The sequence below is a fragment of the Paracoccus stylophorae genome (genome assembly GCF_028553765.1).
Classification (GTDB): Bacteria; Pseudomonadota; Alphaproteobacteria; order Rhodobacterales; family Rhodobacteraceae; genus Paracoccus; species Paracoccus stylophorae.
In genome coordinates, this window is record NZ_CP067134.1 from 494346 (window position 1) to 605180 (window position 110835).

Annotated in this window: 116 protein-coding genes and 1 riboswitch (2 of these 117 running past the window's edge); of the genes, 50 read left to right on the plus strand and 66 right to left on the minus strand. The window is 67.5% G+C overall.

The features are described 5' to 3' along the window. Nucleotides 1–302 carry the 3' portion of an alpha,alpha-trehalose-phosphate synthase (UDP-forming) gene (locus JHW45_RS02405; protein WP_272859374.1) on the plus strand. Its footprint begins 1057 nt before the window's first position, so 302 of the gene's 1359 nt are visible here — the last part of the coding sequence; its start codon lies off the left edge, out of view; the stop codon is at nt 300–302. Here the strand turns inward: JHW45_RS02405 and JHW45_RS02410 are convergent. The 4 genes from JHW45_RS02410 to JHW45_RS02425 are packed head-to-tail and all read right to left on the minus strand — an operon-like array spanning nt 299 to nt 3593. Beyond that, nucleotides 299–1789 (minus strand): asparaginase, encoded by a 1491-nt coding sequence (locus tag JHW45_RS02410; protein ID WP_272859375.1) that lies wholly within the window; start codon nt 1787–1789, stop codon nt 299–301. The genes JHW45_RS02405 and JHW45_RS02410 overlap by 4 nt on opposite strands. Nucleotides 1790–1815: 26 nt before the next feature. Then, entirely contained in the window at nt 1816–2856 is a 1041-nt protein-coding gene (locus JHW45_RS02415; RefSeq protein ID WP_336385798.1) for a histone deacetylase family protein, read from the minus strand. A 25-nt stretch (nt 2857–2881) separates the two neighbouring features. Beyond that, the gene (locus tag JHW45_RS02420) at nt 2882–3007 is read right to left on the minus strand and encodes a hypothetical protein (protein WP_272859376.1); all 126 of its coding nucleotides are present in this window, start codon (nt 3005–3007) and stop codon (nt 2882–2884) included. 40 nt (nt 3008–3047) lie between these two features. After that, nucleotides 3048–3593, minus strand: a complete 546-nt coding sequence (locus tag JHW45_RS02425; protein ID WP_272859377.1) for a DUF924 family protein — start codon at nt 3591–3593, stop codon at nt 3048–3050. A gap of 96 nt (nt 3594–3689) precedes the next feature. Between JHW45_RS02425 and JHW45_RS02430 the strand changes: the two genes are divergently transcribed. Further along, nucleotides 3690–4223, plus strand: a complete 534-nt coding sequence (locus JHW45_RS02430) for a gluconokinase (RefSeq protein ID WP_272859378.1) — start codon at nt 3690–3692, stop codon at nt 4221–4223. Between the two features lie 11 nt (nt 4224–4234). Here the strand turns inward: JHW45_RS02430 and JHW45_RS02435 are convergent, their stop codons facing one another. Next, on the minus strand, nt 4235–4492 hold the full coding sequence (locus tag JHW45_RS02435) for a hypothetical protein (RefSeq protein WP_272859379.1): 258 nt from the start codon (nt 4490–4492) through the stop codon (nt 4235–4237). Nucleotides 4493–4519: 27 nt separating this feature from the next. Further along, a complete protein-coding gene (locus tag JHW45_RS02440) occupies nt 4520–5077 on the minus strand; it encodes a response regulator (RefSeq protein WP_272859380.1) in 558 nt (185 codons plus the stop codon). Between the two features lie 403 nt (nt 5078–5480). Here JHW45_RS02440 and carB point away from each other — a divergent pair, with 403 nt between their 5' ends. Continuing rightward, a complete protein-coding gene (gene carB / locus JHW45_RS02445) occupies nt 5481–8819 on the plus strand; it encodes a carbamoyl-phosphate synthase large subunit (RefSeq protein ID WP_272859381.1) in 3339 nt (1112 codons plus the stop codon). A gap of 52 nt (nt 8820–8871) precedes the next feature. Here the strand turns inward: carB and JHW45_RS02450 are convergent, their stop codons facing one another. Continuing rightward, nucleotides 8872–10092: a hypothetical protein gene (locus tag JHW45_RS02450; RefSeq protein WP_272859382.1), complete on the minus strand. Its 1221-nt coding sequence runs from the start codon at nt 10090–10092 to the stop codon at nt 8872–8874. Between the two features lie 174 nt (nt 10093–10266). After that, complete coding sequence (locus JHW45_RS02455) at nt 10267–10794, minus strand: BrnA antitoxin family protein (RefSeq protein ID WP_272859383.1); 528 nt, start codon at nt 10792–10794, stop codon at nt 10267–10269. Nucleotides 10795–10970: 176 nt separating this feature from the next. On the opposite strand from JHW45_RS02455, the gene serB reads away from it, so the two are divergent. Continuing rightward, nucleotides 10971–11849, plus strand: coding sequence for a phosphoserine phosphatase SerB (gene serB / locus JHW45_RS02460; protein ID WP_272859384.1), 879 nt, complete (start codon nt 10971–10973; stop codon nt 11847–11849). On the opposite strand, the gene JHW45_RS02465 is transcribed toward serB, so the two are convergent. Continuing rightward, the gene (locus JHW45_RS02465) at nt 11839–12846 is read right to left on the minus strand and encodes an NAD(P)H-dependent flavin oxidoreductase (protein WP_272859385.1); all 1008 of its coding nucleotides are present in this window, start codon (nt 12844–12846) and stop codon (nt 11839–11841) included. The genes serB and JHW45_RS02465 overlap by 11 nt on opposite strands. 110 nt (nt 12847–12956) lie before the next feature. Between JHW45_RS02465 and JHW45_RS02470 the strand changes: the two genes are divergently transcribed. Then, nucleotides 12957–13715: a TSUP family transporter gene (locus JHW45_RS02470; RefSeq protein ID WP_272859386.1), complete on the plus strand. Its 759-nt coding sequence runs from the start codon at nt 12957–12959 to the stop codon at nt 13713–13715. Between the two features lie 52 nt (nt 13716–13767). On the opposite strand, the gene JHW45_RS02475 is transcribed toward JHW45_RS02470, so the two are convergent. Beyond that, nucleotides 13768–14763 carry an asparaginase gene (locus tag JHW45_RS02475; RefSeq protein ID WP_272859387.1) on the minus strand — a complete coding sequence of 332 codons (996 nt, stop codon included), beginning with the start codon at nt 14761–14763 and terminating at the stop codon, nt 13768–13770. Between the two features lie 152 nt (nt 14764–14915). Between JHW45_RS02475 and JHW45_RS02480 the strand changes: the two genes are divergently transcribed. Together JHW45_RS02480 and rlmN are read left to right on the plus strand one after the other, a co-directional pair. After that, on the plus strand, nt 14916–15437 hold the full coding sequence (locus JHW45_RS02480) for an invasion associated locus B family protein (RefSeq protein WP_272859388.1): 522 nt from the start codon (nt 14916–14918) through the stop codon (nt 15435–15437). 136 nt (nt 15438–15573) lie between these two features. Continuing rightward, on the plus strand, nt 15574–16746 hold the full coding sequence (rlmN, locus tag JHW45_RS02485) for a dual-specificity RNA methyltransferase RlmN (protein WP_272859389.1): 1173 nt from the start codon (nt 15574–15576) through the stop codon (nt 16744–16746). Nucleotides 16747–16798: 52 nt separating this feature from the next. Here rlmN and JHW45_RS02490 read toward each other — a convergent pair whose 3' ends face one another. After that, a complete protein-coding gene (locus JHW45_RS02490) occupies nt 16799–17623 on the minus strand; it encodes an LOG family protein (protein WP_272859390.1) in 825 nt (274 codons plus the stop codon). A 114-nt stretch (nt 17624–17737) separates the two neighbouring features. On the opposite strand from JHW45_RS02490, the gene dapD reads away from it, so the two are divergent. The 3 genes from dapD to JHW45_RS02505 all read left to right on the plus strand — a co-directional run bounded on the left by dapD (nt 17738) and on the right by JHW45_RS02505 (nt 19672). Further along, nucleotides 17738–18559, plus strand: a complete 822-nt coding sequence (dapD, locus tag JHW45_RS02495; RefSeq protein WP_272859391.1) for a 2,3,4,5-tetrahydropyridine-2,6-dicarboxylate N-succinyltransferase — start codon at nt 17738–17740, stop codon at nt 18557–18559. Nucleotides 18560–18566: 7 nt separating this feature from the next. Continuing rightward, nucleotides 18567–19019: a YaiI/YqxD family protein gene (locus JHW45_RS02500; RefSeq protein ID WP_272859392.1), complete on the plus strand. Its 453-nt coding sequence runs from the start codon at nt 18567–18569 to the stop codon at nt 19017–19019. A 74-nt stretch (nt 19020–19093) separates the two neighbouring features. Next, nucleotides 19094–19672: an exopolysaccharide biosynthesis protein gene (locus JHW45_RS02505; RefSeq protein WP_272859393.1), complete on the plus strand. Its 579-nt coding sequence runs from the start codon at nt 19094–19096 to the stop codon at nt 19670–19672. Nucleotides 19673–19684: 12 nt separating this feature from the next. Here the strand turns inward: JHW45_RS02505 and JHW45_RS02510 are convergent, their stop codons facing one another. The 8 genes from JHW45_RS02510 to JHW45_RS02545 form a co-directional block, all read right to left on the minus strand. Then, nucleotides 19685–20485, minus strand: a complete 801-nt coding sequence (locus JHW45_RS02510) for a crotonase/enoyl-CoA hydratase family protein (protein WP_272859394.1) — start codon at nt 20483–20485, stop codon at nt 19685–19687. 66 nt (nt 20486–20551) lie between these two features. Beyond that, entirely contained in the window at nt 20552–21478 is a 927-nt protein-coding gene (locus tag JHW45_RS02515; protein ID WP_272859395.1) for an AEC family transporter, read from the minus strand. Continuing rightward, the gene (locus JHW45_RS02520; RefSeq protein ID WP_272860510.1) at nt 21478–22107 is read right to left on the minus strand and encodes a nitroreductase family protein; all 630 of its coding nucleotides are present in this window, start codon (nt 22105–22107) and stop codon (nt 21478–21480) included. Before JHW45_RS02520 ends, JHW45_RS02515 begins: the two co-directional genes overlap by 1 nt. Nucleotides 22108–22165: 58 nt before the next feature. Next, complete coding sequence (gene mbfA / locus JHW45_RS02525; RefSeq protein WP_272859396.1) at nt 22166–23140, minus strand: iron exporter MbfA; 975 nt, start codon at nt 23138–23140, stop codon at nt 22166–22168. A 15-nt stretch (nt 23141–23155) separates the two neighbouring features. Further along, nucleotides 23156–23428, minus strand: coding sequence for a sulfurtransferase TusA family protein (locus JHW45_RS02530; RefSeq protein WP_272859397.1), 273 nt, complete (start codon nt 23426–23428; stop codon nt 23156–23158). Further along, complete coding sequence (locus JHW45_RS02535; protein ID WP_272859398.1) at nt 23425–23937, minus strand: DUF2478 domain-containing protein; 513 nt, start codon at nt 23935–23937, stop codon at nt 23425–23427. Before JHW45_RS02535 ends, JHW45_RS02530 begins: the two co-directional genes overlap by 4 nt. 11 nt (nt 23938–23948) lie before the next feature. Beyond that, nucleotides 23949–24572 carry a response regulator gene (locus tag JHW45_RS02540; protein ID WP_272859399.1) on the minus strand — a complete coding sequence of 208 codons (624 nt, stop codon included), beginning with the start codon at nt 24570–24572 and terminating at the stop codon, nt 23949–23951. Beyond that, a complete protein-coding gene (locus JHW45_RS02545; protein ID WP_272859400.1) occupies nt 24569–25906 on the minus strand; it encodes a histidine kinase in 1338 nt (445 codons plus the stop codon). The genes JHW45_RS02540 and JHW45_RS02545 overlap by 4 nt, the downstream gene beginning before the upstream one ends. A gap of 111 nt (nt 25907–26017) precedes the next feature. Between JHW45_RS02545 and JHW45_RS02550 the strand changes: the two genes are divergently transcribed. Genes JHW45_RS02550 through JHW45_RS02565 form a run of 4 tightly spaced genes read left to right on the plus strand, consistent with a single transcriptional unit; the run spans nt 26018 to nt 28113 of the window. Continuing rightward, the gene (locus JHW45_RS02550; protein ID WP_272859401.1) at nt 26018–26470 is read left to right on the plus strand and encodes a GAF domain-containing protein; all 453 of its coding nucleotides are present in this window, start codon (nt 26018–26020) and stop codon (nt 26468–26470) included. Continuing rightward, entirely contained in the window at nt 26448–26846 is a 399-nt protein-coding gene (locus JHW45_RS02555) for a GFA family protein (protein ID WP_272859402.1), read from the plus strand. Before JHW45_RS02550 ends, JHW45_RS02555 begins: the two co-directional genes overlap by 23 nt. Next, nucleotides 26843–27469: a LysE family translocator gene (locus JHW45_RS02560; RefSeq protein ID WP_272859403.1), complete on the plus strand. Its 627-nt coding sequence runs from the start codon at nt 26843–26845 to the stop codon at nt 27467–27469. The genes JHW45_RS02555 and JHW45_RS02560 overlap by 4 nt, the downstream gene beginning before the upstream one ends. Continuing rightward, nucleotides 27466–28113 (plus strand): pseudouridine synthase, encoded by a 648-nt coding sequence (locus JHW45_RS02565; RefSeq protein ID WP_272859404.1) that lies wholly within the window; start codon nt 27466–27468, stop codon nt 28111–28113. Before JHW45_RS02560 ends, JHW45_RS02565 begins: the two co-directional genes overlap by 4 nt. An 11-nt stretch (nt 28114–28124) precedes the next feature. Here the strand turns inward: JHW45_RS02565 and JHW45_RS02570 are convergent, their stop codons facing one another. After that, nucleotides 28125–28898: an MBL fold metallo-hydrolase gene (locus JHW45_RS02570; RefSeq protein ID WP_272859405.1), complete on the minus strand. Its 774-nt coding sequence runs from the start codon at nt 28896–28898 to the stop codon at nt 28125–28127. Between the two features lie 128 nt (nt 28899–29026). Here JHW45_RS02570 and JHW45_RS02575 point away from each other — a divergent pair, with 128 nt between their 5' ends. The 3 genes from JHW45_RS02575 to JHW45_RS02585 all read left to right on the plus strand — a co-directional run bounded on the left by JHW45_RS02575 (nt 29027) and on the right by JHW45_RS02585 (nt 32495). Next, on the plus strand, nt 29027–30082 hold the full coding sequence (locus JHW45_RS02575; RefSeq protein WP_272859406.1) for a saccharopine dehydrogenase: 1056 nt from the start codon (nt 29027–29029) through the stop codon (nt 30080–30082). Nucleotide 30083: 1 nt separating this feature from the next. Next, entirely contained in the window at nt 30084–31223 is a 1140-nt protein-coding gene (locus tag JHW45_RS02580) for a saccharopine dehydrogenase family protein (protein ID WP_272859407.1), read from the plus strand. Nucleotides 31224–31316: 93 nt separating this feature from the next. Continuing rightward, nucleotides 31317–32495: a PQQ-dependent sugar dehydrogenase gene (locus JHW45_RS02585; RefSeq protein ID WP_272859408.1), complete on the plus strand. Its 1179-nt coding sequence runs from the start codon at nt 31317–31319 to the stop codon at nt 32493–32495. Nucleotides 32496–32506: 11 nt separating this feature from the next. Here the strand turns inward: JHW45_RS02585 and JHW45_RS02590 are convergent, their stop codons facing one another. Beyond that, the gene (locus JHW45_RS02590; RefSeq protein ID WP_272859409.1) at nt 32507–33157 is read right to left on the minus strand and encodes a sulfotransferase family 2 domain-containing protein; all 651 of its coding nucleotides are present in this window, start codon (nt 33155–33157) and stop codon (nt 32507–32509) included. Then, nucleotides 33154–34968 (minus strand): DNA mismatch repair endonuclease MutL, encoded by a 1815-nt coding sequence (gene mutL / locus JHW45_RS02595; protein WP_272859410.1) that lies wholly within the window; start codon nt 34966–34968, stop codon nt 33154–33156. The genes JHW45_RS02590 and mutL overlap by 4 nt, the downstream gene beginning before the upstream one ends. A gap of 139 nt (nt 34969–35107) precedes the next feature. Between mutL and JHW45_RS02600 the strand changes: the two genes are divergently transcribed. Further along, a complete protein-coding gene (locus tag JHW45_RS02600; RefSeq protein WP_272859411.1) occupies nt 35108–35284 on the plus strand; it encodes a hypothetical protein in 177 nt (58 codons plus the stop codon). Nucleotides 35285–35319: 35 nt separating this feature from the next. Here JHW45_RS02600 and JHW45_RS02605 read toward each other — a convergent pair whose 3' ends face one another. From JHW45_RS02605 to JHW45_RS02635, 7 genes are all read right to left on the minus strand, one after another. Continuing rightward, entirely contained in the window at nt 35320–36696 is a 1377-nt protein-coding gene (locus JHW45_RS02605; protein WP_272859412.1) for a M16 family metallopeptidase, read from the minus strand. Further along, complete coding sequence (locus JHW45_RS02610) at nt 36693–38153, minus strand: M16 family metallopeptidase (protein ID WP_272859413.1); 1461 nt, start codon at nt 38151–38153, stop codon at nt 36693–36695. The genes JHW45_RS02605 and JHW45_RS02610 overlap by 4 nt, the downstream gene beginning before the upstream one ends. Nucleotides 38154–38271: 118 nt before the next feature. Then, nucleotides 38272–39498, minus strand: coding sequence for a cytochrome P450 (locus tag JHW45_RS02615; RefSeq protein ID WP_272859414.1), 1227 nt, complete (start codon nt 39496–39498; stop codon nt 38272–38274). Beyond that, on the minus strand, nt 39495–40007 hold the full coding sequence (locus JHW45_RS02620; RefSeq protein WP_336385799.1) for a DUF3035 domain-containing protein: 513 nt from the start codon (nt 40005–40007) through the stop codon (nt 39495–39497). The genes JHW45_RS02615 and JHW45_RS02620 overlap by 4 nt, the downstream gene beginning before the upstream one ends. 38 nt (nt 40008–40045) lie before the next feature. Then, on the minus strand, nt 40046–40723 hold the full coding sequence (gene lspA / locus JHW45_RS02625; protein WP_272859416.1) for a signal peptidase II: 678 nt from the start codon (nt 40721–40723) through the stop codon (nt 40046–40048). Then, nucleotides 40723–42312, minus strand: coding sequence for a bifunctional phosphoribosylaminoimidazolecarboxamide formyltransferase/IMP cyclohydrolase (gene purH / locus JHW45_RS02630; protein WP_272859417.1), 1590 nt, complete (start codon nt 42310–42312; stop codon nt 40723–40725). The genes lspA and purH overlap by 1 nt, the downstream gene beginning before the upstream one ends. 188 nt (nt 42313–42500) lie before the next feature. Next, the gene (locus JHW45_RS02635; RefSeq protein ID WP_419181822.1) at nt 42501–43754 is read right to left on the minus strand and encodes an RsmB/NOP family class I SAM-dependent RNA methyltransferase; all 1254 of its coding nucleotides are present in this window, start codon (nt 43752–43754) and stop codon (nt 42501–42503) included. 71 nt (nt 43755–43825) lie between these two features. Here JHW45_RS02635 and JHW45_RS02640 point away from each other — a divergent pair, with 71 nt between their 5' ends. The 6 genes from JHW45_RS02640 to JHW45_RS02665 all read left to right on the plus strand — a co-directional run bounded on the left by JHW45_RS02640 (nt 43826) and on the right by JHW45_RS02665 (nt 51340). Next, complete coding sequence (locus tag JHW45_RS02640) at nt 43826–44002, plus strand: DUF1674 domain-containing protein (RefSeq protein ID WP_272859418.1); 177 nt, start codon at nt 43826–43828, stop codon at nt 44000–44002. Between the two features lie 2 nt (nt 44003–44004). Beyond that, on the plus strand, nt 44005–45339 hold the full coding sequence (locus JHW45_RS02645; protein WP_272859419.1) for an amidase: 1335 nt from the start codon (nt 44005–44007) through the stop codon (nt 45337–45339). 210 nt (nt 45340–45549) lie between these two features. After that, nucleotides 45550–46749 (plus strand): aminotransferase class I/II-fold pyridoxal phosphate-dependent enzyme, encoded by a 1200-nt coding sequence (locus tag JHW45_RS02650; RefSeq protein ID WP_272859420.1) that lies wholly within the window; start codon nt 45550–45552, stop codon nt 46747–46749. 20 nt (nt 46750–46769) lie between these two features. Continuing rightward, a complete protein-coding gene (locus JHW45_RS02655) occupies nt 46770–49433 on the plus strand; it encodes a DNA translocase FtsK (protein WP_272859421.1) in 2664 nt (887 codons plus the stop codon). Nucleotides 49434–49479: 46 nt separating this feature from the next. Then, the gene (locus JHW45_RS02660; RefSeq protein ID WP_272859422.1) at nt 49480–50532 is read left to right on the plus strand and encodes a glycosyltransferase; all 1053 of its coding nucleotides are present in this window, start codon (nt 49480–49482) and stop codon (nt 50530–50532) included. A 43-nt stretch (nt 50533–50575) separates the two neighbouring features. Continuing rightward, entirely contained in the window at nt 50576–51340 is a 765-nt protein-coding gene (locus JHW45_RS02665) for a DUF2268 domain-containing putative Zn-dependent protease (protein WP_272859423.1), read from the plus strand. Between the two features lie 3 nt (nt 51341–51343). On the opposite strand, the gene JHW45_RS02670 is transcribed toward JHW45_RS02665, so the two are convergent. From JHW45_RS02670 to JHW45_RS02705, 8 genes are all read right to left on the minus strand, one after another. Further along, on the minus strand, nt 51344–52009 hold the full coding sequence (locus tag JHW45_RS02670; protein ID WP_272859424.1) for a rhomboid family intramembrane serine protease: 666 nt from the start codon (nt 52007–52009) through the stop codon (nt 51344–51346). Then, the gene (locus JHW45_RS02675; RefSeq protein WP_272859425.1) at nt 52002–52208 is read right to left on the minus strand and encodes a Trm112 family protein; all 207 of its coding nucleotides are present in this window, start codon (nt 52206–52208) and stop codon (nt 52002–52004) included. Before JHW45_RS02675 ends, JHW45_RS02670 begins: the two co-directional genes overlap by 8 nt. Then, complete coding sequence (locus JHW45_RS02680) at nt 52205–52831, minus strand: LON peptidase substrate-binding domain-containing protein (RefSeq protein WP_272859426.1); 627 nt, start codon at nt 52829–52831, stop codon at nt 52205–52207. The genes JHW45_RS02675 and JHW45_RS02680 overlap by 4 nt, the downstream gene beginning before the upstream one ends. Next, nucleotides 52831–53745 (minus strand): thioredoxin, encoded by a 915-nt coding sequence (gene trxA / locus JHW45_RS02685; protein ID WP_419181823.1) that lies wholly within the window; start codon nt 53743–53745, stop codon nt 52831–52833. Before trxA ends, JHW45_RS02680 begins: the two co-directional genes overlap by 1 nt. Nucleotides 53746–53901: 156 nt before the next feature. Continuing rightward, nucleotides 53902–54693, minus strand: a complete 792-nt coding sequence (locus tag JHW45_RS02690) for an exodeoxyribonuclease III (RefSeq protein ID WP_272859427.1) — start codon at nt 54691–54693, stop codon at nt 53902–53904. A gap of 93 nt (nt 54694–54786) precedes the next feature. Further along, nucleotides 54787–55725 carry an ectoine hydroxylase gene (gene thpD, locus JHW45_RS02695; protein WP_272859428.1) on the minus strand — a complete coding sequence of 313 codons (939 nt, stop codon included), beginning with the start codon at nt 55723–55725 and terminating at the stop codon, nt 54787–54789. Between the two features lie 141 nt (nt 55726–55866). After that, complete coding sequence (locus JHW45_RS02700) at nt 55867–57090, minus strand: UbiH/UbiF/VisC/COQ6 family ubiquinone biosynthesis hydroxylase (protein WP_272859429.1); 1224 nt, start codon at nt 57088–57090, stop codon at nt 55867–55869. 66 nt (nt 57091–57156) lie between these two features. Further along, nucleotides 57157–58017: an SDR family oxidoreductase gene (locus JHW45_RS02705; RefSeq protein WP_419181824.1), complete on the minus strand. Its 861-nt coding sequence runs from the start codon at nt 58015–58017 to the stop codon at nt 57157–57159. Between the two features lie 96 nt (nt 58018–58113). Between JHW45_RS02705 and JHW45_RS02710 the strand changes: the two genes are divergently transcribed. The 7 genes from JHW45_RS02710 to pdeM all read left to right on the plus strand — a co-directional run bounded on the left by JHW45_RS02710 (nt 58114) and on the right by pdeM (nt 66716). Beyond that, nucleotides 58114–59598: an AMP nucleosidase gene (locus tag JHW45_RS02710; RefSeq protein ID WP_272860514.1), complete on the plus strand. Its 1485-nt coding sequence runs from the start codon at nt 58114–58116 to the stop codon at nt 59596–59598. A gap of 152 nt (nt 59599–59750) precedes the next feature. Continuing rightward, nucleotides 59751–60050, plus strand: coding sequence for an HU family DNA-binding protein (locus JHW45_RS02715; protein ID WP_272859430.1), 300 nt, complete (start codon nt 59751–59753; stop codon nt 60048–60050). A gap of 122 nt (nt 60051–60172) precedes the next feature. Further along, nucleotides 60173–61054, plus strand: coding sequence for a DMT family transporter (locus JHW45_RS02720; RefSeq protein ID WP_272859431.1), 882 nt, complete (start codon nt 60173–60175; stop codon nt 61052–61054). A 73-nt stretch (nt 61055–61127) separates the two neighbouring features. Beyond that, nucleotides 61128–62120 (plus strand): ligase-associated DNA damage response exonuclease, encoded by a 993-nt coding sequence (locus JHW45_RS02725; protein WP_272859432.1) that lies wholly within the window; start codon nt 61128–61130, stop codon nt 62118–62120. Beyond that, a complete protein-coding gene (locus JHW45_RS02730) occupies nt 62117–63667 on the plus strand; it encodes a cisplatin damage response ATP-dependent DNA ligase (RefSeq protein WP_272859433.1) in 1551 nt (516 codons plus the stop codon). The genes JHW45_RS02725 and JHW45_RS02730 overlap by 4 nt, the downstream gene beginning before the upstream one ends. Further along, nucleotides 63664–66039 (plus strand): ligase-associated DNA damage response DEXH box helicase, encoded by a 2376-nt coding sequence (locus tag JHW45_RS02735; RefSeq protein WP_272859434.1) that lies wholly within the window; start codon nt 63664–63666, stop codon nt 66037–66039. The genes JHW45_RS02730 and JHW45_RS02735 overlap by 4 nt, the downstream gene beginning before the upstream one ends. Next, the gene (gene pdeM / locus JHW45_RS02740; protein WP_272859435.1) at nt 66036–66716 is read left to right on the plus strand and encodes a ligase-associated DNA damage response endonuclease PdeM; all 681 of its coding nucleotides are present in this window, start codon (nt 66036–66038) and stop codon (nt 66714–66716) included. Before JHW45_RS02735 ends, pdeM begins: the two co-directional genes overlap by 4 nt. 102 nt (nt 66717–66818) lie before the next feature. Here the strand turns inward: pdeM and JHW45_RS02745 are convergent, their stop codons facing one another. From JHW45_RS02745 to pqqA, 7 genes are all read right to left on the minus strand, one after another. Then, entirely contained in the window at nt 66819–67616 is a 798-nt protein-coding gene (locus JHW45_RS02745; RefSeq protein WP_272859436.1) for an outer membrane protein, read from the minus strand. A gap of 198 nt (nt 67617–67814) precedes the next feature. Further along, on the minus strand, nt 67815–68588 hold the full coding sequence (locus JHW45_RS02750) for a quinoprotein dehydrogenase-associated SoxYZ-like carrier (protein WP_272859437.1): 774 nt from the start codon (nt 68586–68588) through the stop codon (nt 67815–67817). A gap of 4 nt (nt 68589–68592) precedes the next feature. After that, complete coding sequence (pqqE, locus tag JHW45_RS02755; RefSeq protein ID WP_272859438.1) at nt 68593–69726, minus strand: pyrroloquinoline quinone biosynthesis protein PqqE; 1134 nt, start codon at nt 69724–69726, stop codon at nt 68593–68595. Further along, nucleotides 69723–70016, minus strand: coding sequence for a pyrroloquinoline quinone biosynthesis peptide chaperone PqqD (gene pqqD, locus JHW45_RS02760; RefSeq protein WP_272859439.1), 294 nt, complete (start codon nt 70014–70016; stop codon nt 69723–69725). The genes pqqE and pqqD overlap by 4 nt, the downstream gene beginning before the upstream one ends. After that, a complete protein-coding gene (pqqC, locus tag JHW45_RS02765) occupies nt 70016–70765 on the minus strand; it encodes a pyrroloquinoline-quinone synthase PqqC (RefSeq protein ID WP_272859440.1) in 750 nt (249 codons plus the stop codon). The genes pqqD and pqqC overlap by 1 nt, the downstream gene beginning before the upstream one ends. Further along, complete coding sequence (pqqB, locus tag JHW45_RS02770) at nt 70762–71643, minus strand: pyrroloquinoline quinone biosynthesis protein PqqB (protein ID WP_272859441.1); 882 nt, start codon at nt 71641–71643, stop codon at nt 70762–70764. The genes pqqC and pqqB overlap by 4 nt, the downstream gene beginning before the upstream one ends. 73 nt (nt 71644–71716) lie before the next feature. Continuing rightward, complete coding sequence (gene pqqA, locus JHW45_RS02775; protein WP_076522366.1) at nt 71717–71809, minus strand: pyrroloquinoline quinone precursor peptide PqqA; 93 nt, start codon at nt 71807–71809, stop codon at nt 71717–71719. A 146-nt stretch (nt 71810–71955) separates the two neighbouring features. Here pqqA and JHW45_RS02780 point away from each other — a divergent pair, with 146 nt between their 5' ends. The 11 genes from JHW45_RS02780 (at nt 71956) to argC (ending at nt 84608) form a co-directional block, all read left to right on the plus strand. Next, complete coding sequence (locus tag JHW45_RS02780) at nt 71956–73014, plus strand: quinoprotein relay system zinc metallohydrolase 2 (RefSeq protein WP_272859442.1); 1059 nt, start codon at nt 71956–71958, stop codon at nt 73012–73014. A gap of 60 nt (nt 73015–73074) precedes the next feature. Next, entirely contained in the window at nt 73075–74430 is a 1356-nt protein-coding gene (locus JHW45_RS02785; RefSeq protein ID WP_272859443.1) for an ABC transporter substrate-binding protein, read from the plus strand. A 72-nt stretch (nt 74431–74502) separates the two neighbouring features. Next, on the plus strand, nt 74503–75498 hold the full coding sequence (locus JHW45_RS02790) for a carbohydrate ABC transporter permease (RefSeq protein ID WP_272859444.1): 996 nt from the start codon (nt 74503–74505) through the stop codon (nt 75496–75498). Continuing rightward, the gene (locus JHW45_RS02795) at nt 75498–76631 is read left to right on the plus strand and encodes a carbohydrate ABC transporter permease (RefSeq protein WP_272859445.1); all 1134 of its coding nucleotides are present in this window, start codon (nt 75498–75500) and stop codon (nt 76629–76631) included. Before JHW45_RS02790 ends, JHW45_RS02795 begins: the two co-directional genes overlap by 1 nt. Next, the gene (locus tag JHW45_RS02800; protein WP_272859446.1) at nt 76624–78168 is read left to right on the plus strand and encodes an alpha-amylase family glycosyl hydrolase; all 1545 of its coding nucleotides are present in this window, start codon (nt 76624–76626) and stop codon (nt 78166–78168) included. The genes JHW45_RS02795 and JHW45_RS02800 overlap by 8 nt, the downstream gene beginning before the upstream one ends. 24 nt (nt 78169–78192) lie before the next feature. After that, on the plus strand, nt 78193–79431 hold the full coding sequence (locus tag JHW45_RS02805; RefSeq protein WP_272859447.1) for an ABC transporter ATP-binding protein: 1239 nt from the start codon (nt 78193–78195) through the stop codon (nt 79429–79431). An 83-nt stretch (nt 79432–79514) separates the two neighbouring features. Next, the gene (locus tag JHW45_RS02810; protein ID WP_272859448.1) at nt 79515–80486 is read left to right on the plus strand and encodes a GAF domain-containing protein; all 972 of its coding nucleotides are present in this window, start codon (nt 79515–79517) and stop codon (nt 80484–80486) included. A 117-nt stretch (nt 80487–80603) separates the two neighbouring features. Continuing rightward, the gene (gene adh / locus JHW45_RS02815) at nt 80604–82130 is read left to right on the plus strand and encodes an aldehyde dehydrogenase (RefSeq protein ID WP_272859449.1); all 1527 of its coding nucleotides are present in this window, start codon (nt 80604–80606) and stop codon (nt 82128–82130) included. Between the two features lie 105 nt (nt 82131–82235). After that, the gene (locus JHW45_RS02820; protein ID WP_272859450.1) at nt 82236–83294 is read left to right on the plus strand and encodes a DNA topoisomerase IB; all 1059 of its coding nucleotides are present in this window, start codon (nt 82236–82238) and stop codon (nt 83292–83294) included. Beyond that, on the plus strand, nt 83291–83620 hold the full coding sequence (locus JHW45_RS02825) for a DUF779 domain-containing protein (RefSeq protein WP_272859451.1): 330 nt from the start codon (nt 83291–83293) through the stop codon (nt 83618–83620). The genes JHW45_RS02820 and JHW45_RS02825 overlap by 4 nt, the downstream gene beginning before the upstream one ends. Nucleotides 83621–83690: 70 nt before the next feature. Then, on the plus strand, nt 83691–84608 hold the full coding sequence (gene argC / locus JHW45_RS02830) for an N-acetyl-gamma-glutamyl-phosphate reductase (RefSeq protein ID WP_272859452.1): 918 nt from the start codon (nt 83691–83693) through the stop codon (nt 84606–84608). A 103-nt stretch (nt 84609–84711) separates the two neighbouring features. Here argC and gcvP read toward each other — a convergent pair whose 3' ends face one another. The 10 genes from gcvP to fliK all read right to left on the minus strand — a co-directional run bounded on the left by gcvP (nt 84712) and on the right by fliK (nt 94865). Beyond that, a complete protein-coding gene (gene gcvP, locus JHW45_RS02835; RefSeq protein WP_272859453.1) occupies nt 84712–87552 on the minus strand; it encodes an aminomethyl-transferring glycine dehydrogenase in 2841 nt (946 codons plus the stop codon). A gap of 50 nt (nt 87553–87602) precedes the next feature. Continuing rightward, nucleotides 87603–87764 (minus strand): VOC family protein, encoded by a 162-nt coding sequence (locus JHW45_RS02840; RefSeq protein ID WP_272859454.1) that lies wholly within the window; start codon nt 87762–87764, stop codon nt 87603–87605. Nucleotides 87765–87853: 89 nt separating this feature from the next. Then, nucleotides 87854–88210: a glycine cleavage system protein GcvH gene (gene gcvH, locus JHW45_RS02845; protein ID WP_272860515.1), complete on the minus strand. Its 357-nt coding sequence runs from the start codon at nt 88208–88210 to the stop codon at nt 87854–87856. 11 nt (nt 88211–88221) lie between these two features. Next, the gene (gene gcvT / locus JHW45_RS02850; protein WP_272859455.1) at nt 88222–89346 is read right to left on the minus strand and encodes a glycine cleavage system aminomethyltransferase GcvT; all 1125 of its coding nucleotides are present in this window, start codon (nt 89344–89346) and stop codon (nt 88222–88224) included. Between the two features lie 144 nt (nt 89347–89490). After that, nucleotides 89491–89580, minus strand: a riboswitch (glycine riboswitch). A 113-nt stretch (nt 89581–89693) separates the two neighbouring features. Next, complete coding sequence (locus JHW45_RS02855) at nt 89694–90773, minus strand: ABC transporter ATP-binding protein (protein WP_272859456.1); 1080 nt, start codon at nt 90771–90773, stop codon at nt 89694–89696. Between the two features lie 36 nt (nt 90774–90809). Then, on the minus strand, nt 90810–91406 hold the full coding sequence (locus JHW45_RS02860) for a histidine phosphatase family protein (protein WP_272859457.1): 597 nt from the start codon (nt 91404–91406) through the stop codon (nt 90810–90812). Continuing rightward, a complete protein-coding gene (locus tag JHW45_RS02865) occupies nt 91406–92185 on the minus strand; it encodes an SDR family oxidoreductase (RefSeq protein WP_272859458.1) in 780 nt (259 codons plus the stop codon). Before JHW45_RS02865 ends, JHW45_RS02860 begins: the two co-directional genes overlap by 1 nt. Nucleotides 92186–92286: 101 nt before the next feature. Beyond that, nucleotides 92287–92982 carry a ribulose-phosphate 3-epimerase gene (gene rpe, locus JHW45_RS02870; RefSeq protein WP_272859459.1) on the minus strand — a complete coding sequence of 232 codons (696 nt, stop codon included), beginning with the start codon at nt 92980–92982 and terminating at the stop codon, nt 92287–92289. Between the two features lie 138 nt (nt 92983–93120). Further along, nucleotides 93121–93783: a flagellar hook capping FlgD N-terminal domain-containing protein gene (locus JHW45_RS02875; protein ID WP_272859460.1), complete on the minus strand. Its 663-nt coding sequence runs from the start codon at nt 93781–93783 to the stop codon at nt 93121–93123. Nucleotides 93784–93794: 11 nt separating this feature from the next. Continuing rightward, on the minus strand, nt 93795–94865 hold the full coding sequence (gene fliK / locus JHW45_RS02880) for a flagellar hook-length control protein FliK (RefSeq protein WP_272859461.1): 1071 nt from the start codon (nt 94863–94865) through the stop codon (nt 93795–93797). 105 nt (nt 94866–94970) lie between these two features. On the opposite strand from fliK, the gene JHW45_RS02885 reads away from it, so the two are divergent. The 6 genes from JHW45_RS02885 to JHW45_RS02910 all read left to right on the plus strand — a co-directional run bounded on the left by JHW45_RS02885 (nt 94971) and on the right by JHW45_RS02910 (nt 98174). Next, nucleotides 94971–95219: a rod-binding protein gene (locus JHW45_RS02885; RefSeq protein ID WP_272859462.1), complete on the plus strand. Its 249-nt coding sequence runs from the start codon at nt 94971–94973 to the stop codon at nt 95217–95219. Beyond that, on the plus strand, nt 95216–95533 hold the full coding sequence (locus JHW45_RS02890; protein ID WP_272859463.1) for a hypothetical protein: 318 nt from the start codon (nt 95216–95218) through the stop codon (nt 95531–95533). The genes JHW45_RS02885 and JHW45_RS02890 overlap by 4 nt, the downstream gene beginning before the upstream one ends. 172 nt (nt 95534–95705) lie before the next feature. After that, the gene (locus JHW45_RS02895) at nt 95706–96548 is read left to right on the plus strand and encodes a flagellin N-terminal helical domain-containing protein (RefSeq protein WP_272859464.1); all 843 of its coding nucleotides are present in this window, start codon (nt 95706–95708) and stop codon (nt 96546–96548) included. Nucleotides 96549–96632: 84 nt separating this feature from the next. Next, nucleotides 96633–96980, plus strand: a complete 348-nt coding sequence (gene flaF / locus JHW45_RS02900) for a flagellar biosynthesis regulator FlaF (RefSeq protein WP_272859465.1) — start codon at nt 96633–96635, stop codon at nt 96978–96980. Beyond that, nucleotides 96977–97381: a flagellar biosynthesis repressor FlbT gene (gene flbT / locus JHW45_RS02905; RefSeq protein ID WP_272859466.1), complete on the plus strand. Its 405-nt coding sequence runs from the start codon at nt 96977–96979 to the stop codon at nt 97379–97381. The genes flaF and flbT overlap by 4 nt, the downstream gene beginning before the upstream one ends. After that, nucleotides 97278–98174 carry a DUF1217 domain-containing protein gene (locus JHW45_RS02910; RefSeq protein ID WP_272859467.1) on the plus strand — a complete coding sequence of 299 codons (897 nt, stop codon included), beginning with the start codon at nt 97278–97280 and terminating at the stop codon, nt 98172–98174. Before flbT ends, JHW45_RS02910 begins: the two co-directional genes overlap by 104 nt. Before the next feature lie 254 nt (nt 98175–98428). On the opposite strand, the gene nagB is transcribed toward JHW45_RS02910, so the two are convergent. The 7 genes from nagB to JHW45_RS02945 all read right to left on the minus strand — a co-directional run bounded on the left by nagB (nt 98429) and on the right by JHW45_RS02945 (nt 104242). Further along, entirely contained in the window at nt 98429–99208 is a 780-nt protein-coding gene (gene nagB / locus JHW45_RS02915) for a glucosamine-6-phosphate deaminase (RefSeq protein ID WP_272859468.1), read from the minus strand. After that, a complete protein-coding gene (locus JHW45_RS02920) occupies nt 99205–100065 on the minus strand; it encodes an ROK family protein (protein ID WP_272859469.1) in 861 nt (286 codons plus the stop codon). The genes nagB and JHW45_RS02920 overlap by 4 nt, the downstream gene beginning before the upstream one ends. Then, entirely contained in the window at nt 100062–100736 is a 675-nt protein-coding gene (locus tag JHW45_RS02925; RefSeq protein WP_272859470.1) for an N-acetylmannosamine-6-phosphate 2-epimerase, read from the minus strand. The genes JHW45_RS02920 and JHW45_RS02925 overlap by 4 nt, the downstream gene beginning before the upstream one ends. Then, nucleotides 100733–102007, minus strand: a complete 1275-nt coding sequence (locus JHW45_RS02930) for a TRAP transporter large permease (RefSeq protein ID WP_272859471.1) — start codon at nt 102005–102007, stop codon at nt 100733–100735. The genes JHW45_RS02925 and JHW45_RS02930 overlap by 4 nt, the downstream gene beginning before the upstream one ends. Beyond that, nucleotides 102004–102489, minus strand: a complete 486-nt coding sequence (locus tag JHW45_RS02935; RefSeq protein ID WP_272859472.1) for a TRAP transporter small permease — start codon at nt 102487–102489, stop codon at nt 102004–102006. Before JHW45_RS02935 ends, JHW45_RS02930 begins: the two co-directional genes overlap by 4 nt. A 70-nt stretch (nt 102490–102559) precedes the next feature. Beyond that, nucleotides 102560–103516: a sialic acid TRAP transporter substrate-binding protein SiaP gene (locus JHW45_RS02940; protein WP_272859473.1), complete on the minus strand. Its 957-nt coding sequence runs from the start codon at nt 103514–103516 to the stop codon at nt 102560–102562. A gap of 30 nt (nt 103517–103546) precedes the next feature. Beyond that, on the minus strand, nt 103547–104242 hold the full coding sequence (locus tag JHW45_RS02945) for an FCD domain-containing protein (protein ID WP_272859474.1): 696 nt from the start codon (nt 104240–104242) through the stop codon (nt 103547–103549). 135 nt (nt 104243–104377) lie between these two features. On the opposite strand from JHW45_RS02945, the gene JHW45_RS02950 reads away from it, so the two are divergent. After that, complete coding sequence (locus JHW45_RS02950; protein ID WP_272859475.1) at nt 104378–105268, plus strand: dihydrodipicolinate synthase family protein; 891 nt, start codon at nt 104378–104380, stop codon at nt 105266–105268. A 63-nt stretch (nt 105269–105331) separates the two neighbouring features. Here the strand turns inward: JHW45_RS02950 and JHW45_RS02955 are convergent, their stop codons facing one another. The 5 genes from JHW45_RS02955 to fsa form a co-directional block, all read right to left on the minus strand. Continuing rightward, a complete protein-coding gene (locus JHW45_RS02955; RefSeq protein ID WP_272859476.1) occupies nt 105332–106207 on the minus strand; it encodes a 50S ribosomal protein L11 methyltransferase in 876 nt (291 codons plus the stop codon). Continuing rightward, entirely contained in the window at nt 106207–106782 is a 576-nt protein-coding gene (gene msrA, locus JHW45_RS02960; protein ID WP_272859477.1) for a peptide-methionine (S)-S-oxide reductase MsrA, read from the minus strand. The genes JHW45_RS02955 and msrA overlap by 1 nt, the downstream gene beginning before the upstream one ends. A gap of 91 nt (nt 106783–106873) precedes the next feature. Beyond that, on the minus strand, nt 106874–107809 hold the full coding sequence (locus JHW45_RS02965) for a tyrosine recombinase XerC (RefSeq protein WP_272859478.1): 936 nt from the start codon (nt 107807–107809) through the stop codon (nt 106874–106876). Then, entirely contained in the window at nt 107806–108507 is a 702-nt protein-coding gene (locus JHW45_RS02970) for a DUF484 family protein (protein ID WP_272859479.1), read from the minus strand. The genes JHW45_RS02965 and JHW45_RS02970 overlap by 4 nt, the downstream gene beginning before the upstream one ends. Nucleotides 108508–108539: 32 nt before the next feature. Continuing rightward, nucleotides 108540–109193 carry a fructose-6-phosphate aldolase gene (fsa, locus tag JHW45_RS02975; protein WP_272859480.1) on the minus strand — a complete coding sequence of 218 codons (654 nt, stop codon included), beginning with the start codon at nt 109191–109193 and terminating at the stop codon, nt 108540–108542. A gap of 122 nt (nt 109194–109315) precedes the next feature. Here fsa and JHW45_RS02980 point away from each other — a divergent pair, with 122 nt between their 5' ends. Beyond that, nucleotides 109316–110835, plus strand: partial view of a primosomal protein N' gene (locus tag JHW45_RS02980; RefSeq protein WP_272859481.1) — the 5' portion only. It continues 685 nt past the right edge of the window; only the first 1520 of its 2205 coding nucleotides appear in the window; the start codon lies at nt 109316–109318; its stop codon lies beyond the right edge, outside the window.

Consider the following 110835-nt stretch of genomic DNA (forward strand, 5'->3'; position numbering starts at 1 on the left):
CGCCGCTGGCCGACGGCATGAACTTGGTGGCCAAGGAATATGTCGCGGCCCAGGACGAGGACGATCCGGGCGTGCTGATCCTGTCGCGATTCGCCGGCGCGGCCGAGACGATGGACCGGGCGCTGATCATCAACCCCCACGATCCGTGGGAACTGGCCGGGGCGATGGCGCAGGCGATGCGGATGTCGCGCGAGGAACGTCGCAGCCGCCATGCCGATCTGCTGGCCGGGGTGGTTGAACGCGATGTCGGCTGGTGGTCGCGGACCTATCTGGACGCGCTGGCCGCAGGGTCCGGGGGCTAGAGCCCCGCGATCACCGCAGGTGCCGCGCGCCCCGCCGGATCGTGCAGGGTCAGGGCGGGGACGGGATGTCCGGTCAGGATCAGGATGCCGCCGGGCAGATCGGCGGGGGCGGCCCACAAAGTCGCGCCGTCATGGCCCAGGAACACCGGCCGGTCGCGCAGCACCAGCCGCCCCGGCCCCGGCACCGCCCACACCTGCGCGCCCGCCCCGTCGCGCAGCGTCAGCCCGTCCGCCGGATCGTTGTCCAGCACCGCACCCCCGTCCGCCGCGTGCAGCGCCATGCCGGGATGCAGAACCTCGCCGCCGCTCAGCCGGTCGCGCGACGAGGATTCGCCGGTCAGGCTGCGCGACAGAAGCGCCCTGATCGCTCGTCCGTCCCAGCCGTGATGGGCGGCGGCGGCCAGCAGGATCGACAGCTTGGCGAAGGCCGCAACCGGGGTCATGTCGCCCGCCGCGACCGCGCCCGTCCGCGCCATCCACGCCCCGGCGGCATAGTGGAACGTGCCGACCGACCCGCCGATCACCCGGCTGCCGATCATCACCGTCACGCCCCCATCCACGGCACGTTGCAGCGCGGATGCGATGCCGCCTGCCCCGGCAGGAACATTGCCCTCTCCGTATCCGGTCAGCACGAGGCCGCGCGCGCCCGCCGCCAGCGCCGCGTCGATCAGCGCGGCCAGCGGCGGGGCGGGACTTGCGTGATCGGCCGGCGTGACGGGCAGTTCGATCACGACGTTCTCGCCCAGCCCCGCCTCGACCGCGTCAAGCTGGTCGCGCGCCAGCGCCATGGCGGCCGGATCGTCCAGCGCGCGATCCGGCGCGGGCGGCCCGTTCAGCGGAACGGCCGGGCCATGGCGCACGCCGATCCCGCTCTCGGCCAGCGGCGCAAGATGCGGGCTGTCGAAGGCCGCGAACCGCGTGGTCGAGACCTTCAGCGCGCGGTTGCCGCGCCACAGCCTGCCATCGAAGAACAGCGCCACCTCGGGCAGGCGCAGACGCGCGGTCTGCACCGCGCCGGTCACGTTGGCCCAGCCGTCGCCGCCCGCGTTCAGCACCGGCCCCGCCGCCGTCTCGCGAAACAGCGGCAGCTGCGCCCCGGTCAGCACCACCGGCTTGGACAGCACCGCGCGGCCCAGCCCGTCGGGGTCGAACACGTTCAGCAGGAAGGGCAGGGCCGAGGCGGTGTAATCCATCGTGTCGGTGCCGTGCAGCACCACGAACCCGTCGTGATCCGCGTAAAGATCCAGAATCCGCCCCGCGATGCGGCACCAGTCGACCGGGCGCAGATCGGTGCTGTCCAGCGTCCCCGACGGGCTGTCGAAAGCCAGCCCCGTGTCAAAGTGCAGCCGCAGATCGGGCATCGCGGCCATCAGCGACGGCGTCAGCAACCGCCCGGCCGCCTCGGCGAACCGGGCGGATGGCATCGGCGCCAGCGGATCGCCCGCGCAGGCGATGGTTCCGCCGGTATTGATGATGCAGACGCGCATATTGCCCCCTTCGTCCGGGCCGCGGTTCAGTCGTCCAGCCAGCCGCGCAGGAACGATTCGATGTTGCGGGTCAGATCGTTCGACAGATAGCCGCCCTCCTGCACGATCACCGTCGGCAGGCAAGCCGCCCTGATCCGCCGCGCCGCATGGGCAAAGCCGGGCGTCGTCACCGCCAGCCCGCGCAGCGGATCGTTTTCATGCGCATCCAGCCCCAGCGCCAGCACCATCGCGCCCGGCGCGAACCGGCCGATACGGTCCAGCGCCGCGTCGATCGCCCCCAGCCACACCGCGTCGCCCGATCCCTGCGGCAGCGGCAGGTTCAGATTCGCGTCCCGCCCCGGGCCGCGCCCGGTCTCGGCCGCGTGGCCCAGATAGAACGGATAGAAATGATCGGGCGCGGCATGGACCGACACCGTCAGCACGTCGGCGCGGTCATAGAATATCTCTTGCGTGCCGTTGCCGTGATGCACGTCGATATCCAGCACCGCCACCCGGTCGTGCCGCCGGCGCAGCGCCTGCGCGGCGATGGCCGAGTTGTTGAGGAAACAATGCCCCGCCGCGCTGTCGGCATCGGCGTGATGGCCGGGCGGCCGGCACAGCGCATAGGCCGCCCCCGCCCCGCCGCCCACCGCCGCCACCGCCGCCACCGCCGCCAGCGCGGTATCGACCCCGCCCAAAGCCGCGTCCCAGGTGTGGCGGCCGACCGGGCAGGCGGTGTCGGCCAGATGCCAGCCCGCGCGCCCCACGACCCCCTGCGGATAGGTCTGGACGGCCTTTTGCGGATGCAGATTCGCCACCACCTCGGGGCCGGCACCGGGAAACTGCTGCCATTCGTCCCAGCAGGTTTCCAGAAACCGCAGATAGCGGTCGGTGTGAACCTCGCGCATCGCCGCGCGGTCGGTGTCAGGCGGATTCTGAACCGTCAGCCCCAGCCGGTCCAGTCCGGCCAGCAGCCGCGCCGCGCGTTCGGGCAGTTCCTTGTTCGGGGCCGGCACGCCGCGCAGCATCCAGAAACGCGGATCGTGCGCCTCGGTCCGGGGGGCATAGAAACAGGGCAGGCGCGACATGGCTTCTCCGCTTTTGGGGGCGCGCCTAACCTACGTTGCCGGCCATCGCCGTGACAACCAGCCCCGCAACGATCAGGCCCAGCCCGGCGACGCGGGTCAGGCCGATCACCTCTTGCTGGAACAGCGCGCCGATCAGCGTCAGCGTGACCATGGCCCTGTCTCTATGGTCAGGTCCCGCGCCCCCGCCGCCCTCAGAACCCGTCATGCGTCTTCAGGAACTCGGCCTCCTCGTCGGTATTTTCGCGCCCCAGCACCGCGTTGCGATGCGGAAAGCGGCCGAACCGCGCGATGATGTCGCGATGTTCGCGGGCGAAATGCAGCGAATGGTCGTTGCCCAGCGCCTCGTACAGCCGGACCGAGCGTTCCTGATCCTCAAGATCCTCGCTGTGCATGAACGGCAGATACAGGAACTGCCGCCGTGTCGGGTCAAGCTGCTGGTCGTATCCGCGATCCAGCGCCTGCCGCGCGACCGACAGCGCCAGATCGTTGCTTTCATAGCTGCGATCCGATCCGCGGAACATGTTGCGCGGGAACTGGTCCAGCACGATGGCCAGCGCCAGCGTATCCTCGAGTCCGTCCAGCCAGTGCATCAGCCGTCCGGCATGGGCCGCCTCATAGGTTTCGCCGAAAAGCTGGATGATCTGCCGGTCGATCTCGTCCGACTTGTCGAACCAGTAAGGCTGCATCCGGTCCGAGAACCAGAAATCGCGCACATCCTGCGGGGTCTTGATGGTCATGTCGTCTCCTGCCTGGGGGCGGCCCGCATCGCGACCGCGTCGCGCCGGTCCGCCATTGCGCCTATCATGCCCCGAGCGCGCCTGAAGGAGAAGCCCATGCCACCCGCCCCGAACGCACCCGACCCCGCAGCCCGCTGCATCATGGTGATGGGACCCAGCGGCGCGGGCAAGACCACGCTGGCGCGCGCGCTGGCACAGCGGATCGGCGCCGCCTTCATCGAGGGCGACGATCATCACCCGCCCGAAAACCGCGCCCGGATGGGCGCGGGCCAACCGCTGACCGAGGCGATGCGCCGGCCCTGGCTGGACGCGCTGTCACGCGCGGTCCGGGCGTCGCGCGCGGTGCGGCCGACGGTCTTCACCTGCTCGGCGCTGCGGCGCAGCCATCGCGATGCGTTGCGCGACCGGATCGGGCCGATGCAGCTGATCCTGCCGCAGGCGCCCGCCGATCTGATCCGCGCGCGGATGCAGGCGCGAATCCATTTCGCACCGCCCGCCCTGCTGGATTCGCAATTGGCGATCTTCCAGCCTCCGACGCCGGACGAAGGCGCGATCCGTCTGGACATGCGCCTGCCTCTGGACGTGGTTCTGGAACAGGCCGTGGCCGCGCTGGCCGGCCCGCCGCCCTGATCCGTGCGCCGTCAGCCCGTGCGCGCCTGATCCAGCGCCTGCAACAGCGCGCCGTATTCCTGGGCCACGGCCAGTTCGACCTCCAGCCCCTCGACCATGACCGCGCCGGGGTCTTCCTGTCCGTCGCTCAGCACCTGACGCTCGCGCAGCCAGCTTTCCAGCTGCCGCACACCTTCCGCGTCCAGCAGCTCCATCAGCCGCCGCATCAGCCGCTGTCGGGCGATGACCGCCGCTTCCTGTTGTGTCGATGGGTCCGGTTCCTGCGCCAAATCCTGTCCTCCCTGTCAGCCCACCGCCTAATGCAGGTGACGCGACCGGTGCAGGCTCAGCTCCTCGCCCAGCTTGCGAAACAGCGTGTCGCGCAGATCGGTGATGGCGCGGCCGTGTTGAACCTCGCGAATGGCGCTTTGCATCGCCGCCTCGACCGCGCGCTCGGCCGAGAACCGGTCGGGCATGCGGCGGCGGGCGCGCGACAGCAACTCGATCACGACATGTTCGGATGGCGCATCGGCCGGGGCGGTCGGCAGGCGGGCGCGCAGATTGTCCAGCAGCGGCAGGGCATGGCTGGGTTTCCTGTACACATGCTGCGGCGCGAACCGGGCGGGAATGGCGGCCGGCCCCCGATCCGACAGGAACAGGAACGGCGTTTCGCGGTTGCGCAGCATGTCGGCAATCGCGAACGAGGTGTCGTCCCCCACGCAGATGTCCAGGATCGCCGCATCCGCCTCGGCCACATGATGGACCGCGTCGTCCACATCGGAAAACGGCCCGATCACCTCGTCGCCGTTCTCGCGGATCTGGGCTGCCAGCCGTCCGGCAAAGAGGAACTCGTCTTCGACAACCAGAATACGCATAAGGCTTGCCCTCCTCCCGTCTCAGCATACACGCAAGCGGTGCTTGCGTAACCCGCCGCATGACATGCATTTGTTATGTGGCGGTTTTCTGCGCGCGGTGCATCTTGCGGCGCAGTCAGGGGCATCAAACGGCCGGCGCGGCGGATCGGTTCCGGCGGCATCCGGAGGTGACGCACCGGAACGCGCGTAGATGCTTCACCGCGTGCGTGGCACGACCGCCGCGTCAAGGTGCTGATAAATCATCGCTATTCCGCCCATGGGTGCCGCCGCCGCCGGCCAAGAACGTGGCAGGCGACCCATCCCCGATTTCCGGCAGCGCGGGGCGTTCGCACCTTGAACCCGGGGCGTGCTTGGCTATAACCCCGGACGATTTGCCCGCGTCCCAGACAGCCCGGAGGCTTTCATGCCCAAAAGAACCGATATCAAGTCCATCCTGATCATCGGGGCCGGACCCATCGTCATCGGGCAGGCGTGCGAATTCGACTATTCCGGCGCCCAGGCCTGCAAGGCGCTGCGCGAGGAAGGGTATCGCGTGATCCTCGTGAACTCGAACCCGGCGACGATCATGACCGACCCGGAAATGGCCGACGCGACCTATATCGAACCGATCACGCCGGGGATGGTCGAAAAGATCATCGCCAAGGAACGTCCCGACGCGCTGCTGCCCACGATGGGCGGGCAGACCGGGCTGAACACCGCGCTGGCGCTGGCCGATGCCGGGGTGCTGAACCGTTACGGGGTGGAACTGATCGGCGCGCAGCGTTCCGCCATCGAGATGGCCGAGGATCGCAAGCTGTTCCGCGAGGCGATGGACCGGATCGGGCTGGAAAATCCGCGCGCCACCATCGTCGCCGCGCCGAAGCTGCCCAACGGCAAATACGACGTCAAGGAAGGCGTCCGGCAGGCGCTGGAGGCGCTGGAGGATATCGGCCTGCCCGCCATCATCCGCCCCGCCTATACGCTGGGCGGCACCGGCGGCGGCGTGGCCTATAACCGCGACGATTACGAACGCATCGTGCGGTCGGGGCTGGATGCCTCGCCCATGGCGCAGGTGCTGATTGACGAATCCCTGCTGGGCTGGAAGGAATTCGAGATGGAGGTGGTGCGCGACCGCGCCGACAACGCCATCATCGTCTGCGCCATCGAGAACGTCGATCCGATGGGCGTCCATACCGGCGATTCGATCACCGTCGCCCCGGCGCTGACCCTGACCGACCGCGAATATCAGCGCATGCGCAACGGCTCTATCGCCGTCCTGCGCGAGATCGGGGTGGAAACCGGCGGCTCGAACGTGCAATGGGCTATCAACCCCGAAGACGGCCGCATGGTCGTGATCGAGATGAACCCCCGCGTCTCGCGCTCATCCGCGCTGGCATCCAAGGCCACCGGCTTTCCCATCGCCAAGATCGCCGCGAAACTGGCCGTCGGCTATACCTTGGACGAGCTGGACAACGACATCACCAAGGTCACGCCCGCCAGTTTCGAACCCAGCATCGACTATGTCGTCACCAAGATCCCCCGCTTCGCGTTCGAGAAGTTTCCCGGCAGCAAACCCGAACTGACCACCGCGATGAAATCGGTGGGCGAGGTCATGGCCATCGGCCGCAGCTTTCACGAATCGCTGCAAAAGGCGCTGGCCAGCATGGAAAACGGCCTGACCGGCCTTGACGAGATCGCCATTGAGGGCGCGTCCGAACAGGGCAGGCCCGCCGTCATCGCCGCGCTGTCGAACCAGACCCCCGACCGCATCCGCATCATCGCCGAGGCGATGCGGTTCGGCCTGACCGACGACGAGATCCAGCGCGTCACCAGCTTCGATCCGTGGTTCCTGGCCCGCATCCGCGAGATCGTCGACGCCGAACACCGCGTCCGCGAAACCGGCCTGCCCACCGATCCGGACGGCCTGCGCGACCTGAAGATGATGGGCTTCACCGATGCGCGCCTTGCCACCCTGACCGGCGGCGAGGAAACCGACATCCGCCGCACCCGCGCCCGTGCCGGCATCCGCCCGGTGTTCAAGCGCATCGACACCTGCGCGGCCGAATTCGAGGCCCAGACCCCCTACATGTATTCCACCTACGAAGCCCCCGCGATGGGCGATGTGGAATGCGAATCCCGCCCCACCGACGCGAAAAAGGTCGTCATCCTGGGCGGCGGTCCCAACCGCATCGGCCAGGGGATCGAATTCGACTATTGCTGCTGCCACGCCTGCTTCGCGCTGACCGACGCGGGGTACGAGACGATCATGGTCAACTGCAACCCCGAAACCGTCTCGACCGATTACGACACCTCGGACCGGCTGTATTTCGAACCGCTCACCCTGGAACACGTGCTGGAAATCCTGCGGGTCGAGCAGGAAAACGGCACGCTGCACGGCGTCATCGTCCAGTTCGGCGGCCAGACGCCGCTGAAACTGGCCAACGCGCTGCAGGATGAGGGGATTCCGATCCTGGGCACCACCCCCGACGCCATCGATCTGGCCGAGGATCGCGAACGCTTTCAGGACCTGCTGAACCGGCTGAACCTCAAGCAGCCGATCAACGGCATCGCCCGCAGCGACGCCCAGGCCATCGCCATCGCGGAACGGATCGGCTTTCCGCTGGTCATCCGCCCCTCCTACGTGCTCGGCGGCCGCGCGATGGAGATCGTGCGCGACATGGACCACCTCAAACGCTATATCACCGAGGCCGTGACCGTCTCGGGACGCAACCCGGTGCTGCTGGACAGCTACCTGTCCGGCGCGATCGAGGTCGATGTGGACGCGCTGTCCGACGGCACGACCGTCCACGTCGCCGGCATCATGGAACATATCGAGGAGGCGGGCGTCCATTCCGGCGACAGCGCCTGTTCGCTGCCCCCGCACACGCTGGACGCCGCCACCATCGACGAGCTGAAACGCCAGACCGCCGCCATGGCCCGCGCCCTGCACGTGGTCGGGCTGATGAACGTGCAGTTCGCGATCCGGAACGGCGAGATCTTCGTGCTCGAGGTCAATCCCCGTGCCTCGCGCACCGTCCCCTTCGTCGCCAAGGCCACCGACAGCGCCATCGCCTCCATCGCCGCGCGGCTGATGGCGGGCGAGAAGATGTCGAACTTCCCCGCCCGCGCCCCCTATCCCGAAGGCGTCGGACCCGAGGATGACCTGCCCTTCGCCGATCCGCTGACGCTGGCCGACCCGATCACGCCGTGGTTTTCCGTCAAAGAGGCCATGCTGCCCTTCGCCCGCTTTCCTGGCGTCGACACGCTGCTTGGCCCCGAGATGCGCTCGACGGGCGAGGTGATGGGCTGGGACCGCAACTTCCCGCGTGCCTTCCTCAAGGCCCAGATCGGCGCCGGCACCCACCTGCCGCACGAGGGCCGCATCTTCGTCTCGATCCGCGACACCGACAAGACCGACGCCATGGCCGCCGCCGCGCGCGACCTGACCGATATGGGCTTCTCGCTGGTCGCGACCTCGGGCACCGCCGATTTCCTCGCCCGGAACGGCGTCGAGTCGACCCCCGTCAACAAGGTGTACGAAGGCCGCCCCAACATCGTCGACCGCCTGAAGAACGGCGACATCGCCATGGTCCTGAACACCACCGAAGGCACCCAGGCCATCGCCGACAGCCGCGACATCCGCGCCGTCGCCCTCTACGACAAGATCCCGTATTTCACCACGGCGGCGGGCAGCATCGCCGCCGTGGCCGCGATCCGGTCGCGGGAAGAGGGGGAGGTCGGGGTGAGGTCGTTGCAGGCTTAGTAGGTAGACTTTCGTCTTTAGGATTTACCTTCAATACCAAGGGATTGATTTTCTAGTGCCTAAATTTTAATACACACTTTTTTCCAGACCAGCCGGTATAAATTCTTCTATCTACAATTTCGCCTTCGTACCCAACCATACCGAGGATCAGAACTTCGGTAAGCCATTGCATAACTAACCAAGTTTCATGGAGTTCAAGCGCCTTTGGCACATATTTGGCATCTTGATGAACAATCTTGTTTCGAATAAAGCTTATCATTTCAAAGGCGTCCATATTCCGATTTCTAGACAATGCCTCAGCTTGCGGGCTATGTTCTAATATGTTTACATCCACGCCCATGAAGACAACAGCGGCACGGAGTTTGTCGCAGAAACTTGTCGTTCGGTCTGTGCGCATGGCTTTCGACCAACCTGCGAGATGTTCCAAAATGTAATTAGTGATCGCTTCTAGCGCACTGTGGGATGCAATGATGGACATTTCAATCGACACATCTCGCGACGCGTTGGACGCGCGATAGAAACTCAAGCCTTGCCTGATTGCTTTGTGAAGGAGGGGCTTCTTCATCGAACAGGAGAATTTTGAGAAAAGATCTGGCAAAGCTTTCTGTAGTGACTGATCAAACCAGCCCGTTTTAGATTTGCAATCGTCATGTCTAGTAAAGCCAACTGCTCGTGCGGCAACGGTTCCGTCGAACCCTTGCGCAATCATGTGTCCGATTCCGCAGTGAAGACCCTTCAAAAAAGTGAAGAAATCAAATATCTCGTTAAAAGTGCCATAGAAATGGTCAGTATTTCCTTGCGATTCTGTCGAGATGTGTGCAAGATATTCATTATGCGCGCCAAAGGGCCTTATTCTGAAATTCCTGCCGTCGGCGTCTGTAAGAAGGATGTCTCTCATTATCAGCTTGGGCGGGGACAGAAGAATTCCAGATATTGTTTGATATTCTTCATGATAGGCCAGTGCGAGAGGCTCTCGTTGCAGGGTGCCCGTCACTACTTTGCCTGATCCGCCAAGGCTCGCCTTTGTAATTATTATTGGATAATCCTTCCCTTTTTCGGAGAAGTAAACCGCTGTATTATCGGTTATTAACAGATCGAGCGCCTCTAAATCATCGACTTGATCGCTTAGATCAATCTTTACTCTCCAAGAAGCCTCATAAGAGATGGAAAGCTTTGCGCCCTTTATTCTTCTGCTTCCTATTGAAAGCTCGTCGACCTCAAGTTGGAATGGATCTTGCGCTTTAGCACAGGTGAAATCTTCTGGGTCTAGCATGAGTATCCGCTACGTCTTTGCTCTTGTGACACCTTCCCGCTTCAACCTTAAACGCAAAAGCAAGCTTAGCAAGCTTAGCGTGCCTCCTCGCACTCATCGCGACAGCCATTTGGCACATCAACACGCACCCTAGCGCCACACTCCACCAAACCCGCCCCACCTTAAGCCCACCCCTCACACCTCCCCCAACCCGTTCCGCTTCCGCGTCTCCTCGATCCTTGCCTTGCGTCCCGCCTCGGAGCTGATCCGCGTCCCGGGCATCGGCACGGCCGAGGGCGCGCGTCCGGTGGCGGGCGTCTCGGGCACGCCGAACAGATCGTCGCGATCGTGCTGCAAGTCCCCGAATTCGGGCCGCTTGCCGTCCAGCAGCTGATCCTCGCGCCGCGCCAGGTAATCCATCGTCTCGCCGCCCCGGATCAGCCCCGCCAGTCGCGCATGCATCCAGACCGACATCAGCCGGTTGACGCGGACCTGCCAGTCCGGCCCCATGCTGCGAAAGAATGTCACCACATCCTCGTCCAGCCGCAGCGTCACCCGGGTCTTGGTCCGGCCCGGCTTCTGGCGCGCGATCTCGTGCCATTCGTCGGGGATGCGCATCCGGTCCAGGATGGTGCTGTGCAGATCCCATTCCAGCATCCGCATCGCGTCGGCCATATAGTGGTAATTGGCCCGCCGCGCCTGTTCCGCCTTGCCGATGCCCATGGATGTCGCCCCCGTTCTGCCTGCGTGGACCCTGCCGCGGCGCGGTTAACGCGGCCTTAACGCGCCGGCCGTTGTCGGTGTACGCGCGGTGCACGCCCGGTGCCGCCCCGGTGCGCGGCTTGTGCGGCGGCGATCTTCGGCCTAGACGGCCCCGACGCATCCCGATGAGGCCGCCCATGCACACCGTCTCGCTGATCGCCGCGCCCGCTGCGGCCAACCTTGAAAGCGCGCTTCTGGACGGGCTGGCCAGGTCGTGGGACGGCGGCGCGCCACGCTGGCTGAACCCTGGAATCGCTGGCGAATTCGACATCCCGACGCTGCCCGCCGACGCCGATCGGGTCTGGTCCGACCTGCAGACCATCGGCATCGACCTGGCCATCCAGCCCACCGCCGGCCGCCGAAAATCCATCCTGCTGGCGGACATGGATTCGACCATGATCGACCAGGAATGCATCGACGAACTGGCCATCTTCGCCGGCGCCGGCCCCCGCGTCGCCGCCATCACCAACCGCGCCATGAACGGCGAGCTGAACTTTCATCAGGCCCTGATCGAACGCGTCAACCTGTTGGCAGGTTTGAAGGAATCCGTGATAGCCGAGGTGCTGGCCACGCGCATCACCCTCGCCTCGGGCGGGCGCGAACTGGTCGCCACGATGCGCGCGAATGGCGGATATGCGGCGCTTGTCTCGGGCGGGTTCACCGCCTTCACCGGCCCCGTCGCGGCCAGCCTGGGCTTCGACGAACACCGCGCCAACACCCTTCTGGCAGATGACGGCGTACTGACCGGTCACGTCGCGCTGCCGGTCTTGGGACAGCAGGCCAAGATCGAGGCGGTCCGCGACATCGCAGCCGCCCGCGGCCTGTCGCCGTCCCACGTGATCGCGGTCGGCGACGGCGCCAACGATCTGGGCATGCTGGCTCTGGCCGGCACCGGTGTCGCGCTGCACGCCAAGCCCGTCGTCGCCGCGCAGGCCCGCATCCGCATCAACCACGCCGACCTGACCGCGCTGCTGTATCTGCAAGGCTATCGCGCCGCCGAATTCGTCACGGGCTAAGCGCCGCCACGGTCTCCGCCGCAGGCCGGGCGACCGCCTGCGCCGCACCGGTGCCGGCCCAGAACGCGCCATAGCCGGTTTCCCCCATGGCAAGGGCGGCCTTGTTCAGCGCCTTGGCGGCATCGTAGGCGACCGGATAATCCGGCGCATCGCCGCCGTCGATGGCGGTGAACAGGTTCTGCACCCCGCGCGCCGGCCGTCCGGAAATCGCGCGCGTCATGATCGTCCGGCCGCGTGTCAGCGCCGCGCGATGCGCCGCCGGGGTTCCGGCCTCGGGCGCCAGCAGAAATGCCGTGCCGCTTTGAACCGCCGCCGCACCCGCCGCCATCGCCGCGCGGGCGTCGTCTTGCGTCATGATGCCCCCGGCCGCGATCACCGGCAGCCCAAGCGGCGCGATGTCCTTCACCAACGCCAGTGTCTCGGCCTGCGCATCGTGGGCGTCGGGATCGAAGACGCCGCGATGGCCGCCCGCCTGCCACCCCTGCGCAACGATGACATCGATTCCGGTCTGCGCGATCTGGCGGGCCTCGCCCATATTCGTGGCACTCGCCAGCAGCATCGCACCCGTTTCGCGCAGCGCGGCGATTTGCTCGGGCGACGGCAGCCCGAAATGAAAGCTGATCGCCGCAGGGCGCGCGTCGATCAGCATGGCCAGCATCGCGTCGTTCATCCGGAAACTGTCATAGATCTCGGACAGGCGCTGCGGAGGTTCGCGATCGAACCGGGCGAAATGGGGGCGCAGTCTTTCCAGCCATGCGGCCTCGCGCGCCGGATCGCGCCGCGCCGGGGCGTGACAGAACAGGTTGACGGCAAAGGGCCTCGCGGTCAGCGCGCGCGTCCGGTCGATGGCGCGCCGCGCCCCATCCGCATCCAGCGCGCCAAGCGCGACCGAGCCAAGCCCGCCGCAGTCGCACACCGCCGCCGCCAGTTCCGGCGTGGACACCCCTGCCATGGGCGCCTGAATGACCTTGTGGCGCAGGTCGAAGCGGTCAAGCATCTTACTCTCCTCGTCTTTGGCGTCCAAATATCCCACGGGGGTGCGGGGGTGTGAAACCCCCGCTGCGCCGCGGCCTTTACAAGCCGCCATCGAAGGCGCATGGGCGGCGCATGTTCGAACTGACCGCCGAGCTTGCCGTCCTGCTGATCGCCGCCGGGTTCGCGGCGGGGTTTGTGGATGCCATCGCCGGCGGCGGCGGGCTGATCACGCTGCCGGCGCTGATGTTGGCGGGGGTGCCGCCGGCGCAGGCGCTGGCCACGAACAAGGTGCAGGGCGTGTTCGGCGCGGCGACGGCGGCCGTCAGCTATGCCGCGCGCGGGCTGGTCGATCTGCGCACGCAGTGGCGCGCGGCCCTGGGCGCCGGGGCCGGAGGCATCCTTGGCGCGGCGCTGGTCAGCCGGTTGCCGACCGACGGGTTGCGGCTGGCACTGCCGGTGATCCTGATCGGGATCGCGGTCTTTTTCGCGCTGAAGCCCGGACTCGACGATCTGGACCGCATCAGGCGCATGCCGCCCGCACTGTTCGCGGCGGCGGTCGTGCCGCTGATCGGGTTCTATGACGGGCTGGTGGGGCCGGGGGCGGGATCGTTCTACATGATCGCCTTCGTGACGCTGGCGGGATACGGTGTGCTGAAGGCCACCGCGCACACCAAGCTGTTGAACCTGTTCTCGAATCTGGGCGGGCTGCTGACCTTTGCGCTGATCGGCAAGCCGTTATGGATGCTGGGCATCCTGATGGGCGTGGCGCAGATCGCGGGGGCGGCATTGGGCGCACGCATGGCCGCGCGGATCGGATCGCGGCTGATCAAGCCGCTGCTGGTCGTGACCTCGATGGTGCTGGCCGCGCGGCTGATCTGGCAGATGATCTGAAGGCCGGGCCGCAGCGCCGCGGGACGGTGGCGGCAGGGCTTGTCACCCAATGTCAGGGAAAGCCGGGCGACAGGCGCAACTCTCCGGTCGCGATGCCGCGCCAGTTGCGGATCGGCCCGCTCAGCAGGCGCGACACCACCGGCTCAGCTTGGTCCAGAACGCCCAGATGGACGAGGATCGCGGTGATCGCGGCCTCGGCCGCGCGCGTGCCGCCATCGGCGATCTTCAGCGCGACGCCAAGCCCCTGATCGGGCAGGATCGCCACGAACACCGCCTCGGCGCCGGTCTTGGCCACGACCCGGCCCCCCATCGCCCGCATCAGCATGGTGCAGGCGCGACCCTCGCCCGCGACCAGGTCGGGATGGGTGCGCATCGCGTCGGTCAGCCGCCGCATCGCCAGACCGCGCCGGTCGGTTCCCGCGCAGGCAAAGCGCGCCATTGCGCGGCCCAGCCCGTTCAGCGTGCAGGCCCAGTTGGGTGCCGAGCAGCCGTCGATGCCAAAGCCCGGGCTGATTTCGCCCGTGACCTCTTCGAAGGCGGTCTTGACCGCGCGCTGAACCGGATGATCGGGCGCAAGATAGTCGCCTGTCTGTCGACCCGGCCCGCGCAGATGCCGGGCAAGGGTCAGAAAGCCTGCGTGTTTGCCCGAGCAGTTGTTGTGAAGCTGGCTGGGGCTTTCGTCGGAACAGGTCAGGCGGCGGTTTTCCGGGCGGTCGCGCGGCATGTGACAGCCGCACAGCAGATCGGATTCGCCCATCCCCATCGTGGTCAGCCAGTCTTCCACCGCCTCGACATGCATCCGGGCGCCGCTGTGGCTGGCGCAGGCCAGCGCCAGATGCCGGTCGGTCAGCCCGGCCGCATCCGCCGCCCCGCTTTCGACCAGCGGCAGGGCCTGCACCATCTTGCAGGAAGATCGCGGAAAGATGATCTGCGACGGCTTTCCCCAGCTTTCGACGATGCCCTTGGCGTCGCAGACCACCGCATGCCCGCGATGCAGGCTTTCGCGCCGTCCGCCGCGCCACAATTCGATCATGTCGGCCGATCTCATCGCAATCCTCCCTGACAATTGCGCGATTTCATGCCTTGCGCTCTTTTTCGCGCAATGATTTTGGCTATCCTGTTCGCAGATGGTTGAAAAGACCACAGCAATCGGGAACAACGCCGGACAAGGCGGCGAACGGAATGGCAGGAGGCCAGAGCATGAAGAACACGACCCTGCGCGGCATGGTGGCCATCGCGATCCTGATGGCGGGCCTGGGGACGGCTGGCGCACAGGAATCGACGAATGTGGTGGCGACCGAGGACGACTGGACCGTCTTTGCGGCCAGCAATCCGCAGGAATGCTGGGCGGTGTCGCCGCCGAAATCGACGCTGAATTCCAGGGACGGCAAGGAGGTCGAGGTGACCCGCGGCGATATCCGCCTGTATGTCGCCTATCGTCCGGGCCAGAACGGCGAGGTGTCGTTTACCGGCGGCTATCCCTTTGCGCCCGATTCGACGGTCGAGGTCGATATCGGCGGACAGAAATTCAACCTGTTCACCGATGGCGAGAACGCCTGGACCGGCAGCCCGTCCGAGGATCAGAAGCTGATCGGCGCCCTGCGCGCCGGATCGACGGCCGTCGTCACCGGCCGGTCGGCGCGCGGGACGACGACCAAGGACACGTTCAGCCTGGCCGGCATCACCGCGGCCACGAACACCGCGCAGGCGCGCTGCAAATAGGCGGGGCAGGGGGCGCTGCCCCCGTCACCTTGCGGTGACTCCCCCGGGATATTTGCCCACCGAAGAGGGGGCCGGTTGAAACACCGGCTCTTTTCGCTTATCTGCGGTTCTTTCACGCAAGCCGCCGGTGTTTTCCATGTCCGCTCCGATCACGCAGGATGTCCTGACCATTCCCCGCAAGCTGCCCCAGGGCGGCCGCGTGAACTTGGTCGGCCTGACGCGCGAGGAACTGCGCGAGGCGCTGATCGCCGCCGGCACGCCAGAGCGGCAGGCGCGGATGCGGGTGGGCCAGATCTGGCAGTGGATCTATCACTGGGGCGTGCGCGATTTCGCGGCGATGACCAATCTGGCCAAGGATTACCGCAACCTGCTGGCCCAGAGCTTCGAGATCGCCGTGCCCGAGGTCGTGACCCGGCAGGTCAGCACCGACGGCACCCGCAAATATCTGCTGCGCATCGCCGGCGGGCACGAGGTCGAGGCGGTCTATATCCCCGAGGAAGGCCGCGGCACGCTGTGCGTCAGCAGCCAGGTGGGCTGCACGCTGACCTGTTCGTTCTGCCACACCGGCACGCAGAAGCTGGTGCGCAACCTGACCCCGGCCGAGATCGTCGGGCAGCTGATGGTGGCGCGCGACGATCTGGACGAATGGCCGCAGCCGGGCGCGCCGAAGAACGAGACGCGGCTGGTCAGCAACATGGTGCTGATGGGCATGGGCGAGCCGCTGTACAATTTCGAGGGGGTGCGCAACGCCATGAAGGTGGTGATGGACGGCGAGGGGCTGAGCCTGTCGCGCCGCCGCATCACCCTATCCACCAGCGGCGTCGTCCCCGAAATCTCGCGCACGGCCGAGGAAATCGGCTGCCTGCTGGCGGTCAGTTTTCACGCCACCACCGACGAGGTGCGCGACCGGCTGGTGCCGATCAACAAACGCTGGAACATCGCGACCTTGTTGGACGCGCTGCGCGATTATCCGCGGCTGTCCAACAGCGAACGCATCACCTTCGAATACGTGATGCTGGACGGTGTGAACGACAGCGACGACGACGCGCGCCGGCTGGTCAAGCTGATCGCGGGAATCCCGGCCAAGATCAACCTCATCCCGTTCAACGAATGGCCCGGTGCGCCCTATAAACGGTCGTCGTGGCAGCGGATCGAGGCGTTCGCGGACATCGTCTACAAGGCCGGCTATGCCAGCCCGATCCGCACCCCGCGCGGAGAGGATATCATGGCCGCCTGCGGGCAGTTGAAGTCGGCGACCGAACGGGGCCGCAAGTCGAAGGCGCAGATCGCGGCCGAAGCCGCGGGCTGACACCGGCCCCGGCCAGATTTTCGCACCCGCGTTCCCGCAGGGCGGCGCATCGTCAGCAGGGTTCTTTCCAGGCGTCTATGATGGCCACCGCCTCTTCCGCCGTCTCGACATAGTGGAACAGGTCCAGATCCGCCGCGCTGATCGTGCCGGCATCGGCCAGCGCGTCCCAGTTCAGGATCCGGTTCCAGAATTCGGCCCCGAACAGCAGGATCGGGATCGGCTTCATCCGCTTGGTCTGGACCAGGGTCAGCGTCTCGAACAACTCGTCCAGCGTGCCGAAGCCGCCCGGAAAGACCGTGATCGCGCGCGCGCGCATCAGGAAATGCATCTTGCGGATCGCGAAATAATGAAAGTTGAAGCACAGATCGGGCGTCACATAGGCATTCGGCGCCTGTTCGTGCGGCAGCACGATGCCCAGCCCGATCGACGCGCCCCCGGCCTCGTCCGCGCCCATGTTGCCTGCCTCCATCACGCCCGGCCCGCCGCCGGTGCAGATCACGAAGTCGCGGCCATAGGTTTCCAGGCTGCGGCGCGTCATCTCGCGCGCGAAAAGTCGCGCCTGTTCGTAATATTTCGACAGCTCCGCCAGCGTCTGGGTGCGCGCCAGATCGGTGTTCTGGGGAGCGGGGATGCGCGCGCCGCCGAACATGACCACGGTCGATTCGATCCCGCGCTCGTCCATCACCATCTGCGGCTTCAGCAGTTCCAGTTGCAGCCGCAGCGGCCGCAATTCCTCGCGCAGCAGGAAATCGCGGTCGGTAAAGGCCAGCCGATAGGCGGGCGACCGGGTCTGCGCCGTTTCCGGGGTCAGGCCGGCGCGGGCCACCGCCTCGTCGCTGTGCGGAAACGGATGGGCTCGGTCGTCTTTGTCGTTCATCGGAAGCCTCGGGCGTTTTTCGCGGATCGCGCGGATTGCACGGCCCTTTTGCCACGCTTATAGCCCTGTGGTGACAGTTTCCACCCGGACGAGACAGATCGAGGAGAGGCCGCGATGACCACCAGCCTGGAACATGCCATCGAAACCGCGTGGGACAACCGCGCCGATATCAGCAGCGCGACGCAGGGCGAGGTGCGCGAAGCCGTGGACGAGGCGCTGAACCGGCTGGATTCGGGGCAGCTGCGCGTGGCCGAAAGGCGCGACGGCGACTGGCATGTGAACCAGTGGGCGAAAAAGGCCGTGCTGCTGTCGTTCCGCCTGAACGACATGGAGGAGATGTCGGGCGGTCCGCAGGGCGCGAACTGGTGGGACAAGGTGCCGTCGAAATTTGCCGGATGGGGCGCGAACCAGTGGCGCGCGGCGGGCTTCCGGGCCGTGCCCGGCGCCATCGTGCGCCGCAGCGCGTTCATCGACAAGGGCGCGGTGCTGATGCCGTCCTTCGTCAATCTGGGCGCGCATGTCGGCGCCGGAACGATGGTCGATACCTGGGCCACGGTGGGGTCCTGCGCCCAGATCGGCCGGAACGTGCATCTGTCCGGGGGCGTCGGCATCGGCGGCGTGCTGGAACCGTTGCAGGCCGGCCCGACGATCATCGAGGACGAATGCTTCATCGGTGCCCGGTCCGAGGTGGTCGAGGGGTGCATCGTCCGCGAAGGTTCGGTCCTGGGGATGGGCGTGTTCATCGGCCAGTCGACCAGGATCGTGGACCGGGAGACGGGGCAGGTCATGTATGGCGAGGTTCCGGCAGGCTCGGTCGTCGTGGCCGGGTCGATGCCGTCGAAGAACGGCGTGAACCTGTATTGCGCGGTGATCGTCAAGCGGGTGGATGCGCGCACGCGCGCAAAGACCTCGGTCAACGAATTGCTGCGCGACTGACCGGCGGGTGAGCACGCTTTACATCGACGCCGATGCCTGTCCGGTCAAGGCCGAGGCCGAACGGGTGGCGACGCGGCTGCGGGTGCCGATGGTTCTGGTGTGCAATGGCGGCCTGCGCCCGCCGGCAAATCCGCTGGTCAGCCTGCGCATCGTGCCCGACGGCCCGGACGAGGCCGACAAGTGGATCGCGGACCGGTGCGGACCGGGCGACGTGGTCGTGACGGACGATCTGCCGCTGGCCGACCGCTGCCTGAAGGCGGGCGCGCGCGTGATCCGGCACGATGGCGAGATGCTGTCCGAGGCCAATATCGGCCCGCGACTGGCCACGCGCGACCTGATGGCCGATATCCGCGCCGCCGATCCGTTCCATCAGGGCGGGGGCAAGGGTTTCTCGCGCGCCGACCGGTCGCGATTCCTGCAGGCGCTGGACCGGGCGCTGCGCGCCGCGCGGGCTGGCTGAGTTCGCGAACCTTTGCGCCCCGGCTGTCGTTAAGGGGATGTCTGCCGCGGGATGCGGCGTGTCAAAGGACATGCATGCCGGAAGATTTCAGCATCGTCAGCCTGATCGACCGGGCCGTCACCGCCTCGGACGACAGGACCACCAGTGTGGCCCAGATCCTGCAGGCGTTGGGCCGCAATTCCTTTGCGCCGAACCTGCTGCTGCCCGCCGTGGCGGTGCTGTCGCCCCTGTCCGGGGTGCCGTTGGTGTCGACGTTCTGCGGCTGCGTGATCGCGCTGGTGTCGGCGCAGATGCTGGTGGGGCGCGATCACATCTGGCTGCCGCAGGTGCTGATGCGGCGCAAGATCGCGACCGCGCGTCTGCGGCAGGTGGGCGAGACGATGAAGACGCCCGCCGGCTGGCTGGACCGGATCACCCGGCCCCGGCTGCGGTTCCTGTCGCAGATGCCGTTCGCGGTCGTGCCGCGCATGATCTGTCTTGTCGGCGGCATGGTGATGCCGTTTCTGGAACTGGTGCCGTTCACCTCGTCGATCATCGGTGCGGTGGTCACGCTGCTTGGCTTTGGCATGCTGGCGCGCGACGGACTGTTCACCCTGCTGGGGCTGCTGGCGGTTGCGGGTCTGGCCGGCGGTCTGATCTGGTTGCTGGGATAGGCGCCCGCCGTCTCAGCCCTGCGGCTTGATCTTGGTGGCGGTGCCGCTGGCGAATGCCTGCAACCGTGCCTTGGCCGCCTCTTGGGTGTTCACGACGCCGGCCACCACCGATTCGGCATAGGCGGCGTCAAGCGCGCTCATGTTCTGCATGTGGCTGATGGCCGAACAGATGGCGAAATTCGACAAAGGCGGGTTCTGCGCCGCATTGCGCGCGATCTCCCACGCCTTTTCCTGCGGATCATCCACCAGATACTGGCACAGGCCCACGTCGACCGCCTCTTGTCCGCGATACAGCCTGCCCGACAGCATCATGTCGATCATCCGCGCCTTGCCGATCAGATCGGCCACCCGGATTGTCGCGCCGCCGCCGGTGAACAGCCCGCGCTGCCCCTCAGGCAGGCCGAAATAGCTGTCGGTCCCGGCCACGCGGATATGGGCCGCCGAGGCCAGTTCCAGACCGCCGCCCACGACCGCGCCCTTCAGCACCGCGATCACCGGCACGCCGCCATATTCCATCTTGTTGAACGCCTCGTGCCAGCGCAGGCAGACATGCATGAAATCGCTGGCCGACCGGTTCTCGCGGTGATGTTCCACCAGATCCAGCCCGGCGCTGAAATGATCGCCGTTCGCGTCCAGGATCGCGGCCCGGACGCCCGCGCGCGGCAGGGTCGTGAAGATGTCCACCAGCTCGTCGATGGTGGCCAGATCCAGCGCGTTGCGCTTTTCGGGGCGGTTCAGCGTAACGGTGGCGATGCCGTCATCGTCCACCTGCAACAGGATGTTCTTCAGCTTCAGATCGGCGATGTCGCGCATGAAAACCCCTTTCGTCACGCCCATCGACTAGCGCACCTTGCGTGCCGGGTCGAGATGCAAGACGCCTCAGGCCTGCCCGATCAGCAGCATCACCACCGGCACCGTCATGATGCTGGCCGCGGTCGAGATCAGGATCGCGGCCGACACGCGTTGCTGGGCCACGTCGAAATACTGCGCCAGGATATAGACATTGCCCGCCACCGGCAGCGCCGCGGCGGCCATCATCACCCCGGCGGCAAAGGGGTCCACGCCCAGCCCCCACGACGCCAGCCCGACCGCCGCCGGGTGCAGCACCAGCTTGGCAAAGCTGAGCCAGGCCGACGCCGCCACACGCTGCAACCGCCGCGCCGCCAGGCTGGCGCCGATGGCAAAGAGCGCGCCGGGCGTCGCCGCCCCCCCCAGAAGCGACAGGAACTCGTCGAACGGGCCGGGCATCGGCAGCCGCATCTGCGCCCACACCAGCCCCGCGACCATCGACAGGATCATCGGGTTGGCGACGATCCCGCGCATCACCGGCAGCACCGTGCGCAGCCGCATCCCGCCGCTGCGCGCGCCGTGGATGATCAGCGTGATCAGCGTCGAAAAGACCAGCATGTCGATGGTCAGCACCATCAGCACCGGCCCCACCGCGCGCTGGTCCAGCAACACGACCAGCATCGGCACGCCCAGAAAGCCGGTATTGCCGATCATGCAGCATTGCGCCTCCATCGCCGCCTCGGGCACCGGCAGGCCGCGCCAGCGCGCAACCGCCATTCCCGTGGCCCAGATCGCGGTCGAGCCCGCCAGATAGGCCAGCACGAAGCGCGGATCGAACAGCGCGCCCAGATCGAGGCCGGCGGCAAAGCGGAACAGCATCGCCGACAGCGCGAAGAAGAACACGAACCTGGTCAGCCAGATCGCGCCTTCCTCGGGAAAGAACCGCGACCTTGCGGCCAGCCAGCCCAGACCGATCAGCCCGAAGAAGGGCAGCGTCTTCAGAAACACCGCCAGCATCAGAAGACCGACATCGTCTCGGACAGGGGCTTCTTGACCTTGGCGGCGGCGGGCACCGTCGCATCCGCGGCGGGCAGCCCCACCGGCAGGATCATCACGGGCTTTTCGTTCTCGGGCCGGCCGCACAGCGCGTTCAGGAACTTCATCGGATTGGGCGTATGTTCCAGCGTCACCAGCCCGGCGTGATGGATCGCCGCGATCAGCATGCCGCAGGCGATGCCGACGCTTTCGGGGACATAGTAATGCTTGTGCCGCACCCCGTCGCGCAGCCCATAGCGTTGCGCGAAGACCACGATCAGCCAGGGCGCCACGGTCAGATGCGGCTTGTCGGGCCCGGTTCCCACCGGCTCCAGCGCGGCCAGCCACGCATCGCCGCCGCCGCCGGCATAGAAATCGCGCTCTTCCTCTTCGGCGGCCGCGCGGATGCGCGCCTTCATCGCCGGGTCCGCGATGGCCACGAAATGCCAGGGCTGCTGGTTCGCCCCCGACGGCGCGGTGCAGGCGGCCTCGATACAGGCCTCGATCACCTCGCGCGCCACCGGCGCGTCGCTGAAATCGCGCACCGAATGGCGCCTGCGCATGTAATCGCGAAACGCAAGCGCCGCGCGCAGCGACTGTTCGGGCGGCATCTGCACCCGGTCGGGCAGGGCCAAGGGCCGGTAACTCACGCTTCCCCCTTTGTCGGGGTCAGCCCGATCCGATCAGCACCCCGGTGGCGAAGACCAAACCACCGCCCACGACCACTTGCAAGGCCGCCCGCCAGAACGGCGTCTGCATCCAGCGGTTCTGGATCCATGCGATCACCCACAACTCGATGAAGACGACGATGCAGGCAATGATCGTGGCGGTCCAGAAATGCGGGATCAGATAGGGCAGGGCATGGCCCAGCCCGCCGATCGCCGTCATCACCCCCGAGGCCACGCCGCGCTTGATCGGCGATCCGCGCCCCGACACCACCCCGTCGTCGGACGCGGCCTCGGTAAAGCCCATGCTGATGCCCGCGCCCAGGCTGGCCGCCAGCCCGACCAGGAATGTCGTCCAGGTGTCGTGCGTGGCAAAGGCCGTGGCAAAGATCGGCGCCAGCGTCGAGACGCTGCCATCCATCAGCCCGGCCAGCCCCGGCTGAACCCAGGTCAGGATGAACTCGCGATGCGCCACCGCGCCTTCCTCCGCGCGGGCGGCGTCGGTCAGATGCTCATCGGCCAGTTCGCCCGCGTGTTCCTCGTGGCCGCGTTCGGCCGCCGCCAGATCGCCCAGCAACTTGCGGGTGGCGGCGTCCGAACTGGTCTGCGCGGCGCGGGCATAAAACTCGGCCGCGTCATGTTCCATCAGCGCGGCCTCGTTGCGGATCGCCTCCAGCGACAGGTTCTGCATCATCCAGGCCGGCCGGCGGCTGTAATAGCCGGCCACATGTTCGCGCCGGATCACCGGAATGGAATCGCCGAACCGCGCGCGATAGCGTTCGATCAGCAGCCGGCGATGCTCGTCCTCTTCCTCGCCCATGCCGTCGAACACGGCGGCGGTCGCGGGATAGGCCTCGCGCAGATAGTCGGCCCAGTTGCGATAGATGCGCGCGTCATCCTCTTCCGAGGCGATGGCAAGGGCGATCACCTCCTGCTCGGTCAGGTCGGAAAACCGTTTGCGATTGGCTGTCATCCGCATGATCATCTTCGGTGCTCAAATATCCTCGGGGGTGAGGCCGCCTGCGGCCGAGGGGGCAGACAGCCCCCTTTCCACCGTGAACTCGCGCGCGCCGTCATCCGTGTCGTGCGTGCCGATCAATACATGACCGGCCTCGGCGCAGAAATGCGGCACATCGACCGAGGCCATGGGATCGGTGGCGATCATCGCCACGCGCGCGCCCGGCGGCACCGACAGCAGCGCCTTGCGCAGCCGCAGCACCGGCAGCGGGCACAGCAGCCCGCGCGCGTCGATCCGGCGCGCGCTCATGCCGGCCCCGCCGTCCGCGCAAGGCACCAGTCGCCCAGTCGTTCCGGCGCGACCCGTTCGGCCAGATCGCCCCCGAACGCGGCAAAGTCGCGCTGCTGTTCGGCCGGCACGTGCAGCAGCACCGGCACGCCGTCCGACACCGCCTGCGCGATCACCGACCGAAATCCGCGCCCCGCCGCCTCCTGCCGGCCGAATTTCGGCACGATCACCAGTTCCGCCCCGGCCAGTTTTGCGCCCACCCGCACCGCCGCCATTTCCAGCGCGCCGGCATCGAGGCGGCAGCCCTGCGATCCGGTGCCAAGGGATTGCGAGATCCGGATCGGCCGGTCCTCCTCACCCAGCACGATCACGTCCATGTCGCATTCGCAATCCGCGCCATGATCGGTGTTGCGCTGCACCGCGCCCGTCACCCGCAGCCCCGCATCGCCCAGGTCGCGGGCCAGCCGCAGCAGCAGATCGTCGGCCGCGCCGGGCGCGGCGTCGGCGGACAGCGTGAACCAGCCCAGCATCGTCATCTTTCTCAGACCCCGCTGTCCAGGGCGAATTTCATCAGCCCGTTCATGCCGTCCACCCCCAGCTTCTTCTTCAGCGCCGACGAGGTGTTGGCGGCGGTCTTGTAGCTGACGCCCAGTTCGTCGGCGATGGCCTGCAGGCTGGACCCGCGCCCGATCAGCGCCAGCACCTGCCGCTCACGCTCGGACAGCGCGCCAAGCGGATCGGCGCTGGCCCCCGCCCGCAGCGTCGCCAGCGCCACAGCCTGCCGGGGCGACAGATAGAACTCGCCGGCCTCAAGCGTGCGGACCGCGTCGCGGAAATCGGCGGGCGGGGCGTTCTTGGACAGAAACCCCTGCGCCCCCTCGTGCAGTGCGCGGGCGGCAAAGCCGGTCTGGTCGTTCATCGAAAAGATCAGGATGCGCGCGCCCGGCGCGGCGCGGCGCAGCGGGCCGACCGTCTCCAGCCCGCTGGCGCCCGGCAGCGTGATGTCCAGCACGATCAGCGACGGCGCCGGCCCGTTGGCCAGCTGCGCCAGCGCGTCTTCGGCCGACATCGCCTGACCGACCGGGTCATAGCCCAGGTCGCGCAGCAGCCGGCTGGCGCCCAGATGGGTGATCGGATGGTCGTCGATGACCAGCGCAGCCTTCATGCCCCGTCCTCATGCAAGCCCTGTGCCGGCAGGCTTGCCTCGATGGTGGTTCCGTTCCCGTCCGACGACAGGCGCAGCGTGCCGTTCAGCAGGGTGATCCGCTCGCGCATCCCGGTCAGCCCGGCCCCGTCGCGATGGGATGCGCCCAGGCCCGACCCGTCGTCCGACAGGATCATGCGCCAATGCGCCGGATCGGTCCAGAGCCGGATCGACACCGTCCGCGCCCCTGAATGACGCAGCGCGTTGGTGCATCCCTCCTGCAGGATGCGGAACAGCGTCAGCGCGGTCGCCTCGTCAGGTTCGGGCATCGCGGCTTCGATGTCTAGATCGAACCGGATCGCGGGAAAGCGCCGCCGCAATTTCGCGACATGGTCCGACAGCACGGTCGCCAGCGGCAACTGCCCGATGGCCGCCGGCCGCAGATCGTCCAGCAGCGCCCGGTTCACCCGCGCGATCTGTTCGGCGATGGCGGCGATGGCGTCTGCATGCGCGCGGATCGTGTCGTCCGTCGCGGCCTCGCGCAGCGCATCGACCTCGACCCGCAGGCCGAACAGGCACGGCCCCATCTCATCGTGCAGGTCGCGGGCGATGGCCCGGCGCTCCTCATCGCCGCGCCGGATCACCTGCCGTTGCAGCCGCGCGCGGTCGTGCCCGGCGCGTTCCAGCGCCGCGGCCAGATCGTCCACGCCCTGCGCCAGCGGCAGCAGATCGGGCTGCGGCAGCGGACCGACCCGCGCCGACAGATCGCCGCGCCGCAGATCGGCCAGCCGCGCGGCGATCCGGCCCACCGGCCGCAGCGCGTGGCGCGTGGCCAGCAGGATCAGCACCGCCTGCGCCAGCCCCGACATGGCGGCCAGCCCCAGGGCGGTGCGAACCTCGCGCCACGCCGCGGCGATCCCGGCCGAGGGATCGGTCGCGATATAGACAAAGCCGCGCATCCGCCCCTCGATGGTCACCGGCAGGCGGGTTTCCTGCGGGGGCGGCGCGACCAGGGCCGCGAACCATGCCGGCGCGCCGTCCGGGGCGGCGTCGGGCGCGGCGATTTCGCGGACGGTGCCGTCCTGCGGGACAAGGATCGCGATGCGCGCGTGGCGCGGCGGGACCAGCCGTTCGGGCAGCATCGCCATCAGCCGGTCGGGCGGAACCGCCGTCTGCATCGTGCCGATGGTGGCCAGAACCAGCGAACGCGCGGTCTGCGCGGCCAGCCGCGTCTCGGTCGCGATCTCGCGCCGCAACCCGTCCAAGCTGGCGGCGGCCAGCGCGCCGAACAGCAGCGCCTGCACGGCCAGGATCACCAGAAGGATTCGCGTGGTCAGGCGCAGCCGGTTCAACATGGCGCGCAGATTGGCCGATCCACGGGGCTGCGTCCATGCCGCGCGGCCCCTGTCCCCGGCCCGACGCAACCGGGGTTTTCGCCGCCCTCGCGCGGGCGTAAGAACGACGCCATGACCGATTACGATGCCCTTGCCGCCCGAATCCGTGCCCTGACCGAATCCGAGACCGACGAGGTCGCGCTGATGGCCACGCTGGCGTGCGAAATCCACCATTCCGACGACCGCTTCGACTGGACCGGGTTCTATCGCGTGGTCGGCCCCGAACTGCTGAAGATCGGCCCCTATCAGGGCGGTCACGGCTGTCTGGTCATCCCGTTTTCGCGCGGCGTCTGCGGGGCTGCCGCGCGCACCGGACAGGCGCAGATCGTGCCCGATGTCGATGCGTTTCCAGGCCACATCGCCTGTGCCGGCTCGACCCGGTCGGAACTGGTGCTGCCGGTCTTTGCGTCGGGGGGCCGGCTGATCGGGGTGCTGGATATCGACAGCGACCGGCCGGATGCCTTTGACGACGAGGATGCAACACGTCTGGCGGAGATCCTGCATGACACATTCGGACAGTTCTGAGATGCGCGGCCGCTGCCTGTGCGGCGCGGTCCGGTTCAGCGGCCTGCTGGCCGGACCGGACGTGACGGCGTGTCATTGCGGCCAGTGCCGCCGCTGGTCGGGCCATCTGTGGGCGTCGTTCCATCTGGACGCGCCCCGGATCGAGGGGCAGGCGCTGCGCTGGTATCCGTCTTCCCCGCAGGCCGAGCGGGGATTCTGTTCGGTCTGCGGCACCTCGCTGTTCTGGCGGCCTTTTGGGCGGGACACGCTGTCGGTGTCGGCCGGTGCGATCGACAATCCGACCGGCCTGGCGCTGGAACGGCATATCTTCGTGGCCGACAAGGGCGATTACTATGACATCGCGGACGGTCTGCCGCAAAAGGACGGGTCGGCATGATCTGGGACACGCTGTCCGACATTCCGGCGGCGCAGTTGACCGCCTTCATCGCCGGCGGGCTGGTCCTGAACGTCGCCCCGGGTCAGGACGTCTTCTTCGCCAGCGCCTGCGGGATACAGGGCGGCCCGCGCGCCGGCGCGCTGGCCGGGATCGGCGTCGGTATGGGGGTGCTGGTCCATGTCGGGCTGGCGACGGTCGGGCTGGGCGCGGTCGTCGCGGCGCATCCCGGCGCGCTGCTGGCGATCAAATATGCCGGTGCCGCCTATCTTCTGTGGCTGGCGTGGAAAAGCTGGACGGCGGGGCCGGTCGATCCCGCCGCGCGCGGCAGCGTCCGGCCGTGGAACGTGATCCGCCGCGGCCTCGTGTCGAACGTCCTGAACCCCAAGCCGGTGCTGTTCCTGCTGGCCTTCCTGCCGCAATTCACCAATCCCGCATGGGGGCCTGTCTGGCAGCAGATCCTGGGGCTGGGGCTGATCTTTGCACTGACCGGCACCATCGTGACGGTGGGCTACGGGGTCGTCGCCGGTCTGGCGGGGCATGTGATCGGGCGCAATCTGGGGATTCTCAACCGGATCGCGGCGGTGATGTTCGCGGGTCTTGCGCTGCGCCTTGTCGCGAAATGAGCTTTGTCTATGCCCCGCCGCCGGACGCGCCCGACATCATCCATGCCGATCAAGAGGTGCTGGTCGTCAACAAGCCGGCCGGCCTGTTGTCGGTGCCGGGGCGCGGGCCGGATCGCGCGGACTGCCTGATCGACCGGCTGCGCGGCGCCTTTCCGACCGTGCTGCTGGTGCATCGTCTGGATCTGGACACCTCGGGCGTGATCGTCTTCGCGCTGACGCCCCATGCGCAGCGGCATCTGTCCCGCCAGTTCCAGGACCGGCGCACGAAGAAGGCCTATGTCGCGCGCGTGGCCGGCCGGCTGACGCCGAAGACCGGCCGCGTCGATCTGCCGCTGATCGTCGACTGGCCGAACCGGCCCCGGCAAAAGGTCGATCACGCCACCGGCAAGCCCGCGCAGACCGACTGGCGGGTGATGCGGGCCGGCGAGTCCGAGACGCGGGTGCGGCTGTTTCCGCTGACCGGGCGCAGTCATCAGCTGCGCGTACACATGCAACAGCTGGGCCATCCGATCCTGGGCGATCCGCTTTACGCAACCGGCGCTGCGGCCGATCATCCGCGGCTGATGCTGCACGCTGAAAGCCTGCGTTTCAAGCATCCCGAGACCGGCGTGCAGCAGGGCTTCAACGCGCCGGTCCCGTTCTAGGCTATCCGGCCTCAGCCCTCGCCGCCGGGATACCAGTCGGCGATCACCACCTCGGCCCCCGATCCGCCATCCAGCACAAGCTGGGCGAATTCCTGAATGTCGCTGCCGCGATGGTGATAGGGGAAGACGACCGCCGGCCGGAACGCCGCCACCGCCTCGGCCGCCTGCTGGACGGTCATCGTGTAGGGCAGGTTCATCGGCAGGAAGGCCACGTCGATATTCTGCATCGCCTGCATCTCGGGCGTGGGTTCGGTGTCGCCGGCGATATAGAACCGCTTGCCGCCGATCCCCAGCACATAGCCGTTGTCGCGGCCCGGCGGATGATACTGCAACCGGTCCTCGGTGGTGTTGTAGGCGGGGACGGCGCTGACGGTCAGGCCCAGTGTCTCGACCATGTCGCCGTTTTCCATCGCGCTGGCGCGGTCCTTCATCGCGTCGGGCAGCATGTCGTGGACCGCCGGATTGGTGATCAGGCGCACGGCGGGCAGCGCCTGCAAGGTGGGCAGGTCGAAATGATCGCCGTGTTCATGCGTGATCAGGATCAGCGTCGGGTCGGGCAGTCCGGCATATTTCTCGGCCCCGCCGACGGGATCGACATAGATCACCCCGCCGGGCGTCTCGACCACCATCGAGGCGTGTTCGACCGGGTGAAAGACGACATTGCCGCCCTCGACCGGATAGGTGAATTCGGCGGCGTTTTCCTGCGCGGCCAGAAAGCGGGGCAGGGCGCCGGCGCCCAGTGCGGCGACGGCCAGCGAAAGTCCGGTGCGGCGGGTGATATGCATGGAAAATCCTCCTGTGGACAGGTGCGCGTTGGCAAGGAAACCCCGCGGCGGGTGCGGTGGTTCCGTGCGGTTGCCGTGACGCGGGCGCTGCCCTAGAACGGCGGGTGACGGGCAGCGGAGGCCAAGGGATGACACATCTGTGGGTGCGGGCGGAAAGTCGCGCGAACGAGGATCGGGTGGGCATCACCCCCGACGGCGTCGCCACGCTGATCGGCGACGGCATGCGCGTGACGGTCGAGGACAGCCCGCGCCGGATCATCCCGACCGACGCCTATCGCCGCGCCGGGGCCGAGATCGCGCCCGAAGGCAGCTGGACCGAGGCGCCGCCGGACGCCATCATCTTCGGGCTGAAGGAATTGCCCGACGACGGCACAAGCCTGACCCGCCGCCACATCATGTTCGGTCACGCCTTCAAGGGCCAGCCCGACGGCAAACGTCTGCTGGAACGGTTCCGCGCCGGCGGCGGCACCCTTTACGATCTGGAATATCTGCTGGATCAGGACGGGCGCAGGCTGGCGGCGTTCGGATACTGGGCCGGCTATGCCGGGGCGGCGGTGTCGCTGAAATGCTGGGCGGCGCAGGCCCATGGCGCGATCTGCGGGCCGGTGCATGCCTATGCCGACCGCAACCTGCTGGTCGAGGAGTTGCGCGCGCAGATGGACGCCACCGGGCGCGCCCGCCCCAACGCCATCGTGATCGGCGCCAGGGGCCGCGTGGGCACCGGCGCCGCCGATCTGCTGACCGAAATGGGCGTGCCGGTGACGCGGTGGGACATGGAAGAGACCGCACATGGCGGCCCCTTCCCCCAGGTGCTGGCCCACGAGATCTTCATCAACGCGATCCTGGCGCAGCCCGGCGCGCCGGTCTTCGTGCCGGCCAGCGCCGTCAATCCAGGCCGTGCGCTGCGGGTGATCGGCGACGTGGCCTGCGATCCGACCAGCGATTTTTCCCCGATCAGGGTCTATGACCGCACCACCACCTGGGACGCGCCGGCGCTGCGCGTGGCCGACGACCCGCCGCTGGACGTCATCGCCATCGACAATCTGCCCTCGATGCTGCCGCGCCAGGCGTCGGTGGATTACGCCGCCCAGTTGCTGCCCGTGCTGCGCCGGCTGGACCGGCCCGACGAGGGGCCGTGGGGACGCGCCGCCGCCATATTCCGCGAACACCTGAACGAGGTTTGACATGACAATCCACTGGATCGGCACCGGCCTCAGCGCCATTCCCGGCCTGCGCCGCCTGCTGCAAACCGACGCGCCGGTGACGGTCTGGAACCGGACCGAGGCGAAGGCGCGGGCCGAGCTGGGCGATCTGACCGACGATATCCGCGCCTACAGTTTCGAGGCGCTGGCCGAGGCGGTCGAAAAAGACGACATCGTCGTGTCGATGCTGCCCGCCGATCAGCATGTCGGGCTGGCACGGCTGGCCATCGACAGGGGCGCGCATTTCGTCAGCTCCAGCTATGTCGCGCCCGAGATGGCGGCGCTGGACGATGAGGCGAAAGCCGCCGGCGTGGTCCTGATGAACGAGGTTGGGCTGGACCCCGGCATCGACCATCTGATGGCGCATGATCTGGTCGCGGATTACAAGCTTCAGGCGGCCCGGCCTGGCGATACGGTGCGCTTCACATCCTATTGCGGCGGCGTGCCCAAGCATCCCAACCCGTTCCGCTACAAGTTCAGCTGGTCGCCGCTTGGGGTGCTGCGGGCCCTGCGCTCGCCCTCGAGATCGCTGCGCGGCGGGGCGGTGCGCGATGTGGCGCGGCCTTGGGACGCGATCGAGCCCTACGACGCGCCCCTGCCGACGCCCGAACGGTTCGAGGTCTATCCCAACCGCGATTCGCTGCCCTTCCTGCGTCAATACGGCTTCGATCCGGATTGGGACGTGCAGGATTTCGTGCGCGGCACGCTGCGCCTGAAAGGCTGGCAAGAGGCATGGGCGCCGGTCTTTGCCGAGGTCGAGACCCTGTCCGGCCCGGCGGGCGAGGATCGGCTGCGCGAGATGGCCGACCAGTTCTGGCGCGACAACGCCTATGCCCAGGCCGAACCCGACCGGGTGGTGCTGTTCGTGGCCCTGCAGGCGGAACGCGACGGCCAGACGGTGTGGCACAAGGAATGGGTGCTGGACGCGCATGGCAACGAAAAGGGCAGCGCGATGGCGCAGCTTGTGTCCGTCCCCGTCTCGCTGGCGGTGCAGGCGGTGGCCGAGGGGCGCGTGGACGCAGGCGTTCACGCCGGGGTTCACGACCCGCTGCTGGTCGCCGACTGGCTGGTCGAGATCGGCGAGATCGCCCAGCACATGGCCAAGATCGATCATCTGCGCTGACGCGGACGTGATCGCCCGCGTCGGCGCGATGGCCGGCCCGCCATGCTAGGCTGGCCGCCGGGACGCGACACAAACCGTGACGGAGAGCCTAGCATGAGACGACTGACGGTCATCGCCGCCACAGCCCTGTTCGCCGGCTGCGCGCTGGCGCAGGATTTCAACGACCGCCCGCCCAACGCGGCCGGCCAGACCCCCGCCTTCGAGAACCAGACCCGCGCCTCCGCGATCCGGGCGCAGGCGCTGAACCAGACGGTGATGGCCGAGGGGCTGGAACATCCCTGGGGCATGGCGCAACTGCCGGACGGCGGCTGGCTGGTCACCGAACGCCCCGGCCGGCTGCGCATGGTGTCGCGCGACGGTACGCTGTCGGCGCCGATTGCCGGCCTGCCGCAGGTCGATGCGCGCGGGCAGGGCGGTCTGCTGGACGTGATCGTGGATGACGATTTCGCCCGCACGCGGCGGCTTTGGGTCAGCTTTTCGCAGCGCCTGCCCGATAACGGCACCGCGACCGCCGTGGCGACCGGCACGCTGTCGGCGGACGGCACGCGAATCGAGGATGCGCGCACGATCTGGCAGCAGACGCCGTGGCCCTCGACCAAGCATTACGGCTCGCGGCTGGTGCTGGACGGGCAAGGCGGGCTGTTCGTGACCACCGGCGAACGCGGCGGTCCCCGATCGCGGCAAGAGGCGCAGAACGTCGCCAACACGATCGGCACCGTGGTGCGCATCGACCCGCTGACCGGCGCGCCGATGGGGGCGGGCATCGCGGGCGGGCTGCCCGAGATCTGGTCCTATGGCCATCGCAACGTGCAGGGCGCGGCGCTGTCGCTCGATGGCACGTTGTGGACGGTCGAACATGGCCCGCGCGGCGGCGACGAGCTGAACCGGCCCCTTCCCGGCCGGAATTACGGCTGGCCCGATGTCAGCTATGGCGTCGAATACAGCGGTCAGACGATCCCCGGCGGTCTGACGCAGAAAGAGGGGATCGAACAGCCGGTCTATTACTGGGACCCGGTGATCGCGCCCGGGGGCATGGTGTTTTACGACGGCGACATGTTCCCCGACTGGCGCGGCGATCTGCTGATCGCGGGACTGCAATCGGGCTCGCTTGTGCAGCTGAAGCTGTCGCACGGGCGCGTGACGGCCGAGGCGCGGCCGGCGCCGGGTCTGGGGCGGGTGCGCGACGTCGCGGTGGCGCAGGACGGCGCGGTCGTGGTGCTGACCGATTTCGACAACGGCCAGATGATCCGACTGACGCCCGCCGCGCCGTAAGAGCCGACCGCCTAACCCGCGTCGAAGCGCCAGCCGAAACGCGCGACGTCGGCGGCGGCGGCGCGGGCGACGATGGCGGCGGTTTCCGCGTCATGAACGGGCCGATCGCCGTCGCGCGGCGACGGATTCTCGTGCGGCAGCGGGTTCAGCGGGAAGCCCAGATGCGATTCCAGCGCCGGCAGATCCGTTTGCAACCGGTCCAGCCGCAGATACAGCGCGGGCCGCTCGCGGCCGGTCCCGTCCGTCAGGTAATGCGCCGACGGAACCGCCAGTTGCGCCTGCGTCCGCGGATCGCGCAGGAAGTCCGCAAAATCCATCCGCCGCGCCAGCGCGACGGAGGGATGATCGAAGTGCTGCACCCGAAGCCAGCGGTAATAGCTGATGGCGCGGTCCCACGGGTTCCGGATCAGGGTGAACAGCAGGTAATCGTCGAAGATCGCCGGATCGACCAGCCCCTCGATATCGGCCAGCGTCGAATGTTTCCACAGCCGCCCCCGCGCTGCGGCCCCGCGCGCGCGGCGGCGCCGGTTGCGGCCCTTGGGCGTGTCCGACAGGATGATGTCGTCGCGCCCCACCCGCGCCTCAAGCGCCAGGGTCAGCGATGTGCCGCCGGTCTTGGGGATATGCACGAAGACATAGCGATGCCGGTGCGAGACGATCATCCGCTGCGGCCGAACAACCGCTCGATATCGCTCAGGCGCAGCCGGACCCAGGTGGGCCGGCCATGGTTGCACTGGCCCGATTTCGGTGTCCGCTCCATCTCGCGCAGCAGGGCGTTCATCTCGTCCGCGCCCATCCTGCGGCCCGACCGGACCGAGCCGTGACAGGCCATCGACGACAGCACCGCGTCGATCCGCCCGCGCAGCCGGTCCGATACACCCTGATCGGCCAGATCGTCCAAAATGTCGCGGATCAGCGCGGCGGCATCCAGCCGCGCCAGCATCGCGGGCACCTCGCGCACGGCGACGGCATTGCCGCCGAACGGCTCGATCGCCAGTCCCAGATCGGCCAGTTCGTCGGCAATCGACAGGATGCGGGCGCAATCGGCGTCGGGCAGGTCCACGATCTGGGGGATCAGCAGGGCCTGACGGGCGATTCCGTTCGCCTCGGCCTGCGCCTTCAGCCGTTCATAGACCAGCCGTTCATGCGCGGCGTGCTGGTCCACGATCACCAGCCCGTCGGCGGTCTGGGCGATGATGTAATTCTCATGGATCTGCGCCCGCGCCGCGCCCAGTGGTGCATCGGGGGGCGGCGTGTCGGGCGCAGGTTCGAACCGGGCCGAGGGGGGCTCGGCGAAACCCGCCTGCGCATCGGGCGCCTGCAGGTCCAGCGCGGCGCGGATCGCCCCGCCGGAGGGGCGGTAATCCATCTGATAGGCGCGGGGTGCGGCGGCGGGTTCGGCCCGGAACGCCGCCAGCGTCGCATCGCCCACGGTCGATGAGGCGCGATGCCCCGCCTGCGCCAGCCCGTGGCGCAGCGCGCTGACGATCAGGCCGCGCGCGGCCTGCGGATCGCGGAACCGCACCTCGGCTTTCGCCGGATGCACGTTCACATCGACCAGCTGCGGATCGCAGGTCAGATACAGCACCGCCGCCGGATGCCGGCCCTGCGCCAGCACGTCCATGTATCCCGCGCGCAAGGCACCGATCAGCAGCTTGTCGCGCACCGGGCGGCCGTTCACGTAAAGATGCTGCGCCACCGCCGCCCCGCGCGAATAGGTCGGCAGCGCCGCAAACCCAGTCAGCGTCAGCCCATCACGTTCGGTGTCCAGAGGCAGGGCATTATCGATGAAGTCGCGGCCCATCACCCGCGCCAGCCGGGTCTGCAACGCGCCGAACAGCTCGCCCTGTTCGGCATCGACGCGAAAGATCTCGCGCCCGCCGGCGGTCAGGGTAAAGCCGACCCATGGCTCGGCCATGACAAGGCGGCGCACGGCATCGGCCACGGCCTGCGTCTCGGCCCGCTCGCTGCGCATGAATTTCAGCCGGGCAGGGGTGGCGAAGAACAGATCGCGCAACTCGACCACGGTACCGCGATTGGCGGCGGCGGGACGCACGGCGTCGACCCGCCCGGCGGTGACGGCGATCCGTGCCGCGTCGTCGCCGTCTGCGCGCGAGGTGATCGTCAGACGCCCGACCGCGCCCAGGGAGGCCAGCGCCTCGCCCCGGAATCCGAAGCTGCGGATCGCCAGCAGATCGCTGCCGTCGATCTTGCTGGTCGCGTGGCGCGACACGGCCAGCGGCAGATCGCCGGCGGTCATGCCGCAGCCATCGTCGCTGACGCGGATCAGCCGCTTGCCCCCCTCGTCGATGGCGATGTCGATGCGGGTCGCGCCGGCGTCCAGCGCATTCTCGACCAGTTCGCGCACGGCCGAGGCTGGACGCTCGACCACCTCGCCCGCGGCGATCCGGTTCGCCGTCGATTCGTCCAGCTGCCGGATGATGGGGCGGATGTGGGGGGCGTGGGTGTTCATGCCACCAGATATAGCATCGCCGCAGGGACGCGGAAAGCAATTCGTGCAAGGGGTCATGCCGGGACGCAACCAAAACGCCGCATCGGATGTTTCATACTACACACAAGATACACACAAGCCCGGCACGAGGAGATCGGCCATGATGAAATTCAGCGCAATCCTGCTTTGCAGCACCGCATTGGTGCTGTCCGCCTGCGGTCCCAACACCGCCACCCGCGCCACCACCGGCGCCGCGACCGGCGCAGTCGTCGGAGGCCCGGTCGGTGCGGTCGCCGGCGCGGCACTGGGCGGCACCGGTGCCGTGCGGGTCGAGTAGCACCCGCGCCGCCGGCCAGCGATGGGCGGCGAAGCCTAGTCGCTGGCGGCGTCGCGTGTAGGTGTCGCCTCGGCATTACCGGTGGACCGGGTATCAGCCGGCTCTGCCTGATCGGTCAGCCCTTCGGGGCGGCCGACCAGCACAAAGCGCAGATCGTCCGCATCCAGCAGGCGCCCGGCCACGCGCTGCACGTCTTCGGCGGTCACGGCCTCGACCTGTTCGTTGCGGGTGTTCACGTAGTCTGCGGGAAAACCCATCAGCTGCATTCCCGACAGGATCGCGGCAATCTTTCCGTTGCCGTCGAAGCGCAGCGGATATTCGCCGGTCAGATAGGTCTTGGCGTCGGCCAGTTCCCGGTCGGTGACCCCGTCTTCGGCCATCCGGTCCCATTCCTGCCGGATCAGCCGCAGCGATTCGCCGATATTCGCGTTCGACCCGGCCATTCCGCCCTGCCAGGTCTGCCCGTAAAGCCCCGTCGCCAGCCCGGTGCCGATGCCATAGGTGAGGCCGCGTTTTTCGCGCAGCTCCTCCATCAGGCGCGAACTGAACCCGCCGCCGCCCAGGATGTGATTGGCCACGAACGCGGCGAAATAGTCGGGATCATCGACCGGCAGGCCGGGACCGGCAAAGTTGACGATGGTCTGCGGGCTGTCCCAGTCGATCACCGTCACGCCGCCGGTCAGTTGCAGTTCGGCCTGTTCCGGCAGGGGCGCGGTGCCCTTGTCGGGCAAGCCGCCCAGAATCCGGTCCAGCATCTCGCCCAACTGTTCCGCCGTGATGTCGCCCGCCGCGCCGACCACGACCCGGTCGCGGGCCAGGACGCGGTTCTTGGCCGCGACAAGATCCCGCCGTTCCAGCGTCGCAATCGACTGCTCCGTGCCGTTGATCGAGGTCGCATAGGGATGATCGCCCCAGGCCTGCCGCGCCAGTTCCTTGCGGGCGATGGATTGCGGGTCCGTCGCCTCGGACCGGATGATCGCCTGCACCTGCGCGCGCACCCGTTCGACCGCCCGGTCGTCGAAACGGGGCTGCGTCAGCGCCTGCGCCAGCAGGTCCGCCGCCTGATCGCGGTTCTCGGTCAGGGCGCGCAGGCTGACGGACAGCGAATCGTCGCTGACATCGAAGCTCAGCCTTGCGCCCAGATCCTCGACCGCCTGCGCGAAGGCGGTGGCGTCGCGCTTGCCCGCGCCCTCTTCCAGCAGCCCGGTCATCAGGTTGATCGCGCCGCGCTTTCCGGGCGGGTCCAGCGACGCGCCGCCCTTGAAATCAAGGCTCAGCGCGGTGAACGGGATCGAATGATCCTCGACCAGCCAGGCCTTGATGCCGCCGGGCGAGGTGACCTGTTGGATGTCGATGGCCTGCGCCGGGACGGCAAGAACCGCGAAGAACAGGGCGATGGCGGCGCGGATCATTCTTGCACCTCGTCAGGATCGTTGGGTTCGGTGGCAGCCTGCCCGGCGGGGCGCGCCGCGGCGGCAGCGGCGGGCTGGACGGGCCGGGCCGCATCGGCGCCGGCCTGGGCCTCGGCCGGTTCGGGCAGCAGCCAGCCGGTCACGGTGGCCTTGCCGTCCAGCAGGGTCTGCGCGGCGTCGCGCACATCCTGCACCGTGACCTGCGCCAGAATGTCGGGCCAGTCGTTCACATCCTCGATGGACAGCCCCGTCGCCAGCCCCTGCCCGTAATCATAGGCGCGGCCATGCGCCGAATCGCGGGCATAGATGCGGGCGGCGCGGATGCGGGTCTTGACCCGTTCCAGATCGGCCGGATCGGGACCGTCGCGCAGGAATTTCGCCAGCGCCTCGTCCAGCGCGGCCTCGGCCTGTTCCGGCGTCTGCCCCTGCGACGGCATCATCGAGATCGCGAAGGTCGTCGGATCGACGGCCAGCCCCTCATAGCCCGCATTTACCCAGATCGCCTTGCCGGTCAGCGCCAGTTCGCGACCCAGAACCGAGGTCTGCATCGACCCGCCCAGCAACTCGGCCAGAACGGTCAGCGCGGCGGCGGGTTGCTGATCGCCGGGGTTGCGTTCGGGCGCCAGATAGGTGCGCACCATCATGGGCTGGGCCACGCGGGCGTCGTGCATGGTGATGCGTCGCGGCGAATGCTGCGCCGGTTCCTGCGGCCGCGTTCGCGGTGAGGCCTCGCCCTTGGCGGGGATCGGGCCGTAATGGCGTTCGGCCAGTTCGCGCGCCTGCGCCGGCGTGACGTCGCCGGCCAGGATCAGCACCGCCTCGTTCGGGGAATAGTGGCGGTCATACCATGCAATCGCATCGTCGCGGGTCAGCCCCTCCATCTCGTGCCGCCAGCCGATGACCGGGCGGCCGTAAGGGTGGTTGTAGAACTGCACCGCGTTGCGTTCCTCCGCAAACAGCGCGCGGGGGTCGCTGTCCACACGCTGCGCGCGTTCCTCCAGCACGACCTGACGTTCGGCCTGCCAGTCATCCTCGCCGATGCGCAGATTTTCCATGCGGTCGGCCTCCATCTCCATGATCAGCGGCAGGCGGTCGCTGGCGATGCGCTGGAAATAGGTCGTGTAGTCATACGAGGTGAAGGCGTTGTCCATGCCGCCATTGGCGGTCACGGTCTTGGACAATTCACCGGGTTCCAGCGTGTCGGTGCCCTTGAACATCAGGTGTTCCAGATAATGGGCGATGCCGGACTTGCCCGGCTGTTCGTCGGCGGCGCCGATCCTGTACCACAGCATCTGCACGATCACCGGGGCGCGGTGATCCTCGATCACCACGGTCTCAAGCCCGTTGGGCAGGGTGAAATGGCTGATACCCTCGGGCATCTCGGCGGCGGCCGGGATCGCGGACAGGCACAGGGCCAACGCCGCGTGCAGTGCGACCGGGCGGGCGGGGCGGTTCATGGGCGCAACCTCCTCTTTCGTGGGCGGAAACCTGACCTGCGGCGCATCGGGGCGCAAGCCTTGCTCGCGGCATTGTGTGGGCGGGGGACGGGCGCGGCGGGTCGCGCGCCGCGTCCGTTCAGCCCGCCGGGATCAGGCGGACCGGCAGCGACAGCGGACCATGCGCCTGAAGCCCGGTTTTCCAGACCGCCGGTCCCGCCGCCACGATGTCGGCGGTGCGGGCCAGCAATTGCGTGAAAAGCGTCTCCATCGTCAGCCGGGCAAGGTTGTTGCCCAGACAGACATGCGGACCGGCCCCGAACGCCAGATGCAGGTTCGGCTTTCGGCCGATGTCGAAACGGTCCGGCTCGTTGAACGCGGCCGGATCGCGATTGGCTGCGGCATAAAGCAGGCCGAATCGCGTGCCTTGCGGCCAGTCCTGCCCGCAGACGGTCAGATCCTCGCTGGCATAGCGGTGAAAGAACGGCAGCGGCGCGGCAAAGCGGAACATTTCCTGCACCGCCTGCGGGATCAGGCCGGGATCGTCGCGCAGCCGCGCCATCTGGTCGGGGTGGCGCAGCAGCGCGTCCATCCCGTTGCCCATCGCATCGACCGTCGATCCGTGACCCGCGTGCAAAAGCTGCATGATGGTGGAGATCAACTCGTCCCGGCTCAGCAGCCCCTGATCGCTGGCCGCGATCAGCGCGCTTGTCAGATCCGGCTGCGGCTCGGCCCGGCGGGCGGCGCACAGATCCTGCAACAGGTCGTGAAAGCGTCTGGTGGCGTCCTCGGCCTTCGCCTTGCGGCTGTCGGTGCGGTTCGTGACGTCGAAATAGCTGACCACATCCTCGGACCAGTCGGTCATCTGCCGGGCCAGCGCCGGATCGGTGCCGATCAGCCGGCCGATCACCTGCGCCGGCAACTGCCCCGCCAGATCGGCGACAACGTCGATCCGGCCCTGCGGCAGAACCCGGTCCAGCGCCGCCGAGACAAGATCGTCGGTCCAGCCGCGCAGCGATTCCAGCCGTGTGCGGGTGAAGAACGGAAAGACGGCCCGCCGCAGCCGGTCGTGATCCGGCCCGTCCAGATCCAGCATCGAGCGTTGCACGAAGCGTTCGTGAAACGGCATGTCGTGAAAGTTTTCCGCGATCTGAAGGCGGCGGCATTCCTGTTCGCCGGCGAAGGCTGCCGGGTTGCGGACCATCCGGCGATCCGCCGCGATGGCGCGGACATCGTGGAACCGTGCCGCGACATGGCCATCGAATTCGGGCCAGAAGATCAGGCCGGGCTGCGCGCGCATCGCCGCATAGGCGGGCCACGGGTCGCGTCCGAAACCGGGCGAGGCGGCGTCGAACCCGGCGATCATTCCACGTCGGGCGCAGGCGAGGTCGAGGTGCGCGCACCCGCGCGCTGCCAGCGCAGCTGTTCCGTCCGCGAATCCAGCGCCATCGGACGATAGGCGCGCTGATAGACCGAGGTGCCGAACAGCGCCTCAAGCGGGCGGCGCGCATTGCGCGAACGCCAGCGCAGATCGGCCTCGGCCAGGGTCGCGCGGATGGCCGGATCGCTGCCGCGCCGGGCGGCATGGGCGACCAGCGCCTGATCCGAGGCTGCGATCCCCTGATCGACCAGACGGCCCGGATTGCCGCCCAGGGCGGCCACCGCATCGGCCTGCGGCGTGGGGTCGGTGATGTTGCCGCCGCCGGGCGTGGGGGCGGGCAGGACCGCCAGATCGGGCGGCATGGTCAGCGGCTTCGAGGGCAGGATCGCGAACTCGTCGGGGCTGCTCTGGCCGGACTTGATGTTCATCAGATGCGGGTCGCCGCTGCACGCCGACAGCCCGGCTGTCGCCGCAAATCCGATAATCAGCGCCATTGCCCGCATTGCCTGCCCCTTTTTCGTTCGCGCCCGTTCTAGCCTGATTTTTCGCCCCCGTCACGGGGGTTGTCCGCGCCGCGCGTCCGGGCGGGCGGCTTGCCCGCGGGCTTGCCGGGGGACTTGCGCGCGGGCTTCTTTGCCGCGGGTTTCTTCTGCGGCATCAGCACCAGACCGATCGCGCCCGCAAAGATCGAAATGTCGGCGATGTTGAAGCTGTAGGGGTTCTGCCATCCGGGCAGCGACATGTTCAGGAAATCGGCCACCGCGCCATAGATCACCCGGTCGATCACGTTGCCGATGGCGCCGCCGATCAGCAGCCCGCCCGCGATGCGCGCCACACGGCCCGCGTCGCTGCGCCACAGCCAGATCCAGACCCACACGCAGATCGCCACCGCCACCCCGATCAGGATCCAGCGCGTCAGATCCTGTTCGGACGCCATCAGCCCGAAATTCACGCCCTGGTTCCACGCCATGCGCAGGTTCAGCCATGGCGGCAGCACGTCCAGATTGCGCAGCTGATCCAGACGCAGCACATGCACGACCCAGTATTTCAGCAGCTGGTCGATGGCCACGACCGCCGCCACGATCCACGCCGTCAGCCGCATATCGCCGCGCGGCGGCGGCGCGGGCTTGCGCGGGGCGCGCCGCGGCCGGGGCCGGGGCGGCGGCGGGCCGGGCTTCTTGTCGGTCTCGAAGGGCAGTTCGTGCTGCATCAGTGTCTGAAATGCCGCTGGCCGGTGAACGCCATCGCCAGATCCAGCCGGTCGGCGGCCGCGATCACCTCGTCGTCGCGCATTGAACCGCCGGGCTGGATCACCGCCTTCGCGCCCGCCTCGGCCAGCGCCTCGATTCCGTCGGCAAAGGGAAAGAACGCGTCCGAGGCGACGACCGCGCCGATGGTCAGCGGCAGCGGCAGGCCAAGCGCCTGCGCCATGTCCTCGGATTTGCGCCGCCCGATGCGGGTGGAATCGACCCGGCTCATCTGGCCCGCGCCGATGCCCACCGTCGCCAGGTCCTTGGCATAGACGATGGCGTTCGATTTCACATGCTTGGCGACCGTCCACGCAAACAGCATGTCGGCCAGCTCGCTGTCCGAGGGCTGGCGTTTCGTCACGATCCGCAGCGCGTCGCGCGTCACATGGCCGCTGTCGCGTCCCTGCGCCAGAAACCCGCCCGCCACCTGCCGAAAGACGGTGCCGTCCGCGCGCGGATCGGGCAGCCCGCCGGTGGTCAGCAGCCGCAGGTTCTTCTTGGCCGCAAAGATCCGCCTGGCATCCTCGTCGGCGTCGGGCGCGATCACCACTTCGGTGAAGATCTTCACGATCTCTTCGGCCGTCGCCCCGTCCAGCGTATGGTTCAGCGCGACGATGCCGCCGAAGGCCGAGGTCCGGTCGCAATCGAAGGCCCGGCGATAGGCGTCGATGGCCGTCCCGGCCCGTGCGACCCCGCAGGGATTGGCGTGCTTGATTATCGCGCAGGCGGGCCCGTCCGCCGGATCGAATTCCGCCACCAGCTCGAACGCCGCATCGGTGTCGTTGATGTTGTTGTAGGACAATTCCTTGCCCTGCCACTGACTGGCCGTCGCCACCCCCGGCCGCGCCTCGCCGGTGACATAGAAGGCCGCGCGCTGATGCGGATTCTCGCCATAGCGCAGCCCCTGCGCCAGCGTCCCGGCAAAGGCGCGGCGGCGTGGCGTATCCTCGCCGATGGCGTCCGCCATCCAGTTCGACACGGCGGCGTCATAGGCGGCGGTGCGGGCATAGGCGATCTGCGCCTGACGCCGGCGAAACGCCAGCGTCGTGCGGTCGTCATTCGCGTCCAGTTCGGCCAGCAGCGCGTCGTAATCCTGCACGTCCACGATCACCGTGACGAATGCGTGGTTCTTGGCCGCCGCCCGAATCATCGCCGGCCCGCCGATATCGATATTCTCGACGCATTCGGCGTAACCGGCGCCCTTCGCCACCGTGTCCTCGAACGGATAAAGGTTCACCACCAGCAAGTCGATCGGCCCGATCCCGTGCGCCTGCATCGCCGCCAGATGCTCCTGATTGTCGCGCAGCGCCAGCAGACCGCCATGCACGGCCGGGTGCAGAGTCTTGACGCGCCCGTCCATCATCTCGGGAAAACCCGTCACATCGGCCACGTCGGTCACCATCAGCCCGGCCTCGCGCATCGCGCGGGCGCTGCCGCCGGTGGACAGCAGTTCGACGCCGCGCGATGCCAGCTTGCGGGCCAGTTCGATCAGCCCCGTCTTGTCGGACACCGAGATCAGCGCACGTTTCAGGGCGATGGGATGTGACATGATCGAACCTCGCATCTGCGTTCTGGCGATCACCTAAACGCGCGCGTGGCGAAGGTCCAGCGCCGCGCGCGCCGATCCGCCGGCCTCGCCCTCTTTGCAAATACCTTCTGGGGGTCCGGGGGGCGAAGCGCCCCCGGCGGCCGCGGGACGCAAAAGACGCCGCAAATCTGCCGCGACGCCAGGCAGGATCAGTCGCGGCGCAGCCGGGCCATGAAGAAACCGTCCATTCCGCCCAGATCGGGCCAGTAATCGGGGCGCAGTCGCAGCCCGCCTGCGGGCGTGATCCACGCCGGATCGACGCCGGCCAGGTGGGGGGTTTCGACTGACAGGCCGGGATGGCGCGTCAATGCGGCGTCGATCTGCGCCTCGCCCTCGTCCGGCAAAAGCGAGCAGACGGCATAGACCATCCGCCCGCCCGGCGCGATCAGCGACAGCGCGTGGTCGATCAGCCGGGCCTGAAGATCGACCAGGTCGCCGATGCCGCTGCCGTCGCGCAGGACCGGCAGGTCGGGATGGCGGCGGATCGTGCCGGTGGCCGAACAGGGCGCATCCAGCAGCACCGCATCGACCGGCGCGTCGGGCCGCCATGTCAGCGCATCCGCCTCGACGATCCGCGCCTGCAATCCGCAGCGCGCCAGATTGCGCGACAGCCGGGTCAGCCGCGCGGGGCTGATATCGACTGCGCTGACCTGCGCGCCGGCCGCCGCCAGCTGCATCGTCTTGCCGCCCGGCGCCGCGCACAGATCGGCGATCCGTTCGTCCGGCTGCGGGTCCAGCAGGCGCACCGGCAGGGCGGCGGCGGCGTCCTGCACCCACCAGTCGCCCGCCGCGTAACCCGGCAGCGCCGAGACCTGCACCGGCCCATGCAGCCGCACGGACCCCGTCGGCAGCATCTGCGCGCCCGCGACCGCCGCCGCGCCGGGTTTCAGCGTCAGGTCCAGCGGCGCGCCGGCCTGATGGGCAGCCTCGATGGCGCGCGCGGCGGCCTCGCCATAGGCGGACACGACCGGCGCGCGCAGCCAGCCGGGCATCGCCTGCGGCGGCAGATCGCCCCAGCCATCGTGGGTGGCAACCTTGCGCAGGACCGCGTTCACCATGCCCGCCGCCGCCTGCCCGCGCTTGCCCAGAGCCCGGGTCAGCGTCACGGCGGCATCGACGACCCCATGCGCCGCCCCGCCCATTTCCAGCAATTCGACCGTCGCCAGACGCAGCACATCGGCGATCCGGGGCGCAGGTCTGCGCGACAGATAGGTCGACAGGATCGCGTCGGCGCGGTCGCGGTGGCGCAGCGTTTCGGCGGCCAGCCGTCCGGCGCGGGCCTGGTCCGGTGGCGGCAGCGCCTTCAGCGCGCCGGCCTGGTCGGACAGCGACAGCCCCTCGCGCACGCCCTGCAACAGAAGCAACGCCCCCTGTCGCGCCCGATCCGTCCCCGGCTTTGCCAAATCGCTTTCCTTCGCCTAGATGTTGCTGACAGAGTGACACGGACCCTTAAGCCCAATCGAGGGATGTTTCCATGAGCGATCGACCCGATCTGCCCCCCGCCGCAAGACGCGCCCTGGCCGAGGCCGAGGCGCGGCGCAAGGCCGCCGCCGAAAACCCGCCGCTGCCGGTCGAATATGGCGGCCGCGACGGACCCGAGCCTGTGCGCTTTGGCGATTACGAAAAGAACGGCCTCGCGGTGGATTTCTGAGGATGGAGTGGCGGCACGCCTCGGCGGTCCAGCAGGGACGCGCGATCATGGCCGGGCTTCTGGACCCGATCGACCAGACCGAGGCCTATCTGGACGCGGCCGCGAACCATCCCGACGGGCAGCGCATCTATGCCCGGCTGACCGCCGCGCGCGCCCGGTCCGAGGCCATCGCCGCCCATGACCGCGCCAAGGCCGAACTGCGCCACGGCATCCTGGACGGCGTGGCCATCAGCTGGAAGGACAACATCGACAGCGGCGGCACCGTGACCGAGGCCGGATCGAAGCTGCTGGAGGCGCGGGTGCCACGCAAGGATGCGACCGTGCTGGCGCGGGCGGCGCGACACGGGCTGGTCTGCCTGGGCAAGACCCACATGACCGAACTGGCGTTTTCCGGGCTGGGCCTGAACCCGGTGACGGCGACGCCGCCCAACGGGCTCGATCCGGCGCTGGCGCCGGGCGGGTCGTCCTCGGGGGCGGCGGTATCGGTGGCCCTGGGGCTGGCGGCGGCGGCGATCGGGTCGGATACCGGCGGCTCGATCCGGGTGCCGGCGGCGTGGAACGGGCTGGCCGGGTTCAAGCCCAGCCATGACAGCCTGCCGGAAAAGGGCGTGGTGCCGTTGTGCCGCAGGTTCGACACGGTCGGCCCGATCGCCCGCCGGATCGAGGATTGCGCCGAATTGCTGGCCGTGATGGCCGGCGAAAAGGCCGCCGATCTGACCGGGCTTGAGGCGCGCGGGCTGCGGCTGATGGTGCTGGACGGCGCACCGTTCGAGGATGCCGGCGAAGGCCCGGTCGCGGCCTTTCAGGATGCGGTCGAGCGTCTGGGCCGCGCCGGTGCGCAGATCGCGCATGTCACCTCGGATTGGGTGGACAAGGCGATGGACCTGTCGCCGCAGCTTTTCGCGCCCGAGGCCTATGGCATCTGGCGCGCCCAGATCGAGGATGCGCCGGAACTGATGTGGAACCCGATCCTGGAACGGTTCCGCAGCGGTGCCGTCATCGGCGCGCCCGATTATATCGCGGCCTGGGAACAGCTGGTCCGCATCCGGCGCAAATGGATCAAGGAGGTCGCATCGCCCTTTGACGCGGTGCTGTTGCCCACCGTCCCGATCCTGCCGCCGGACGCCGCCCGGCTGATGGAGGATCAGGATTATTACGTCCGCGCCAACCTGCTGACGCTGCGCAACACCCGCATCGCCAATCTTCTGGGCCTGCCCTCGGCCACGCTGCCCACCGGTTTTCCGGGGTGCGGGATCATGCTGATGGGCCATGCCGGGCGCGACCGGCATCTGCTGCGCGTGGCGGCGGCGGCCGAAGCCGCGCTGGCCAGCGACTGAGCCCGCGCAAGGCGCGCGGGTGGGGTCAAGGGGGCGGGGTCAAGGGGGCTGTCTGCCCCCTCTTGGCCTGCGGCCAATTCACCCCCGAGGATATTTTCGCGCCAAAGAGGCGCCGGATGCGCCCGGTCCGGCTTTCGCTGGACGCAAGCCCGCGATCACGCTAGTGTTTATGGCAATAGCGGGGCAAAAGACCCCGGAAGCGAGGCAGTCATGGCAATTCCCGAGCGGTTTTCGAACCTGCCGGATTATGCGTTCCCGCGTTTGCGGGCGCTGTTGTCGGGTATCGAACCGGGCCTGCGGGCCGATCAGGCTCCGATGGTGCTGACCATCGGCGAGCCGCGCCATGCCATGCCCGATTTCGTCGCCCGCGTGATGAATGCCCATATCGGCGAGTTCGCGAAATATCCCAGCAACGAGGGCACGCCGGGTCTGCTGGCGGCGATCGGACACTGGCTGCGCGAACGCTATAGCATCGAGGCGGGGCCGGAACGGATCATGGCGCTGAACGGTACCCGCGAGGGGCTGTTCAACGCCGCGCTGGCCCTGTGTCCCGAAACGAAGGCGGGCAAGCGGCCGGCGATCCTGGTGCCGAACCCGTTCTATCAGGTCTATGCCGTGGCGGCCGCCGCGGTGCAGGCCGAACCGGTCTTCGTGCCGGCGCTGCCCGAGACCGGCAACCTGCCCGATTACGCGGGCCTGCCCGCCGATCTGCTGGACCGGGTGACCATCGCCTATCTGTGTTCGCCCGCCAATCCGCAGGGGGCGGTGGCGTCGCGCGACTACTTGCAGACATTGCTGCGGCTGGCGGAGGCGCATGATCTCCTGATCTTCGCCGACGAATGTTATTCCGAGATCTGGCGCGACGCGCCGCCCCCCGGCGCGCTGGCGGTGGCCGAACAGATGGGTCTGGCGGATCGCGTGGTGGCGTTCAATTCGCTGTCCAAGCGGTCGAACCTGCCCGGTCTGCGGTCGGGCTTTGCCGCCGGCAGCGCGGAACATATCGGTCAAATGCGCCGGTTGCGCAGCTATGCCGGGGCGCCGCTGTCCTTGCCCGCGCAGGCCGTCAGCGAGGCGGCTTGGCGCGACGAGGCGCATGTCGCGGCCAGCCGGGCGCTGTATCAGGCGAAATACCGGATCGCGGACCGGGTGCTGGGCGATGTGCCGGGTTATCGTCCGCCGCAGGGCGGGTTCTTTCTGTGGCTGCCGGTCGCGGATGGCGAGCAGGCCGCCATGACGCTGTGGCGCCGCGCCGGGATTCAGGTCCTGCCCGGCGCCTATCTGTCGCGCGAGGTGGACGGGGAAAATCCCGGTCGCGGCTTCATCCGGGTGGCGCTGGTCGCCACGCCCGAGGAGACCCAGACCGCGCTGACGCGGCTGCGCGAGGTGTTGTATGATGACGATCACGATTGAGTGCGGGGAAGGATAACGGCATGGCAAGCTGGCAGGCGAAACACCGCGATCCGCTGTTCGACCGGAACACACAGGCGGCGCTGGAACGGCGCGGCAAGGAACTGGCCGGGGCCGGGCTGGTCGTCTTGGGCGTGCTGATCGCGATGATGCTGGGCAGCTGGTCGGCGGACGATCCCAGCTTCCTGTCGGCCACCGATGCGCCGGCCGAAAATCTTCTGGGCAGTTTCGGCGCCTATGTCGCCTCGCCGCTGATGATGATCGCGGGGCACGGGTCATGGGTGCTGGTGATCGCGGCCTTCGTCTGGGGGCTGCGGCTGATGCTGCACCGGGGAGAGGACCGGATCATGCGCGCCATCTTCACCCCCATCGCCGTGGCGCTGGTGTCGGTCTATTGCAGCACGCTGACGCCGGGGCCGGAATGGCAGCAGAATTACGGGCTGGGCGGACATTTCGGCGACATGGTGATGGGCGCGATGCTGAACGTGATCCCGCTGAAGGCGCAGATCGGCATCCGGTTCGCGGCGCTGGTCGTGGCCGCGGGCGGCGCGGCCATCGCGCTTTTCGTGCTGGGCTTCGATCGGGCCGAGACGCGGGCGATCTGGCGGCGGTTCCTGATCGGGCTGGTGACGGCCTACGATCTGGCGCTGCGGCTGGCCGGGCGGGGCGCGCAGGTCTCGACCAGCCTGGCGCAGCGTGCCCGCGCGCGTGGTGCGGCACCGCGCCAAGCGCGGTCGGCGGCGCTTGCGGACACCGCCGACGCGCGCCCCGGGCTGTTCCAGCGCCGCAAGTCGCAGCAGGCAGGCGCGCATGTCGCGCCCGACGACGACCTGCCCGAGCCGGAACTGATCGAACGCGACGCGGATTACGACGGCGCCGCCCCCTCGGCCGATGAGGTCAGCGGACGGATCAGCGACGCGATCCGCTCCCGCGCCGGCAGGCCATCGGTGCTGGCCGCGGTGGCCGCGCGGCTTGCGCGCGAGGGGCATCGCGACCTCAAGTCCGACGATCCGCAGGTCGCCGCCACCGACGACGACATCGAGGCGGTCGAGCCTGCGCCGTTCGGGGCCGACCGACAGCGCGTCGTGGTCGCGCCGACGCGCAAGCCCGCCGCGACGACCTCGAAACAGGCGCGCGCCGAGGCCGAGCCGCAGCTGCGCTTCGATGAGGCCGAGACCGTCTATGAACGGCCGCAACTGTCCCTGCTGAGCGCGCCGCGCCAGAGCGACCATCACCAGATCTCGGAAGAGGCGCTGATGGAAAACGCCCGCATGCTGGAGGCGGTGCTGGACGATTACGGCGTCAAGGGCCAGATCGGCGAGGTGCGTCCCGGCCCGGTCGTCACGCTGTACGAGCTGGAACCCGCGCCGGGGCTGAAGGCCAGTCGGGTGATCGGACTGTCTGATGACATCGCGCGGTCGATGTCGGCCCTGTCGGCGCGGGTCAGCACCGTTCCGGGGCGCAGCGTCATCGGGATCGAGTTGCCCAACGCGCGGCGCGAAAAGGTGCTGCTGCGCGAGATCCTGGCCAGCCGCGCCTTTGGCGACGGCACGCAGCCGCTGCCGCTGGCCCTGGGCAAGGATATCGGCGGCGATCCGATCGTGGCGAACCTGGCCAAGATGCCGCATCTGCTGATCGCGGGCACCACCGGGTCGGGCAAGTCGGTGGCGATCAACACCATGATCCTGTCGCTTCTCTACAAGCTGACGCCCGAGGAATGCCGGCTGATCATGATCGACCCCAAGATGCTGGAACTGTCGGTCTATGACGGTATCCCGCATCTGCTGTCCCCGGTCGTCACCGACCCCAAGAAGGCGGTCGTGGCGCTGAAATGGGTCGTGGGCGAGATGGAGGACCGGTATCGCAAGATGTCCAAGATGGGCGTGCGCAACATCGAGGGCTATAACGGCCGCGTCCGCGAGGCGCTGTCGAAGGACGAGATGTTCAAGCGCACCGTCCAGACCGGGTTCGACGAGGATACCGGCGAGCCGATCTTCGAGACCGAGGAGTTCCAGCCCGAAACCTTCCCCTATATCGTCGTCATCGTGGATGAGATGGCCGATCTGATGATGGTGGCGGGGAAAGAGATCGAGGCCTGCATCCAGCGTCTGGCGCAGATGGCGCGCGCCAGCGGCATCCACCTGATCATGGCCACGCAGCGCCCCTCGGTCGATGTCATCACCGGCACGATCAAGGCGAACTTCCCGACCCGGATCAGCTTTCAGGTCACCTCGAAGATCGACAGCCGCACGATCCTGGGCGAGCAGGGGGCCGAACAGCTGCTGGGGCAGGGCGACATGCTGTATATGGGCACGGGCTCTCGGGTGACGCGCATCCACGGGCCCTTCGTCAGCGACGAAGAGGTGGAAGAGGTCGTGACCCATCTGAAATCCTTCGGCCCGCCATCCTATCAGTCGGGCGTGGTCGAAGGCCCGGATGAGGAAAAGGCCGACAATATCGACGCGGTGCTGGGACTGGGCAGCGGCGAGAACGGCGATGACGCGCTGTACGATCAGGCGGTGATGATCGTGGCCAAGGACCGCAAATGTTCGACCAGCTATATCCAGCGGAAACTGGCCATCGGCTATAACAAGGCCGCGCGGCTGGTCGAACAGATGGAGGATCAGGGCGTCGTGTCCTCGGCCAACCATGTCGGCAAGCGCGAGGTTCTGGTGCCCGAGGTCTGACGACCGAGGGTCCGGGCGTCGATTGCAAGCGCAGGGTTCCGATTTCATGACAGCAAGACCCGGCGCAATCGGCACGGATCAGGCTGCCGCAACGCGGCGGTCGGGCGACGGCCACGACCGCGCGTCCGGGCGCGCCACGATCGCGGCGGTCGTCGTGACCCATCAGCGGCTGGACAAGCTGAAACCGACCATCGCCCGGCTGCTGGCCGAAGAACTGGACTGGGTGCTGGTCTTCGACAACGCCTCGGCCGATGGCACGGCGGAATGGCTGTTGGGCATCACGGACACGCGGCTGATCCTGCGCCGCAGCGCGAAGAATCTGGGCGGCGCGGGCGGGTTTTCGGAAGCCCTGCGCGAGGTTCGCGACCGGCTTGACCCGGATTGGGTCGTGGTCATGGACGATGACGGACGGCCGGCGCCGGGGGCGGTGGCGGCGTTCCGGCGGATGGACAAGGCCGGGTGGGATGCCATCGGGTCGGCGGTTTTCCACCCCGACGGCCGCATCTGCGAGATGAACCGCCCCTATCGCAACCCGTTCTGGCGCAGATCCGAATTCGCCCGCACCATCCGTCAGGGGCGGCGCGGATTCCACCTGCGCGACGAGGATTATGCCGCGGATGCGCCGGTGCAGGCGCTGGACATGACGTCGTTCGTGGGGCTGTTTCTGTCGCGCGCGGCGCTGCGGCGGGCGGGGCTGCCGGACCCGCGGCTGTTCGTCTATGGCGACGATCAGCTTTACACGCTGACGATGCGGCGGCGGGGGCTGCGGATCGGCTTTGCGCCCGCGATCCGGTTCGAACACGATACCGAGGCGGTGCAGGCCGCCTCGGGCGTGGTGCTGCGGCCGCTGTGGAAGGTGTATTACATGTATCGCAACGCGCTGATCGCCTATCGCGTCGCGGCGGGGCCGTTCTTCTGGCCGCTGGTGCCGGTGCTGGCGGTGAAATGGCATCGCAAGGCCGCGGATTACGGCCCCGATGCGGCACGGTTCCGCAGCATCCTGAAGATCGCCATCCGCGACGGGCTGGCCGGACGGCTGGAACGCGGGCATGACGAGGTGAAGGCGCTGGCCGGAACCGGGGCGCGCCAGGGCGGCTGATTGCCGCTGGCATCCGGTATCCGAACCTGCGAAACTTTCCCACATGACGATCTGGTCCATTCATCTTCTGAATGCGCGGCACGCCCTGACCCGCGTGCTGCCCGAGATCCGCGCCGCCGCGCGCGAGGCGGTCGCCCGCGTGCGCGATCATGCGGAGCTGCCCGATTTCGATCTGGTGGTGAAAAGCGTGCAGGGCGGGCTGCCCGATTGGGGCGTCGGCGGAACCGCACCCGCGCCGGGCCTGATCGAGGTGACGCTGAACCCCGACCGGTTCGATGCCGCGCTGATGGTCCGCACGCTGGTTCACCAGATGCATCACCTGATCCGGTGGGACGGGCCGGGCTACGGCAGGTCCCTGGGCGATGCGCTGGTCAGCGAAGGGCTGGCGGGGCATTTCGTCGTGCAGGTTCTGGGCGGCAAGCCCGATCCGTGGGATGCGGTGACGCCGCCGCCGGGGCTGGCGCGCAGCGCGATGAACGAATGGGCGCGGCTGGACTACGATCACGACCGCTGGTTCGCGGGCAAGGGCGACATCCGCAAATGGGCCGGCCACGGGCTTGGGCACCGGCTGGTGGCCCGGCACCTGACTCAGCAGGAACCGGCGGATGCGGTGACGCTGGCTCTGGTCAAGGCGGATGCGTTCCGACCCACCATGCGCCAACTGGTCGCGACCGAAACCTCGGCGGGGCAGGATGCGCCTCAGGACCCGGTGCAGGAGGCCACGCCCGAGACAGCGGATCAGCAGGACGAAAGCACGCAGACCGGCGCGGCGGACAAGAACGACCGGATGCAGGACCGCGCGGGCTGAGGATCAGCGCCCCGGCGCACCGCGCAGCGCCAGCGCGATGCCCAGGATCGCGCCGACCGCCGCGCCGCCCAGATGCGCCTGCCACGCGATCGAGGGCACCAGCACCGTGATCCCCACATTCAGCGCCACGATCAGCCCGACGCTGCGCCACATCTGGCCCATCCTGCGGCGCCGGCGATGGCCGACGATGGCCGCGTATCCGACCAGTGCCCCGGCGATGCCGAAGACCGCGCCCGAGGCGCCGATCATCGGTCCGGCCGCCGGCTGCATCACCGCAAACAGCGCCGCCGCGCCGATCTGGCCGGCCAGATAGATCGCGGCCATGGTTCCCGCGCCAAGCAGCCGGCTGAGTTCGCGGGCCACGAAGGCCAGCGAGATCATGTTCATCGCCAGATGCATCGGCCCCGAATGCAGCAGCCCATAGGTCAGGAACATCAGCAGCGGCTGGCCCGGATAAAGGCCGTACCCGTCATGGATCAGCGGCGACCAGAACCCGCCCAGCATGAACGCCACCTGCCGCGCGGCGGGATATCCGGCCATCCCGGCCAGCAGCAACGCAGCCTCGATCGCGCAGCAGGCAAGGATCAGCACCGTGACCCACAGCGGCACCTGGCGCGGCACGGCGGCGGCGCGCGGCGTCCGGCCCACCCGTGGCAGGCGGTCAGTCATCGGCCTTGATCTGGCGCGCCTCGTCGATCAGCATGATCGGGATGCCCGCGCGGATCGGAAAGGCCAGACCGGCAGCCTCGGAGATCAGCTCTTGCCGCGCCGCGTCATAGCGCAGCGTCGCCTGCGTCACCGGGCAGACCAGCGCCTCAAGCATGTGCCGGTCAAAGCTGTGGCCGGAATCCTGTGTCTTGTCGGTCATTGCAGTCGATCCTCGTCATCGCCGCCGCGCAGCGCGAATTCGACCAGCCCTTGCAGCAATTCGCGCCGGTCCCGCAAGGTAGGCGTTTCCAGCAGCGCCTGTTTGTCCCCGGTCGAGAAGGGCAGCATCATGGCCAGCGAATTCACCAAGGTTTCCTCTTCGGCGCGGGCGGCGGCGTCCCAATCGGTCGAAAGCTCGTGCGCGTCCATGTAACGGCGCAAGGCGTCGAACAGGGCATCGCGGTCAAGGTCGGGATCGCGCTCGGGGCCTTTCAGGTCGCGGCGGAAGGGCGACCAGTCGATTTCGCCGTGCAGATAGGGGGCGAACCCTTCCTGCGTGTCCAGCAGGCGGAACCGCGAGATTGCCTTTAGCGAGATCATCATCCGTCCGTCATCGCCCTCGGAAAAGGCCACCACGCGGCCGGCCGTTCCGACCGATGCCAGCCCCTCGCCCTCGGGCTGAATGATGCCGATCAGCCGGTGGTCGGTCTTCAGCGTGTCTTCCAGCATCTGCAGATAGCGCGGCTCGAAGATGTGCAGGGGCAGGCGGGTGCGGGGCATCAGCACCGCACCGTCCAGCGGGAAAAGCGCGATCCGCTGCGGCAGATCGAAATGCGCCCGCATCAGGCGAAGATCATCGACGACAGGCGGCGGCGGCCCTTTTGCGCGACCGGATCGGTGGGTTTGAGACTGTCGAAGATGGTCAGAAGCTGGGCCTTGGCGGCGCCGTCGTTCCAGTCCCGGTCGCGGCGGAAGCTGTCCAGCAGCACGTTGACCGCCTCTTCCACCCGGCCGGCCGCGTGCAGGGCCTGGGCATAGTCCAGCCGCGCCTGCTGATCGTCGGGATCGGCCTCGACCCGCGCCTGCAGATCGGACAGGGGGCCGGCGCTTTCGGCCTGCTGCGCCAGTTGCAGCTGCGCCCGCGCGGCCTCGACCGGGGCGGAGCCCGCAGCCGCCTGCGGCACCTGTTGCAGGGTCGAGGCGGCGGCGGCGGCATCGCCCGCGCCCAGATGCGCGCGAATCAGCCCGCCCCATGCCTCGGCGTTCTCGGGTTCCTCGCCGATGATGGCGCTGAAGGTCTCGACGGCGTCGCCATGCGCGCCCTCGTCCAGCATCGCCTCGGCCGCGGCCAGCGCGTCGGCCAGCCCGCCATCGTCGCCCGACAGGGCGGCCAGCTTGTCCACGAACTGCTTGATCTGGCTTTGCGGCACGGCGCCCTGAAAGGCATCGACCGGCTGGCCCTGATAGAAGGCATAGACCGTCGGGATCGACTGCACGCGCAGCTGGCCCGCGATCATCTGGTTTTCGTCCACATTGACCTTGGCCATCTTCACGCGGCCCTTGTGGCGCGTCACCTCGGCCTCAAGCTGGGGGCCCAGGGTCTTGCAGGGGCCGCACCAGGGCGCCCAGAAATCGACGATCACCGGCACCTGCATCGAGGCGTCGATCACCTCGGCCATGAAATCGGCCTCGGTCACGTCCTTGATGAAATCGCCGGTCTTGGGCGCGGCGTCGGCGCCATCGAAAATCATGGTCATGTCGTCACCAGTGGGTTCGGAATGCGTTTGGCGCAATATGGGGTGTCGGCGCGGCGAGCGAAAGGGTGGATTGGCGAAAGGGCGGATCGTCGAAAGGGCGGATTGGCGAAAGACGGGCAGGGACAGCGGCGCGGTCGGGGAAAGGCGGGCCGCGCCTCAGACACGCAGGTCGAAGCTGGCCAGCACCGGCACGTGGTCACTGGGTCGGTCCCATCCGCGCAGGTGGCGCAGCACGCGGCTGTCATGGCCCGCGCTGGCGATGTCGGGACTGGCCCAGATGTGATCCAGCCGCCGCCCGCGATCCGAGGCGGCCCAGTCGCGGTTGCGATAGCTCCACCAGGAATACAGCTTGCCCTGGGGAATGTCCTTGCGGGTGATGTCCACCCAGTTGCCGGCATCCTGCGCGGCCAGCAGATGTTCGACCTCGACCGGGGTGTGGCTGACGACCTTCAGAAGCTGCTTGTGCGACCAGACATCGTCCTCGCGCGGGGCGATGTTGAAATCGCCCACCATGATCGCGCGTTCGGGCCGGTCGGCGTGAAAGACATCGCGCATCTCGGCCACGAAATCCAGCTTCTGGCCGAATTTCTCGTTCACCTCGCGGTCGGGGATGTCGCCGCCGGCGGGGATATACATGTTGTGGATCGTCACGCCGTTTTCCAGCCGGGCCGCGACGTGGCGGGCATGGCCCAGACGGGCATAGTCGCGGTCGCCCGCATCCGTGATCGGCAGGCGCGACAGGATCGCCACGCCGTTATAGCCCTTTTGCCCCCGCGCCACGATGTGGGAATAGCCAAGGGCGCGAAACTGCCCAAGCGGGATCTTGTCCACGGGCGATTTGCATTCCTGAAGGCACAGGATGTCGGGCGCCTCCTCGCGCAGCAGGCGGGCGACCAGATCCTCGCGCAGGCGGACCGAATTGATGTTCCAGGTGGCCAGTGTGAACATGCGGCTGTCCTTTTTGCGGCGGGCCGTCATCGGGCCGTCGCGGCTTGTGGAATGTGACGCGCGGCCCCGGTTCGGGCGGGGCCGCGCGGTCGGTCAGGCAAGGCTGTCGCGGTGGATCTTCAGCGGCTCGATGCGGCCGCGATGCGACAGGAAGGCCGGACGCGGCCTTGGCGCCGCAAACGGGGCCTGAACTGCGTTCGACACCGCATTATAGACGAAAAACGCGTTCGAGCGCGGGAACGGCGTCACATTTCCGTTCGAGGCGTGCAGCGTGTTGCATTCGAAGAAGATCACCGTGCCGGCCGAGCCGGTCGCGGCGTCCAGCCCGTGTTGCGTGGCCAGACTCTCCAGAATCTCGCGCGACGGCACGCCGATTTCCTGCTTTTTCAGGCTGGATTTGTGGTTATCGGCCGGCGTCTCACCCTTGCAGGCGATGAATTCGCGGTGCGATCCGGGGATCAGCATCAGCGGCCCGTTCAGCGCCGAATTGTCGGTCAGCAGGACCGAGGCCGACACCGCGCGCATCCGCGGCATCCCGTCCTCGGCGTGCCAGGTTTCGAAATCCGAATGCCAGTAGAATTCCTTGCCCGTGAAGCCGGGTTTATAGTTCAGGCGGCTTTGATGCAGATACACCTCGTCGCCCAGAAGAAAGCGGGCGGTCTCGGCCAGCCGCGCATCGCGCGCCAGCCGGGCAAAGATGTCGCTGTGATCGTCCAGCCGAAAGATCGTGCGGACCGCATCGGTGCCCGGTTCGGTGACCAGATCCTCGGCCCGGATGGCCGAGGCGTCGGCGCGGATGTCGGCCGATGCCGCGATCAGGCTGCGCACCTCGTCGGCGGTGAACAGGTCGCGCCGGATCAGATAGCCGTCGCGTTCGTAACCCGCCGCCTCGTCGCGGGTGATCGGCGCGTCGTCGGACCAGTCGGACCAGATCACCGGGTCCTGACGGGGCATGCGCTTTTCCGCATCGGCCAGCCGCGTCGGATAGATGTCCTGCGCCGCGAATTGCGTGTCGTGGTGCATGACGTTCATGACGTTTCCCTCCTGTCAAAGCGATGTGAACGACCGCGCGGGGCGCGCCGCCCCTGCGCAGCGGCAGGCAACGTGACGGTCAAAGCCGCGAAGATCAACCCTTGCGCGGAAACCGGCGGCCGGATCGGCGCGGGTCAGGTGTCACAGCGCCCGGCCCGCCAGCAGCCGCGGCATCGGATCGACCGACAATCCCGCCGCCTGCCGCATGAAGCCGCGCCGCAGCATCGGGATCGCGGTCACCGCGCCCATGCCCAGCCCGCGCGCCATGCGCAGCAGCGGGTTGTCGTTGGCAAACAGGTGGTTGACCGCGTCCATGCCCAGGGCCAGCCGGGTCGCATCGAACCGCCGCCACCCCTGATAGCGTTGCAGCACCGGACCCGTGCCGATATCCTCGCCCCGGCGCGCGGCCTCGACCAGGGTTTCGGCCAGCGCGGCCACGTCGCGCAACCCCAGGTTCAGCCCCTGTCCCGCGACCGGATGCACCCCGTGCGCCGTATCGCCCACCAATGCGATGCGCGGGGCGACATAGCTGTCGGCCAGCGACAGGCTGAGCGGATAGGAAAACCGCTGCCCGGCCAGGCTGATCGCGCCCAGATAATCGCCAAAGCGCGGCCGAAGCACGTCCAGAAACGCGTCGTCCGGCAGCGCGGCAATGGCCTGCGCGTTATCGCGGGTTTCGGACCAGACGACGCTGCTGCGGTTCCCCGGCAGCGGCAGGATCGCCAGCGGCCCGGTGGGCATGAAATATTGCTGCGCGATGCCGTGATGCGGCAGGTCGTGGTCGATGGCGGCGACAAGGGCGGTCTGGCCGTAATCCCATCCGCGCCGCGCGATCCCGGCGCGCGACGCCACGCCCGAATTGCGCCCGTCCGCGCCGACCAGCACACGCGCCGTCATCGTCCGTGCGTCCGACAGCGTCACCGCGACCGAGGCCGGGCCTTGCTGCTGATCCGTGACCGCGATTCCGGGCAGATGCGTCACCCGATCCTGCATCGGGGCCAGCAGCGCGCGATACAGGAACCGATCCTCCAGCATGTGGCCGACCGGGCCTTCCTCGATCTCGGCGCTGTCGAAATGCAGGAAAAAGCGGCCCGCGCCTTCGCCGGGCTGACCCTGCGCGGCCTTGACCTGATGGATCGGCTGGCTGTCGGCGGCCAGCCCGTCCCACAGGTCCAAGGCCGACAGCAGCCGTTGCGACGCCAGCGCCAGCGCATAGGCGCGCCCATCGAAGCTGTCGCCCGCGCGTGCATCGGCCGGTCGCGGATCGACCACCGCGACGCGCAGCCCCGCGCCCGCCAAAGCCAGTGCCAGGGTCGGACCGTTCAGCCCGCCGCCGGCGATCAGCACATCGACATCGGTTTCCATGCCGGCAGATCAAGCACGCCGCGCAGGCAAAGTCCATGCGGTCCGTTCGCCCAGCCCGCGCATGCCCTACGACCCGCCGGCTTCCGCCCGCAGTATCGCCTGCAACGCGCTGCGATAGTCGGGATGGCGCAGCGTGACGCCCAGATCGCGCTTGATCCGGTCGTTCCGGACCCGCTTGCTGTCGCTGTAGAAGGACCGCGCCATCGGGCTGAGATCGGCGGTGCGGAAATCGACGGCGGGCGGCACCGGCATCTCCAGCAGCTGCGCGGCATAGGCGATGACGTCCTGCGGCGGGGCGGGATCGTCGTCGCACAGATTATAGACCGCGCCCGCATCGGGCGCCCGAATCGAGGCCAGCAGCACCTGCGCGATATCCTCGACATGGATGCGCGAAAAGACCTGACCCGGCTTGATGACGCGCTGCGCGGTGCCGCGGCGCAGCTTGGCAAAGGGGCCGCGGCCGGGGCCATAGATGCCGGCCAGCCGAAAGATGTGCAGCGGCAGATCGCGGGCGCGGGCCAGATCCTGCCACGCCGTTTCGGCCCGGACGCGCGCCTGGCCGCGCGCCGTCGATGGCGCGGGCGGCGTGTCCTCATCGACCCATCCGCCCGCCGCGTCGCCGTAAACGCCCGTCGTGGACAGATATCCCAGCCATCGCGGCCGGGCGCGGGCCAGATCCGGCGCGAACGCGGCCAGCACCGGATCGCCCTGGCCGTCCGGCGCGGCTGAGACCAGGATCGCATCCGCCTGCGCGATGGCCGTGCGCACCGCATCCTCCTGCCCCGGCCACAGCAAGGGCTGCGCCCCCGCCGCCGCCACGCGCGAGCAGTCGCCCCGCGTTGTGCCGGTGACATGCCAGCCCCGGCCGGTCAGCAGGGGCGTCAGGAAGCCGGCGCAATAGCCGTGACCGAAAACGAGCATCTTCATGACGGCAACGTAACGGTGTCGGGTCCGGGGCGCCAGACGCTTGCCTGCGTCGCGCGGCGCTGGCAGGGTTCGCGCAAGAAGAAGGACAATGAACGCATGGACACGGATGCCCGCTTTCTGCCGGTCGAGACGCCCGAACCCGTCGCGCGCGAACAGTTCACCGACCCCGCCGCCGCCGTCAGGCGGTTGCAGGAACTGTATCGCGAGGCGACCGATTTCCTGCTGGGCCATTTCACCCGGCTGATCGGCGGGCAGCAGCCGCAGGCGCGCTATCGCGCCTTCTATCCCGAATTGCGGCTGACCGTGGCCGGCCATCCGCAGGTCGATTCGCGCCTGTCCTTTGGCCATGTCGGCGCGCCGGGCAGCTATGTGGCGACGATCACCCGGCCCGACCTGTTCGAGAATTACCTGACCGAACAGATCGCCCTGCTGCTGCGCAACCACGGCGTGCCGGTCACCGTCGGAACCAGCGACACCCCGATGCCGGTGCATTTCGCCGTCGCCACGGAAAGCGATCTGGCCGTGCCGCAGGAAGGGGTTCTGGATTTCTCGCTGCGCGACGTGTTCGACGTGCCGGACCTGAACACCGTGAACGACGATATCGTCAACGGCGTCGCCGTCGCCCTGCCCGACGGGGCGCAGCATCTGGCCGGGTTCACCGCGCAGCGGGTCGATTACTCGCTGGCGCGGTTGCAGCACTATACGGCGACCGCGGCCGAGCATTTCCAGAATTTCGTGCTGTTCACGAACTATCAGTTCTATGTCGACGAGTTCGAGCTTTTCGCCCGCCGCGCGCTGTCGGACCCGGAGTCGGGCTATACCTCGTTCGTCGCGCCCGGCAACCAGGAGATTACCGGCGCCGACCAGCCGCTGACGACGCTGCCGAAACTGCCGCAGATGCCGACCTATCACCTGAAACGCGCGGCCGGGCAGGGGATCACGCTGGTCAATATCGGCGTCGGCCCCTCGAACGCCAAGACCGCGACCGACCACATCGCGGTGTTGCGGCCGCATGTGTGGCTGATGGTCGGCCACTGCGCCGGTCTGCGCAATTCGCAGCGTCTGGGCGATTTCGTGCTGGCCCATGCCTATCTGCGCGAGGACGGGGTCCTGGACGACGATCTGCCGGTCTGGGTGCCGATCCCGGCGCTGGCCGAGGTGCAGATCGCGCTGCAGGAGGCCGTGGCCGAGATCACCCGTCTGGACGGGTTCGAACTGAAACGCATCATGCGGACCGGCACCGTCGCCACCATCGACAACCGCAACTGGGAGTTGCGCGACCAGTCCGGCCCCGTGCATCGCCTGTCGCTGTCGCGGGCCGTCGCGCTGGACATGGAAAGCGGCACCATCGCCGCCAACGGGTTCCGGTTCCGGGTGCCCTATGGCACGCTGTTGTGCGTGTCCGACAAGCCGCTGCATGGCGAACTGAAACTGCCCGGCATGGCGACCGATTTCTATCGCACGCAGGTCGCCAATCATCTGCTGATCGGGATTAGCGCGATGGAGAAGCTGCGCGAGATGCCGGTGGACCGGATCCATTCGCGCAAGCTGCGATCCTTTACCGAGACGGCGTTCCTGTGACCCGGCGTCACCGTCGCGCGGCATCGCGGCTTTTCGCGCGATTCGCGAAAAATGCTTGATCTGCCGTTCAAAACCGTGTGTAGCAGGCGCTATGCCGCAAGAGGCGCAATTCGTGGGCCCAAGAAGAAGCAGGGCAAGAGGAGACAGAGAACATGGCTACGCCTTCCGCAAAACCGATGACCAAAACCCAACTGGTGGCCACGCTGGCCGAGGAAATGGGCTCGGACAAGAAATCCGCTTCGGCTGCGCTGGACGCGATCGCCGCTGTCGTGACCCGCGAAGTCGCCAATGGCGGCGCGGTCACCCTGCCGGGGATCGGCAAGATCGCCTGCCGCGCCCGCCCCGAACGTCAGGTCCGCAATCCGCAGACCCAGGAAATGATGACCAAGCCGGCCGACAAGCAGGTCAAGGTGACGGTCGCCAAGGCGTTGAAGGACAGCGTGAACAGCTGATCCCGACGCCGGACGGAATGAAAGGGGTCGTGCCACCGGGCGCGGCCCCTTTTTCATGCGCCCTTCACGTCGCGCATCGCCTCTGCTAGCCGTTCTGCATTATCTGCAGGAAAGACGGGCCGATGGACATACGCGCGATCTTCATGGGGCTGGGCTTTGCGGTGATGTGGTCGTCGGCCTTCACCTCCAGCCGGATGATCGTGCTGGAGGCGCCGCCGCTGATGTCGCTGTCGCTGCGCTTTGCGCTGTCGGGGGTGGCCGGCGTGCTGATCGCCTGGGCGATGGGCCAGACATGGCGCGGCCTGACCCGCAACCAGTGGCGCGCCGTGATCGTGCTGGGCCTGTGTCAGAACGCGCTGTATCTGGGCCTGAACTGGACGGCGATGCAATGGATCGAGGCCGGGCTTGCCTCGATCATCGCGGCGACCATGCCCTTGATCGTGGCGTTTCTGGGCTGGACGTTCATGGGCGAACGGCTGCGCCCGATGGGCTTGGCGGGGCTGGCCCTGGGCCTGACGGGCGTGGCGATCATCATGGGCGCGCGGCTGACCGGCGGCAGCGATCCGGTGGGCATCGCCATGTGTTTCGTGGCCGCCCTGGCGCTGGCGATCGCCACGCTGACCGTGCGCGGGGCCGGGTCGGGCGGCAACGTGATGATGATCGTGGGATTGCAGATGCTGGTCGGGGCGGGGACGCTGGCGGTGATCTCGCCCTTCGTCGAACACTGGTCGGTCGCGCTGAACCCGCGTCTTGTGGCCGCCTTCCTGTACACGGTGCTGGTGCCGGGGCTGCTGGCCACGTGGGTGTGGTTCCTGCTGGTCCACCGGATCGGGGCGGTGCGGGCCGCGACCTTCCATTTCCTGACGCCGTTTCTGGGCGTGACCATCGCCGCGGCATTCCTGGGCGAGCGGTTGGGGCCAAGCGACATCCTCGGCGCGCTGATCGTGGCGGCGGGCATCCTGATGGTGCAGCTGTCCAAGGTGCAGCGGCTGGCGGCAGCCTGATCGCCCGACGGCGAATGAACCCGCACGCGGCCGGCGGCGTTGATCTTCACGAATTGTTCGCCATCTTGGTTTCATGCGCGCCGACCAGATCCTTCACCCGACCGACGCCGGGCTTTACTGTCCGCCCGGCGATTTCCACATCGACCCGATCCGACCGGTCGCGCGCGCGCTGATCACGCATGCCCATGGCGATCACGCCCGCGCCGGTCATGGCGCGGTGATGGCAACCCGACAGACCCTGGAGATCATGGCGATCCGCTATGGCGAGGATTTCGCCGGCCAGCGGCAGGTGGCGGACGGGCCGACCCGGATCGGCGACACCACCGTCAGCTTTCATCCCGCCGGCCACATCCTCGGCTCGGCCCAGATCGCGGTGCAGCCACGATCCGGCCCGAAGATCGTGGTCTCGGGCGATTACTGCCGGCGCGCCAACCCGGTCTGCGCGCCGTTCCAGCCGGTGCCCTGCGACGTCTTCGTGACCGAGGCGACGTTTGGCCTGCCGGTGTTCCGCCACCCCGACCCGGCGGGCGAGATGGTGCGCCTGCTGGCCAGCATGGTCGAATTTCCCGACCGTCCGCATCTGATCGGCGCCTATGTACTGGGCAAGGCGCAGCGGCTGATCGTGCTGGCGCGCGAGGCGGGCATTGCCGGCCCCATCGCCATTCACGGCGCGTTGCAACGCCTGTGCGATTACCACGCCGAACAGGGGATCGATCTGGGCGAACTGATCCCCGCCACCGCCGCGGATGTGCCCGCGCAGCTGGTCATCGCCCCGCCCTCGGCCTTCGCCAGCCCGTGGGTGCAGCGGTTCCGCGATCCGGTGATCGGCTTCGCCTCGGGCTGGATGGCGGTGCGTGCGCGCGCCCGCCAGCGCGGGGTCGAACTGCCGCTGGTCATCAGCGATCATGTCGACTGGCCGCAGGTCACGGCGACGATCCGCGAACTGGCCCCGGAACAGGTCTGGATTACCCATGGCGCCGAGGACGGGCTGCTGCGGTGGTGCGAGTTGCAGGGCATCCCGGCGCGCCCGCTGCGGCTGGTCGGATACGAGGACGAGCCGGAATGAAGGCCTTTGCGCATCTGCTGGAGCGGCTGGCCTTTACCCCCGCGCGCAACGCCAAGCTGCAATTGCTGCGCCACTATCTTCAGGCGACGCGGGACCCCGACCGGGGCTATGCGCTGGCCGCGCTGACCGGCGATCTGAAGCTGCGCGCCGTTACCCCCAGCCTGTTGCGCGGGCTGATGGCGGAACGCGTGGACGAACAGCTTTTCGCACTGTCCTATGATTTCGTGGGCGATCTGGCCGAGACCATCGCGCTGCTGTGGGACACGGATCGCGACGACGACGTGCCCCTGCACGAGGCGGTCGATCTGTTGCAGACGACCGGCAAGGCCGCCTTGCCCGCCGCCATCGCGGACATGCTGGACAGGCTGGGACCGTCGCAGCGGCTGGCCTTTCTGAAACTGGCCACCGGCAACATGCGGGTGGGGCTGTCGGCGCGGATGGCGCGGATGGCGCTGGCGCAGATGGGCACGCCCGAAATCGCCGATATCGAGGAAATCTGGCACGGGCTGAGCCCGCCCTATCAGCCGCTGTTCGACTGGATCGGCGGCGGTGCGCGCCCCGAACACGCGGCGCGCGCGCCGTTCCGCCCGGTGATGCTGTCAACGCCGGTCGATCTGGACCAGCTGCGCGGCATGAACCCCGACGACTATCTGGCCGAATGGAAATGGGACGGCATCCGCGTGCAGGCGATCAACGATCAGGGCGTGCGCCGGCTGTATTCGCGCACCGGCGAGGATATCGGCACCGCCTTTCCCGACGTGATCGAGGCGCTGAATTTCGACGGCGCGGCGGACGGCGAATTGCTGGTCCGGCGCGGGGCGGATGTGGCGGTGTTCGGCGATCTGCAAAAGCGGCTGAACCGCAAGACGGTGGGCAAGACCCTGCTGGACAGCCACCCGGCCGGGTTGCGGCTTTACGATCTGATGATCTGGCAGGGGCGCGATCTGCGCGATCTTCCCTTTGCCGAACGCCGCGCCGTGCTGGAGGACGCCGATTTCGGCAGCGACCGGATCGACGTCTCGCCGCTGCTGGATTTCGCGACATGGGACGATCTGGCCGCCCTGCGCGCCGATCCGCCCAGCCCGGTGATCGAGGGCGTGATGCTGAAGCGCTGCGACAGCGCCTATGTCGGCGGCCGCCCACGCGGCCCGTGGTTCAAGTGGAAGCGCGATCCGATGGTGGTCGATGCGGTGCTGCTTTATGCGCAGCGCGGGCACGGCAAGCGGTCGGGGTTTTACAGCGACTTTACCTTCGGGCTGTGGGACGGCGACGATCTGGTGCCGGTCGGCAAGGCCTATTTCGGCTTTACCGACGAGGAGTTGCGCGAACTGGACCGCTTTGTGCGGACCAACACCGTGGATCGCTTCGGCCCCGTGCGCGCGGTCGCGCCGAAACTGGTGCTGGAGGTCGCGTTCGAGGGGCTGAACGAATCCGGCCGCCACAAATCGGGCGTCGCCATGCGCTTTCCCCGCATCAGCCGCATTCGGTGGGACAAGCCCGCAGCCGAGGCCGACCGGCTGGACACGCTGAAAAAGATGCTGCCGTGATCCTGCCGCCTGCATTTCAGGACTGGTTCGCGGATCAGGGCTGGCAGCCGCACCCGCATCAGGTCGCGCTGCTGAAGGCGCAGGGCGATACGCTGCTGATCGCGCCGACGGGGGGCGGCAAGACGCTGGCCGGGTTCCTGCCCAGCCTGGTCGAGTTGCGCGATCCGCCGGGCGGGCTGCACACGCTTTACGTCTCGCCGCTGAAGGCGCTGACGGCGGATATCGCCCGCAACCTGGCGCGGCCGGTGGCCGATCTGGGCCTGTCGGTCCGCATCGAGGACCGCACCGGCGATACCCGTCCCGCCCAACGCGCCCGCCAGCGCGTCGATCCGCCCGACATCCTGCTGACGACGCCCGAGTCGCTGGCGTTGATGCTGTCCTATGAGCAGGCACCCGCGATCTTCGGCAGCGTGCGGCGCGTCGTGCTGGACGAACTGCACGCGCTGGCCGAAAGCAAGCGCGGCGATCAGCTGATGCTGTGTCTGGCGCGGCTGCGCACGCTGGCCCCCGGTCTGACCGTCACCGGCCTGTCGGCGACGGTCGAAAACCCCGCCGCGCTGGCCGATTTCATGGGCGGTGCGGCGATCATCCATGCCGATCCCGGCCCCGAACCCGACATCGCCATGCTGCCGACCGCCGCACCCGCGCCCTGGGCCGGCGGCGGCGGGCATTACGCCATCCCCGAGGTGCTGGAACAGGTCAAGGCCGCCACCACCACGATCATCTTCATCAACACCCGCGCGCAGGCCGAACTGTTCTTTCAGGCGCTGTGGGCGGCCAATGACGACAATTTGCCCATCGGCCTGCATCACGGCAGCCTGTCACGCGAGGCGCGCCAGCGGGTCGAGGCGGCGATGGCGGCCGGACAGTTGCGCGCCGTCGTGGCGACGGGCAGTCTGGATCTGGGCATCGACTGGGGCGCGGTCGATCTGGTCATCCAGGTCGGCGCGCCGAAGAACGTGAAACGGCTGGTCCAACGGATCGGACGGGCGAACCACCGATACAACGCGCCCTCGCGCGCCCGCATCGTGCCCGCGAACCGGTTCGAGGTGATCGAATGTGTGGCCGCGTTGCAGGCGGTGCGCGAACGCGATCTGGATGGCGACCCGCGCGGCCCCGGCCCGCTGGACGTGCTGTGCCAGCATATCGGGCTGACCGCCTGCGCCGGTCCCTTCGACGCCGACGATCTGTTCCGCGAGGTGCGCGGGGCCGGCCCCTATCGCGACCTGGCGCGCGCGGATTTCGACGCCTGTCTGGATTTCGCGGCCACCGGCGGATACGCGCTGCGGGCCTATGACCGCTGGCAGCGGCTGATGCTGCGCGACGGGTTGTGGCGGCTGCGCGACCCGCGCGCGGCGCGCGACCTGCGCATGAATATCGGCACCATCGTCGAGGCCGAGATGCTGAAGGTGCGCATGCGCGGCCGCGGCGGCGCACCACTGGGCGAGGTCGAAGAGGCGTTTGCCGCCACGCTTGAGCCGGGCGATACTTTCCTGATCGGCGGGCAGACGGTGCGCTATGACAGCCTGCGCGACATGGTGGTCGAGGTGACGAAACAGCCGACGCGACAGCCCCGGATCGCGGTGTTTTCCGGGGTCAAGCTGGCGACATCGACGCAGTTGTCGCATCGGGTGCAGGCGCTGATCGGCGATCCGTCGCGGCATGGCATCCTGCCCGACAACACGCGCGACTGGCTGGCGTTGCAGGCGCGGATCAGCACGCTGCCGCGCCAGGATGTGCTGGTCAGCGAAAGCTTTCCCCATCAGGGCCGCTGGCATTTCGCGCTGTATGGCTTTGCCGGGCGGAACGCGTTGCAGACGCTTGGCCTGCTGATGACGCGGCTGATGGAAGAGGCGGGGCTTGGCCCCCTTGGGTTCCTGTCCACCGATTACGCGCTGCTGATCTGGTCGCTGGACCCGGTCGCGGACCCCGGGGCGCTGCTGAACCGCGACGGGTTGCGGGCGGGGCTGGGCGACTGGCTGGCCGGCAACGCGGTGATGAAGCGCACCTTTCGCAGCGTCGCGGTGATCGCGGGGCTGATCCAGCGCAACCTGCCGGGAAAGCGGAAATCCGGCAAGCAGGCGACGTTTTCCAGCGACATCCTGTATGACACGCTGCGCAAATACGACCCGGATCATCTGCTGCTGCGGATCACCGCGGACGAGGCGCGCCGGGGGCTTGTGGATTTCGACCGGATCGAGGACATGCTGGACCGCGCGGTGCGGCACGATCACCGGATGCTGGACCGGGTGACGCCGCTGGCCGCGCCGCTGCTGCTGGAGGTGGGCCGGGTGCCCATCGCCGGACAGGGACGCGAACGGCTGGCCGAGGCAGAGGCGGCGGCATTGATGGCAGAGGCGGGGCTGGTTTGAGTTTCCATGCGTTTCGGTTCGACGGCGAAGACCTGCACGCCCGGCCCTCGGGCGCGCTGTTCTGGCCCGCGCGGCGCTGGCTGATCGTGTCGGACCTGCATCTGGGCAAATCGGAACGCATGGCCCGGCGCGGCGGCCCGCTGCTGCCGCCCTACGAGGTCGCCGCGACGCTGGACCGGCTGGCCGACGACATCGCCGCGACCGATCCGGCCTGCGTCGTCAGCCTGGGCGACGGGTTCGACGACGATGCGGCGGCGGCCGCGCTGCCCGACGCGGTCTGCGACCGGCTGCGCGCGATGGGGCAGGGGCGCGCGTGGCTGTGGATCAGCGGCAATCACGACCCCGCGCCCGTCTGCCCGCGCCTGCCGGGCCAGACGCGGGCGGAATGGCGCGATGGGCTGGTGCTGCGGCATCAGGCGGGGGCGGGTCCGGACGTGTCGGGCCATTATCACCCCTGCATCCGGCTGGCGGGAGAACGGCGAAGATGTTTCCTGATCGGCCGCGATCACCTGATCCTGCCGGCCTTCGGCGCCTATACCGGCGGGCTGATCGCCGACGATCCGGCCCTGACGCGGCTGGTGCCGCAAGGTCTGGCCGTGGCCTGCGGCGCGAAGTCCATCGCGGTGCCGCTGCGCCGGCCGGACCGCACCGGGGCGCGACTGGCGCGCCGGCGATAGCGCGGATGGCGACGGGTCCGGCGCCATGTCGGCCGGATTTCGCAATGGCAAAAGGCCGCCAGCAGAGGCTGACGGCCGTTCGTTCACCGCTCGCAGAGGCGATCAGAAGCTGAAATTGACGCCCAGCTTGACGATGCTGTGTTCGGGCGTGCCGCGGGTCACGACCTGATCGTCGCTGCCGCCATCGAACACCACGTCGGTCTTGCCATAGTTGCGGTAATTGTATTCCCCGAACACCGAAAGACGGTCGGTAATCTTGCGTTCCACGCCGAAACCGACACTGTAGCCGGTCGCCGAATAATCCTCCGTGACCGAATCCTCGTTATACGCCAGCGTGTAGTCGAACTTGCCGCGCACGACGCCGGCGCTGCCATAGACCATCGTGTCAGGGCGCACCAGATAGCCGGACTTGAAGTTCAGGTTCAGCGAATATTTCATCGACGATTCGATGGTCGCGGTGTCCATCAGCGGCTCGCCCGGCAGCGGGAAGGGGTTCTCGACCTCGGTGCTCCACGAATCGTCGACCGAGCCGCCGTCGATGCTCAGCTCGGGGCCGAACACCAGCCGGTCGCGCTGCCAGCGATAGCCCAGGCGAACATCGGCGACGGCGCCGGACAGCTTGAGATTGTCGATGCCGATCGCGCGCGCATCGGCCGGATCGCCGGCGTAATAATCATTCTCGTCAAAGACATCCAGACCCAGTTCATCGTCGCCGCCAAAGACATAGCCCAGACCGACACCCGCATAGCCGCCGGCCCAGCCCGTATCGGCCGCAGGCGCCGCGACAACCGGCACCACCGGGGTTTCCGCGACGGGGGCGATATAGCCGCCCGCCATGGCCGAACCCGCGCCGGCGATCAGGGCGACGGTGCTGGCACAAAAACTCATCCTGGCGAACATGTTCTCAACTTCCTTGCTGACGGCGACCCTGCCGCGCCACGCGGGCGGGACTGCCGGAATCCCACTTAGACCTGCGGCGATCATAGCGGAACTGCCGCGCGGGCGAACCCCCGGACTGGCGAAGACTTTAACGACACGCGGGCCTTGAGACAGTTTTACCACAGTTGCGGGCGTCCTGCAGCACGGTCCCGCGATGGCCTATCCGCCGGCGGCGAAGCTGCGGTCCCAGACCAGCCCGTCCACATCTTCGGCGTGGACGCTGATCGGCTGGCCGTTGGGCCGATAGGCAAAGCGGAACACCGGGTCCTCGCTGACCGAGATGCCGGCCTGCATGGAAAACAGCATCTCGTCGCCCTGCCGCACCTCGAGCCGGTCGATGAAATTGGCCGGGATGTTCAGCAGCGTCACCTGATCGCGTTGCAGCCCCGAAAACATCGGGTGGCGGATCATCAGCGTGCCGATGGTCCGTCCGTCCTGTTCGCCGGTCTTCCATCGCATCTCGCCCTTCGCGGCCTCGATTGCGGCCATGTCCTTGCCGGCGGGGGCCGAACAGCCGCCCGATGCCTTGACGAACCGCCCGGCCATGATCTTGCCGCCATCCGCCTGCGTGCCGATCGCGCGCACGTCGGAATAGGCGTCCACGCGCACGCGGACCTCGAAATCCAGCGGCATCAGCGCCGCGCCGAACGCGTATTCCGCCGCGACCGGGGCCGGGTTCCGGTCGATCACCAGCATCAGGTCGCTCAACGGCGGCGCGTCCGCCGCCTGCGTCAGGCGGATCGGCACGAATGCGGCATCATGGGCGCGCACGGGCGCGTCCAGATCCAGCGCCGCGGCGTCGATTTGCGGCTCCTGCGCCAGCCCGACGACGCTGTCGCGCAGATCGTCCCAGATCTCGGACGGCTGCATCGGGTTTTCCTGCGCAAACGCCGGCGAGGCCAGCAGAAGCGCGACGGTCAGCCATGTCTTCATATCCTCATCCTCCCTTTTTCATGCGGCGATAGATCAGATCGGCGGTGTCGGACGCCGCATCCTGTTCGGCCCGCGCCACCACCTGCGCGTGCAGGGGCGATTTCGAACAGACCGGGTCGGTGGCCCGCGCATCGCCGGCCAAGGCCATCGCCTGACAGCGGCAGCCGCCGAAATCCACGGTCTTGCGGTCGCATGACCGGCAGGGTTCGGCCATCCAGCCGGTGCCGCGAAACGCGTTGAAGCTGTCCGACAGGTGCCAGATGTCGGACAGGCTGCGCTGTGCGACGTTCTCGAACCGCATCCACGGGATCGAGGCGGCGGCGTGGCAGGGCAGCACCGTGCCGTCCGGCGCGACGTTCAGCCCGGTCGATCCCCAGCCCCCCATGCAGGCCTTGGGATAGACGGCGTGATGGTCGGCTGGAACATAGTCGATGACCATGCGCCCGCGCAGGCGGATGCGGGCGTCGTTGACGATCCGGCGCGCGGCCGCCGCCTGTTCGCGAGTCGGCATCAGGGCAGTGCGGTTCAGGGTCGCCCATCCGTGGAACTGCACCGTCGCGACCTCGATCCGGCGCGCGCCAAGGCGTTCGGCCAGCCCGATCATGTCGGGCAGGCGGTCCATGTTCTGGCGATGCACGACCGCGTTGACGGTCAGCGGAAAGCCGATTTCCGTAACCCACGCCGCAAAGTCCATCTTCTTGTCCCACGATCCCTTGTGGCCGCTGATGCGGTCGGCCATGTCGGGGCGGATGCCTTGCAGGGACAGTTGCACGTGATCGACGCCGGCGCGGTCCAGTTCGTCAAGCCGGTCCCGGGTGGTGCCGATGCCCGAGGTGATGAGGTTGACGTAAAGCCCCGCCTCGCGCGCGAAGCCCACGATCTGCGCCAGATCGCGGCGCGCGCCGGGTTCCCCGCCCGAGATGTGGACCTGCAACACGCCCAGATCGGCCGCCTCGCGGAACACCCGCGCCCAGTCCTCGGCCGGCAGTTCCTGCGCGGCGCGGGTCAGATCGACCGGGTTGGAACAATAGGGGCAGGCCAGCGGGCAGCGGTGGGTGATCTCGGCCAGCATCGCCATGGGCAGGCCGATCGTGACGGGGTTGCCGTCGATGTCGCGGGGTTGGATATGGTCCTTCATGCTGGCTCCTTCAGAAACACCATGCGGCGTTCGATCAGGCCGGTCAGGAAATCGCGGACATCGCCGGCGATCAGGTCCGCAGGCGCGTCATAGCGGGCGGCAAGGTCGCGGGCGATGACGGCCATGCTGCGCGCGCCGTCCAGTTCGGACAGGATCGCCTCGCCGATCTGGTCCAGCTGGATGGCGCGTTCGGGGGCCTGCAGGACGCGGATGCCGCGCACGCGGTCGTTGTGCAGCCGCACGCCGCGCGGCAGATAGGGGATGTCGTCGGGCGCGATCAGCGGGTCCATCACGCCATCCCCTGACCGGGCTGCCAGGCGCCGGGGGGGATGTTCCCCTCGACATAGCCGTGCCACAGCGCATCCAGCTGCGCCCATAACACATCGGTCTTGAAGATCAGCGCCGCCGCCGCCGCATCCTGCTTCTCGCGCGTGTCGGCATGGGTCAGCACGTGGTTCAGGCCGAAGGCCACGTCCTCGGGCGCCTCGGTCAGGCGCTTGCGGAAATAGGCGAGGCTGGTCTCGTCGGCGAAATCGTAATGCGCCAGCAATCCCTCGATCCGCTCGGCGTGGATCTTGGGCGCGAACAGTTCCGTCAGGCTGGCCGCGACCGCGTCCAGCAGCGGCATGTCGCGCACGAAGCGCACATAGGCGTCCACGGCGAACCGCGTGGCCGGCATGATTCCCGCGCCCGAGGCCACGTAATCCGGGTCCAGCCCCACCGCGCGGGCCAGCGCCAGCCAGCGGCGCAGCCCGCCGCCCTCGGTCGCGCCGCCGTCGTGATCCTCGATCCGCTTGCGCCAGGCGCGGCGCAGATCCGGGTCCTCGACCCGCGACATGAACGCCGCGTCCTTCATCGGGATGCGCGACTGATACATCCAGCGGTTGATGACCCACGCGCGCACCTCGTCAGGGGTGCAGTGCCCGCCATGCAGGCGCGCGTGGAACGGATGCCGGTCGTGATAGCGTTCGGCCCCGATGGCGCGCAGCCGCGCCTCGAACGCGTCGCGTGACTGGGGGCCGTGGTCGGTGTCCTTCACAGCGTGATCTCCATTCCGTCGCGGGCGATCTGCCAGCCTTGCGCCGTGGCCTGGGCGGTCTGGGGGCTGGCGGGATCGGTCAGCGGGTTCGAATTGTTCAGATGCACGAAGACGCGCCGCCCGGTGTCCAGATCGGCCAGCGCCGGCATCGTGTCGGTGACGGCCATGTGACCCATGCGGCGGCCGGTCTTCCGGCCCAGACCCATGCGGATCATCTCGTCATCCGTCCACAGCGTACCGTCGAACAGCAGCGCGTCCGCCCCCGCGATGCGCGCGCGCAGCCAGTCGGGCATCGCGGCGCAGCCGGGGATATACAGCGCGCGCCGCGTCGCCGTCCGCAACTCGACGCCGACGGTGGTCTCGCCCACAAGATCGGTCTCGACCGTCTCTCCCTCCTGATACAGCGGCACCTTGCCCGGCACCGCGAACAGCGTCGCCGTCAGGCCGGGTGTCAGCGTTACGGTCCGATCCAGGGCCACGGTCCGGCGCGCCACCAGATCGGGGCGCAGCGCCGCCAGCATCGGATTGGCGGCCAGCGCGTCATGGATGGCGGCGGTCGCATAGAGATCGAAGGGCTGGCTTTCGCGCAATATCAGCAGCCCCGCCACGTGGTCGATATCGCCATTCGTGACCAGAACGCTGCGCAAGGGCATTTCGCGTGGCCCGGACGGATGCAGCGCCGGCGTCGCGGCAAGCTGCGTGCGGATGTCGGGCGAGGCGTTCAGGATCGCCCAATCCTCACCATCCGCACTGACCGCGACCGAGCTTTGGCTCAGCGACGGAATCCGGCCGGCGCGGGCGGCGTCGCAATTGGCGCATCCGCAGTTCCATTGCGGCAGACCCCCGCCGGCGGCGGCGCCCAGGATGATGATCCTCATGTCGGGTGCAGACGAAACGGCCCCGCCCGACGCGGTCGGACAGGGCCAGTCTGATATCCGTTCCGTTCGTGGATCAGAACAGGACGGGCTCGTCCTCGGCCGGTGCGTACATGTTGATTTCCATGCCGCAGGCGATTTCCTTGAGGGTCGGTTTCGTCCATGCCATGCTGTTTCCTCCTCGGGCAACATATCGGGACCGCGGAATTCGCGGCTGGATTTCATGGTAGATGACGGGCAGGATGAATCAACTCGACAAAGGTCGCAGTCACGCGATTTTGCGTTCCAAAGGCAGCAAATCGGGACAATTCGACCATGTTTCACCTGATCCTGACCGCCTGCCTTGCCGGATCGGCCGGAACATGCGCCCCCGTCCTGCTGCCCGCGGGCTATGCGGCGGATCTCGCCGGATGTGAATCCGGGGCCGGGCAGATCGCGTCCGGATGGCTGTCGCGGCATGACGATCTGGCGGGCCGCGGCACGGATTGCGTGGCCACGGACGATCTGCCGGCGCTGGAGTTGCACAAGATCGCGCCGGGCCTGTTCGTCTTTCAGGGCGATCCCGTGCAGCTTGAGGACAGCGGCGACGGGCGGATCGCGAATCTAGGCGTGGTGATCGGCGGGGCGTCCGTCGCCGTGATCGACAGCGGGGTGTCGCGCGCGCAGGGGCAGGAACTTTACGCGGCCATCCGGCGGCTGACCGACAAGCCCGTCAGCCATGTCATCCTGACCCATGCCCATCCCGACCACGTGCTCGGCACCGCCGTCTTCCAAGAGGCGGGCGCGACGGTCATCGGCCATCGCGCCCTGCCGCTGGCGCTGGAGTTGCGGGCGGGCAGTTATCTGGACAGCATGGACGCGCTGTTTCCGCCCGAACAGATGCTGGGCACCGGGATCGTCCTGCCCGACGCCACGGTGGACGATGTGCTGGAGATCGATCTGGGCGCGCGCCGGCTGACGCTGACCGCAGCGCCCACCGCCCATACCGACAGCGACCTGACGGTGTTCGACCATGCCAGCGCGACCCTGTTTTCGGGCGATCTGATCTTTCGCCTGCTGACGCCGATCCTGGACGGGTCGCTGTCGGGCTGGCTGCAATGGCTGGACACGCCCCCCGATCCCGCGCCGCGCCGGATCGTGCCCGGCCACGGACCGGTCGCGGCGACCTGGGCCGAGGCGGTGGGACCGCAGACGCGGTTCCTGAGGGCGCTTGAACACGCGACGCGGGCCCGCATCCTTGCCGGGCAGCCGATGTCGCAGGCGGTGCCGGAGATCGTCCATGCGATGCAGGACATGGCGGCGGGATGGAATGCGTTCGACGCATCGGTGGCGCGGGACGCCACCGCCGCCTACAAGGAACTTGAATGGCAATAGCCGGCGTCGGCCGACGCGAACGACAACGGCAACGACAGGGCAACAAAAGGGGAGGAAGACGTGAAGACAGCATTTCTGACCACAGCGGCCATCGCCGCGCTGACCGCCGGCATCGCGCAGGCGCAGATGGTGATCGAGCCGGGCAGCGACGACCGCATCAACTGGCAAAGCCTTGAGGATTTCAGGGCGGCTCATGGCGATCTGGACGGCCAGTCCTTCACCATTTTGGGCCCGTGGCTTGGGCCCGATCAGGAACTGTTCACCTCGATCCTGCCCTATTTCGAGGATCTGACCGGGGCCACGGCCAAGTATTCCGGGTCCGACAGTTTCGAACAGCAGATCGTCATCGACAGCGAGGCCGGCTCGCCCCCGGACATGGCGGTGTTTCCGCAGCCGGGGCTGGCCGCCGATCTGGCCCGCAAGGGGCATCTGGTCGAACTGGGCGATGAGACCGGCCAGTGGATCAGGGACAACTATGCCGCCGGGGAAAGCTGGGCGGCGCTGGCCACCTATGCCGGTCCCGACGGCGCGCAGCATGTCTATGCCTTTCCCTACAAGGCCGACGTGAAATCGCTTGTCTGGTATGTGCCGGAAAATTTCGAGGACGCGGGCTATGAGCCGCCCGAAACCTATGAGGATCTGAAGGCGCTGACCGAACGGATCGCGGCGGATGGCGAAACGCCGTGGTGCATCGGGCTGGGATCGGGCGGCGCGACCGGCTGGCCCGCGACCGATTGGGTCGAGGATCTGATGCTGCGGCTGAACACGCCTGCGGATTACGACGCCTGGACCACGAACGAGCTGAAGTTCAACGACCCCAAGGTGGTCGCCGCGATCGAGGAATTCGGCTGGTTCGCCAGAAACGACGACTTCGTGTCGGGCGGCAGCGCGGCGGTCGCCTCGACCGATTTCCGCGACAGCCCGAACGGATTGTTCGACAGCCCGCCATCCTGCTACATGCATCGCCAGGCCAGCTTCATCCCCTCATTCTTCCCCGAGGGGACCGAGATCGGGCTGGACGCGGATTTCTTCTATTTCCCCGCCCCGGCGGATGGCAGCGCGGGCCAGCCGGTGCTGGGCGGCGGCACGCTGTTTTCGGTGCTGTCGGACAATCCGGCGGCGCTGGCCTTTGTGGACTTCCTGAAGACGCCCGCCGCGCACGAGCTTTGGATGGCGCAGTCGGGGTTCCTGACCCCGCATACCGGCGTCAACACCGAAGCCTATGCCGACGAGACCCTGACGAAGATGGGCCAGATCCTGCTGGACGCGACGACGTTCCGCTTTGACGGGTCGGACCTGATGCCCGGCGCCATCGGCGCGGGCGCGTTCTGGACCGGCATGGTCGATTTCGTCGGCGGCAAATCCGCGCAGCAGGTGGCCGACCAGATCCAGCAGACCTGGGACACGATCAAGTAGCGTCCCCGTTTGCATCAGACCGCAGCGGCGCGGCCGCCCGCGCCGCGCCGCCGAAAAACCGGGAGGCAAGGGATGGAACTGTTCTGGCTGGCGACCGGCACGATCGCGTTCGGCGTCTTTGCCTGCGTGGCGTGGTTCTGGGGATCGAACATCGTGCTGGACACGATCCTGCCGCCGCGCGGGCCGCATGCCGGCGACAATATCCGCAGGGCGAACCAGATCCGGCCGTGGCTGTTTCTGGGTCCGGCGCTGCTGTTTCTGGGTCTGTATCTGGTCTATCCGGTGATCGACAGCTTCTGGCGGTCGCTGCACGATGCGGATGGCAGCCGGTTCGTCGGCGGGGCGAACTATGCCTGGCTTCTGGGCGACGGCAAGTTTCGCGAATCGATGCGCAACAACATGCTGTGGTTGCTGGTGGTGCCGGCGCTGTCCACGCTGTTCGGGCTGATCGCCGCGCAGCTGACCGACCGCATCAAATGGGGCAATATCGGCAAGTCGCTGATCTTCATGCCGATGGCGATTTCCTTTGTCGGGGCGGGGGTGATCTGGAAATTCATCTATGAATACCGCGCCGCGGGCGAAAGCCAGATCGGCCTGCTGAACTGGATCGTGACGAAGCTGGGCGGCGCGCCGCAGATCTGGCTGACGCTGATCCCGTGGAACAATTTCTTCCTGATGATCGTGCTGGTCTGGATCCAGACCGGGTTCGCCATGGTGATCCTGTCCGCCGCCCTGCGCGGCATCCCCGAGGAAACCATCGAAGCGGCCATTCTGGACGGTGCCTCGCCCCTGCAGGTCTTCATGAAGATCAAGGTGCCGCAGATCATGGGCACCATCGCCGTCGTGTGGACCACCATCACCATCGTCGTGCTGAAGGTGTTCGACATCGTGTTCGTGATGACCAACGGCCAGTGGGGCACGCAGGTTCTGGCGAACCTGATGTATGACTGGATGTTCCGCGGCAGCCCCGATTACGGCCGCGGCTCGGCCATCGCCATCGTGCTGATGATCCTGGTCACGCCGATCATGGTCTGGAACATCGTCAACGCCCGCCGCGAGGTCCGCTGATGGAGGGCATGGCCGGCCGGAAATCGTCGCTGTCATGGGCGGTGAATATCGCCGCCTTTCTGCTGGTCCTGCTGTGGACGGTGCCGACACTGGGTCTGTTCGTGTCCTCGTTCCGCGACCGCGACCAGATCGCCTCCAGCGGCTGGTGGCAGTCCTTTTCGGGGACCGAGCAGACCGGCTTCGTGCGCACCGGCACCGACGAGGACGCCACCCTGACGGACGGTCTTTACGTCATCGAGGGCAGCGTGCTGGAAGACGGGCAGACATTGATCGCCTGGGGCACGGGTGCGCGCCAGCCGGGCCAGTTCCAGCCCGGCCAGACCACGCAGATCGAGGATGGCTGGGATCTGACCGTCAACGCGGACGGCACCTATCGCCTGACATCGCCCACTCCGTTCGACATGCGGCGCGGCGAACGCATCTTTACCACCACGACGGTGCCGCCGAACTTCACCACCGCGAATTATCGCCGCGTGCTGACCGCCGAGGGGTTGGGCCGGGCCTTCATGAACACGCTGACGGTGACGATCCCGGCCACGGTGATCCCGATCCTGATCGCGGCCTTCGCGGCCTATGCCTTGGCCTGGATGGAATTTCCGGGCCGCGCGATCCTGACCGCCGCGGTCGTGGGCCTGCTGGTCGTGCCGTTGCAGGTGTCGCTGATCCCGCTGTTGCGGCTGCACAACGATCTGGGCATCGGCAAGGGCTATCTGGGCATCTGGCTGGCGCATACCGGGTTCGGCCTGCCGCTTGCGGTCTATCTGCTGCGCAACTACATGGTCGGCCTGCCGCGCGAGGTCATCGAAAGCGCGCGCGTGGATGGTGCGACCGAGTTCCAGATATTCACCCGCATCATCCTGCCGCTGTCCTTTCCGGCGCTGGCCAGTTTCGCGATCTTCCAGTTCCTGTGGGTCTGGAACGATCTGCTGGTGGCGACGGTGTTTCTGGGCAACACGCGCGAACAGCTGGTGATGACGGGCGTGCTGCGCGAACTGATGGGCTCGAAAGGCGGCGAGTGGGAAATTCTGGCGACATCGGCCTTCATCTCGATCGCGGTGCCGCTGATCGTGTTCTTTGCAATGCAGAAATATCTGGTCCGCGGCTTGCTGGCCGGATCCGTGAAAGGTGGTTGATTTGAGTCAGAAGACGGCAGACTGGTGGAAGGGGGGAATTATCTATCAGGTGTATCCGCGCAGCTTTCAGGACACGACCGGCAGGGGCATCGGCGATCTTGCCGGCATCGCGCAGCGTCTGCCCTATGTCGCCTCACTGGGCGTCGATGCGGTCTGGATCTCGCCCTTCTTCACCTCGCCGATGAAGGATTTCGGCTATGATGTCAGCGATTATCGCGGCATCGACCCGATCTTCGGCACGATGGAGGATTTCGACTGGCTGGTCGAACACGCGCACGATCTGGGGCTGAAGGTGATGATCGACCTGGTGATGTCGCACACATCGGACCAGCATCCGTGGTTCGCCGAAAGCCGGTCCAGCCGCGACAACGCCAGGGCCGACTGGTATGTCTGGGCCGATCCCAAGCCCGACGGCACGCCGCCCACCAACTGGCTGTCGATCTTCGGCGGCAGCGCGTGGCAGTGGGATGCACGGCGCGAACAGTATTACCTGCATAATTTCCTGGTCTCGCAGCCGGACCTGAACTTTCACAACGAGGACGTTCAGCAGGAATTGATGGAGGTTGCCGAATTCTGGCTGGACAAGGGCGTGGACGGGTTCCGTCTGGACACGGTCAATTTCTATTTCCACGACCGCCAGCTGCGCGACAACCCGCCGCTGCCGCCCGCTCAGCGCAAGGCCGACATCGCCCCGGCGGTCAATCCCTACAACCATCAAAGCCACCGCTATGACAAGTCGCAGCCCGAGAACCTCGCGTTCCTGGAACGGCTGGCGGGCCTGCTGCGCCGTTACGACGCCGCCGTCATCGGCGAGATCGGCGACAGCGAACGTGCGCTGGAACTGCTTGAGGAATATACCGGCGTCGCGGGACGGATGCAGATGTCGTATGTCTTCGACTTCCTGTCGGGCCAGGATCTGCCGGCCGAACGCATCGTGCAGGTGTTCGACCAGCTGCACGCGGTGGCCCCCAACAGCTGGCCGTGCTGGGCGCTGTCGAATCACGACGTGGCGCGCCATGTGACGCGCTGGAACCTGACCGATCAGGCGGCCAAGGCCTATGCGACGGTGATGATGTGCCTGCGCGGCTCGGTCTGTCTGTATCAGGGCGAAGAGCTGGGCCTGCCCGAGGCCGAACTGGAATACGAGGATCTGCGCGACCCCTATGGCATCGAATTCTGGCCCGAATACAAGGGTCGCGACGGCTGCCGCACGCCTATGGTCTGGGACATGGGCGTGAATGGCGGCTTTTCGACCAGCAAGCCGTGGCTGCCGGTGCCGCACACCCATCTGCAACGCACCGTCGTCGCGCAAGAGGCGGACGCGCAGTCGGTCCTGCATCATTACCGGTGGGCGATCGGGCTGCGGCGCAAGCACAGCGCCCTGCGTCTGGGCCGGATGACCGATATTCGTGCCGACGGGCCGGTCCTGTCGTTCACCCGCGCCGACGACTGGCAGACCCTGCAGATAAAGGCCAATCTGTCGGACCGGGAAAGCGGCGGTCTGGCGCCGTGGCAGGTCCAGATCATCGAGGGGTGACCCCCCAGGGGAAAGGCAGGGCCGATGGCCGATCTGAAACTGACCGACATCGCGAAATCCTATGGCGACGTCCAGATCCTTGGCGGTATCGACCTGACCATCGCGTCGGGCGAATTCATCGTGTTCGTCGGTCCCTCGGGCTGCGGCAAGTCCACGCTGTTGCGGATGATCGCGGGGCTGGAACGGATCACCGGCGGCACGCTGGAGATCGACGGGCAGCGGATGAACGACATCCCGCCCAGCCAGCGCGGCATCGCGATGGTGTTCCAGTCCTATGCGCTGTATCCGCACATGACGGTGCGCGACAACATGGCCTTCGCGCTGAAGATCGCAGGCCAGTCCAAGGACCAGATCCGGCAGGCCACCGACCGTGCGGCCAGCATGCTGCAACTGACCCCCTATCTGGACCGGCTGCCCAAGGCGCTGTCGGGCGGGCAGCGTCAGCGCGTGGCCATCGGCCGGGCCATCGTGCGCGACCCCAAGGTCTATCTGTTCGACGAGCCGCTGTCGAACCTGGACGCGGCCCTGCGTGTGGCCACGCGGATCGAGATCGCGCAGCTGAAGGCGTCGATGCCCGACCGCACGATGATCTATGTGACCCACGATCAGACCGAGGCGATGACGCTGGCCGACCGGATCGTGGTGCTGGCCGGCGGCGGCATCGCGCAGACCGGCGCGCCGCTGGAACTGTATGCGCGCCCGGTCAACGAATTCGTCGCGCAGTTCATCGGCAGCCCGGCGATGAACCTGCTGCCGGGCCGGGTGGCGCAGGTGGGCGAGATGACCACCGTCACCCTTGACGGCGGCGGGCGGGCGCAGGTTGCCATCCCCACCCGCGCCGGGGATGAGGGGATCGAGGTGAATGTCGGCGTTCGCCCCGAGGACATGCGCGAGACCGATGGCGAGGCGCTGTTTCAGGGCCGGGTCGATCTGACCGAAGCGTTGGGAGAGGTGACGTTGCTGTATTTCGGCACCAACCAGGATGTCGTGCCGGTCATCGCCAAGCTGCCGGGCATCCATCCGGGCCGGACCGGCAAGACCGTCCGGCTGACTGCCGACCCCGCCGCGTTGCATCTGTTCCACAAGGGAAATTCGCTGCTGTATCGCGACGGTGCGGACCTGCCGCCGTATCGGCCGCACAGCAACGCGCCCTCGGGCAGCATGGGCGGTGCGCATGGCGCGGGCGCGATCCCCTCGGGCGACGCCGCGCCCGACGACCGGATCGACGAGGGGCTGATCAAGCCAGAAGGCCCGGCACGTTAAGGCCAAGCCGACGGATGGCCGCGACGAAAGTGGCAGGTCGCGGCGCGGTCTTTCTGCTATACTCCCTGGCCGGGGGAGGAATCATGACGCAACGCAGCCACGCCGATCTGGTGGCCCGGCAATCGCAATCGAACTCGGCGACCTCGGCCCTTGCCGCATCGTGGCGGCGGTCGATGCTGAAATACGGGCTGGACCCCGGCGACAGGCGCCGGCCCGAACGGCTGACCCTGGCCGAGCTGTCGGCGCGGCGTCAGGCGATGGAGCATTTCCTGAACGTGGCCGCCCCGCAGCTGGACCAGCTTTACACCCTCGTCGGCCTGTCGGGCTGCAACGTGCTGCTGACCGATGCCGCCGGGGTGGTTCTGGATCAGCGCGTCAGCGATGCCGACGCCGCGCAGTTCCGCGACTGGGGCCTGTGGCAGGGCATGGACTGGTCCGAGGCGGCGCAGGGCACCAACGGCATCGGCACCTGCCTGGCCGAGGAGCGGCAGGTCACCATCCACCGCGACGAACATTTCCGCACCAGCAATACCGGCATGTCCTGCATGGACGCGCCGATCTGGGGGCCGGACGGGCGGCTTCTGGCGGCGCTGGATGTCAGTTCGGCCCGCGCCGACCAGACCGAACGCTATAACCGGCTGATTGCGGCGCAGGTCGCTCAGACCGCCCGCGCGATCGAGACGGTGTTCTTCCGCGCCTCGTTTCCCGATGCGCGGATCGTGGTCGCGTCCGATGACGGCGCGGGTGCCGCGATGCTGCTGGCGGTGGACAAGGACGATCTGACCATCGGCGCCACGCGCGCCGCGCGCCGCGCCCTGGGGCTGGAACGCGAAGGCGCGATCCGGCCGCGCCCGGCGGTCGATCTTCTGGGACGCAACGACGATCTGCGCGGCTTCGACAAGGCCGAACGGGCGGCGGTCGCACGCGCGCTGGCGCGGGCGGGTGGCAATGTCTCGGCGGCGGCGCGGGCATTGGGGATCGGCCGCGCGACCATGTATCGCCGCATGGCCCGTCTGGGGCTGGGCGAAAAGACCTCGCGACCGTCCCGGGGATGAGACAGTCGCGCGCCGCCTGAACGCCGGGGGGCGTTGAAACCGATCCCCATTGCGCCAAGCTGGGGTGCAGACCCCAGGACGCACAATCCTGGGGATCATCAGAGGAGGAGATCCGGAATGCCGAACGATCAGACACATGAATTCAAGGGCGTGGGCGTCATGCCCTTCGCCAAGCGCTATGACAACTTCATCGGCGGCAAATGGGTGGCGCCGAAATCGGGCAAGTATTTCATGAACACCACGCCCATCACCGGCGGCGAGATCGGAGAGATCGCGCGGTCGGAAGCCGAGGATATCGAGGCCGCGCTGGACGCCGCCCACGCCGCCAAGGACAAATGGGGCACCGCATCCCCGGCCGAGCGGTCGAATGCACTGAACCGGATCGCCGACCGGATCGAGGCCAATCTGGAACTGCTGGCCGCCGCCGAGACCTGGGACAACGGCAAGCCGATCCGCGAGACCATGGCGGCCGATCTGCCGCTGGCAGTGGATCATTTCCGCTATTTCGCCGGCGTGCTGCGCGGACAGGAAGGCGGCATCTCGCAGATCGACAACGACACCGTCGCCTATCACTTTCACGAACCTCTGGGCGTGGTCGGGCAGATCATCCCGTGGAACTTTCCGCTGCTGATGGCGACGTGGAAACTGGCCCCGGCGCTGGCTGCGGGCAACTGCGTCGTGCTGAAGCCCGCCGAACAGACGCCGGCAAGCATCATGGTGCTGGCCGACCTGATCGGCGATCTGCTGCCGCCGGGGGTGCTGAACATCGTCAACGGGTTCGGCCTTGAGGCCGGCAAGCCGCTGGCGTCGAACGCGCGCATCGCGAAGATCGCCTTTACCGGCGAGACGACGACCGGCCGGCTGATCATGCAATATGCGTCCGAAAACCTGATCCCGGTGACGCTGGAACTGGGCGGCAAGTCGCCCAATGTCTTTTTCGCCGACGTCGCGCGCGAGGATGACGACTTCTTCGACAAGGCGATCGAGGGTTTCGTGATGTTCGCGCTGAACCAGGGCGAGGTCTGCACCTGCCCGTCGCGCGCGCTGATCCACGAATCGATCTATGACAGGTTCATGGATCGCGCGCTGAAGCGGGTGAAGGACATCGTGCAGGGCGACCCGCGCGACAGCAACACCATGATCGGCGCGCAGGCCAGCAGCGAGCAGCAGGAAAAGATCCTCAGCTATTTCGACATCGGCCGCAAGGAAGGGGCCGAGGTGCTGACCGGGGGCAAGGCCGCCGATCTGGGGGGCGAGCTGTCCAGCGGCTTCTACGTCGAGCCGACGGTCCTGAAAGGCAACAACAAGATGCGCGTCTTTCAGGAAGAGATCTTCGGCCCGGTCGTGTCCGTGACCACCTTCAAGGACGATGACGAGGCGCTGGAGATCGCGAACGACACGCTTTACGGCCTTGGCGCCGGGGTCTGGTCGCGCGAGGCCAACACCTGCTATCGCTTTGGCCGCGCGATCAAGGCGGGGCGGGTCTGGACCAACTGCTATCACGCCTATCCGGCCCACGCCGCGTTCGGCGGCTACAAGCAGTCGGGCATCGGGCGCGAGAACCACAAGATGATGCTGGACCATTGTCAGCAGACCAAGAACATGCTGGTCAGCTATAGCCCCAAGAAGCTGGGCTTCTTCTGATCCACGACACCGGGGCGGCCCTTTCGGGGGCCGTCCTGTCTGCGGCAACCCGCGGCGGGGTTGCGGCGTTGGGACGCGCCGTCCTTTCCCTGCCGGAACGTCCCCATGCCCAAGGATAACCCGATCGTCGATCCCGAAGACGCCGCGACCGGCGCGGGTCTGGTCTATGTCAACGACGACATGGCCGGGATTGCCCGCGTCCGCGCCGGCACCGGTTTCAGCTATCGCGACGCGCAGGGCCGGACGATCCGCGACCGGGCCGAACGCAGGCGTCTGAACGCGCTGGCCGTGCCGCCCGCCTGGACCGAGGTCTGGATCTGTCCCGACCCGCGCGGCCACATCCAGGCGACCGGCCGCGATGCCAGGGGGCGCAAGCAATATCGCTATCACCCCGATTTCCGCGAGGTCCGGGACAGTGCGAAATACGATCACATGCTGGATTTCGCCGCGGCCCTGCCCAGAATCCGCGCCCGGGTCGATCGGGACATGGGCCTGCGCGGGCTGCCCGCCGAAAAGGTTCTGGCGACCATCGTGTGGCTGCTGGAAAACACCATGATCCGGGTCGGCAACAGCGATTATGCGCGCGAAAACAAGTCCCACGGGTTGACGACTCTGCGCGGCCGCCATGTCAGCCTGAAGGGCAGCGAGGTGCGGTTCCGCTTCAAGGGCAAGGGCGGCAAGGAATGGGATCTGGATATCCGCAACCGCCGGGTGGCAAGGATCGTCCGCGCCGTGCAGGACATTCCCGGCCAGCATCTGTTCCAGTATCTGGACGATGACGGAGAACGGCGGCAGGTCACTTCGACCGAGGTGAACGATTATCTGCGCAGGGTGTCGGCGCGCGACGTGACGGCAAAGGATTTCCGCACCTGGACCGGCACGGTGCTGGCCGCGCTGGCGCTGGCCGAATACGAACGCGCCGACAGTCAGGCCGCCGCCAAGGCCAATATCCGCGAGGCGATCGAGAATGTCGCCGCGCATCTGGGCAACACGCCCGCCATCTGCCGCAAATGCTATGTCCATCCGCAGATCATCGACGCCTATCTGTCGGGCGACCTGAAGCTGGAATTGCAGGGGCAGATCGCGGACAATCTGAAAAAGCCGGGCCTGCGCCCCGAGGAAAGGCAGGTTCTGCGGTTCCTGAAACGGAGGTTGAAGACATGAGTCGCGTGACAGCCACGCCCGAGGCGCTGCAACTGATCGACGAAATCGTGGCCGATCACGGCCCGGTCCTGTTCCACCAGTCCGGCGGATGCTGCGACGGGTCCAGCCCGATGTGCTATCCCCAGAACGACTTCAAGATCGGCGACCGTGACGTCAAGCTGGGCGAGATCGGCGGCGCGCCGTTCTATATCTCGGCCAGCCAGTACGAGACGTGGAAACACACCGATCTGATCATCGACGTCGTGCCCGGCCGGGGCGGGATGTTCAGCCTGGATAACGGGCGCGAGAAACGGTTCCTGACCCGGTCGGACATCTGCTCGGCCTGAGGGGCGCCCGCGCGATTGTGATGCGCGGGGTCTTGCCCTATAAGCGGCGCGTCGCAGCAGGGGTTTTGTCATGGCATACAGCATCTTCATCGACGGCGAGGCGGGGACGACGGGACTGCAGATCCGCGAACGTCTTGCCGCGCGCGACGATATCGACCTGATCCAGATCGACCCCGCGCGGCGCAAGGATGCCGATGCCCGCCGCGAGGCGTTCCAAAGCGCCGATATCGCCATCCTGTGCCTGCCCGACGATGCCGCGCGCGAGGCGGTGGACCTGGCCGCCGATCTGGATGTGCGGCTGATCGACGCCTCGACCGCGCACCGGGTCGACGATGACTGGGTCTATGGTTTCCCCGAACTGTCCGACCAGATCCGCGACGAGATCCGCGGCGCGCGTCTGGTCAGCAACCCCGGCTGCTATTCCACCGGCTCGATCGCCATCATCGCGCCGCTGATCGCCGCCGGCCTGATCGACGAGGATGCGGCGCTGTCGATCAACGCGGTCAGCGGCTTTACCGGCGGCGGCAAGGCCCTGGTCGCAGAATACGAGGATGGCGGCGCGCCCGCGCATTTCGTCTATGGGTTGAACCAGCGCCACAAGCACATTCCGGAAATCATGGCCCATGCGGGGCTGCTGATCCAGCCGGTCTTTGCCCCCTCGGTCGGCAATTTCGCCCAGGGCATGGCGGTGCAGGTGCCGCTGCATCTGGATGACGACCGGACCGTGAAGGCGCTGTTCGAGGCGCTGTCGGATCATTACACCGGCCAGCATTTCGTGCGCGTCGTGCCCGCCGATCAGATCGGCGCGCGCGTCGTGCCGACCGCGCTGAACGGAACGAACCTGATGCAGATCAGCGTGCATGGCGACGACGATAACGGCTGCTGCACGGTCGTGGCGGTGCTGGACAATCTGGGCAAGGGCGCGTCGGGCGCGGCGGTCCAGAACCTCAACATCATGCTGGACATGGACGAGACCGAGGGTCTGTGACGGCCGGTCCGGCTGGCCGCGTCAACTTTGCCGACAGGAACACGCGGGCGCGGGGGCGGCGTTCAGTCCCCCGCGCCGGTCGTGCGGCAGGGCCGAAGCCGGCCTATTCGGCGGCCTCGGCGTAATCCTGCAATGGCGGGCAGGTGCAGACCAAGTTGCGGTCGCCAAAGACGTTGTCCACGCGCCCGACCGGCGGCCAGTACTTGTCCACCCGGAACGATCCTGCCGGGAAACACCCCTGCTCGCGCGTATAGGGGCGATTCCACTCCGCGATCAGATCCTCGACCGTGTGGGGCGCGCGGCGCAGCGGGCTGTCCTCGGCGGCGATGCGGGCTTCGGCGACATCGGTGATCTCGTCCCGGATCGACAGCATGGCGGACACGAACCGGTCGATCTCGGCCTTGGTCTCGCTTTCCGTCGGCTCGACCATCAGCGTGCCCGAGACGGGCCAACTCATCGTGGGCGCGTGAAAGCCGTTGTCGATCAGGCGCTTGGCGATGTCGTCCACGGTCACGCCATGTTCGGCAAAGGGCCGCGTATCAAGGATGCATTCATGCGCCACCCGTCCGCGATTGCCCATGAACAGGACCGGATAGGCCCTCGACAGGCGCGAGGCGATATAGTTCGCGTTCAGGATCGCGACGCGGGTGGCCTGGGTCAGCCCGTCGCCGCCCATCATCAGGCAATAGGCCCATGAAATCAGCAGGATCGACGCGCTGCCATAGGGCGCGGCGCTGACCGCGCCGCTGGCGTCCTCGCGCGGATCGCCCGGAAGGAACGGCGCCAGATGCGCCTTGACGCCGATCGGCCCCATGCCCGGGCCGCCGCCGCCATGGGGGATCGCGAAGGTCTTGTGCAGGTTCAGGTGGCTGACATCGCCGCCGATCTCGGCCGGTTTGACCAGCCCGACCAGCGCGTTCATGTTCGCGCCGTCGATATAGACCTGGCCGCCATGTTCATGCGTGATCCGGCAGACATCGCGCACCGTGTCCTCGAACACGCCATGGGTGCTGGGATAGGTGATCATCACCGCCGCCAGCCGGTCGCCGGCCCTGGCCGCCTTGTCGGTGAAATCCTCGACATCGATATCGCCGTTCGGCGCCGATTTGACCACCACCACCTTCATCCCGCACATCTGCGCGCTGGCGGGGTTGGTGCCATGCGCCGACATCGGGATCAGGCAGATATCGCGCTGATCGTCGCCATTGGCCCGGTGATAGGCCTGAATGGTCAGCAGGCCGGCATATTCGCCCTGCGCGCCGCTGTTGGGCTGCATCGAGAACGCGTCATAGCCGGTAATCTCGCACAGCTTGTCGTCCAGATCGGCGATGGCCTCGGCATATCCGGCCGCCTGATGGCGCGGCGCAAAGGGATGCAGCGCGCCGAATTCCGGCCATGTGATCGGCATCATCTCGGCCGCGGCGTTCAGCTTCATCGTGCAGGACCCAAGCGGGATCATCGCCCGGTCCAGCGCCAGATCGCGATCCGACAGCCGCCGCATATAACGCATCATCTCGGACTCGGCCCGGTTCATGTGAAAGACCGGGTGGGTCAGGTAGTCGCTGTCGCGCAGAAGATCGTCGGGAATGGCGGGCGATCCGGCCGGCGCGGCGGACTGGTCGATCCCGAACGCATCCAGAAGGCGGGCGATCACGTCCGCATCGGTGGTTTCATCGACGCTGATCCCGACCCGGTCGCGGCCGACGCGGCGCAGGTTGATCCCGCGCTGTTCGGCCGCAGCCAGAATCCCCGCCTGACCGACTCCCACCCGGACGGTGATCGTGTCAAAGAAGGAATCCGGCGCGACCTCGGCCCCCGCCTGTCGCAGCGCATCGGCGATGGTGACGGCGTGCAGATGCACCCGCTGCGCGATGGCGCGCAGCCCGACCGGGCCGTGGAACACCGCATAGAAGGACGCCATGACAGCCAGCAGGGCCTGCGCTGTGCAGACATTGCTGGTGGCCTTTTCGCGGCGGATATGCTGTTCGCGCGTCTGCAACGCAAGCCGATAGGCCGGATTGCCCTTGGCATCGACGCTGACGCCGACGATGCGGCCGGGCATGGCGCGTTTCAGATCGTCGCGGCACGAGATGAAGGCGGCGTGCGGGCCGCCATATCCCATCGGCACGCCGAAGCGTTGCGCCGATCCCACGGCGATGTCGGCGCCCATCGCCCCCGGCTCTTTCAGCACGCACAGCGCCAGCAGATCGGTGGCGACGATGGCCAGCGCCCGTGCCTCGTGCAGCGCCGCGATCTCGGCGGTCAGATCGCGGATATGGCCATAGGTGCCGGGATATTGCATGATCGCGCCGAAAACCTCATCGGCCTTCAGATCGTCGACCGAGCCCTTGACGATGCGAATACCCAAGGGCGCGGCCCGCGTCTCGATCACCGCGATGGTCTGGGGATGCAGATCGTGGGCGACGAAGAACGCCTCGGCCTTGGATTTCGCCTGCCGGTGCGCCATCGCCATCGCCTCGGCCGCGGCCGTCGCCTCGTCCAGCAGGCTGGCATTCGCGATCGGCAGCCCGGTCAGATCGGCGACCATGGTCTGGAAATTCAGCAACGCCTCCAGCCGGCCCTGCGCGATCTCGGGCTGATAGGGGGTATAGGCCGTGTACCAGGCCGGGTTCTCAAGGATGTTGCGCTGGATCGCGGGCGGCGTGAAGGTGCCGTAATATCCCTGTCCGATCAGGCTGGTCATCACCGTGTTCTTGCGCGCCACCTGTTCCATCCGCGCCAGCAGCGCCGCTTCGGACAGCGCCGGCCAGTCCAGCGGCGTGTCCTGACGCAGCGTCTTGGGCACGGTCTGGTCGATCAGCGCGTCAAGACTGTCGGCGCCGACGACCTTCAGCATCTCCGCCATCTCGGCGGGCGAGGGGCCGATATGGCGGCGGTTGGCGAAATCGTCGGGGTTGTAACCGGTCGGGTTCCAGCGGGTCATGCGCGCCTTCTTTCGTTATCCTCGGCCCTGCCGGTCATGGCACAGCACGTTCACAAGATTGTCTTTTCGGGTCGCGCAGAACGATCCGCCGCACGCCCCACGGTCAGGGGTCCATGCACGACTGCATCGCCCACCCGCGCCGTCACCGCCTCAAGATCGTCCACTTCGACCGAGATGGCCGGCACATCGGGAACGACGCGAAGGACCGTCATGCTCGCACTCTTTCCAAATACCTCGCGGGGGTCCGGGGGCGCGAAGCCCCCGGCCATCGCCGGGCCGGCAGGCCCGGCAGAAGGATCGCTCAGCCGATCTGGTTCTTGTAGGCCGCTTCGTCCATGAAACCGTCCATCGCGCCGGGGTCGGACGGTTTGAGGCGAAAGAACCATGCCGCCATCGGATCGTCGTTCACGCCGCCGGGCGCGTCCGCCAGATCGCTGTTGACCGCCGTGACCACCCCCGCGACCGGCGCGGTGATGTCCGACGCTGCCTTGACCGATTCGATCACCACGATCTCTTCGCCGGCCTCGACCTCGCGACCCTCCTCGGGCAGTTCTATGAACACCACATCGCCCAGCTGTTCGCTGGCATGTGCGGTGATGCCCACGACGATCTCGTCGCCCTCGGCCTTCAGCCATTCATGGTCTTCGGTGTATTTCAGCATGGATGTCCTCAGCGATTATAGGAAGGCTTGATGAAGGGCAGGGCGGTGACGGTCACCGGCACCCGCTTGCCGCGCAACTCGGCGTGAACCGTCTGGCCCTCGGTCAGGCTGGCGGGCAAAAGCGCCATCGCGACGGGTCCGCCCACCGACGGCCCGAACCCGCCCGAGGTGACGCGGCCCACGGCGCTGCCGCCGCTGGCTTGGGTAAAGATCTCGACGCCTTCGCGGATCGGGGCGCGGCCTTCGGGGCGCAAGCCGCGGCGTTTGACGGCGGGACCGTCGGCCAGTTCCTGCAACACCCGGTCCGCGCCCGGAAACCCGCCCGCGCGCGCCCCGCCCGGCCGGCGCAGCTTGGGGATCGACCAGCCAAGACCCGCCTGCGCCGGCGTCACGCCGTCATCCATGTCATGGCCGTAAAGCGGCAACCCCGCCTCAAGCCGCAGGCTGTCGCGCGCGCCCAGACCGATCGGCGCGACCGCCTCATCGCGCAGCAGATCCTCGGCGAAAACGACAAGACGGTCATCGGGAACCGAGATTTCAAACCCGTCCTCGCCGGTATAGCCTGAACGCGAGATCCAGTATTCGACACCGTCCCGCTTGAAAATCGCCGAATCCATGAACCGCATGTCGCCGACCCCCGGCACGAGCCGTTCCAGCACGCCCGCGGCCTTGGGGCCTTGCAGCGCCAGCAGGCCGCGATCCTGCACAAGCGTCGTCTGCACCGCGCTCAGCGATTGCAGATGTTCAAGGTCCTGCGCGGTGCAGCCGGCATTGACGACCAGAAGAAAATGATCGCCGCGATTGGCAAACATCAGATCGTCCAGGATGCCGCCCTGCGGATTGGTGAACAGGCCGTAACGCTGCCGCCCTTCTTCCAGTCCGGCGACATCGGCCGGGATCAGGGTTTCCAGCGCCAGCGCCGCCGCCTGCATGTCGCCGTCGCGCGGCCGGACGATGATCTGCCCCATATGGCCGACATCGAACAGCCCGGCCTGGCTGCGGGTGTGCAGATGTTCGGCCATCACGCCCATTGGATACTGGACAGGCATTTCCCAGCCTGCAAAGGGCACCATGCGCGCGCCCCGGGAAACATGCACATCGTAAAGCGCGGTCCGGCGCAAATCCTGGGCCATGGGGCCTCCCTTGATGTGCCGGACATCCGGCATCGGTTTGCAGGCCGCAGCCCGCGTGACGATGCCCCCTCTGTCCTTGCCCGATGGGGCGCCTGAGATCGTTATCCCTTCGGCGGACCGGTAGGCGGTCACTCTCCAGAGTCTTGCCGGAAAACGGTCTTTTTGCCTGAGAGTTTACCGGGGCGGTTGCTCCGTCGGCACCGGCGACTGGCCAGCTTCTCCCGAATTCCTGCCATCACAGCTAGCCGCAGCGACGAAACAAGGCAAGGCTTTTGTCGCAGACGGACGGTCCGCGCCGCAGGCATCGTTCGCGGCTTGGGAACGGCAGCCGGCGCGGGCACCGGCGGTCAGCGGCGCGGAAAAACGAACACCCGGTCGCGCCGCAGCATCAGCCACATGGGCGTCCCCGCAGGCGGCAGAAACACGCCCGGCACCGTGGCGTTCAGGGCGATCCCGCCCTCGTCCGTGGTAAATTCGATCAGCGATTCGCGGCCCAGATAGCGGGCGCGGCTGACCCGGGCCAGCGCGGCACTGCCGTTTTCCGGGGTCGGGGCGGGGCCCTGACCGCCACGGTCGAAATCGATCTTCAGATGCTGCGGCCGGATGACGATCTCGACCTCGGTGCCGTCGGGGACGCCCGGCGTCAGGAAATCGCCGAACGGCGTCGCCGTCAGCGCGCCCTTGACCCGCCCGGTCAGCACGTTGATATCGCTGAAAAATGCTGCCGCCTGCCGGTCGACAGGGGCGTTATACAGGTTATAGGGGGCGCCTTGCTGCATGATCCGCCCCTCGCGCATCAGCAGGATCTGGTCGGCCATCCGCATCGCCTCGTCGGGTTCGTGCGTGACCAGCAGGACGGCGGTGCCTTCCTCCTTCAGCAGCGACAGCGTCTCGTCGCGGATGCCGTCGCGCAGCCGTTCGTCCAGCCCGCTGAACGGCTCGTCCATCAGCAGGACACGCGGCTGCGGTGCCAGCGCGCGGGCCAGCGCGACGCGCTGCTGTTCGCCGCCCGACAATTCGTGCGGATAGCTGTCGAGATGCTCGGTCATGTGCACGCGTTCCAGCAATTCGCAGACCCGGCCGCGATTGGACTGGAAGTTGCCTTTCAGGCCGAAGGCGACGTTTTCGCTGACCGGAAGATGCGGAAACAGCGCGAAGTCCTGAAACATCAGACCGATCGCGCGACGTTCGGGCGGGACGCGGAAGACGGTGTCGCAGACCAGCCTGCCATCGACGAAGATGCTGCCGCTGTCCTGGATGTCGACCCCGGCGATGATCCGCAGCGTCGTGGACTTGCCGCAGCCCGACGGGCCAAGCAGGCAGGCGACCTGTCCGGCACTGACGCTGAACGACACATCCTCGACGACGGACCGGCCGTCGAAGCTGCGTGTCAGGTTCTGGACCTCAAGTCGGGGCGGGCTTGTCACGGCTTGGCCGATTCTTTCACTTGGGTTTCGCCTGCCCTAGCAGCGCCCCGCGCCGCCATCAACCGCCTCGGCCCGCCGCCAGCCGTGTTCAGGGGCAAGATCGGGCAGCCGCACCGCCCAGACCGCGCCGCCGCCCGCCGGCTGATCGTGTCGCCGATCAGGCGTCAATCCGGCCAGCGCGCACCAGATCATCGTGCCGATGCCGCCATGTCCCACCAGCAGCAGATCGCCCCGATCCTGCGCGGCCAAATGGCGGCGCAGCGCGGCCATACCGCGCGCGGCGACATCGCTCGCCCGCTCCCACCCCTCGATGCTGAGATCGGGATGGGCGAAAAACGCATCGGCCAGCGCCTCGTGTCGGTCATGGGGGACATAGCCGGTGGCGCTGCGGTCGATTTCGTTCAGCTGCCAGTCCGCCTGCGGCTGAAGGTTGATCGCGGCGCCAAGGATCGCGGCCGTTTGCCGGGCCTTGGTCTCGCCGCTGCTGACGATGCGCGTGGTCCGCGCCAGCCAGGGTGCCGCGGCCACGGCCTGCATGCGCGCCCGGCCCTGATCCGACAGCGACCAGTCCGGCACAGGCACATCCGGCTGGATCCGCACCTGCGGATGGCTGAGATAGCGCAGCACGGCCATCAGATCGTGACGTTCAGCGCCCCTCCGTCCAGCAGGATGTTCTGGCCGACGATGAACTTGGCATGTTCGCTGCACAGAAAGGCGCAGGTCGCGCCGAAATCCTCGGGCTGGCCATAGGTTCCGGTGGGAATGCCCGACTGACGCTGGCGGCGCGCCTCCTCCATGCCGATTCCCTGCTGCTGCGACACCGCCTTGTCCAAGCTGTCGGCGCGGTCGGTCGCGTGGATGCCGGGCAGGATGTTGTTCACGCAGACCCCGTCCCCCGCGACCTGCCGCGCCATGCCGGCGACGAAACCCGTCAGCCCGGCGCGCGCGGTGTTCGACAGCCCCAGCACCGCGATGGGCGAGCGCACCGACTGCGAGGTGATGTTCACGACCCGGCCCCAGCCACGGTCCATCATCCCGGGCACCAGCGCCTGCATCAGCGCGATGGCCGACAGCATGTTCGCGTCGATGGCCCGAATGAAATCGTCGCGGTTCCAGTCGGTCCAGGTGCCGGGCGGCGGGCCGCCGGCATTGGTGACCAGGATATCGGCCTGATCGACCTGCGCCAGCACCTTGGCCCGGCCTTCGTCGGTGGTGATATCGGCTGCGACAGGGGTCACGCGGACGCCGTGACGGTCGGCGATCTGCTGTGCCGTCTGCGCGATCTCGGACTCGGTCCGGCTGTTGATGACCAGATCGACGCCCGCCGCGGCCAGCGCCTCGGCACAGCCGCGCCCCAGCCCTTTCGATGCCGCGCAGACCAGACCTCGCCTGCCCCTGATACCCAGATCCATCCCGTGCTCTCCTGTGTTGCAGATGCAAGGAACCGCTTGTGTCCGGCAATGTCAAACCCGGCGGTGCCGTCTGCCGCGCCGGACGTTCCCCGGCAGGTGCCTCAGCGCCGGATTGCAGCGGTGGCTGCGTCGCGGATCGCGCGGATGTTGTCGCCATAGATCTGCGGCTGGTCGACCGAGCCGCCCTTGAAGACCGCAGATCCCGCAACCAGAACGTCCGCGCCGGCCTGTGCGACGATGGGTGCCGTTGCCGGGTCGATCCCGCCATCGACCTGAACAAGAATCGGCCGGTCGCCGATCATGCCGCGCAGCCGCGCGATCTTGTCCACCTGTCCGTGGATGAATTTCTGGCCGCCAAAGCCGGGATTGACCGTCATGACCAGAACCATGTCGCACAGATCCAGCAGGTATTCGACAGCCTCGGGCGGAGTGCCGGGGTTCATCGCGATGCCCGCCTTGGCGCCCGCGGCACGGATCGCCTGCAAGGTGCGATGCGGGTGCGGACCGGCCTCGACATGGGCGGTGATCATGTCGGCCCCGGCGCGCGCATAGGCTTCGATATGCGGATCGACCGGGGCGATCATCAGATGCACGTCCATGAAGGTGGAGACATGCGGCCTGAACGCCTGCACGGCGGGGGGGCCGAAGGTCAGGTTCGGCACGAAATGCCCGTCCATCACGTCGACATGGACCCAGTCCGCCCCCTGGTCCTGAATGGCGCGGATCTCGGCGCCGAAATTGGCGAAATCGGCGGACAGGATCGACGGGGCGATCCTGATCTTGCGGTCGTCTGTCATGGCGTGATCCCCGAAGCGCGGTTCTGTGTCTGCTGCCCGGATCGCGGCCCGGCGTCAAGTCCGGCCTGCCGAACGCGCCACAGCTGACGGTCCCGTTCCGCAACGCTGCCAACCTATGGCGCGATGCCATGCAGCGCCTCATGTCGGATCGCGGAGTGCATCGACATCGGCCACGGACGCCGCGCTGCCGCCCTGAAAGATCAGCTGCACGCCGGCATCCTCGGCTTCGGCCCCGACGATCCTGGCATAGGCGCCGACCGTGTCTTGCCGGATGACATCGCCATTGCGCAGGCTTTCGACGACAAAAGAATACCGTCCATCGGGCAGCTTGTCGCCGGCGGCGTCCCGGCCATACCAGTCGATCTGGCCGATGCCCGGACCGATCTCTTCGCGCGAAACCTCTTGTCCGGTTTCGGACAGGGTGATCAGGGTGACGCTGTCTGCCGCGGGATCGGGCTTCACGTCCAGCGTGAGCGGCCGGTCGCCGAACCACACAGGCTGCGTCGTGCGCGCCTCCTTGCCGATCCAGTCGGCGAACTGGCCCAGCTGCGTGCCGCCCAGCTGCGCGATCATGCGGTTCAGCAGCTTGTTGGTCTGCGCCTGCTGTTCGACGCCCGAAAATGTCGCCAACTGCACGGCAAACTCGGTCCCTTCCATGGGATTCAGCGGGTCCTGATTCTGCAGCTGTGCGGTCAGCATCTTCAGGAATGTGTCGAAATCGGCCCCCGTCGCCGATCCGCCGCCTGTTGCGACCGATAAGCCGGCGGATGCGGTCGCCGAGCCGTCCAGAGCACTGATCATTTCTTCCTTCCCTACAATCTGATGTCGATGCGAAGCGTCCCTGCGGCCGCCACCGAGATTGCCGCGACCGAGCCGGGCGATGCGGGCCCCAGGATAGTCGTCGCGTGATGCGTGTCTTGCCGATCCCGACCGGCCCGATCCGGATGCCCCTCGGGGTTCGAGCGTTCATCGCGGAAATCCAGTTCCGCGCCGGCCAGCCCGGCCTCTGCAAGATGTTGCATCAGCAGCCCAGCGTGACGGCGGACCAGATCCATCACCTCGGGACGTTCGATCCAGACGGTGACATGCGGCGCACGATCGGCGGCGGTGACGACCAGACGCACGCGACCCAACTCTTCGGGCGACAGCGCGATTTCCAGCCGGTCGCCGCCCAACGTCACCACCGCGTCCGCCACCTGCCGGATCACCGCCTGCGCCGCGACAGGTCGCCATTCGGCAAGCGCGGGGTTGGGTCTTGCGGTTTCTGCCGCAACAAGCGGGGCGACCGGGGCGCGACCTGCGTCGAGGGATTCGGGCAGTATCGAAGTGCGCGACGCTCTGTCGTCGCCAAGCAGGGGATCGCGCCCTGTCAACGCGGTGGGTTCCGGTTTCGTGAGGCGTACCCCGGGTGGTTCGTCCGTTTCAGAATCCACGTCGGCGCAGTCGATGGCACTAAATAAACCTGTTCTTTCGCTCTCATCGGTAGCATTGGGCAAAGACGCGTCTGACAGGACGTCAGCTTCCGTCACCGGCGCGCGAATCGGCGGCGCGTCGTCGCGCCTTGCGCCGATGCTGCCGCTGACGCCAGACCAGGTTTCCAGAATGCCCGCCAGAATTGTCGGTGCGGCGTCCGATGTCGCGGGGGGAATCGCCTCTTCGTCCGCCTCCGTCGCCTGCGGAAGCGGCAGTTCCATCACTGTCTGATCCTGTTGCCCGTCGTCGCGCGAAGCCGTCCGGTCCTCGGTCGCAACCGCACCCTCATGCGGCACATCCACTGCGAAAGTTCCGCCTTCGCCTGACGGAGCAGCAGAAGCGTCGGGTCGCACCGGCACGGTCGTGCAGACGGCCTCTCCCATCTTGCGTGGAATTTCGGATGCAATCATGTTCGCTTGCCCATCGGATATGGCGAAGATTTACCGCATAATCCTTACTTATTATTTACCGGCAACCTGTAAGTCATGAAAACACGATGGAACCGGAGATTGCCGATGCAGATCACCCTGCCGCCGACGCCGTCGGCACACCAGGATCACGCCGCAAACCCTGTCGAAGGTCTGGAACAGGCGTTTCTTGAGGAAATGTTGAAATATTGCGGCCCGCGCGCAGCCAGTGACGGATTTTCCGGCGGTGTGGGCGAGGATCAGTTCGGCAGTTTCCTGACGCGTGAATACGCCCGGATCATGGCGCGGCATCTGGATCTGGGATTCGCGACTCTTGCGCAGAAGGTGGTGCAATGAACAGATCGCTGATCCGCGACCTGGCCCAGATCCGGTCCGCCTTGATTCTCGCCGATCCAGACAAGGCGTTACGCTGCTTGGAAAAATTCGTGCTTTCCGTTCAAGCTGACGGAATTTCTGCCGCCGATCGGACGCGGTTGGAGGCTGAACTGGCCGAATTGCGCGTGCTTGCCGATGCGTCCTTGCGGGGCGCAAGACAGGCTTTCGAAGAGGTGCAGGCCATCATGCAGGCGGCGCGCACGCTGCAAACATATGATCGCGCCGGGCGTCGCCATGCATCCTCGACGGCGGCAAATTCACCCCGCAGGTTTTGACTAAAATGCCCGGTGTTACGTGTTTGTGCAGCATTGCGGAATTCACTATTCCTAAATCACCGAGCTTTAGAAAAGCGGTTGCACGAAGAAACGTGCAGGGAACATCCCGACAGGTCAGAAGGCCGATCTCACCACATCAAAGGTGCAAAGCGCCGCAATAACGGAGGACAACATGTCCAGCATTCTGACCAATAACGGGGCGATCGTCGCCCTGCAGACCCTGAAATCGGTCAATTCCAGCCTCACCAAGGCCCAGTCCGAGATCTCGACGGGAAAATCCGTCGCCAACGCCCAGGACAATGCGGCGATCTGGGCCATCTCGAAGGTGATGGAGACCGACGAATCGGCCTTCAAGACCATTCAAAGCGGACTGAACGTCGCCGAGGCGACGGTCGCGACCGCACGGGTCGGCGCCGAACAGGTGACCAAGCTGCTGAACGAGATGAAGACCCTGGCCCTGAACGCCGGGACCGACGGTTTCGACTATGACAAGGTCCAGACCGACATCACCGCGAAGATGTCGCAGATCACCTCGATCGTGGCGGGCACGCAGATGAACGGCGTGAACCTGCTCAGCACCAACGGCATCGACGGCGGCGCGACCTTCACCGTCGTCGGATCGCTGAACCGCGAAGTGGGCACGGCCGTGACCACATCGAACAACATTCAGGTTGCGTCTGTCGATTTCGAGGCAGGCATCGTCGGCGGCACGCTGACCGCGATCACGGACCGCGCAAGCGCGGATACCGCCGTGCATGATCTGGAGGCGCTGATCGAACTGGCCGTCAACGGTTCGGCGGCGTTGGGTTCGGCGGGCAAGCGGATCTCGGATCAGTCGGATTTCGTCGGCAAGCTGGCGGATTCGCTGAAATCTGGGATTGGTGCGCTGGTGGATGCCAACATGGAAGAGGCGTCCGCCCGGCTGCAAGCCCTGCAGACGCAGCAGCAACTGGGCATCCAGTCGCTGTCGATCGCCAACCAGGCGCCGTCCTCGATTATGGCGCTGTTCCGCTGATGATCCGGCGGGGCGTCGCAGGGCGCCCCGCCTTCCTCAAGCCAACTTGAAGCGGGAACGATCACATTGAACGCAATAACGTCTTTGTCTGAACACGGTTACGGGGCCAGCGCGGTGCGCACCGCGCAGGACGCCGAATACGACATCTTCTCTCGCGTCACCCGGATGTTGCGGCAGTCCGACAGAACGGGTCAAAGCGCCCAGTCCATTCAGGCGATCCACAAGAACAACGAACTGTGGACGATCCTGGCCGCGGATCTTGCCGACCCCGGAAACATGCTGCCCAACGAGACAAAGGCAGGGCTTTTGTCGCTGGCCGGGTTCGTTTTGCGCCAGGGTCATGCAATCCTGTCCGGGAAAGGGACCACGGACATGCTGGTGGACATCAACCTGTCGATCATGAAGGGGCTGCGCAGCGAGGGTGCGGCATGAGCGGTCTTGTTCTCAAGCTGGCCCCGAACGAGCGGATCCTGATCAACGGCGCCGTGATAGAGAACGGAGAGCGTCGAACCAGAATCTCGATCAAGACGCCCAACGTCAAGGTTCTGCGACTGAAGGATGCAGTCCATCCGGACGCGGCCACAACGCCGGTGGCGCGTGCGTGCTATATCGCGCAACTCATCCTGTCAGGCGACGCCGATCCGGCGCAGGGCGAACGACAGCTTCTGACGGCCATCGAACAGCTGAGCCAGGTGTTCGATGATCGCGACAGCCGGAACATTCTGGCAGATGCCACCCGGCTGGCGCTCGCAGGGGCAACCTATCCGGCGATGCGCCGCCTGCACGAGCTTCTGCCGCGCGAGGCGCGGCTGTTCGCTGCGCGCAGGCAATGAGGCTCAGATGACAGGCGCGATCAGTTTTGGCGCAGCGGGGGTTGCGGGCTGGCAGATCCTGAAACGCAGCGAGCAGCGGCAGATGGCCATCGTGGCCCAGGACGTGTCGATCCGGCGCGACACGGACCATTTTCGCGAGAAGCTGCCGGCGATCCGATCTGGCGCCGACCTTGTTCAGGATTATCGGACGCTGCGCGTGGCCTTGGGTGCATTCGGTCTGGAGGATGATCTTTCAAGCAAGGCGTTCATCCGCAAGGTGCTGGAAGCCGACACGACCGATCCCCGGTCACTGGTCAACAGGCTCAGCGACAAAAGATATCTGCGACTGGCCGAAGCTTTCGGGTACGGAACTGGTCCGACGGGTCAGGGCGATCTGACGGACCGGATCGCGGTCGCCTATATGCAGAAGGAATTCGAACGTCGCGTCGGCGAGGGGAGTGAGAACCTGCGCCTTGCGCTTAACGCGCGCCGGGAATTGTCGCAGTTTCGCGACCGCGAATCGACGGACAAGACGTTGTGGTACGAGGTGATGGGAAACCCGCCCCTTCGCAAGGTTTTTGAGGGGGCGTTCGGCTTCGGCACCTCTTATGGAAAGCTGCCCATCGACCGACAGCTGGACGAATTCACCGAGGCATCTGAACGGCTTTTGGGCAGCGCGTCGTTCAAGGCGATCGGAAGCGGTGAGCGCGTCGACAAGCTGATCCGAACCTTTCTGGCGCGTGAGCAGATGAAATCGTCTGAGGTGCAGAATCGCTATAGCTCGGCGTTGACGCTGCTGACGATGTCGCGATGAGTGGCGAGCTTGGAAAGCCGTCCTGCGCGCTGGCGGCAAGGGAAGCGTGTAGCTCGCAGCGGTGGCCGCGGCCCGTCTTGCGCATATTCTCCGCTGCTGAAAAGAATGGGCGTCGAAGAAACCGCGCGGTTCTGGCGAATGCAGGTTCGGCGCGGCCGGACAGGTTGATCCGCGGAAAACACCGGATCGTGGCGCTGAACGTCGGCAGCCGGCGCCCTCGAGCTCTGAGCCGCGATGGCCGAGGGCCGCGCCCGTCAGTCGAACGGGCTGGCCTTTCCGCCAGGATGCACATGATGGTAATAATCGGTCAGGCGCAGTTCTGCGGCGGCCGCCTGATCCAGAACCACCGTCGCCTTGCGATGCAGTTGCAGCGCCGAGGCCGGGCAGGCCGCCGACAGCGGCCCCTCGACCATGGCGGCGACAGCCGGCGCTTTCGATGCGCCGGTGGCCAGCAGCAGGCAATGTTTTGCATCCAGGATCGTGCCCACCCCCATGGTGATCGCGTAGGCGGGCGGTTCCGTGCCGGCGTCGAAATAGGGGCGGTTCGCCTCGCGCGTGCTGCGCGTCAGGGTCTTGATCCTGGTCCGCGAGTTCAGGGACGAGGTCGGTTCGTTGAAACCGATATGTCCGTTGCGGCCGATGCCCAGCAATTGCAGGTCGATACCCCCGGCCTCTTCGATCCGCCGGTCATAGGCGTCGGCCTCGGCCCGCGGATCGGCGGCATCGCCGCGCGGCAGATGGGCGTTTTGCGGGTCGATGTCGATATGGTCGAAAAGCCGTTCCTGCATATAGCTGTGATAGGAGGCGGGATGATCCGGCGACAGGCCGACATATTCGTCCAGATTGAAGGTCACGACCCCGGCAAAGGACAGCGAGGCGCGGTGCAGTTCGGACAGGCGCCGGTAAAGCGGCTCCATCGTGCCGCCGGTCGCCAGACCCAGAACGGTGCGGGGGCGGGATCGCACCTGCGTCTCGATCAGTTCAGCCGTCCGGTTTATCGCAGCCTCGTGCGTCTCGCAGATCAGGACTTTCACGATATATCCTCTTCAGTCATGAGTGCGCCGATCAGGGCGCTGTCCTGTCCCAGGGATGCCGGATTCACCGGCACCCGGAACAGTTCGGGTTCGGATGTCAGATGCGACTGCACCCGCAGCAGATAGCCGGGTGCCAGCCCTACGCCGCCGCCGATCGCGACCCGGTCCAGTCCGAACAACGCCGTCAGGTCGGCGATCTGCCGGGCCACCGCCGCGGCCGAGCGGTCGATTGCCGCCCTGGCGCGATCCGAGGTGTCGGCGAACGCCGCGCGGGCGTCTGGGGTGCCTGCGGCCAGCGCAATCGCACGTCCGGATGCGACCGATTCGACCGTGCCCCACCGCCCCGAACCGCACCGCGCGGTGCCAAGCGGCGAGGACATGAAGCCCAGATGGCCGGCCAGCCCGTTCGCGCTTTGCAGCAGGCGTCCGTTCAGCACGATCCCGCCGCCCACGCCGGTCGAGACCGTCAGATAGGCAAAATGGGCCGAGCCTGCGCCCGCGCCCTTGCGCGCCTCGGCCAGCGCGGCGGCGGCGGCGTCGTTGCGGACGCTGACATCGGGTCCGAAACGATCCTGCAACTGCGCCAGCAAGGGTTCGGCCCCGATGCCCGAGAGGGTGGCGGCGTTCACCGCCTGCCAGTTCCCGTCGGCGCTGATGCGGCCTGCCACTGCCGTGCCCAAGCGGTCGCCGCGCCGAAAGCCAAGCTGCGACAGCAAGCCGGCAAGCGTCTCCAGCTGTTGTGCCAGACCTGCCTGCCCGTCAGTCGGGGCCTGCAGCCTGGCCACGACCTGACCGTTGGTCACGACGGCGGCGGCGGTCTTGGTGCCGCCAAGATCGATTGCGAAACCTTGCGTCATCTGTCTGCCCTGACCGCCCTGGCGAACCAGCCCGTCATCACCTCAAGCCGCGTCAGCGCGCTGCCGACGGTTACCGCGTCGGCGCCGGCGGCCATGGCGCTGGCGGCCATGGCGGGGGTGTTCAGACGACCCTCGGCCATGACGAAGCCGCCAAGGCGGCGGAATGCCGCGATCAGGTCCAGATCGGGGGCATCGTCGTCACGCGCGGTTTCGGCGGTATATCCGGACAGGGTGGTGCCGGTGATCCGGGCGCCGGCGGCCAGCGCGTCGCGCGCATCGGCCTCGGTCGCGCAATCGGCCATCGCGACCGCGCCGCCTGCCAGGATCGCCGCCAGCACGTCGTCGCGGGCATCGGTGCGGGGGCGGGGGGTTGCGTCATAGGCCACGATATCGGCGCCGGCCGCGATCAGATCGCGGGCCTGATCCATAGTCACGGTGATGCGGACCGGGCTGTCGGGCAGGTCGCTTTTGACGATGCCGATGATCGGCACATCGACCCGCGGGCGGGTGGCGCGCAGGTTTTCGACCCCCTCGATCCGCAGGCCGCTGGCCCCGCCCGCGACCGCCGCCTGCGCCATCGCGGCAACGATGCGCGGATCGTCCATCGGCCCGTCATCGACCGGCTGGCAGGACACCACCAGCCCGCCTTGCAGTCTTTCCAGCACGCTCATCTCATCATCCCGGGCAGGCCGGTGGCAAGGATCGGAAAGACGCAGACCAGGATCAGGACCACGATGGGCGGGATCAGCCAGGGCAGGATCGCCCGGGCCAGCCGCTGGAACGGGATGCCGCCCACCTGCGCCACGACGAACAGCGCCATGCCCATCGGCGGCGTCAGGATCGAGATCATCAGGTTCAGCACCACGATGATGCCGAAATGCACCGGGTCGATGCCGAAACCCAGGGCAATCGGAACCAGGATCGGCACGACGATCAGCAGGATCACCAGCGATTCGACGAACATCCCCAAAACGAAGATCATCAGGTTCACCGCGATCAGAAAGCTGACCGGACCGTCGGCGATGCCAAGAAACAGTGCCGCGATCTGTTGCGGGGCCTGTTCGCGCGCCAGCACATAGCCCAGCAGCGACACGCCCGCAATGATCATGGCGATGCTGGCCGAGGTCGCGGTGGTCTCATAGATTGCGTCCCACAGCCGGCGCCAGGTCAGTTCGCGATAGAAGATCAGGTCGATCAGGATGGCATAGACGACCGTGACCGCCGCCGCCTCGGTCGGCGAGAACAGGCCGCTGAAGATGCCGCCCACGATCACCGCCGGGGTCAGCAGCGCCGGAAAGGACCGGATGAACAGCCCGAACAGCGCGGGCAGGCCCGGCCAGGCGTCGCGCGGATAGTCGCGGCGCGAGGCGATGACATAGACCATGACCATCAGCGCCACGGCGCACAGCACGCCCGGCACGACGCCGCCCAGGAAAAGCTGCCCGATCGAGGTGTTCGAGATGACGCCGTACAGAACCATGGTGATCGAGGGCGGCACCAGCGGCCCGATCATGGACGAGGCCGCGGTGACTGAACCGGCAAATTCGTCGTCATAGCCGGCCTTGCGCATCGCCTCGATCTCCATCTTTCCCAGACCGCCGGCATCGGCCAGCGCCGATCCCGACATGCCCGAAAAGAACAGGCTTGCCATGATGTTCACGTGGCCCAGCCCGCCGCGGATATGACCGACCAGCGCGCGGGCAAAGCCGAACAGCAGATTGGTGATCCCCGCGCCGTTCAGGATCGCGGCGGCAAGGATGAACAGCGGCACGGCCAGCATGGGAAAACTGTTCAGCCCGTCGACCATCCGCGACAGCGCGAAGGCCAGGCCCAGCCCGGACCAGTAGAAATATCCCATCGAGACGAGGATCATCGAAATCCCGATCGGCACGCCGATCAGAACCAGAACCAGCCAGCCGATGGCGATGATGGACAGGATCACAGCGCGGTCTCCACTTTCTCGGGGTCATGGCGGTGACCCACGCCCAGGATCCGCCGGATCACCCGGTGGGCGATCAGGATCATCGCGACCAGCCCCGAGGCGTAAAGCAGCGCATCGCTGACCGGCAGGGTGACGGCCTCGTTCGACCAGGTGCGCTGGACGGTCTTCCAGCCGATCCAGACCAGATGCAGCACGATCGCCAGGTAGATCGCGTCGATGACGGTGAAGATCGCCACCCGCAGCTTGCGCCGCAGCCCCTCGACCAGGAAACCCATGCGAAGCTGGGTGTCGGTGCGTTCGACCTCGGCAATGCCGATCATCGCCATCCATACCCACAGCCAGCGCGCGGTTTCCTCGGTCCAGACCGGCCCGGTGAACAGCGCCGTGCGGCCAAGGATCTGGATCATCAGCACGACGATCAGGACGATGAACAGGACCGACGCGACGATCCCTTCGGGGCTGTATCTGCGAAGCGGTTTCACGTGCGTCTTCCTTGTTGCAGGGTCCTGTTTGCGGATGCGGCGGGGCGACCGGCCCCGCCGCATCGCCACCTCATTCCGCCGTCACGTTGGCGATCGAGCCTTCACCGAATTCCTCTTCCAGCGTGTCGTAATAGCCCTGCATCGCCTCGCGGAACGGCTCGAGATCGGGGCGGGTGATCGTCAGGCCGCGTTCCTCGAACACCTTCAGCAGTTCTTCCTCGCCGGTTTGCAGCAGATCGTCGTTCAGCTTGCCGCCCGCCTCGATGGCGGTGTTGATCCATTCCTTTTCCTGATCCGAAAATCCGTCCCAGGTGTCCTTGCCGATCAGCACCGCCGACGAGGCCACGAAATGGTTGGTCAGCGCGACCGAGCTTTGCACCTCGTAGAATTTCTGCGCGTCGATGGTGGTCAGCGGGTTTTCCTGCGCGTCGACCTGATTGGTCTGCAGCGCCAGATACACCTCGGGGAAGGCGACCGGGGCCGGGGTCGCGCCCACGGCTTCGGCATAGGCGATCAGGAACGGCACGTTGGGCGTGCGCAGGCGCAGGCCCTGCATGTCCTCGATCGAGTTGATCGGCTTGTTCGCGGTGGTCTGGCGGGTGCCGTAATACCACACGTCCAGCACGTGAATGCCCTGTTCCTCGAACTTGCCGGCCATCTCCTGACCCCAGGGACCGTCCACGACCCGTTTCAGCTGGTCGTAGTCGCTGATGACATAGGGGGCGCCGATCAGCTTCAGTTCGGGAATGGTATAGGACATGTCGGGATAGCCGGTGATGACCATGTCCAGTTCGCCCGCCTGTGCCTGCTGCACCATGGCCTTGAAATCGCCAAGCGTGGCCGAGGGGAACAGCGTCACGGTCAGTTCGCCGCCCGAGATTTCCTCAAGCGAGCGGGCGAATTCGGCCGCGCCCTTGTAGACCGGCGTCGCCTCGTTGTCCTGCAGACCCAGGGTCAGTTCGCGGGCATCGGCCGCCGCGCTCAGCGCGATCACGGCCGCGCCGGCCATCAGGAATTTCGTCAGCATGTCATCCTCCTCGTTGATGCAGATGTCTTGTCATTCGGTTTTCGATGGCGCGTCCTGCCGCGCTGCGGACAGCCGCGCGCGATAGGACCGCGCCAGATGGTGATCCATCACATCGGTGGCGGTCAGAACGTCGCCGTTCAGAACCGCCTCATAGATGGCGCGATGTTCGTCATGGGCCATGCGGTCGTGCCGGACGGGGTCCTTGACGGGCGGGCGTTGGGCCAGCAGGTCGGACACGAACATGTCGTGCAGCGTCAGGATCACCGGATTGCCCACGATCGAGACCAGCGCGCGGTGAAAGGCGATGTCGGTATCGGCGAAATCCGAGGTGCCGATGGCGGTTTCGTTCAGCGCCAGCGCATCCTGAAGCCGCGCGATCTGGATGCGGTCGCCGCGCATCGCGGCCTCGCGCGCCGCGCCCGTTTCGATGAACTGGCGCATCTGTTCCAGATGCGCGCCCCCCTCGGCATCGCCCATCAAATCGCGGATATTGCCGGCGGCGGAGTGCAGGATCGCCTGAAGGGACGGGCGGCTGGCGCGGGGTCTGCGGCCGCCGCCGGAATCCAGAAAGCCCCGCATCTGCATCTGCGCCAGCGCCTCTCGCACCGTCGGGCGCGAGGCATCGAAGCGTTCGCACAGCTCACGTTCGGGCGGCAGCGGCTGGCCCTGCGGCAACTCGCCGCTGCGGATGCTGGCGATCAGCCGGTTGGCGATCAGGTCGGACATGCGGAGTGCAGGTGACGTGCTGTCCATGGCCTCCCCCCAATCGCCGCGCGTTCGGATTTTTGGTAATACCATAATTACCGATTGTCAAACCAGTTTTCGTCCCTATGCTGTTCGCATTATTCACGGAGATCAGAGATGAGCAAGATTCTTGCCGGCATGCATGCCGCGCTGATGACGGGTCTGGACGATGAGGGCGGCTTCAGCCCGGACCGTCAGCGCGCGCTGGACGACTACGTCCTGCGGCAGGGGCTGGCGGGTCTTTACGTCGGCGGCAGCAGCGGGGAATCGGGTCTTCTGGGCACCGACGAATTGCTGGCCCAGCAAGAGGTCGTGGCCAATGACGCGAAGGGCACGACGCTGATCGCCCATGTCGGCGCACCGTCGCTGCGCGATTCGATCCGGCTGGCGCGGAACGCCGCAAAGCTTGGCTATCACGGTCTGTCGGCGCTGCCGCCGCATTCCTATCCGTTCACCGATGCCGAAATCCTGGCCTATTATCGCGACCTTCAGGCGGCCACGGATCTGCCGCTGATCGTCTATGAGGTGCCGGTGCGCACCGGCCGCCCCATCGGCTTCGAGGTGCTGGTCGAGGTGCTGGGCCTGCCGAACGTGGCCGGGATCAAGTTCACCTCGAACGACATGTTCAAGCTGTCGATGCTGCGCCGCGCGCGCCCCGATTCCACCATGTTCTTCGGCTTTGACGAGATCTATCTGTCAGGTGCCGTGCTTGGCGCGGATGGCGGCATCGGGACGACCTATAACCTGTTGGGCAAGCTGTATGTGGCGCTGGACCGTGCCATCCGCGCCGGCGATCTGGCCCAGGCGCAAAGGCTGCAAACCGTCTCGGCCCGTTTCGTCGAGGCGCTGCTGCCCATCGGCGTCCTGCCGGGGATGAAGGCCGGTTTCCGCGCCATCGGGATCGAGATCGGCGCGACGCGCGCCCCGATGGCCGCGCGGACCGACGATGGCGATGCGCGCATGGCCGAAATCATGGCCCGCCCCGAATTCGCCGAATGGGTGGCGTGATCGCAAGGGCAAAGGGGATGCTGACGGACGCGGAGTGATACGGGCGGTGCGCAACCGGCGCGCTCAGCCATCCCCGCGCGTCATCGTCAGCGTTGCCCACTCGCCCAGATCGTCGCGGCGATCCAGCGTGAAGCCATGCTGACGGTAGGCCTCGATCACCTCTTCCGCCTGATCGGACAGCAGCCCGGACAGGATGATCTTGCCTGACGCCCCGACATGGCGGGCCATCTGCGGCGCAAGGTCGATCAAAGGCTGTTTCAGGATATTGGCCAGCACCAGATCGAACGGCGCGGCCTCGTCCAGAACCGGATGGTCGAAGCCGGTTGCCTCGATACATTCGACGCGACCCGACAGGCCGTTGGCGATCACGTTCGCCGCCGCCGTATCGACGGCGATCCGGTCAGAGTCGCTGGCCAGCACGGTGACCGGCCAGATCCGCGCCGCGGCCATCGCCAGAACCCCGGTTCCGCAGCCGATATCGGCGATCCGGTGCGCGTCATGGCCGGCAGTGGCCAGCCGGTCCAACGCCTGAAGACAGCCCTTGGTGGTGTCGTGATGGCCGGTGCCGAAGGCCATCGCCGCCTCGATGCACAGCGCCTCGACCCCCTCGGGCACGCGGTCGGCGTCGTGGCTGCCATGCACGAAGAACCGGCCCGCCTCGACCGGCGTCAGTTCGCGCCGGACATGGGCGACCCAGTCAACCTCGGGCAATTCCGAGACGACGAACGGCTCGGCCCCCCACGCGGCGGCCAGCAGCGCCAGCGCAACTTCGTCGGGGCGTTCCAGGAAATAGACACCGACCTCCCACCGGTCCGACCCGTCCTCGATCTCGAAGACGCCCACGCCGACCGGTTCGGGGGCAAGATCCTCGCACGCCTCGGCCAGGGCTTCGGCGGCGTCGCGGCCGGCGACATGGGTCAGGGCGGTGAAGGTGGGCATCAGATCGGGTCCGGGTTGGGCAACGACGCCTCTACCCCGGTGCCCTCAAGCGCGCAATAACCGCCGGGGTTCTTTTCCAGATATTGCTGATGCTCGGCCGGGGCGGGCCAGAACGGGCCTTCATCGACGATCTGCGTGGTGATCTTGCCGAACCCTTCCAGCGCCAGGCGGTTGCCGTAATCCACCTTCGACGCCTCGGCGGCCGCGCGCTGGCTGTCGTTGAACACCATGATCAGGCTGCGATATTGCGAGCCGACATCGTTGCCCTGCCGGTCGCCCTGCGTCGGATCGTGATGCTCCCAGAACAGCTTCAGCAGATGTTCATAGCTGATCTGCGAACTGTCATAGACGATGCGCACGACCTCGGCATGGCCGGTGTCGCCCTTGCACACCTGATCGTAGGTCGGGTTCCGGGCGGTTCCGCCGGCAAAGCCCACCTCGGTCAGCCAGACGCCGTGCTGCTGCCAGAACAGCCGTTCGGGACCCCAATAGCATCCCATGCCGAAAATCGCCTGGTCGAAGCCCTGCGGCGCCTGCGCGTCCAGCGGCCGGTTGAAGATCGCATGTGTGGTCATCGTGGCATCCTTGTTGTTGCGATCCAGAACGCACGGAACGCGCGTTGGTTCGCCGGAAGATTCGGGCCGGCGGGCGTCCCGCAGCAGCGTTCTAGCCGCGCGGATGGGCGGCGCGATAGACTTTCATCAACTGCGCGTCGTCCACCGCCGTATAGACCTGCGTGGTCGACAGGCTGGCATGGCCCAGAAGTTCCTGGATCGTGCGCAGATCGCCGCCGGCCGCCAGAAGATGGGTGGCGAAGGAATGGCGCAGCGCATGCGGCGTGGCCGAGGGCGGCAGGCCCAGTGCCGCCCGCGCCCGCCGCAGCGCAACGGCGATCTGGCCGCCGGACAGCCGACCCCCGCGCACGCCGCGAAACAGCGGCTGTTCGGGCGCCAGCCGCCACGGCGACAGCTTCAGATAGGCGGCGACCACATCGCGCGCCACCGGCAGCATCGGCACGTTCCGCTGCTTGCCGCCCTTGCCGGTGATCGTCAGGCTGTCGCGGAACGGCCAGTCCGCGCCGTCAAGGCTCAGCGCCTCGGAAATCCGCAGGCCGCATCCCCACAGCATTGTCATCACCGCCACATCGCGCGCCGCGACCCATGGCGTGTCATGGCCTGCCGCTACCATTTCCAACGCCTCGCGCGCCTGATCGGGTGTCAGCGGGCGCGGCAGCGACCGGGCGTATTTCGGGCTGCGCGCGGCCAGCGCGGCGCTGAGATCGTGCCCCTCGCGGTCGGACAGCCAGCGCAGGAACCCGCGCACCGCCGATTGCCGGCGCGCCAGCGACCGCGCGCCCAGGCCCCGCGCCCGTTCGGCGGCCGCGAATGCGCGCATGTCCGCCTGCCGCAGCAAGGCCAGCGACCGCGGCGTCGCGGCCGCACCGTGATGGCCGCCCAGAAACGACAGGAACGCCAGCAGATCGGCGCGATAGGCGGTGATCGTGTGGGCCGAGCGGTCGCGCGTCGCCGCCTCGACCTCCAGCCAGCGCGCCAGCGCCGCCGCCGTGGCGGGCGCCAGCGCCAGCGGGCCGGGCGCGGTCATGGCCGCAGACGGGCCAGCAGCACCAGCCGGAACACCTGCCCGAAAAAGCGCAGAAGATCGGTGCCGTGCGCGGGCGCGAAACGCTGCCCGTCGGCGCTGCCCATGACCAGCAGCGCGCGCGGACGCCGCGCCCCCAGATCCAGCGGCAACAACGCCTCGGAGGCGACCGCCCGGCCGTGGATCGGCTGCGTGATCGGCGAGGCCGGGCGCAGCACGATGTCGTCGCCGCGCGGCGCGCGCCGTCCGGCCGCGACGATCCGTCCGACCGCACCCTCGGGCGCGATCACCACATCCTCGGGCAGGTTGGGGATGGCGGGATCGTCCTCGACCACCAGGCGCAGCGTCTCGATCCGCAGCAGCGGCGCGATCTCGGCCTGCAGGCTGTCGATGAAATCCGCCAGATCGGCCGATTCCATCAGCCCGATCACCGCGCGATGCACCACCGCCGTGCCCGACTGGTTGTCATAGGCGGCGGCGATCACGCTTTCATGCTGCGATTCCAGCCGGTCCAGCCGTGTTTCCAGCGCCTCCATCGCGCGGCCGCGAATGTCGATCACATTGTCGCCGATCTCGGCCTCGCGCGCGGCCACAAGGGCGCGCATCACGTCGCGATCGGCCAGAACCGCCGCGGGATCGGCCAGCAGCCGGTCGCGCGTTTCCGGGTCCAGCCCCGGCTGTGCCTTGGGTTCGGCGGTCATCCTGCCCCTTTCCGCCGCCTGACGCGGCTGTTTCAGCCGATCTTCTGACCGGTCTTTGCCCAGTCCGCAGTGAACTGCTCAAGCCCCTTGTCCGTCAAGACATGCTTTGCCATCGCCTTGATCACGGCGGGGGGCGCGGTGATGACGTCGGTGCCGATCTTGCCGACCTCGACGATGTGGTTCACCGACCGGATCGAGGCCGCCAGGATCTGCGTGTCATAGCCGTAATTGTCATAGATCTCGCGGATATCGGCGATCAGGTCCACCCCGTCCAGATGGATGTCGTCCAGCCGGCCGATGAACGGGCTGATGAAGGTCGCCCCGGCCTTGGCCGCCAGAATCGCCTGCGCGGCCGAAAAGCACAGCGTCACGTTGACCATGTGGCCGTCATCGGACAGCGCCCGGCAGGCTTTCAGCCCGTCCCAGGTCAGCGGCACCTTGACCGCGATATTGTCGGCGATCTGCGCCAGGTGCTTGCCCTCGCGGATCATGTCGTCGGCCTTCTCGGCCACGACCTCGGCCGAGACGGGACCGGCGACCATGTCGCAGATCTCGCGCGTCACCTCTGCGATGTCGCGCCCGGCCTTCAGGATCAGCGAGGGGTTGGTGGTCACGCCGTCCACCATGCCCAAATCGTTCAGCTCGCGGATCGCATCCACATCGGCGGTATCGACGAAGAATTTCATGGCCCGGCTCCTCTTGTGCGGTGTTGTCGGTGTAATAGCCCAAAACCCCGAACCCGGAAAGGGGCGGCGCGGGGGATCGGCGGGCTTGCAACCCCGCTGGCCCCGCGTCTTTATCTGCACCGATGACCGACAGTCCGCCCGCCTTCTTTCCCGCCCGCGCCCGGATCGCGGTGCTGACCTGCGAACCGGTGGGCGTGCTCGATTATCTGGCGCCCGAACAGGGCGTGCGGCAGGGCCAGCTTGTGCAGGTGCCACTGGGGCCGCGCCGCGTGCTGGGGCTTGTGTGGGGCGAGGGGCAGGGGGATTTCGACCTGTCCCGGCTGCGTCCGGTGGCGAAGGTTCTGGACGCCGAACCGTTCCGGCCCGAGTTTCTGGACTTCCTGACGCGGGCGGCGGATTACACCTTGACCCCGCCGCCGTTGATCCTGCGCATGGCCACGCGCGCGCCCGATCTGGACCAGCCGCCCGCTGCGCGCCCGGTGATCGTTCCGGGCAACGCCGCGCCGCAGCGCATGACGGCGGCGCGGCAGCGGGTTCTGGACGTGATGGCGCAACATGGCGGCGCCGGGTTTGCGCCCTCGGAACTGGCGCAGCTTGCGGGGGTGGGAAGCTCGGTCGTGAAAGGGCTGGTGGCGCAGGGCGCGCTGACCCAGATCGAGGCGCCGCGCGACGCGCCCTATCCGCGCCTCGATCCCGCGCGCCCCGGCAAGCCGCTGGCCCCCGATCAGCAGGCGGCGGCCGACCGTCTGCGCGCGGCGATCCGCGCGGGCGGCTATGGCACCACGCTGCTGCGCGGCGTCACCGGGTCGGGCAAGACCGAGGTCTATCTCGAGGCGGTGGCCGAAACCCTGCGCGCCGGTCGCCAGGCGCTGGTCCTGCTGCCCGAGATCGCGCTGTCGGCCGAGTTTCTGGACCGGGTCGAGGCGCGGTTCGGCGCCCGGCCCGGCGAATGGCACAGCGGCATCACCCGCAGCGAACGCCGTCGCCTGTGGCACATGGCCGGGCGGGCGCAGGTCGGGCTGGTGGTCGGCGCGCGATCAGCCCTGTTCCTGCCGTTCCGCGATCTGGGCCTGATCGTCGTCGATGAGGAACACGACAGCAGCTACAAGCAGGAGGACGTCGTCTTCTACAACGCCCGCGACATGGCGGTGCTGCGCGCGTCGATCTGCAAGGCGCAGGTGGTTCTGGCCTCGGCCACGCCCTCGCTGGAAAGCTGGGTCAACGCGGCCAGCGGCAAATATGCGCGGCTGGACCTGCATGCCCGCTTCGGCAGCGCGGATCTGCCCGACATGGCCGCCATCGACCTGCGGGCCGAGGACATGAAGCCGGGCCGCTGGATATCGCCGACGCTGGAAGGCGCGGTGCGGTCCCGGCTGGCGCGGGGCGAACAGTCGCTGCTGTTCCTGAACCGTCGCGGCTTTGCGCCGGTCACAATCTGCCGCGCCTGCGGCGAACAGATCGGCTGCCACCAATGCGATGCGCGGATGGTCGAACACCGGTTCCAGAACCGGCTTGTCTGCCATCAATGCGGCGACACGCGCCCGATTCCGCAAGCCTGTCCGTCCTGCGGGGTGGCGGGCAAGCTGGCGCCGGTCGGCCCGGGCGTCGAACGCATCGCCGAAGAGGTCGCAACGCTGTTTCC

Excerpts from the sequence above, each read along its gene's own strand:
- JHW45_RS02675 (WP_272859425.1), bottom strand. The coding sequence starts at position 52,208 with ATGACCGACAAGACACAGGATTCCGGCCACAGCTTTGACCGGCACATG.
- JHW45_RS02590 (WP_272859409.1), bottom strand. The coding sequence starts at position 33,157 with ATGATCGTCTCGCACCGGCATCGCTATGTCTTCGTGCATATCCCCAAG.
- JHW45_RS02640 (WP_272859418.1), top strand. The coding sequence starts at position 43,826 with ATGAGCGATCGACCCGATCTGCCCCCCGCCGCAAGACGCGCCCTGGCC.
- JHW45_RS02745 (WP_272859436.1), bottom strand. The coding sequence starts at position 67,616 with ATGTTCGCCAGGATGAGTTTTTGTGCCAGCACCGTCGCCCTGATCGCC.
- trxA (WP_419181823.1), bottom strand. The coding sequence starts at position 53,745 with ATGACCATGATTTTCGATGGCGCCGACGCCGCGCCCAAGACCGGCGAT.
- JHW45_RS02795 (WP_272859445.1), top strand. The coding sequence starts at position 75,498 with ATGGAGGGCATGGCCGGCCGGAAATCGTCGCTGTCATGGGCGGTGAAT.
- purH (WP_272859417.1), bottom strand. The coding sequence starts at position 42,312 with ATGTCACATCCCATCGCCCTGAAACGTGCGCTGATCTCGGTGTCCGAC.
- JHW45_RS02480 (WP_272859388.1), top strand. The coding sequence starts at position 14,916 with ATGAAGAACACGACCCTGCGCGGCATGGTGGCCATCGCGATCCTGATG.
- JHW45_RS02505 (WP_272859393.1), top strand. The coding sequence starts at position 19,094 with ATGCCGGAAGATTTCAGCATCGTCAGCCTGATCGACCGGGCCGTCACC.
- JHW45_RS02570 (WP_272859405.1), bottom strand. The coding sequence starts at position 28,898 with ATGCATATCACCCGCCGCACCGGACTTTCGCTGGCCGTCGCCGCACTG.
- JHW45_RS02750 (WP_272859437.1), bottom strand. The coding sequence starts at position 68,588 with ATGAAGACATGGCTGACCGTCGCGCTTCTGCTGGCCTCGCCGGCGTTT.
- JHW45_RS02890 (WP_272859463.1), top strand. The coding sequence starts at position 95,216 with ATGAACAGATCGCTGATCCGCGACCTGGCCCAGATCCGGTCCGCCTTG.
- JHW45_RS02680 (WP_272859426.1), bottom strand. The coding sequence starts at position 52,831 with ATGCGGGCGCATTTCGATCTGCCGCAGCGGATCGCGCTTTTCCCGCTG.
- JHW45_RS02805 (WP_272859447.1), top strand. The coding sequence starts at position 78,193 with ATGGCCGATCTGAAACTGACCGACATCGCGAAATCCTATGGCGACGTC.
- JHW45_RS02660 (WP_272859422.1), top strand. The coding sequence starts at position 49,480 with ATGACAGCAAGACCCGGCGCAATCGGCACGGATCAGGCTGCCGCAACG.
- JHW45_RS02510 (WP_272859394.1), bottom strand. The coding sequence starts at position 20,485 with ATGCGCGACATCGCCGATCTGAAGCTGAAGAACATCCTGTTGCAGGTG.
- JHW45_RS02455 (WP_272859383.1), bottom strand. The coding sequence starts at position 10,794 with ATGGGCATCGGCAAGGCGGAACAGGCGCGGCGGGCCAATTACCACTAT.
- JHW45_RS02925 (WP_272859470.1), bottom strand. The coding sequence starts at position 100,736 with ATGAGCGTGCTGGAAAGACTGCAAGGCGGGCTGGTGGTGTCCTGCCAG.
- JHW45_RS02730 (WP_272859433.1), top strand. The coding sequence starts at position 62,117 with ATGAAGGCCTTTGCGCATCTGCTGGAGCGGCTGGCCTTTACCCCCGCG.
- pqqB (WP_272859441.1), bottom strand. The coding sequence starts at position 71,643 with ATGAGGATCATCATCCTGGGCGCCGCCGCCGGCGGGGGTCTGCCGCAA.
- JHW45_RS02620 (WP_336385799.1), bottom strand. The coding sequence starts at position 40,007 with ATGGCGCTGATTATCGGATTTGCGGCGACAGCCGGGCTGTCGGCGTGC.
- JHW45_RS02875 (WP_272859460.1), bottom strand. The coding sequence starts at position 93,783 with ATGATCAGTGCTCTGGACGGCTCGGCGACCGCATCCGCCGGCTTATCG.
- JHW45_RS02535 (WP_272859398.1), bottom strand. The coding sequence starts at position 23,937 with ATGCTGGGCTGGTTCACGCTGTCCGCCGACGCCGCGCCCGGCGCGGCC.
- JHW45_RS02530 (WP_272859397.1), bottom strand. The coding sequence starts at position 23,428 with ATGAGCGCGCGCCGGATCGACGCGCGCGGGCTGCTGTGCCCGCTGCCG.
- JHW45_RS02540 (WP_272859399.1), bottom strand. The coding sequence starts at position 24,572 with ATGAAGGCTGCGCTGGTCATCGACGACCATCCGATCACCCATCTGGGC.
- JHW45_RS02965 (WP_272859478.1), bottom strand. The coding sequence starts at position 107,809 with ATGACCGCGCCCGGCCCGCTGGCGCTGGCGCCCGCCACGGCGGCGGCG.
- flbT (WP_272859466.1), top strand. The coding sequence starts at position 96,977 with ATGAGCGGTCTTGTTCTCAAGCTGGCCCCGAACGAGCGGATCCTGATC.
- JHW45_RS02415 (WP_336385798.1), bottom strand. The coding sequence starts at position 2,856 with ATGTCGCGCCTGCCCTGTTTCTATGCCCCCCGGACCGAGGCGCACGAT.
- JHW45_RS02970 (WP_272859479.1), bottom strand. The coding sequence starts at position 108,507 with ATGACCGCCGAACCCAAGGCACAGCCGGGGCTGGACCCGGAAACGCGC.
- JHW45_RS02420 (WP_272859376.1), bottom strand. The coding sequence starts at position 3,007 with ATGGTCACGCTGACGCTGATCGGCGCGCTGTTCCAGCAAGAGGTGATC.
- JHW45_RS02575 (WP_272859406.1), top strand. The coding sequence starts at position 29,027 with ATGACACATCTGTGGGTGCGGGCGGAAAGTCGCGCGAACGAGGATCGG.
- JHW45_RS02565 (WP_272859404.1), top strand. The coding sequence starts at position 27,466 with ATGAGCTTTGTCTATGCCCCGCCGCCGGACGCGCCCGACATCATCCAT.
- JHW45_RS02700 (WP_272859429.1), bottom strand. The coding sequence starts at position 57,090 with ATGGAAACCGATGTCGATGTGCTGATCGCCGGCGGCGGGCTGAACGGT.
- pqqD (WP_272859439.1), bottom strand. The coding sequence starts at position 70,016 with ATGGACCCGCTGATCGCGCCCGACGACATCCCCTATCTGCCGCGCGGC.
- JHW45_RS02725 (WP_272859432.1), top strand. The coding sequence starts at position 61,128 with ATGCGCGCCGACCAGATCCTTCACCCGACCGACGCCGGGCTTTACTGT.
- JHW45_RS02895 (WP_272859464.1), top strand. The coding sequence starts at position 95,706 with ATGTCCAGCATTCTGACCAATAACGGGGCGATCGTCGCCCTGCAGACC.
- fsa (WP_272859480.1), bottom strand. The coding sequence starts at position 109,193 with ATGAAATTCTTCGTCGATACCGCCGATGTGGATGCGATCCGCGAGCTG.
- fliK (WP_272859461.1), bottom strand. The coding sequence starts at position 94,865 with ATGATTGCATCCGAAATTCCACGCAAGATGGGAGAGGCCGTCTGCACG.
- JHW45_RS02690 (WP_272859427.1), bottom strand. The coding sequence starts at position 54,693 with ATGTTCACACTGGCCACCTGGAACATCAATTCGGTCCGCCTGCGCGAG.
- mutL (WP_272859410.1), bottom strand. The coding sequence starts at position 34,968 with ATGAACACCCACGCCCCCCACATCCGCCCCATCATCCGGCAGCTGGAC.
- JHW45_RS02650 (WP_272859420.1), top strand. The coding sequence starts at position 45,550 with ATGGCAATTCCCGAGCGGTTTTCGAACCTGCCGGATTATGCGTTCCCG.
- JHW45_RS02790 (WP_272859444.1), top strand. The coding sequence starts at position 74,503 with ATGGAACTGTTCTGGCTGGCGACCGGCACGATCGCGTTCGGCGTCTTT.
- JHW45_RS02955 (WP_272859476.1), bottom strand. The coding sequence starts at position 106,207 with ATGCCCACCTTCACCGCCCTGACCCATGTCGCCGGCCGCGACGCCGCC.
- JHW45_RS02610 (WP_272859413.1), bottom strand. The coding sequence starts at position 38,153 with ATGAACCGCCCCGCCCGCCCGGTCGCACTGCACGCGGCGTTGGCCCTG.
- thpD (WP_272859428.1), bottom strand. The coding sequence starts at position 55,725 with ATGAACGTCATGCACCACGACACGCAATTCGCGGCGCAGGACATCTAT.
- JHW45_RS02430 (WP_272859378.1), top strand. The coding sequence starts at position 3,690 with ATGCCACCCGCCCCGAACGCACCCGACCCCGCAGCCCGCTGCATCATG.
- rpe (WP_272859459.1), bottom strand. The coding sequence starts at position 92,982 with ATGACAGACGACCGCAAGATCAGGATCGCCCCGTCGATCCTGTCCGCC.
- pqqA (WP_076522366.1), bottom strand. The coding sequence starts at position 71,809 with ATGGCATGGACGAAACCGACCCTCAAGGAAATCGCCTGCGGCATGGAA.
- JHW45_RS02585 (WP_272859408.1), top strand. The coding sequence starts at position 31,317 with ATGAGACGACTGACGGTCATCGCCGCCACAGCCCTGTTCGCCGGCTGC.
- JHW45_RS02600 (WP_272859411.1), top strand. The coding sequence starts at position 35,108 with ATGATGAAATTCAGCGCAATCCTGCTTTGCAGCACCGCATTGGTGCTG.
- JHW45_RS02425 (WP_272859377.1), bottom strand. The coding sequence starts at position 3,593 with ATGACCATCAAGACCCCGCAGGATGTGCGCGATTTCTGGTTCTCGGAC.
- JHW45_RS02545 (WP_272859400.1), bottom strand. The coding sequence starts at position 25,906 with ATGTTGAACCGGCTGCGCCTGACCACGCGAATCCTTCTGGTGATCCTG.
- JHW45_RS02920 (WP_272859469.1), bottom strand. The coding sequence starts at position 100,065 with ATGACGCAAGGTTTCGCAATCGATCTTGGCGGCACCAAGACCGCCGCC.
- JHW45_RS02465 (WP_272859385.1), bottom strand. The coding sequence starts at position 12,846 with ATGCTTGACCGCTTCGACCTGCGCCACAAGGTCATTCAGGCGCCCATG.
- rlmN (WP_272859389.1), top strand. The coding sequence starts at position 15,574 with ATGTCCGCTCCGATCACGCAGGATGTCCTGACCATTCCCCGCAAGCTG.
- gcvT (WP_272859455.1), bottom strand. The coding sequence starts at position 89,346 with ATGGCCCAGGATTTGCGCCGGACCGCGCTTTACGATGTGCATGTTTCC.
- JHW45_RS02615 (WP_272859414.1), bottom strand. The coding sequence starts at position 39,498 with ATGATCGCCGGGTTCGACGCCGCCTCGCCCGGTTTCGGACGCGACCCG.
- lspA (WP_272859416.1), bottom strand. The coding sequence starts at position 40,723 with ATGCAGCACGAACTGCCCTTCGAGACCGACAAGAAGCCCGGCCCGCCG.
- JHW45_RS02475 (WP_272859387.1), bottom strand. The coding sequence starts at position 14,763 with ATGAGATCGGCCGACATGATCGAATTGTGGCGCGGCGGACGGCGCGAA.
- JHW45_RS02560 (WP_272859403.1), top strand. The coding sequence starts at position 26,843 with ATGATCTGGGACACGCTGTCCGACATTCCGGCGGCGCAGTTGACCGCC.
- JHW45_RS02710 (WP_272860514.1), top strand. The coding sequence starts at position 58,114 with ATGGACACGGATGCCCGCTTTCTGCCGGTCGAGACGCCCGAACCCGTC.
- JHW45_RS02825 (WP_272859451.1), top strand. The coding sequence starts at position 83,291 with ATGAGTCGCGTGACAGCCACGCCCGAGGCGCTGCAACTGATCGACGAA.
- gcvP (WP_272859453.1), bottom strand. The coding sequence starts at position 87,552 with ATGACCCGCTGGAACCCGACCGGTTACAACCCCGACGATTTCGCCAAC.
- JHW45_RS02720 (WP_272859431.1), top strand. The coding sequence starts at position 60,173 with ATGGACATACGCGCGATCTTCATGGGGCTGGGCTTTGCGGTGATGTGG.
- JHW45_RS02605 (WP_272859412.1), bottom strand. The coding sequence starts at position 36,696 with ATGATCCGCGCCGCCATCGCCCTGTTCTTCGCGGTTCTTGCCGTCCCG.
- JHW45_RS02780 (WP_272859442.1), top strand. The coding sequence starts at position 71,956 with ATGTTTCACCTGATCCTGACCGCCTGCCTTGCCGGATCGGCCGGAACA.
- adh (WP_272859449.1), top strand. The coding sequence starts at position 80,604 with ATGCCGAACGATCAGACACATGAATTCAAGGGCGTGGGCGTCATGCCC.
- JHW45_RS02810 (WP_272859448.1), top strand. The coding sequence starts at position 79,515 with ATGACGCAACGCAGCCACGCCGATCTGGTGGCCCGGCAATCGCAATCG.
- JHW45_RS02820 (WP_272859450.1), top strand. The coding sequence starts at position 82,236 with ATGCCCAAGGATAACCCGATCGTCGATCCCGAAGACGCCGCGACCGGC.
- JHW45_RS02470 (WP_272859386.1), top strand. The coding sequence starts at position 12,957 with ATGTTCGAACTGACCGCCGAGCTTGCCGTCCTGCTGATCGCCGCCGGG.
- serB (WP_272859384.1), top strand. The coding sequence starts at position 10,971 with ATGCACACCGTCTCGCTGATCGCCGCGCCCGCTGCGGCCAACCTTGAA.
- msrA (WP_272859477.1), bottom strand. The coding sequence starts at position 106,782 with ATGACCACACATGCGATCTTCAACCGGCCGCTGGACGCGCAGGCGCCG.
- JHW45_RS02645 (WP_272859419.1), top strand. The coding sequence starts at position 44,005 with ATGGAGTGGCGGCACGCCTCGGCGGTCCAGCAGGGACGCGCGATCATG.
- JHW45_RS02910 (WP_272859467.1), top strand. The coding sequence starts at position 97,278 with ATGCCACCCGGCTGGCGCTCGCAGGGGCAACCTATCCGGCGATGCGCC.
- JHW45_RS02555 (WP_272859402.1), top strand. The coding sequence starts at position 26,448 with ATGACACATTCGGACAGTTCTGAGATGCGCGGCCGCTGCCTGTGCGGC.
- JHW45_RS02440 (WP_272859380.1), bottom strand. The coding sequence starts at position 5,077 with ATGCGTATTCTGGTTGTCGAAGACGAGTTCCTCTTTGCCGGACGGCTG.
- carB (WP_272859381.1), top strand. The coding sequence starts at position 5,481 with ATGCCCAAAAGAACCGATATCAAGTCCATCCTGATCATCGGGGCCGGA.
- JHW45_RS02450 (WP_272859382.1), bottom strand. The coding sequence starts at position 10,092 with ATGCTAGACCCAGAAGATTTCACCTGTGCTAAAGCGCAAGATCCATTC.
- JHW45_RS02515 (WP_272859395.1), bottom strand. The coding sequence starts at position 21,478 with ATGCTGGCGGTGTTTCTGAAGACGCTGCCCTTCTTCGGGCTGATCGGT.
- JHW45_RS02945 (WP_272859474.1), bottom strand. The coding sequence starts at position 104,242 with ATGTCCGACCTGATCGCCAACCGGCTGATCGCCAGCATCCGCAGCGGC.
- JHW45_RS02885 (WP_272859462.1), top strand. The coding sequence starts at position 94,971 with ATGCAGATCACCCTGCCGCCGACGCCGTCGGCACACCAGGATCACGCC.
- pqqE (WP_272859438.1), bottom strand. The coding sequence starts at position 69,726 with ATGAAGGACCATATCCAACCCCGCGACATCGACGGCAACCCCGTCACG.
- JHW45_RS02715 (WP_272859430.1), top strand. The coding sequence starts at position 59,751 with ATGGCTACGCCTTCCGCAAAACCGATGACCAAAACCCAACTGGTGGCC.
- JHW45_RS02655 (WP_272859421.1), top strand. The coding sequence starts at position 46,770 with ATGGCAAGCTGGCAGGCGAAACACCGCGATCCGCTGTTCGACCGGAAC.
- JHW45_RS02865 (WP_272859458.1), bottom strand. The coding sequence starts at position 92,185 with ATGGATCTGGGTATCAGGGGCAGGCGAGGTCTGGTCTGCGCGGCATCG.
- JHW45_RS02950 (WP_272859475.1), top strand. The coding sequence starts at position 104,378 with ATGAGCAAGATTCTTGCCGGCATGCATGCCGCGCTGATGACGGGTCTG.
- JHW45_RS02665 (WP_272859423.1), top strand. The coding sequence starts at position 50,576 with ATGACGATCTGGTCCATTCATCTTCTGAATGCGCGGCACGCCCTGACC.
- JHW45_RS02580 (WP_272859407.1), top strand. The coding sequence starts at position 30,084 with ATGACAATCCACTGGATCGGCACCGGCCTCAGCGCCATTCCCGGCCTG.
- JHW45_RS02490 (WP_272859390.1), bottom strand. The coding sequence starts at position 17,623 with ATGAACGACAAAGACGACCGAGCCCATCCGTTTCCGCACAGCGACGAG.
- dapD (WP_272859391.1), top strand. The coding sequence starts at position 17,738 with ATGACCACCAGCCTGGAACATGCCATCGAAACCGCGTGGGACAACCGC.
- JHW45_RS02520 (WP_272860510.1), bottom strand. The coding sequence starts at position 22,107 with ATGCCGCCCGAACAGTCGCTGCGCGCGGCGCTTGCGTTTCGCGATTAC.
- JHW45_RS02940 (WP_272859473.1), bottom strand. The coding sequence starts at position 103,516 with ATGCTGACGAAATTCCTGATGGCCGGCGCGGCCGTGATCGCGCTGAGC.
- mbfA (WP_272859396.1), bottom strand. The coding sequence starts at position 23,140 with ATGCGGATGACAGCCAATCGCAAACGGTTTTCCGACCTGACCGAGCAG.
- JHW45_RS02705 (WP_419181824.1), bottom strand. The coding sequence starts at position 58,017 with ATGAAGATGCTCGTTTTCGGTCACGGCTATTGCGCCGGCTTCCTGACG.
- argC (WP_272859452.1), top strand. The coding sequence starts at position 83,691 with ATGGCATACAGCATCTTCATCGACGGCGAGGCGGGGACGACGGGACTG.
- JHW45_RS02860 (WP_272859457.1), bottom strand. The coding sequence starts at position 91,406 with ATGGCCGTGCTGCGCTATCTCAGCCATCCGCAGGTGCGGATCCAGCCG.
- JHW45_RS02550 (WP_272859401.1), top strand. The coding sequence starts at position 26,018 with ATGACCGATTACGATGCCCTTGCCGCCCGAATCCGTGCCCTGACCGAA.
- JHW45_RS02840 (WP_272859454.1), bottom strand. The coding sequence starts at position 87,764 with ATGACGGTCCTTCGCGTCGTTCCCGATGTGCCGGCCATCTCGGTCGAA.
- JHW45_RS02670 (WP_272859424.1), bottom strand. The coding sequence starts at position 52,009 with ATGACTGACCGCCTGCCACGGGTGGGCCGGACGCCGCGCGCCGCCGCC.
- JHW45_RS02410 (WP_272859375.1), bottom strand. The coding sequence starts at position 1,789 with ATGCGCGTCTGCATCATCAATACCGGCGGAACCATCGCCTGCGCGGGC.